At 68.9% G+C, this 115,343-nt stretch carries 96 protein-coding genes and 1 pseudogene (1 of these 97 running past the window's edge); 50 read left to right on the top strand and 47 right to left on the bottom strand.

The window, feature by feature from the left end; genetic code table 11:
- The first annotated feature begins 109 nt into the window (after window positions 1–109).
- The 5 genes from C9I47_RS08245 (at window position 110) to C9I47_RS08235 (ending at window position 2,310) form a co-directional block, all read left to right on the top strand.
- Window positions 110–844 (top strand): DUF3800 domain-containing protein, encoded by a 735-nt coding sequence (locus C9I47_RS08245; RefSeq protein ID WP_111266311.1) that lies wholly within the window; start codon window positions 110–112, stop codon window positions 842–844.
- Window positions 845–1,150: 306 nt separating this feature from the next.
- The gene (gene lysC, locus C9I47_RS18320; RefSeq protein ID WP_455363796.1) at window positions 1,151–1,312 is read left to right on the top strand and encodes an Rz1-like lysis system protein LysC; all 162 of its coding nucleotides are present in this window, start codon (window positions 1,151–1,153) and stop codon (window positions 1,310–1,312) included.
- Window positions 1,312–1,644, top strand: coding sequence for an HNH endonuclease signature motif containing protein (locus C9I47_RS08240; protein ID WP_111266310.1), 333 nt, complete (start codon window positions 1,312–1,314; stop codon window positions 1,642–1,644). The genes lysC and C9I47_RS08240 overlap by 1 nt, the downstream gene beginning before the upstream one ends.
- Before the next feature lie 142 nt (window positions 1,645–1,786).
- Window positions 1,787–2,119, top strand: coding sequence for a hypothetical protein (locus tag C9I47_RS17695; protein WP_190238636.1), 333 nt, complete (start codon window positions 1,787–1,789; stop codon window positions 2,117–2,119).
- Between the two features lie 14 nt (window positions 2,120–2,133).
- Window positions 2,134–2,310, top strand: coding sequence for a hypothetical protein (locus C9I47_RS08235; RefSeq protein WP_190238635.1), 177 nt, complete (start codon window positions 2,134–2,136; stop codon window positions 2,308–2,310).
- Between the two features lie 329 nt (window positions 2,311–2,639).
- Here the strand turns inward: C9I47_RS08235 and C9I47_RS17500 are convergent, their stop codons facing one another.
- The gene (locus C9I47_RS17500) at window positions 2,640–2,852 is read right to left on the bottom strand and encodes a hypothetical protein (RefSeq protein ID WP_145985454.1); all 213 of its coding nucleotides are present in this window, start codon (window positions 2,850–2,852) and stop codon (window positions 2,640–2,642) included.
- 243 nt (window positions 2,853–3,095) lie between these two features.
- Between C9I47_RS17500 and C9I47_RS08230 the strand changes: the two genes are divergently transcribed.
- From C9I47_RS08230 to C9I47_RS08220, 3 genes are all read left to right on the top strand, one after another.
- Window positions 3,096–3,587 carry a hypothetical protein gene (locus tag C9I47_RS08230; protein ID WP_145985453.1) on the top strand — a complete coding sequence of 164 codons (492 nt, stop codon included), beginning with the start codon at window positions 3,096–3,098 and terminating at the stop codon, window positions 3,585–3,587.
- A gap of 190 nt (window positions 3,588–3,777) precedes the next feature.
- Entirely contained in the window at window positions 3,778–4,191 is a 414-nt protein-coding gene (locus tag C9I47_RS08225; RefSeq protein ID WP_111266308.1) for a hypothetical protein, read from the top strand.
- 253 nt (window positions 4,192–4,444) lie between these two features.
- Window positions 4,445–4,906, top strand: coding sequence for a DUF4236 domain-containing protein (locus C9I47_RS08220; protein WP_111266307.1), 462 nt, complete (start codon window positions 4,445–4,447; stop codon window positions 4,904–4,906).
- A gap of 179 nt (window positions 4,907–5,085) precedes the next feature.
- Here the strand turns inward: C9I47_RS08220 and C9I47_RS08215 are convergent, their stop codons facing one another.
- From C9I47_RS08215 to C9I47_RS08165, 10 genes are all read right to left on the bottom strand, one after another.
- A complete protein-coding gene (locus C9I47_RS08215) occupies window positions 5,086–5,460 on the bottom strand; it encodes a hypothetical protein (RefSeq protein WP_111266306.1) in 375 nt (124 codons plus the stop codon).
- An 899-nt stretch (window positions 5,461–6,359) separates the two neighbouring features.
- Window positions 6,360–7,406 (bottom strand): glucokinase, encoded by a 1,047-nt coding sequence (locus tag C9I47_RS08205; RefSeq protein WP_111266305.1) that lies wholly within the window; start codon window positions 7,404–7,406, stop codon window positions 6,360–6,362.
- Window positions 7,407–7,706: 300 nt separating this feature from the next.
- Window positions 7,707–8,417, bottom strand: coding sequence for an OmpA family protein (locus C9I47_RS08200; RefSeq protein WP_111266304.1), 711 nt, complete (start codon window positions 8,415–8,417; stop codon window positions 7,707–7,709).
- A 144-nt stretch (window positions 8,418–8,561) separates the two neighbouring features.
- Window positions 8,562–10,040: a WS/DGAT/MGAT family O-acyltransferase gene (locus C9I47_RS08195; protein WP_111266303.1), complete on the bottom strand. Its 1,479-nt coding sequence runs from the start codon at window positions 10,038–10,040 to the stop codon at window positions 8,562–8,564.
- Window positions 10,041–10,088: 48 nt separating this feature from the next.
- Window positions 10,089–11,288 carry an alanine racemase gene (gene alr / locus C9I47_RS08190; protein ID WP_111266302.1) on the bottom strand — a complete coding sequence of 400 codons (1,200 nt, stop codon included), beginning with the start codon at window positions 11,286–11,288 and terminating at the stop codon, window positions 10,089–10,091.
- A 40-nt stretch (window positions 11,289–11,328) separates the two neighbouring features.
- On the bottom strand, window positions 11,329–12,753 hold the full coding sequence (locus tag C9I47_RS08185) for a replicative DNA helicase (RefSeq protein WP_111266301.1): 1,425 nt from the start codon (window positions 12,751–12,753) through the stop codon (window positions 11,329–11,331).
- Between the two features lie 287 nt (window positions 12,754–13,040).
- Window positions 13,041–13,493: a 50S ribosomal protein L9 gene (gene rplI, locus C9I47_RS08180; protein ID WP_111266300.1), complete on the bottom strand. Its 453-nt coding sequence runs from the start codon at window positions 13,491–13,493 to the stop codon at window positions 13,041–13,043.
- Window positions 13,494–13,646: 153 nt separating this feature from the next.
- Window positions 13,647–13,877: a 30S ribosomal protein S18 gene (gene rpsR, locus C9I47_RS08175; RefSeq protein WP_031372470.1), complete on the bottom strand. Its 231-nt coding sequence runs from the start codon at window positions 13,875–13,877 to the stop codon at window positions 13,647–13,649.
- A gap of 27 nt (window positions 13,878–13,904) precedes the next feature.
- Window positions 13,905–14,348, bottom strand: a complete 444-nt coding sequence (rpsF, locus tag C9I47_RS08170) for a 30S ribosomal protein S6 (RefSeq protein ID WP_111266299.1) — start codon at window positions 14,346–14,348, stop codon at window positions 13,905–13,907.
- Window positions 14,349–14,559: 211 nt separating this feature from the next.
- Window positions 14,560–14,907, bottom strand: coding sequence for a HesB/IscA family protein (locus C9I47_RS08165; protein WP_111266298.1), 348 nt, complete (start codon window positions 14,905–14,907; stop codon window positions 14,560–14,562).
- Between the two features lie 165 nt (window positions 14,908–15,072).
- On the opposite strand from C9I47_RS08165, the gene asnS reads away from it, so the two are divergent.
- The 18 genes from asnS (at window position 15,073) to C9I47_RS08075 (ending at window position 32,255) form a co-directional block, all read left to right on the top strand.
- Window positions 15,073–16,473, top strand: coding sequence for an asparagine--tRNA ligase (asnS, locus tag C9I47_RS08160; RefSeq protein ID WP_111266297.1), 1,401 nt, complete (start codon window positions 15,073–15,075; stop codon window positions 16,471–16,473).
- Window positions 16,474–16,584: 111 nt separating this feature from the next.
- On the top strand, window positions 16,585–16,890 hold the full coding sequence (locus tag C9I47_RS08155) for a hypothetical protein (protein ID WP_111266296.1): 306 nt from the start codon (window positions 16,585–16,587) through the stop codon (window positions 16,888–16,890).
- Window positions 16,887–17,204: a hypothetical protein gene (locus C9I47_RS08150; RefSeq protein WP_111266295.1), complete on the top strand. Its 318-nt coding sequence runs from the start codon at window positions 16,887–16,889 to the stop codon at window positions 17,202–17,204. Before C9I47_RS08155 ends, C9I47_RS08150 begins: the two co-directional genes overlap by 4 nt.
- A 7-nt stretch (window positions 17,205–17,211) precedes the next feature.
- A complete protein-coding gene (locus tag C9I47_RS08145; protein WP_111266294.1) occupies window positions 17,212–17,859 on the top strand; it encodes an FMN-binding negative transcriptional regulator in 648 nt (215 codons plus the stop codon).
- A 2-nt stretch (window positions 17,860–17,861) separates the two neighbouring features.
- On the top strand, window positions 17,862–18,650 hold the full coding sequence (locus tag C9I47_RS08140) for an SDR family oxidoreductase (protein ID WP_111266293.1): 789 nt from the start codon (window positions 17,862–17,864) through the stop codon (window positions 18,648–18,650).
- A 112-nt stretch (window positions 18,651–18,762) separates the two neighbouring features.
- Complete coding sequence (locus tag C9I47_RS08135) at window positions 18,763–20,199, top strand: aldehyde dehydrogenase (protein WP_111266292.1); 1,437 nt, start codon at window positions 18,763–18,765, stop codon at window positions 20,197–20,199.
- Window positions 20,196–20,861 (top strand): carbonate dehydratase, encoded by a 666-nt coding sequence (can, locus tag C9I47_RS08130; RefSeq protein ID WP_111266291.1) that lies wholly within the window; start codon window positions 20,196–20,198, stop codon window positions 20,859–20,861. The genes C9I47_RS08135 and can overlap by 4 nt, the downstream gene beginning before the upstream one ends.
- Window positions 20,858–21,301 carry a RidA family protein gene (locus C9I47_RS08125; RefSeq protein WP_111266290.1) on the top strand — a complete coding sequence of 148 codons (444 nt, stop codon included), beginning with the start codon at window positions 20,858–20,860 and terminating at the stop codon, window positions 21,299–21,301. The genes can and C9I47_RS08125 overlap by 4 nt, the downstream gene beginning before the upstream one ends.
- Window positions 21,301–21,846, top strand: a complete 546-nt coding sequence (locus C9I47_RS08120) for a 3-hydroxyanthranilate 3,4-dioxygenase (protein WP_111266289.1) — start codon at window positions 21,301–21,303, stop codon at window positions 21,844–21,846. Before C9I47_RS08125 ends, C9I47_RS08120 begins: the two co-directional genes overlap by 1 nt.
- A gap of 70 nt (window positions 21,847–21,916) precedes the next feature.
- Entirely contained in the window at window positions 21,917–23,311 is a 1,395-nt protein-coding gene (locus C9I47_RS08115; protein WP_111266288.1) for an amidohydrolase family protein, read from the top strand.
- Window positions 23,312–23,320: 9 nt separating this feature from the next.
- Complete coding sequence (locus C9I47_RS08110; protein WP_111266287.1) at window positions 23,321–24,331, top strand: amidohydrolase family protein; 1,011 nt, start codon at window positions 23,321–23,323, stop codon at window positions 24,329–24,331.
- 63 nt (window positions 24,332–24,394) lie between these two features.
- The gene (gene kynU / locus C9I47_RS08105; RefSeq protein WP_111266286.1) at window positions 24,395–25,669 is read left to right on the top strand and encodes a kynureninase; all 1,275 of its coding nucleotides are present in this window, start codon (window positions 24,395–24,397) and stop codon (window positions 25,667–25,669) included.
- On the top strand, window positions 25,659–27,095 hold the full coding sequence (locus tag C9I47_RS08100) for an FAD-dependent oxidoreductase (RefSeq protein WP_111266285.1): 1,437 nt from the start codon (window positions 25,659–25,661) through the stop codon (window positions 27,093–27,095). The genes kynU and C9I47_RS08100 overlap by 11 nt, the downstream gene beginning before the upstream one ends.
- Window positions 27,096–27,099: 4 nt before the next feature.
- Window positions 27,100–28,539 (top strand): exodeoxyribonuclease I, encoded by a 1,440-nt coding sequence (sbcB, locus tag C9I47_RS08095; RefSeq protein ID WP_111266284.1) that lies wholly within the window; start codon window positions 27,100–27,102, stop codon window positions 28,537–28,539.
- Window positions 28,540–28,574: 35 nt separating this feature from the next.
- Window positions 28,575–29,261, top strand: coding sequence for a DUF2461 domain-containing protein (locus tag C9I47_RS08090; RefSeq protein WP_111266283.1), 687 nt, complete (start codon window positions 28,575–28,577; stop codon window positions 29,259–29,261).
- A 250-nt stretch (window positions 29,262–29,511) separates the two neighbouring features.
- On the top strand, window positions 29,512–30,372 hold the full coding sequence (locus tag C9I47_RS08085) for a hypothetical protein (RefSeq protein ID WP_223250331.1): 861 nt from the start codon (window positions 29,512–29,514) through the stop codon (window positions 30,370–30,372).
- A gap of 10 nt (window positions 30,373–30,382) precedes the next feature.
- On the top strand, window positions 30,383–31,558 hold the full coding sequence (locus C9I47_RS08080) for a DUF4785 domain-containing protein (protein ID WP_145985452.1): 1,176 nt from the start codon (window positions 30,383–30,385) through the stop codon (window positions 31,556–31,558).
- A gap of 145 nt (window positions 31,559–31,703) precedes the next feature.
- Entirely contained in the window at window positions 31,704–32,255 is a 552-nt protein-coding gene (locus C9I47_RS08075) for a DUF2939 domain-containing protein (protein WP_111266281.1), read from the top strand.
- A gap of 321 nt (window positions 32,256–32,576) precedes the next feature.
- Here C9I47_RS08075 and C9I47_RS08070 read toward each other — a convergent pair whose 3' ends face one another.
- From C9I47_RS08070 to C9I47_RS08055, 4 genes are all read right to left on the bottom strand, one after another.
- Complete coding sequence (locus tag C9I47_RS08070; RefSeq protein WP_111266280.1) at window positions 32,577–33,485, bottom strand: 5'-nucleotidase; 909 nt, start codon at window positions 33,483–33,485, stop codon at window positions 32,577–32,579.
- A 65-nt stretch (window positions 33,486–33,550) separates the two neighbouring features.
- Window positions 33,551–34,321, bottom strand: coding sequence for an NAD kinase (locus C9I47_RS08065; protein ID WP_111266279.1), 771 nt, complete (start codon window positions 34,319–34,321; stop codon window positions 33,551–33,553).
- A gap of 95 nt (window positions 34,322–34,416) precedes the next feature.
- On the bottom strand, window positions 34,417–39,432 hold the full coding sequence (locus tag C9I47_RS08060; protein ID WP_111266278.1) for an NAD-glutamate dehydrogenase: 5,016 nt from the start codon (window positions 39,430–39,432) through the stop codon (window positions 34,417–34,419).
- 293 nt (window positions 39,433–39,725) lie between these two features.
- Window positions 39,726–40,886: an acyl-CoA dehydrogenase family protein gene (locus tag C9I47_RS08055; RefSeq protein ID WP_111266277.1), complete on the bottom strand. Its 1,161-nt coding sequence runs from the start codon at window positions 40,884–40,886 to the stop codon at window positions 39,726–39,728.
- Window positions 40,887–41,123: 237 nt separating this feature from the next.
- Between C9I47_RS08055 and C9I47_RS08050 the strand changes: the two genes are divergently transcribed.
- The 3 genes from C9I47_RS08050 to metH are packed head-to-tail and all read left to right on the top strand — an operon-like array spanning window position 41,124 to window position 45,869.
- Window positions 41,124–42,083, top strand: coding sequence for an ArsR/SmtB family transcription factor (locus C9I47_RS08050; protein ID WP_111266276.1), 960 nt, complete (start codon window positions 41,124–41,126; stop codon window positions 42,081–42,083).
- Between the two features lies 1 nt (window position 42,084).
- Entirely contained in the window at window positions 42,085–43,185 is a 1,101-nt protein-coding gene (locus C9I47_RS08045; protein WP_111266275.1) for a homocysteine S-methyltransferase family protein, read from the top strand.
- On the top strand, window positions 43,182–45,869 hold the full coding sequence (gene metH / locus C9I47_RS08040) for a methionine synthase (RefSeq protein ID WP_111266274.1): 2,688 nt from the start codon (window positions 43,182–43,184) through the stop codon (window positions 45,867–45,869). The genes C9I47_RS08045 and metH overlap by 4 nt, the downstream gene beginning before the upstream one ends.
- A gap of 416 nt (window positions 45,870–46,285) precedes the next feature.
- On the opposite strand, the gene C9I47_RS08035 is transcribed toward metH, so the two are convergent.
- The 6 genes from C9I47_RS08035 to C9I47_RS08010 form a co-directional block, all read right to left on the bottom strand.
- The gene (locus C9I47_RS08035; protein ID WP_111266273.1) at window positions 46,286–46,870 is read right to left on the bottom strand and encodes a DUF2058 domain-containing protein; all 585 of its coding nucleotides are present in this window, start codon (window positions 46,868–46,870) and stop codon (window positions 46,286–46,288) included.
- A 28-nt stretch (window positions 46,871–46,898) separates the two neighbouring features.
- The gene (locus C9I47_RS08030; RefSeq protein ID WP_223250330.1) at window positions 46,899–47,150 is read right to left on the bottom strand and encodes a SlyX family protein; all 252 of its coding nucleotides are present in this window, start codon (window positions 47,148–47,150) and stop codon (window positions 46,899–46,901) included.
- A 10-nt stretch (window positions 47,151–47,160) separates the two neighbouring features.
- The gene (locus C9I47_RS08025) at window positions 47,161–48,507 is read right to left on the bottom strand and encodes a UDP-glucose dehydrogenase family protein (RefSeq protein ID WP_111266272.1); all 1,347 of its coding nucleotides are present in this window, start codon (window positions 48,505–48,507) and stop codon (window positions 47,161–47,163) included.
- A 69-nt stretch (window positions 48,508–48,576) separates the two neighbouring features.
- The gene (locus C9I47_RS08020; RefSeq protein WP_111266271.1) at window positions 48,577–49,389 is read right to left on the bottom strand and encodes an FKBP-type peptidyl-prolyl cis-trans isomerase; all 813 of its coding nucleotides are present in this window, start codon (window positions 49,387–49,389) and stop codon (window positions 48,577–48,579) included.
- A gap of 152 nt (window positions 49,390–49,541) precedes the next feature.
- Window positions 49,542–50,477 carry an FKBP-type peptidyl-prolyl cis-trans isomerase gene (locus C9I47_RS08015; protein ID WP_111266270.1) on the bottom strand — a complete coding sequence of 312 codons (936 nt, stop codon included), beginning with the start codon at window positions 50,475–50,477 and terminating at the stop codon, window positions 49,542–49,544.
- A 172-nt stretch (window positions 50,478–50,649) separates the two neighbouring features.
- Complete coding sequence (locus C9I47_RS08010; RefSeq protein ID WP_111266269.1) at window positions 50,650–51,237, bottom strand: glutathione peroxidase; 588 nt, start codon at window positions 51,235–51,237, stop codon at window positions 50,650–50,652.
- Between the two features lie 127 nt (window positions 51,238–51,364).
- On the opposite strand from C9I47_RS08010, the gene C9I47_RS08005 reads away from it, so the two are divergent.
- From C9I47_RS08005 to bamE, 7 genes are all read left to right on the top strand, one after another.
- Window positions 51,365–51,748 carry a hypothetical protein gene (locus tag C9I47_RS08005; RefSeq protein ID WP_111266268.1) on the top strand — a complete coding sequence of 128 codons (384 nt, stop codon included), beginning with the start codon at window positions 51,365–51,367 and terminating at the stop codon, window positions 51,746–51,748.
- A 2-nt stretch (window positions 51,749–51,750) separates the two neighbouring features.
- A complete protein-coding gene (locus C9I47_RS08000) occupies window positions 51,751–52,125 on the top strand; it encodes a GntR family transcriptional regulator (RefSeq protein ID WP_111266267.1) in 375 nt (124 codons plus the stop codon).
- A complete protein-coding gene (locus tag C9I47_RS07995; RefSeq protein ID WP_111266266.1) occupies window positions 52,122–52,988 on the top strand; it encodes an ABC transporter ATP-binding protein in 867 nt (288 codons plus the stop codon). Before C9I47_RS08000 ends, C9I47_RS07995 begins: the two co-directional genes overlap by 4 nt.
- Entirely contained in the window at window positions 52,985–54,046 is a 1,062-nt protein-coding gene (locus tag C9I47_RS07990) for a hypothetical protein (protein ID WP_223250329.1), read from the top strand. Before C9I47_RS07995 ends, C9I47_RS07990 begins: the two co-directional genes overlap by 4 nt.
- A gap of 36 nt (window positions 54,047–54,082) precedes the next feature.
- Complete coding sequence (locus C9I47_RS07985; RefSeq protein ID WP_111266265.1) at window positions 54,083–54,733, top strand: hypothetical protein; 651 nt, start codon at window positions 54,083–54,085, stop codon at window positions 54,731–54,733.
- 14 nt (window positions 54,734–54,747) lie between these two features.
- On the top strand, window positions 54,748–55,368 hold the full coding sequence (locus C9I47_RS07980; RefSeq protein ID WP_111266264.1) for a YggN family protein: 621 nt from the start codon (window positions 54,748–54,750) through the stop codon (window positions 55,366–55,368).
- A gap of 189 nt (window positions 55,369–55,557) precedes the next feature.
- A complete protein-coding gene (bamE, locus tag C9I47_RS07975) occupies window positions 55,558–55,929 on the top strand; it encodes an outer membrane protein assembly factor BamE domain-containing protein (RefSeq protein ID WP_111266263.1) in 372 nt (123 codons plus the stop codon).
- Window positions 55,930–56,013: 84 nt separating this feature from the next.
- On the opposite strand, the gene C9I47_RS07970 is transcribed toward bamE, so the two are convergent.
- On the bottom strand, window positions 56,014–57,402 hold the full coding sequence (locus tag C9I47_RS07970; RefSeq protein WP_111266262.1) for a class II fumarate hydratase: 1,389 nt from the start codon (window positions 57,400–57,402) through the stop codon (window positions 56,014–56,016).
- A 153-nt stretch (window positions 57,403–57,555) separates the two neighbouring features.
- On the opposite strand from C9I47_RS07970, the gene purB reads away from it, so the two are divergent.
- The 11 genes and pseudogenes from purB (at window position 57,556) to C9I47_RS07915 (ending at window position 70,726) form a co-directional block, all read left to right on the top strand.
- Window positions 57,556–58,929 carry an adenylosuccinate lyase gene (gene purB, locus C9I47_RS07965; protein ID WP_111268041.1) on the top strand — a complete coding sequence of 458 codons (1,374 nt, stop codon included), beginning with the start codon at window positions 57,556–57,558 and terminating at the stop codon, window positions 58,927–58,929.
- A gap of 185 nt (window positions 58,930–59,114) precedes the next feature.
- Entirely contained in the window at window positions 59,115–59,516 is a 402-nt protein-coding gene (locus C9I47_RS07960; protein WP_111266261.1) for a VOC family protein, read from the top strand.
- Window positions 59,517–59,565: 49 nt separating this feature from the next.
- Window positions 59,566–60,866, top strand: a pseudogene (locus C9I47_RS07955) (ribosomal protein uL16 3-hydroxylase); the annotation flags it as partial.
- Window positions 60,867–60,892: 26 nt separating this feature from the next.
- Complete coding sequence (locus tag C9I47_RS07950) at window positions 60,893–61,795, top strand: GNAT family N-acetyltransferase (RefSeq protein WP_111266259.1); 903 nt, start codon at window positions 60,893–60,895, stop codon at window positions 61,793–61,795.
- 187 nt (window positions 61,796–61,982) lie between these two features.
- Window positions 61,983–64,805: a 2-oxoglutarate dehydrogenase E1 component gene (locus tag C9I47_RS07945; RefSeq protein ID WP_111266258.1), complete on the top strand. Its 2,823-nt coding sequence runs from the start codon at window positions 61,983–61,985 to the stop codon at window positions 64,803–64,805.
- A gap of 54 nt (window positions 64,806–64,859) precedes the next feature.
- Complete coding sequence (gene sucB / locus C9I47_RS07940) at window positions 64,860–66,068, top strand: dihydrolipoyllysine-residue succinyltransferase (protein ID WP_111266257.1); 1,209 nt, start codon at window positions 64,860–64,862, stop codon at window positions 66,066–66,068.
- 193 nt (window positions 66,069–66,261) lie between these two features.
- Window positions 66,262–67,698 (top strand): dihydrolipoyl dehydrogenase, encoded by a 1,437-nt coding sequence (gene lpdA, locus C9I47_RS07935; RefSeq protein ID WP_111266256.1) that lies wholly within the window; start codon window positions 66,262–66,264, stop codon window positions 67,696–67,698.
- Between the two features lie 88 nt (window positions 67,699–67,786).
- Window positions 67,787–68,644 (top strand): class I SAM-dependent methyltransferase, encoded by an 858-nt coding sequence (locus C9I47_RS07930; RefSeq protein ID WP_111266255.1) that lies wholly within the window; start codon window positions 67,787–67,789, stop codon window positions 68,642–68,644.
- Between the two features lie 2 nt (window positions 68,645–68,646).
- Window positions 68,647–69,240 (top strand): LOG family protein, encoded by a 594-nt coding sequence (locus C9I47_RS07925; protein WP_111266254.1) that lies wholly within the window; start codon window positions 68,647–68,649, stop codon window positions 69,238–69,240.
- A gap of 47 nt (window positions 69,241–69,287) precedes the next feature.
- Window positions 69,288–70,289 carry a YhdH/YhfP family quinone oxidoreductase gene (locus C9I47_RS07920; protein WP_111266253.1) on the top strand — a complete coding sequence of 334 codons (1,002 nt, stop codon included), beginning with the start codon at window positions 69,288–69,290 and terminating at the stop codon, window positions 70,287–70,289.
- A gap of 65 nt (window positions 70,290–70,354) precedes the next feature.
- Window positions 70,355–70,726: a response regulator gene (locus C9I47_RS07915; RefSeq protein ID WP_111266252.1), complete on the top strand. Its 372-nt coding sequence runs from the start codon at window positions 70,355–70,357 to the stop codon at window positions 70,724–70,726.
- A 46-nt stretch (window positions 70,727–70,772) separates the two neighbouring features.
- Here C9I47_RS07915 and C9I47_RS07910 read toward each other — a convergent pair whose 3' ends face one another.
- Both C9I47_RS07910 and C9I47_RS07905 read right to left on the bottom strand, forming a co-directional pair.
- Complete coding sequence (locus tag C9I47_RS07910) at window positions 70,773–71,678, bottom strand: DnaJ C-terminal domain-containing protein (protein WP_111266251.1); 906 nt, start codon at window positions 71,676–71,678, stop codon at window positions 70,773–70,775.
- Between the two features lie 137 nt (window positions 71,679–71,815).
- Window positions 71,816–72,268 carry an Hsp20/alpha crystallin family protein gene (locus C9I47_RS07905; RefSeq protein ID WP_111266250.1) on the bottom strand — a complete coding sequence of 151 codons (453 nt, stop codon included), beginning with the start codon at window positions 72,266–72,268 and terminating at the stop codon, window positions 71,816–71,818.
- Between the two features lie 163 nt (window positions 72,269–72,431).
- On the opposite strand from C9I47_RS07905, the gene C9I47_RS07900 reads away from it, so the two are divergent.
- Window positions 72,432–72,911, top strand: a complete 480-nt coding sequence (locus C9I47_RS07900; protein WP_111266249.1) for a peroxiredoxin — start codon at window positions 72,432–72,434, stop codon at window positions 72,909–72,911.
- Window positions 72,912–73,030: 119 nt separating this feature from the next.
- Here C9I47_RS07900 and pbpC read toward each other — a convergent pair whose 3' ends face one another.
- The 10 genes from pbpC to C9I47_RS07850 form a co-directional block, all read right to left on the bottom strand.
- Entirely contained in the window at window positions 73,031–75,418 is a 2,388-nt protein-coding gene (gene pbpC / locus C9I47_RS07895; protein ID WP_111266248.1) for a penicillin-binding protein 1C, read from the bottom strand.
- 111 nt (window positions 75,419–75,529) lie between these two features.
- The gene (locus tag C9I47_RS07890; protein ID WP_407067508.1) at window positions 75,530–80,485 is read right to left on the bottom strand and encodes an alpha-2-macroglobulin family protein; all 4,956 of its coding nucleotides are present in this window, start codon (window positions 80,483–80,485) and stop codon (window positions 75,530–75,532) included.
- A 180-nt stretch (window positions 80,486–80,665) separates the two neighbouring features.
- Window positions 80,666–83,308 (bottom strand): DNA gyrase subunit A, encoded by a 2,643-nt coding sequence (gene gyrA / locus C9I47_RS07885; RefSeq protein ID WP_111266246.1) that lies wholly within the window; start codon window positions 83,306–83,308, stop codon window positions 80,666–80,668.
- Between the two features lie 223 nt (window positions 83,309–83,531).
- Window positions 83,532–84,590, bottom strand: coding sequence for an S-methyl-5-thioribose-1-phosphate isomerase (mtnA, locus tag C9I47_RS07880; protein ID WP_111266245.1), 1,059 nt, complete (start codon window positions 84,588–84,590; stop codon window positions 83,532–83,534).
- Window positions 84,591–84,643: 53 nt separating this feature from the next.
- Window positions 84,644–85,441: a DUF3011 domain-containing protein gene (locus C9I47_RS07875; protein ID WP_111266244.1), complete on the bottom strand. Its 798-nt coding sequence runs from the start codon at window positions 85,439–85,441 to the stop codon at window positions 84,644–84,646.
- 209 nt (window positions 85,442–85,650) lie between these two features.
- A complete protein-coding gene (epmA, locus tag C9I47_RS07870; RefSeq protein WP_111266243.1) occupies window positions 85,651–86,625 on the bottom strand; it encodes an EF-P lysine aminoacylase EpmA in 975 nt (324 codons plus the stop codon).
- 79 nt (window positions 86,626–86,704) lie between these two features.
- The gene (gene ligA, locus C9I47_RS07865; RefSeq protein WP_111266242.1) at window positions 86,705–89,077 is read right to left on the bottom strand and encodes an NAD-dependent DNA ligase LigA; all 2,373 of its coding nucleotides are present in this window, start codon (window positions 89,075–89,077) and stop codon (window positions 86,705–86,707) included.
- Window positions 89,078–89,209: 132 nt separating this feature from the next.
- Complete coding sequence (gene zipA, locus C9I47_RS07860; RefSeq protein WP_111266241.1) at window positions 89,210–89,977, bottom strand: cell division protein ZipA; 768 nt, start codon at window positions 89,975–89,977, stop codon at window positions 89,210–89,212.
- A 51-nt stretch (window positions 89,978–90,028) separates the two neighbouring features.
- Window positions 90,029–93,532: a chromosome segregation protein SMC gene (gene smc / locus C9I47_RS07855; RefSeq protein ID WP_111266240.1), complete on the bottom strand. Its 3,504-nt coding sequence runs from the start codon at window positions 93,530–93,532 to the stop codon at window positions 90,029–90,031.
- Window positions 93,533–93,725: 193 nt separating this feature from the next.
- Window positions 93,726–94,805, bottom strand: coding sequence for an ABC transporter ATP-binding protein (locus tag C9I47_RS07850; RefSeq protein WP_111266239.1), 1,080 nt, complete (start codon window positions 94,803–94,805; stop codon window positions 93,726–93,728).
- 110 nt (window positions 94,806–94,915) lie between these two features.
- Between C9I47_RS07850 and C9I47_RS07845 the strand changes: the two genes are divergently transcribed.
- Together C9I47_RS07845 and glk are read left to right on the top strand one after the other, a co-directional pair.
- Complete coding sequence (locus tag C9I47_RS07845) at window positions 94,916–96,289, top strand: GH1 family beta-glucosidase (RefSeq protein ID WP_111266238.1); 1,374 nt, start codon at window positions 94,916–94,918, stop codon at window positions 96,287–96,289.
- 22 nt (window positions 96,290–96,311) lie between these two features.
- Window positions 96,312–97,379, top strand: a complete 1,068-nt coding sequence (gene glk / locus C9I47_RS07840) for a glucokinase (protein ID WP_111266237.1) — start codon at window positions 96,312–96,314, stop codon at window positions 97,377–97,379.
- A 208-nt stretch (window positions 97,380–97,587) separates the two neighbouring features.
- On the opposite strand, the gene C9I47_RS07835 is transcribed toward glk, so the two are convergent.
- The 13 genes from C9I47_RS07835 to C9I47_RS07775 all read right to left on the bottom strand — a co-directional run.
- The gene (locus tag C9I47_RS07835; RefSeq protein WP_223250328.1) at window positions 97,588–98,472 is read right to left on the bottom strand and encodes an endonuclease/exonuclease/phosphatase family protein; all 885 of its coding nucleotides are present in this window, start codon (window positions 98,470–98,472) and stop codon (window positions 97,588–97,590) included.
- A gap of 37 nt (window positions 98,473–98,509) precedes the next feature.
- On the bottom strand, window positions 98,510–100,912 hold the full coding sequence (locus C9I47_RS07830) for a glycoside hydrolase family 31 protein (RefSeq protein ID WP_190238634.1): 2,403 nt from the start codon (window positions 100,910–100,912) through the stop codon (window positions 98,510–98,512).
- A gap of 263 nt (window positions 100,913–101,175) precedes the next feature.
- On the bottom strand, window positions 101,176–102,081 hold the full coding sequence (locus C9I47_RS07825) for a formylglycine-generating enzyme family protein (protein WP_111268039.1): 906 nt from the start codon (window positions 102,079–102,081) through the stop codon (window positions 101,176–101,178).
- Between the two features lie 38 nt (window positions 102,082–102,119).
- A complete protein-coding gene (locus tag C9I47_RS07820) occupies window positions 102,120–103,652 on the bottom strand; it encodes a sulfatase family protein (RefSeq protein WP_145985451.1) in 1,533 nt (510 codons plus the stop codon).
- Between the two features lie 14 nt (window positions 103,653–103,666).
- Window positions 103,667–105,925, bottom strand: coding sequence for a beta-glucosidase BglX (bglX, locus tag C9I47_RS07815; RefSeq protein WP_223250327.1), 2,259 nt, complete (start codon window positions 105,923–105,925; stop codon window positions 103,667–103,669).
- On the bottom strand, window positions 105,922–107,391 hold the full coding sequence (locus C9I47_RS07810; protein WP_111266235.1) for a glucoamylase family protein: 1,470 nt from the start codon (window positions 107,389–107,391) through the stop codon (window positions 105,922–105,924). Before C9I47_RS07810 ends, bglX begins: the two co-directional genes overlap by 4 nt.
- A 61-nt stretch (window positions 107,392–107,452) precedes the next feature.
- Window positions 107,453–108,277, bottom strand: coding sequence for a carbohydrate ABC transporter permease (locus tag C9I47_RS07805; RefSeq protein WP_111266234.1), 825 nt, complete (start codon window positions 108,275–108,277; stop codon window positions 107,453–107,455).
- Window positions 108,278–108,281: 4 nt separating this feature from the next.
- A complete protein-coding gene (locus tag C9I47_RS07800) occupies window positions 108,282–109,163 on the bottom strand; it encodes a carbohydrate ABC transporter permease (protein WP_111266233.1) in 882 nt (293 codons plus the stop codon).
- The gene (locus tag C9I47_RS07795; protein ID WP_223250326.1) at window positions 109,160–110,419 is read right to left on the bottom strand and encodes a sugar ABC transporter substrate-binding protein; all 1,260 of its coding nucleotides are present in this window, start codon (window positions 110,417–110,419) and stop codon (window positions 109,160–109,162) included. Before C9I47_RS07795 ends, C9I47_RS07800 begins: the two co-directional genes overlap by 4 nt.
- Before the next feature lie 175 nt (window positions 110,420–110,594).
- Window positions 110,595–113,663: a TonB-dependent receptor gene (locus C9I47_RS07790; protein ID WP_111266232.1), complete on the bottom strand. Its 3,069-nt coding sequence runs from the start codon at window positions 113,661–113,663 to the stop codon at window positions 110,595–110,597.
- A 117-nt stretch (window positions 113,664–113,780) separates the two neighbouring features.
- Window positions 113,781–114,806 (bottom strand): LacI family DNA-binding transcriptional regulator, encoded by a 1,026-nt coding sequence (locus C9I47_RS07785; protein ID WP_111266231.1) that lies wholly within the window; start codon window positions 114,804–114,806, stop codon window positions 113,781–113,783.
- A 152-nt stretch (window positions 114,807–114,958) separates the two neighbouring features.
- Complete coding sequence (locus C9I47_RS07780) at window positions 114,959–115,249, bottom strand: BolA family protein (protein WP_111268035.1); 291 nt, start codon at window positions 115,247–115,249, stop codon at window positions 114,959–114,961.
- Between the two features lie 17 nt (window positions 115,250–115,266).
- Window positions 115,267–115,343 carry the 3' portion of a YciI family protein gene (locus C9I47_RS07775; protein ID WP_111266230.1) on the bottom strand. 223 nt of this gene lie beyond the right edge of the window, so 77 of the gene's 300 nt are visible here — the last part of the coding sequence; the start codon falls outside the window, past its right edge; its stop codon occupies window positions 115,267–115,269.

Below are 115,343 nucleotides of genomic sequence, written 5' to 3'. Positions count from 1 at the left end.
TCGCATCACGCCGCTTTTTATCCACAGGCAATGCACAGACTTGTCTGCAACACCACAAACAATTCTGTGTCTATGATCCATCGCATCGCACGCATCGGAGGCGTTTCACTTGCGCCACGTTTTCATAGACGAGAGTAGCCAGAACGACCACCACTACATGGTTCTAGGAGCGCTCGTGCTTCCCGGCTCGGGCGTCGCTCCAGCGACCCAAATGGTGGAGGACGTGCTCACGGTGCATCGCATGTCCAACAGCGAGTTCAAATGGAGCAAAGTTAGCCGGGGTAAAGCGGATGCGTATCGTGCGATTATCAACCTCTACTTCGACGAGTTCGCTCCGCGCGGAGCTGAATTCCATGCCTTGGTGATCGACAATCACGAACTGGATCACCGTGGCTACAACAACGGCGACCCTGATCTCGGCTTCAACAAGTTTCTATTTTCTCTGCTGCGTCATCGCGTAGGAAGACGCTTTGGCTGCACGGAACGCATCGTTGTAGATCTCGATGCCCGAAACACCAGCCGGCACCCAGATGAGCTGCAGCGCGTGCTAAACAGCGCCATGGGTAGGGATCTGGGCGACTTTCACATAGCCCCATTCTCCCGCATCGCCCACCGTGACTCTCGAAACACTCGGCTACTGCAGCTGGCCGATCTTCTGGCTGGCGCAGTTGCCTGGCATAAGAACGACCACGATGCTCACCCCCACGCGAGCCCAGCGAAAGTCGCTCTGGCCAATCACATTGCCAACCGAGTAGGGTTAAGTCGTATCGGCTTAGACTCACCAAAATCAGAGACTAGACTGAGCGTGTGGAACCATGCTCTCAAGAGGAGAGGCGCCCGGTAGCCTAGGCCTGAAGGCCACGACCTGTGTCGCTTCCCCCACTCTAGGTAGGGGCTTCGGCTACCGAGGGCTTGGGGAAGTTGACGACATTTCGGGCTCCCGGGTCAAGCGACCACATAATCTAAGGTTCAGTAGACCGACGGGCGGCGGCTTGGAGCATGATCAGAGCCGACCGACAGCATGTCACCAAGCAGCGCAAAGCATGCTACGGGTCAGGCTACCCTGCGTCGGGCTGATCTGTACTCAGCACGCGCTGCAGCTGGCCGCCGGTCCGTTCCACAGCGACGCCCGTAGTGTGCTCACGCCGATATTTCCCACCCCAAACTGACCGAGCCATGCGCCCAGGTGGGCAAGCGCGACAACACCGTGGGCGAGGCCGTGCGCTTGGCCAATGCCAGGAAGGCTGCACTGGATGAGTGTTCGGCCAGGATGGCTCAGATCCGGGCATTGGGCGAGGAGCCCCAGGACTGATGGCCAAGCTGGCCACGCTCAAGCCGAGGGTGCAGCCGGCGCCGTCGCGGATCGCCACCATGCAGCCGGGCAGCTGGCGCACGGGCAAGCAATCATCGGCGGCACGCGGCTACGGCTACCGGTGGCAGCAGTACCGCCTGCGGTTCCTGGCTGAGCACCCGCTGTGCGTGATGTGCCAAGCCGAGGGCCGAGTCACCGCAGCGACCATCGTCGACCACAAGCAGCCCCACCGTGGCGACGAGCGCCTGTTCTGGGAGCCCACCAACCACCAGGCCCTGTGCAAGCCGCACCACGACGGCGAGAAGCAGCGGGAGGAGCATGAGCAGGCCTGACCCCAGACCTCCGATGTTCCACGGGCTCGATGTTCCACGTGATCGGTCGATGGGAGGGGGGGAGGCAGAAGTTGGGGCCGGCCCGGGGCCTAGACCGGCTGTCCTCTCATTCACGATTTTTTTTTGCGGCTGAGGTAATCAAATGGCAGGCGTGAAGGGCCGAAGCGGCGGCGCCCGCGCAGGCGCTGGACGCAAGCCAGCAAAGCCGCGCAAGACGCGGGCCAAGGGATATCTGACCGACGATCCGGACGACTTCTTGCGTGCGGTGATGCGTGATCAGAACGCGGACTTCAAGGACCGTATGGCGGCGGCCTTAGCGCTTAAGAAATCGGGCAAGGCTGGTGTTCCAGCTGGCAAGAAGGAACAGGCGGCGGCGAAGGCAAAGGAGACGATGGGGCAGTGCTCGCTTGCACCAGTGCGTGCGCTGCCCAGATCCACGCGGTGCTGTCCGACGGTCGCGCGGGCCGAGCCCTGATCAACGGCCGCCCGGTGCGCAGCCACGCCGAGGCCACCTGTATCCAGCACTCCCTGGCCGAGGCCGGCATCGCCGCGGTCGCCGCAGGCAAGCAGAGCCTGTACGCCACCGGCGAGGCCGGCGAGCTGCACATCCTGCTGTTGGCCCTGCTGCACGGCGGCGATGACGGCCGCCGCCTGAAGGTGCACTAGGCGATCGGACTGGTCGGCAACAGCGTGAGCCCGCCGCCGCTGCATGACCCCGGCGATTTGGTCGATCGGCGCGCCCTAGCCCAAGCTGGCCCTGAACACTCCTCTGTCTTGCCAGGCACCCCAATCAGAAATGTTGCCTAAGCTCATTCAGCAAGAGTAAAGTCTCAAATTGAGCCCTTTATCACAGATCGATAGCTCACTCCGTACCTGACCATAAGGATGTGAAGATGCCACCAAGAGTTGTCAGCAGAGCACTGCAAGCTAAGCGTGTCCGATTCAAGGGGCGGATTCCAAAGGGAACCATTGTCAGGTATCCACCGATCGACGAGCTACTCAAGAACATAGCTGCGCAGAAACCACATTGGGCACAGCGTCACCACCCGCTGCCGAACCCAAGTGCCCCGTTCGCCGCTGGCACGAACTGCTCCTTTCTCGTTGACGTAAAACCGAGACTGTCCGGCGATACCAAGGGCGTCTACTTCGAGATCGGGACGTATGTACATGGCCTTGCTCACCAGCAAATTACACTTGATTTCAGTCAAGCCGCCCCTCCATTGCAAAGTGCGACCTTACCGAATGACGGGCACCATCCACGAGCGATCAGCAATGTCATTCGCGGAGTCGCACTTGGTGAGACAGTCATACTCGACAGTCCAAAGGGCACCGGAGGCTATGGTTCCGCCCAGAGTCTTCTGAGCAAGCTGATTGTACAGAACTGCTTGAAGCCACTTCCTCTACCCGGCCAACCTGCTCACAAGTCCCCAACGTGGCCTGGCATAGAATTGATGGACGTAGTTTCCAAGGACTTACGCCGTGAAATTGAACGCGGCGGTGGTGTAGCAAAAATCTACATGCGTGTGGCCGAGGCCGCCAGGGTTGAAGACGAGTACTGGCAGAGCCGCCTGCGGGGCGCATTGGATGCCATGCCTCACGCCAGCAAGTTTCACGCGACGTGGGAGGCCGATGATGAACCGCTGGACACGGATGCCGTTATTGGCGCTGTAAACGAGTTTTCTGAAGATGAAACAGCGATCGAAGCCCTAACCCTTGAGCTTGTAGAAGGCAACCGCATCAGGACCTTGGGCAAGTTCAAGGTCCGCAAGCCAGTCGACGTAACGGTCGACTCAGCTGGGGTTCTTCATAGCAGTGACATCATTAATGGCCTGTGGCGGTTCTTGGATGAACTCAGAACGCCGGACGGTGACAGATGGAGACTCATTGATGACGATGGGAACTTCACAACTCATGCGACCATCTCATTTTCTACGGGGCCTTAAGGAGGCTCTCTCGCGATCTGCGCCGGCGGAATGGGCAACAGCACACGACGTCTTCAAGGAAATGTGTGCGCTGGAGAACCGCAGCTCTAGAGAACGATCATATGCTCGCATCTGGATGACTGCTCAGTTCCTCGCTGGCTTTGTCCCAGCACTTGCTATATCGGCATGCTCGACATTCTCAAGCGAAGGAATGGTAAGCACTTTCGTCGGCGCCCTGCTGGCATTTAGTGCTTTAGTCGTCGGGTTCATTGTGGCACTGATGCTATTCACAGGGACTGTCGGCAACATGGCCGCTCTAAGCCTTGAGCAGCTTCAGGCGCACACTGCGCGCATAAAGTACCTTCTGGTATCGCAAACGACGACTCTTGCTGCCGCGCTCTTGACCACGATCAGCGCGATCGTTTGGCTCATCCTGTTTTCTGTGAGCGCTCAGAAATTGCTGATTGACGTGAATTCAGGCTTGATCGGCGGCTTCATGCTAATAACCTTGATTAGAACTGTATTGCTACCTCTTCAGATATTTGAGCTGCATGCGGCCACCCTCGCTGATGAAGAGACAATTAAGGCACAGGAAACCCGGAATCGTTATACCCAATCTCAATAGCAGCCCCCATATATTGGCGCCGACCCGAGAGATGGCTAGAGTGCTACTCCTGCCGAATTCAGACCAGTTCGGCACCCGTGCTATATGGAGTGCAGTTAGTCGGTAGCACAGTCATCAGCGCCAACCTCAAGAACGAGGACAAGGTCCGAGTACGTGCGCCAGCAGCGACTACGACTGGATCATCTAGATAGATTCCACTGACATCAGTGGCACCATCCAGCACGAGTCGCCAGCAGCGCCGCCGGGGGAACATATGGGCTTTCGCTTCTATCGCAGGGTCAACCTGGGAAGTGGCTTCGGACTGAACATGAGCAAGTCCGGGGTCGGCGCCAGCATGCGCGGGAAACATGGCTCCATTGGGTCGCGAGGCTTCAGCATCCGCACAGGAATCCCGGGACTCAGCTTTCGACAGAACTGGGGCAAGGGCGGCCAAGGTGCCTTGGCGTTCCTCCTGATTGCCGCAGTTGTTGCAGTCATCTTGGCGGTTCTCGTTGTGGTTGCCAAAGTTGTAATGGTGCTTGCCGTCCTTGCGTGGGAGGGCGGAAGATGGTGTTTTCTTACCGCTCAGGATTACCTCGAGCACAGGCGAACTGGCCAACAGAACTTCCTCGAATCTCCTGAATCAGAGGCCAGCGCTGATTCGCCTGCCCGGCCAGAGAAGACCTTGGCCGAAATTCTCGCCGCGGAAGAACGTTCAACGTCTAGTAACGATTGACAGAGATGCAATGACGAAGTGACGGAGATCATCCGCACACTGACTTCCAGAGTGCAATCACCATCGTAGACGGTGCTCCATCGTCCAAGAACTTCCGCAGCTCTAGAACTGAGATCGGACAGTGAAAAGCCCCTCCGGAGAGGGGCTTTCGGTATGCTCATTGGGACTGAGGACTACGGCTACCCATAGGCAGCCATGGGCTCGCCATCATCCTCACATGAGGAATGGCTAACGTCCTCCACAGCAGAGGGCGTAGCCATCGAGGAAGCAAAGCGCTCCTGGGCCTCAAGCTTGTATTCGTGACCGACCCAGCGCATCAGTACTCGACGGATGAGCGGCTGGTAACCAAGCCCTTCCCTCTCAGCAAAGCGCTTAAGGTCTTCGATCAGCACCTTCGGCAGTCGGATCGAGATCATCTGAAGCCCCATGGCATCATCAACAGCGCGATCGTGCTCACTAGAGGACGCAACCGCGTGTTCCGCTGAGTTACCCAGCACTCCATCTTCCCATGGGCACTCAACTACCTTAGTTTCGGTTGTCACCTTCTTTGCCATTGGCATCTCTATACCCCTTTCTTTGTGTGCTTAACGCACAACTGCTCATATAGAGCGTCAGACCCATCAGTAGGTGGGAATGCGGTCTTTATCGCGTAAAAATCTTCATACTCGACATAGCAGACTTTGATCAGCTGACCTCTGTCTGTGCATGACACGAACCACCTTGTAGGTGGGTCAGTGTCATGTTTCTCTCGCGAGTCTCGGAACGATGGCCCTGTGCGATTCAGAAAACACTCGCCTATGTCCGCTTGGGTCACTCCGTGCTTCGTCTTCAGCTTTTCCCTGACGCGCCCCGAGATCTTGAAATCCTTCATCCTTGTGCCGCGCTCCCGAGTGGGTGATGCATTGTATATACGCAAGATTTGTATATACAAGGCCATTCGTCACGGTCTACCTACCATCGTTCGGCTGACACTCACCAACTACAATCGTAAATGATTGATTTATAAGGGCGACGGTCGCATGTCTCGTTCAATGCTTCAGCCCTCCTGTTCAAATTTTGAACAGCCATCCTCCGTTCAACCCTAGGAACGCGCTGCTGGGCGGGGTGTGAGGGGAGGCGTCAGCAACGCTAACGGTTAGCGGGGTCCCAGGGAGCCGTTCGTCGGGGACTATTAGCCAGTGCCCCCCGAGACGTCGGGGTCAATGCCCCTTCCGTCGCGTGGTCGCTCCATGTGGGCATTCGAAGCCGCCATCGAGCCCGAGAAGAAGGACTTTCGGGGGCATCATTGGGGGCATCTATGCCCTACTCTTCCCAAATATTTCGCGCAAACAGGCCGTTTCAGCCCTCTATTCAGTAGGGCCCACCCCACCAAACGACCAGAACCCCCGCCGGCAACGGCGGGGGTTCTTTCGTATCGGCTGCGGCGAATGTCGCGACGTCGCGACGGGAGGACTCAGCCCGCCGGGTTGTGCTCCATGTACCAGGACGCGGCGCCCTGCAGGCCGAGCTGGCCGTGTTCGACCAGGTGCACCGGGACCCGCTGGAGCACCTCGCCCATCACGCCCTTGTCGACGAAGCGCGCGGCGAAGTCGCTGGCGAGCAGGAAGTCGGCGATCTGCGCCGGGATGCCGCCGGCGAGGTAGACCGCCTTGGCGCCGAAGGTCAGCGCCAGGTCGCCGGCGACGCTGCCCAGCACGTCGCAGAACATCGACAGGGCCTCGACCGCCTGCGGGTCGTCGCCGCGTTGCGCGGCCAGGGCGATCGCCGCCGGCGCGTCGTGGCGGGCGGCGACGCCATCGATCCCGCACAGCGCCTGGTAGGTGTTGAGCAGGCCGGGGCCGGACAGCAGGCGCTCGATGCCGACATGGCTCCAGCGGCGCATGAACACCGCCAGCACCTCCAGTTCGCGCGCGCTGCGGACCGACAGCGCGGCATGGCCGGCCTCGGTCGGCACCACCAGCGGCGGCCGCCCGGGCACGCGCACCGCGGCGCCGAAGCCGGTGCCCGGGCCGATCACCAGCGCCGGGCCCGGCTCGGTGGTGCGGTCGGGGCCGCTGACCCGTCGCGCCCGTGCCAGGTCGATGCTCGGCACCGCCCAGGCCATCGCTTCGAAATCGTTGATCAGGCGCAGGTTGTTGAGGCCTGCCGCGGCAATGGTGCCGCTGACCGAAACCGACCACGGCAGGTTCGCGTGCACCAGGGTGTCGCCGACCAGCAATCCGGCGATCGCGACCGCGGCGTCGGCGCGCGGTGCGATCCCGACCTCGTCGATGAAGCGGCGCAGGATCGAGGCCAGATCGTCGAACCCGGCGCAGTCGTAGCGCCGGAACTCGGTCAGACGCACCGTCGCCGGCACCGCCACCGGTTCGACCAGGGCGACCCGTGCATGGGTGCCGCCGACATCGGCGGCGATCAGCGGCGCCCGGTCGGCCGCGCGGCCGGGCCCGGCTTCCGCCGCGCCTTCATCGGCGCCGTCGCCCTTGAAACCGATCGCGCTCATCCGCGGGCCCCGCTGCGGCGCGGACGTCCGCCGAGGCGGGTCACTGCCGGTGCGGACAGGTCGTGGCCGCTCGATGGGGTCGGGTCGTAAGGATATGCCTGTTGCCTTGGGGTCACGCGTGTACGGGTTCCTGCTCGGTTCGCTGCCATAGTAACGCCAGCGCCGGGAATCGGACCGGAAATGTCCGCAACCGGAACGATGGCGGCGAAAAGAAAAGCGGGCCGCGATCGCGGCCCGCCGGTGGTGCGCCTGTCCGCCGGAGCGGAAGGCCGGTTCGGTGTCGTGCCCGCGACGCTCCGCTCAGGAGCGCACCGGCACCAGGGTGATCTCGACCCGGCGGTTCTGCGCGCGGCCGCTGTCGGTCTCGTTGCTGGCGACCGGATGGCCCTCGCCGGCACCGATCAGGATGAAGCGGTCCCGCATCAGGCCACGCGACATCAGGTAATTGCCGACCGAGGCCGCACGGCGCTCGGACAGCTGCTGGTTGTAGGCATCGCTGCCGACGCTGTCGGTGTGGCCAGCGACCTCGACAATGGTCTGGTCGTACTGGCGCAGGGTATTGGCGACGTCGTCGAGCACCGGGTAGAACCCCGGCTTCAGGTCGGACTTGTCGAAGTCGAAGGTGATGTTGCTGGGCATGTTGAGGGTGATGTTGTCGCCCTGGCGGATCACGTCGACGCCGGTACCGGCCATCTGTTCGCGCAGCGCACGCTCCTGGCGGTCCTGGTAGTTGCCGATCGCACCGCCGGCCAGGCCGCCGATGCCGGCGCCGACCAGGGCGCGCTGGCGCCGCTCGGTGGCGTCGTCGCCGCTGAGCAGGCCCGCGGCGACGCCGGCGAGCGCGCCGATCAGGGCGCCCTTCTGGGTCCGGCTCATGCCTGAGCGCTGTTCCTGCGGCTGTCCATAGCCCTGATCGCCATAGCCACCGCCATAGCCACCGGTGGTTGCGCAACCGGCCATCATCGTGGTGACGACGGCGGCTGCGAGCATGCTGCGGATCTGGGTTTTCATCGGTTCAACCTCGTTGTCTGGCGTGAGGGCAGGCACACACGCTAATCCCTCCCGCGTCTCCGGGGAGTGACGGTCGAAAACCCCATTCAGCTTCCAGCAGGCCCGCCTGGTAGGCGTTTCGGACCGCTTCCGCCCCTCCCCCGCTCAGCCCTCGATCAGCAGCGCCTGCGCTGCGGACGCGTCCAGCGGGGTGTCCCAGTCGCCCATCAGCGCCAGGTACAACAACTTGTCGAACTCCTCGCCGAAGTGGCAGATCACGTCGCCCGGGTCCGGGATCAGCTTGCCGTCGGCGATCAGCCCGAAGTGCACCCGGCCGTTGTAGCTGAGGATGGAAATGCCGACCCCGATCGAGCCGGTCTGCGGGACCCAGAACATCATCTGGTCGAGCGCGGCGCCGGCCAGGTACAGGGTCTGCTGGGGCCCGGGCACATTGGTCGCCACGGTCGAGGCCTTGCGGCTGAGCATTTCGAGCGCGACCGTCTGCACGCCCGCCGGCGCGACCCCGAGCGTCGCAAGAAGTCCATAAGCAACAATGGCTTGCTTTGAATTCTTGAGGGATTCCATGCAGCTGGCGACACGCTCGACCCGGCGCACTGGGTTGGCCTCGCCGACCGGCAGGTCGAGGAACACCAGGCCGAAGTGGTTGCCCAGCTTGCGGGCATGCTCCAGCGGCCGCAGGTTGACCGGCACGGTCGCGCGCAGGGTCAGTCCGTCGACCGGATCGCCGCGCTCGACCATGTAGTGGCGCAGCGCGCCGGCGGCGACCGCCATCAGCACGTCGTTGACGGTGCAGCCGCAGGCGCGACCGACCGCCTTGACCTCCTCCAGATCCAGCGGCTCGGCCCAGGCGACCCGCTTGCGTGGCCCCAGCGCGCCGCGCAGCAGCGACGGCGGATCGTCCGACAACGCCAGCGCGGTCAGCAGCTCGCGTGCGATCTCGCCGCCTTCGCGGGCCAGCACCGCGGCCAGGGTCGGATCGCGGTACATCTCCAGGCCCTTCTCGACCATCTTGCCGCCGATCTTGCCGCCCAGCCTCACGTAGCGGTCGACCGCGCCGACGCGGCGCGCCACGTCCGCGTGCTCCTGCTTCAGCCAGGTGTGCGGCAGGCCGTCGCCGCGGCGCGGATGGCGGCGGGTATCGGTCAACGACAGCAGCACCTGCACCAGCGCCATGCCGTCGGCGTAGCAATGGTGGATACGGGCGACCAGCGCCGAGCCGCCGCGGTAGTCCTCGATCAGGTGGAACTGCCAGCGCGGACGCTGCGGATCCAGCGCGGTGGAGGCGAGCCGACTGACGAAGCGTTCCAGCGCCTGCTTGCCGCCACGGCCGGGCAGGCTCGCCGGCTGCACGTGCCACTCCAGATCCAGCGCCTCGTCGGTCTCCCAGACCGCCGCCGACGCGGTCTGCACGGGCCGCTGACGGAACCGCGCATAGGCCAGGAAACGCTCGTCGATCAGCTCGCGCAGCGCGTCCAGCGACAGCCGCTCGGCGAACATCAACACCCCGGTGATCATCATCGGGTTCGAGCGCCGCTCCATCCGCAACCACGCGGTATCCACCTTCGACATCGGTTCGCGACGGCCGCCGGCATCCGGCCGGCCGGGCGACGTTGACTTGTCCATGTACCCTCCCCGGTTCGCCCGGAGTGAATCACGCCGGCTCGAACAACGTCAACGCGGCTGCGGTTCCGGACCGCCAACGTAGTGGCGCGGAATGCGCCCGTTGAGGCCGACCATGATCTCGTAGGGAATGGTGCCGGCCATCCGCGCCAGCTCCTCGGCGCCGATGAAGGCGTCGCCCTGCGCCCCGATCAGCACCACCTCATCCTCGTTCCAGGCGCTGTCGGCGCCGATGTCGACCATGAACTGGTCCATGCAGACGCGGCCGACGATCGGATGGCGGCGGCCGCGGATCAACACCTGGCCGCCACGTCCGTCGGCGGACGACGACAAGGCGCGCGGATAACCGTCGCCGTAGCCGATCGGCACGGTCACCACCCGGGTATCGCCGGCGGGCGCCCAGGTCGCGCCGTAGCTGACCGGATTGCCGGCACGCACCACCTTGAAATACACCACCTGCGATACCAGCGACATCACCGGGCGCAGGTCGATGCTGCGCCGCGACGCCGGGTCCGGCAGCACCCCGTACAGCGCGATCCCGGGACGGACCATGTCCAGCCAGGTCTGCGGGAAGTGCAGCACACCGCCGGAATTGGCCAGGTGGCGCAGCGGCATCGGCGCGCCGATCCGCTCGAAGTGGGCGCAGGCCTCCAGGAACCGCTCCAGCTGCAGCGCGGTCATCGGCGACCGCGGGTCGTCGGCGCAGGCCAGGTGCGAATAGACCGCCTTCAGCTCGCACCAGCGCGACGCCGCCGCCGCCTCGATGAACGCCCGCGACGAGTAGCTGTGCACGCCGATGCGCTCCATCCCGGTGTCGATCTTCAGGTGGATCACCGCCTTGCGCCCCATCGCCTCGGCCGTGGCCTCGACCTGGCGCAGCTTGTCCAGCGAGGACACGGTGATTTCCAGGTCGTGGGCGATGAACTGACCGGCCTGGCGGGCGCAGATGCCGCCCAGCACCAGGATCGGCACGGTGACGCCGGCGCGGCGCAACTGCACGCCCTCCTCGACGAAGGCCACGCCGAGCTGGTCGACGCCGCGGGCCTGCAGATGCCGCGCCACCGGCACCAGGCCGTGGCCGTAGGCGTTGGCCTTGACGATCGCCATCACCGGCACGCCGACATGGGCGCGGATGCCGGCGAGGTTGTGGGACAGATTGGCCAGATCGACCATGACCCGGGTCGGACGGGTTCCGACGGTGCCGGGAACCGGGACGTCGGACGGATTCGCGGAGGATTCGGGCGCCTGCATGGCTGCCTATGCTAATGCAGCCGGCGTCGACGCCGGCGCATCACTCGAAACTGCCGACCGAGTCGTGGGAAAGGTTGTCGAAGCGGGTGTACTCGCCGAAGAACTTGAGCTTGACCGAGCCGGTCGGGCCGCTTCGCTGCTTGCCGATGATGACCTCGGCCAGCCCCTTGTCGGGCGAGTTTTCCTTGTTGTAGTAGTCGTCGCGGTAGATGAAGACGATCATGTCGGCGTCCTGCTCGATCGCGCCGGATTCGCGCAGGTCCGCCATCACCGGACGCTTGTCGGTGCGCGTTTCCAGCGAGCGGTTGAGCTGCGACAGCGCGATCACCGGCACCTCCAGCTCCTTGGCCAGGCCCTTGAGCGAACGCGAGATCTCGGAGATCTCGGTGGCGCGGTTCTCGTTGTTGCCCGGCACCGACATCAGCTGCAGGTAGTCGATCACGATCAGGCCCAGGCCGTGCTCGCGCTTGAGCCGGCGCGCCTTGGCGGCGAGCTTGGTCGGCGACAGGCCGGGCTCGTCGTCGATGAAGATCTTGACCTCGCGCAGCTGCCGGATCGCGCTGGTCACCCGGCTCCAGTCCTCGTCCTCGAGCTGGCCGGTACGCAGGCGCTGGGCGTTGACCCGGCCGACCGAGGAGATCAGGCGCATCGCCAGCTGGCTGGCCGACATTTCCATCGAGAAAACCGCCACCGGCAGCTTGCTGCGGAACGCGGCGTACTCGGCCATGTTCAGCGCCAGCGTGGTCTTGCCCATCGCCGGACGCGCGGCGAGGATGACCAGGTCGGTCTTCTGCAGGCCGGCGGTCATCTCGTCGAACTCGGTGTAGCCGGTCGGCAGGCCGGTGATCGCGCCGCCGTTGGCATAGCGGGTCTGCAACTCGTCGAAGGCCGCGGTCAGCGCCTGGTGGACGCTGGTGAAGTCGTCCTTGCCGTTGCTGTTGGCCTGGGCGATCGCCAGCACCTGGCGCTCGGCCTCGTCGAGGATCTCGCTGCTGTCGCGGCCGTCGGGCTGGAAGCCGTCGTTGACGATGCCGGTGCCGACGTCGATCAGCTGGCGCAGGATCGCCTTGTCGCGGACGATGTCGGCATAGGCGCGGATATTGGCCGCCGACGGCGTGGTGCTGGCCAGTTCGATCAGGTAGGCGCCGCCGGCGACCTGCTCACCCAGGCCCATCGACTCGAACCATTCGCCGAGGGTGACCGCGTCGTAGGGCTTGGCCTTCTGCGCCAGCTCGTTGATCGCGCGGAAGATCAGCTGGTGGTCGCGACGGTAGAAGTCGGACTCGGAGATGTGGTCGACGACGCGATCGTAGGCGTCCGGGGCCAGCATCAGCCCGCCCAGCACCGCCTGCTCGGCCTCGATCGACTGCGGCGGCACCCGCAACTGGTCGATCCGGCCCTCGTCCCGGTCCTTGAAGCGCCTGTCGCTGCGGCCGTCGCTGCGAAAACCGGGGCGTGCGTTCATGGGCGGCGGTCTCCTGGCTGGATGCATGCGCTCGCCCGCGGCGGCGCGGCGGGCGTGGATCAGGGTTGGGCATCCTAGCCCCGGCGGCCTGCGACAGGTTGCAGACAAGTCTGTGGCAAGCCTGTGGATATCCGGGTATCGACGCGGGGATAACTCCCGCGGCCGGACCGGTGATATCAGCTGGGCGTCTCAGATCCTGCGACCGCCGCAGCGGCGGCGGGCGGACGCCCAAAACGAAGCGGGCGCCCTGTCGGACGCCCGCCGCGTGGTGTTGCCGGCGGTCGTGCTCAGGCCGCTTCCGGCGCCACGATCACCTTGACGGTCACGTCGATGTCGGCGTGCAGGTGGATCACGACGTCGTACTCGCCGACGTGGCGGATCGCGCCCTCGCCCATGATCACCTCGGACTTCTCGACCTCGAGGCCGGCCTTGGTCAGCGCCTCGGCGATGTCGCGGGTGGTGACCGAACCGTACAGCTTGCCCTCGGTGGCGGCGTTGGCGTAGATGGTCACGCTGGCGTCTTCGAGCTTGGCCTGGCGGGCCTGGGCATCGTCGTGGATGGCCTTGGCCTTGGCTTCGTACTCGGCGCGACGGGCCTCGAACTCGGCCAGGTTGGCCTCGGTGGCCGGCACGGCCTTGCCCTGCGGCACCAGGTAGTTGCGGCCGTAGCCCGGCTTCACGTCGACCTTGTCGCCGAGCCTGCCGAGGTTCTGCACGTTCTGCAGGAGGATCAGTTGCATGGTGTTGCTCCGTATTCGTTAGCGGACCTGTCGGCCCGCAGCGGGTTTCGCTGTCCGAAAAAGCGGCGGCGCCGGGAGCTCGCCCTCACCCCCGCCCTTCTCCCGGGGACGGGAGAGGGGGAGCCAGGGCCGCCCCGCGGGCGACGGCTTTACTCAAGCGTTGTGGTTGTCGGTGTACGGGATCAGGGCCAGGAAGCGGGCGCGCTTGACCGCGGTCGCCAGCTGGCGCTGGTACTTCGACTTGGTACCGGTGACGCGGCTCGGCACGATCTTGCCGGTCTCGGTCAGGTACTGGCGGAGGGTGTTGAGATCCTTGTAATCGATCTCCTTGACGCCCTCGGCGGTGAACTTGCAGAACTTGCGGCGGCGGAAGAACTTGGACATGGGAGTGCGGCTCCTAGGAAGGCGTGATCAGGCGGCTTCGGCGTTGTCGTCGGAATCGTCGGCGTTGTTGTTGTTGCTGTCGCCGTCGTCCTTGCTGCTGTCGTCGTCACGGCGACGGCGCTCGGAACGCTCGGGCTTGTCGCCCTTCTCGTCCTTGAACTTCATGATCAGCGACTGCTCGGTGTCGGCCTCGTCGCGCTTCATGACCAGGTGACGCAGCACCGCGTCGTTGAAGCGGAAACCGTCGACCAGCTCGTTCAGCACGGCCTGGTTGCACTCGATGTTGAGCAGCACGTAGTGGGCCTTGACCAGGTTCTGGATCGGATAGGCCAGCTGACGGCGGCCCCAGTCCTCCAGACGGTGGATCTTGCCCTCGCCGCCCTCGATCAGCGCCTTGTAGCGCTCGACCATGGCCGGAACCTGCTCGCTCTGGTCCGGATGGACCAGGAACACGACTTCGTAATGACGCATTGTGTTTTCCTTGTGGATGATGGCCGGAGCGTTCCGGCCGGATCAGCCCCCCACCCGTCCATCCGGGCGGTGGAGCAAGGGTCTCCCACGGCGGGGCCGAGGGAGCCGGTAATTATCGCAGTAGCGGACGGTTTCAGGCAAGCTGCGCCGACGAGCACCCCGGCAGGCCCTGTTCAGGCGGGCCCGCGGCCCGCCACGCCGTCCGCCCCGCTCAGCCCTGCAGCTGGGGCAGCGCCTCGGTGGTGAAGCTCTCGCCGCAGCCGCAGGCCTCGGCGATGTTCGGGTTGTGGAACAGGAACTGTTCGCCCAGGCGCTGCCTGACCACGTCGATGCGGGTGCCGTCGACGACCGGCAGGCTGGTCGTGTCGACGAAGATGCGCACCCCGTCCTGCTCGAACACGGTGTCGCCGGGCTTCTCCTCGCGGGCCAGGTCGGCGACATGCTGCCAGCCCGAACAACCGGTCCGGGTCACCCCGAAACGCAGACCGAGCGCGGACGGATCCTCGGTGAGGAAGCGCTGGACGCGGGCAAGGGCGGCGGGAGCGAGGGTGACGGCCATGGACGACTCCGGACAGAGGCAAAACGATCGATCGGGCGATGGTTCGATTATAGAGGCGCGCCCAACCGGTGTCGCCGCGCCGGCGGAACACCCGTTAAACTGCGCTGCTTTCCCCCATATCGGCCCGGACCGGGCCGGTTTCAAGCCATAGATGGTGCCCACAGCATGACGATCATCAGCGTCGAACACGCGCTCGCCGGCAAGGTGCCGGTCGGCGGCGAAGTCACGGTCCGCGGCTGGGTCCGCACACGTCGCGATTCCAAGGCGGGGCTGAGCTTCGTCAACGTCAGCGACGGTTCCTGCTTCGCGCCGATCCAGGTGGTCGCGGCCGACACCCTGCCCAACTACGAGTCCGAGGTGAAGCGCCTGAGCGCCGGTTGCTCGGTGATCGCCCGCGGCGAGCTGGTGCAGTCGCAGGGCAAGGGCCAGGGCTTCGAGATCCAGGCGCGCGAGATCGAGGTGGTCGGCTGGGTCGAGGACCCGGAGACCTACCCGATCCAGCCCAAGCCGCACTCGCTGGAGTTCCTGCGCGAGGTCGCCCACCTGCGTCCGCGCACCAACCTGTTCGGCGCGGTCACCCGCATCCGCCACTGCCTGGCGCAGGCGGTGCACCGGTTCTTCCACGAGAACGGCTACTACTGGATCAGCACGCCGATCGTGACCACCTCCGACGCCGAGGGCGCCGGGCAGATGTTCCGGGTGTCCACCCTGGACCTGGCCAACCTGCCACGCGACGGCAAGGGCGAGGTCGACTTCTCGCGCGACTTCTTCGGCAAGGAGGCGTTCCTGACCGTGTCGGGCCAGCTCAATGTCGAGGGCTACTGTCTGGCGCTGAGCAAGGTCTACACCTTCGGCCCGACCTTCCGCGCCGAGAACAGCCACACCACCCGCCACCTGGCCGAGTTCTGGATGGTCGAACCGGAGATCGCGTTCGCCGACCTGATGGAGAACGCCCGGGTCGCCGAGCAGTTCCTCAAGTACCTGTTCCGCGCGGTGCTCGACGAGCGCGCCGACGACATGGCCTTCATCGCCGAGCGCGTGCAGAAGGACGCGGTCAGCCGACTGGAAGCCTTCGTCAACGCGCCGTTCGAGCAGATCGACTACTCCGATGCGGTCGCCCTGCTGCAGCAGTCCGGGCACAAGTTCGAGTTCCCGGTCGAGTGGGGCCTGGACCTGCAGACCGAGCACGAGCGCTGGCTGACCGAGCAGCACGTCGGCCGCCCGGTGGTGGTGACCAACTACCCCGAGCACATCAAGGCCTTCTACATGCGCCTGAACGACGACGGCAGGACCGTCGCGGCGATGGACGTGCTGGCACCGGGGATCGGCGAGATCATCGGCGGCGCCCAGCGCGAGGAGCGCCTGGACGTGCTCGACGCGCGCATGGCCCAGTTCGGCCTGGATGCCGAGCACTACGGCTGGTACCGCGACTTCCGCCGTTACGGCAGCGTGCCGCACGCCGGCTTCGGCCTGGGCTTCGAGCGTCTGGTGGTCTACGTCTGCGGACTGGCCAACATCCGCGACGCCATCCCCTACCCGCGCGCGCCCGGCCAGGCTGAATTCTAGGAGTGAGTGGAGAGGAGTGAGGCGCGGGAAAGGGCAGGAGCCCGCCACGCTCGTCACTCCCGCTACCCGCCCCGCCTCTCACTTCTCCACCACTCACTCATCGACCCGCCCGTGATCCTGTTCTTCGCCCTCGTCTCGCTGTCACTGGCCATCGCCGGCGCCACCGCCTTCGTGATCTTCTGGCCGTTGGCCCTGGTGCACATCCGCGACCGTCACCCGGGGGTGCTGGCCGAGTTCGGTCCCGGTGCCTTCATCAATCCGGCCGCGCTGGGCTGGCTGCTGGCCAAGCGCTACGCGGCGATCGGCGACCGCAACCTGAGCGGACTGGCGACCCCGGCCCGGCTGTCGCTGCTGACCATCATCGGCGGCCTGCTGATGGCCGGTGCGCTGTGGCTGCTTTCGCAGGCGATCGCATGACCGGAGGAAACGACACGATGCACACGCAATGGTGGCTGGCCACGCTCGGCCGCACCGTGATCTGGGCGCGACTGCGGGTCCGCGAGGCCGGCACCGCCGAGGTCTTCGACAGCGACGGCAACACCCTGACCTACGACAGCGAGGACAGCGCGCGCGCGGCGCTGATGGATGCCGAATTCGTCGCCCTCGACGGCCTCGACGCCGACGACGCCCGCACCCGCGGCTTCCTGCTCGACGAGTTGGCACCGCCGCAGGCCGACGACGACGAACGGTTGCGCGCGCAGATGGTCAGCAAGCTGCCGTCCCACCACTGAGCGTGGCATGTATACGCCACGCGCCTTCGCGATCGACGACCTCGCCGCCCTCGACCGGCTGATCGACGCGGACCCCTTCGTCACCCTGGTGACGACCGCCGACGGCGTTCCGGGCGTCAGTCACCTGCCGGTGCTGTACCGCCGCGACGGAGACCGCATCCGCCTGTCCGGCCACTGGGCGCGGCCGAATCCGCAGGCGCGGCACGGCGGTCGCGCGCTGGCGATCGTGCATGGGCCGCACGCCTACGTGTCGCCGGGTGTCTACCCCGACAAGGAATCGGCGGCGCGGGTACCGACCTGGAACTACGCGGTCGCCCATCTCGGCGGCACATTGCGGACCTTCGACGACGAGGCCGCGCTCGGCGCGCTGGTCGCCGCACTGAGCAACGCCCACGAGGCCAGGATCGGCCGCGATTGGACGTTCGAGCCCGAACGCGACGACCACCGCCGCCAGTTGCGCGGCATCATCGGCTTCCACCTCGAAGTGGACCGGGCCGAGATCAAGTTCAAGCTCGGCCAGAATCATCCCGTCGCCAACATCGCCGCGGTCGCGGCCGACCTCGACGCGCGCCCAGAGCCGCGCGAGCGCGCGGTCGCCGCACTGATGCGCGAGCACGCGCTGCCGGCGGCCACCGACCCGACGCAAGGAGACTGAACATGGATCTCGACCTGTCCGGCAAACACGCCCTGGTCTGCGGCGCCAGCCAGGGCATCGGCCTGGCCAGCGCGCGCGAACTGGCCCTGCTCGGCGCCGATGTGACCCTGCTGGCACGCCGTGGCGAGCGCCTGCAAGCGCTGGCCGCCGAGCTGCCATGCCCCCGCCCCGGCCAACGCCACGACTGGATCGCGGTCGATGCCGCCGATACCGATGCCCTGCGCGCCCGCGTCGAGGCCCTGGCGGCGCAGCGTCCGGTCCATATCCTGGTCAACAACAGCGGCGGCCCGCCGCCGGGACCGGTGCGCGGCGCCGAGATCGCCGCGTTCGAGGCGGCCTGGCGCCAGCACCTGATCGCCAACCACGTGCTCGCCGAGCTCGTCGTACCGGGCATGGAGCAGGCCGGCTACGGCCGCATCGTCAACGTGATCTCGACTTCGGTGAAGGAGCCGCTGTCGGGACTGGGCGTCTCCAACACCACCCGCTGGGCGGTCGCCAGCTGGGCCAAGACCCTGGCCACCGAGCTGGCCGCCAGCGGCATCACCGTCAACAACGTGCTGCCCGGCTCGACCCACACCCCGCGCATCGAGCAGATCATCGATACCAGCGCCGAGCGCAGCGGCCGCGAGCGCGAAGCGGTGCAGGCCGACATGGTCGCCGCGATCCCGATGCGCCGCTTCGCGCGTCCCGAGGAGACCGCCGCCGCGGTCGCCTTCCTGTGCTCGCCGGCGGCGGCCTACATCACCGGCATCAACCTGCCGGTCGACGGCGGCCGCACCCGCTCGCTCTGAGCCCGCGTCCGCGGTTTCCCGCGAGCGTGGCCGGACGCCGCCCGGCGCGCGCGGCAACCATCGGGTCGCGTACGGTGAACGCGCCTGGCGGCACTCGCGTTAAGCTTGACCGATGCGCCTGAACCACTGGATCGATGGCACCGCCCGCCCACCCGCCAGCGACCGCTGGCTGGAGGTGTTCGCCCCTGCCACCGCCAGCGCCTACGCCGAGGTTGCCAGTGGCGACGGCGACGATGTCGACGCAGCGGTGGCCGCCGCCGAGGCGGCATTCGCCGACTGGTCGGGCCTGCCCAACAGTGCCCGCGCGCGTTGGCTGGAGCGACTGGCGCAGGCCCTGGAGGAGCACGCCGACGACTTCGCCCGCGCCGAGTCGCGCGACGCAGGCAAACCGATCCGGCTGGCCCGCGATATCGAGATCCCGCGCGCGGTCGCCAATCTGCGTTTCTTCGCCCAGGCCGCGACCCAGTTCGCCAGCGAATCACACCACGGCGAGACCGGACTGAACTACACCCTGCGCCGGCCGCTGGGTGTGGTCGCGACGATCTCGCCGTGGAACCTGCCGCTGTACCTGTTCACCTGGAAGATCGCGCCAGCGCTGGCGGCCGGCAACACCGTCGTCGCCAAGCCGTCCGAGGTCACTCCGGTCAGCGCGACGATGCTGGCCGAACTGGCGGCCGGGATCGGCTTTCCGTCCGGGGTGCTGAACCTGGTCCATGGCCTGGGTCCCGAGGTCGGCGAGGCGCTGGTCTCGCACCGGTCGGTTAAGGCGGTCTCGTTCACCGGCAGCACCGCGGTCGGCCGCCGCATCGCCGGCATCGCCGGACCGCAGCTGAAGAAGGTCTCGCTGGAGCTGGGCGGCAAGAACCCGACCCTGGTGTTCGCCGACAGCGCCTGGGAGGACCATCTCGACACCCTCGCCCGCTCGGCATTCCAGAACAGCGGCCAGATCTGCCTGTGCGGCTCGCGGATGCTGGTCGAGCGGCGCATCTACCACGCCTTCCGCGACGCCCTGGTCGAGCGCGCGCTGTCGCTGCAGGTCGGCGATCCGGTCGACCCGGACACCGACATGGGCCCGCTGGTGTCGCAGGCGCATTTCGACAAGGTCACCGCGGCGCTGCGGCGCGCCCGCGACGAGGGCGGCCAGGTGCATTGCGGCGGCTCGGCGATCGACCGCCCGGGCTGGTTCGTCGCCCCCACCGTGATCGACGGCCTCGGCCCCGACTGCGCGACCAACCGCGAGGAGATCTTCGGACCGGTGGTGACCCTGCAACCGTTCGACGACGAACACGAGGCGCTGGCCCTGGCCAACGCTTCCGACTATGGACTGGCCGCATCGGTCTGGACCCGCGACCTGGACCGCGCCCACCGCGTCGCCGCCGCCCTGCGCTGCGGCATGGTCTGGATCAACACCTGGCTGATGCGCGACCTGAGAACGCCATTCGGCGGCATGGAGGCCTCCGGCCTCGGCCGCGAGGGCGGCATGGAGGCGATGCGATTCTTCACCGAGGCCCGCAACATCGGCCTGCTACTGGATCCCTCACCGCGATGAGCAAACTGCACGACCTTCTTGAACGCAACCGCGAATGGTCCGAACGGATCAATGCCGAGGACCCCGGCTTCTTCGAGCGCCTGTCGGACCAGCAGGCGCCCAAGTTCCTGTGGATCGGCTGCTCCGATTCGCGGGTCCCCGCCAACCAGATCATCGACCTGGCACCGGGCGAGGTCTTCGTCCACCGCAACATCGCCAACGTCGTCGTCCACACCGACCTCAACTGCCTGTCGGTGATCCAGTTCGCGGTCGACGTGCTCAAGGTCGAGCACATCATCGTGGTCGGCCACTACGGCTGCGGCGGCGTGCACGCGGCCCTGCACGGCCACCGGGTCGGCCTGGCCGACAACTGGATCCGCCACGTCACCGACGTCGCGGTCAAGCACGCCGGCTGCCTGCATGCCGCCGCCGAGGGCGAGCGCCACGACCGTCTGTGCGAGCTGAACGTGATCGACCAGGTGCAGAACGTCTGCCAGACCAACATCGTCCGCGACGCCTGGAGCCGCGAGCAGCCGCTGACCGTGCACGGCTGGGTCTACAGCCTCAAGAACGGCCGGGTCAACGACCTGCAGATCGACGTCGAGCGCTACGAGCAGCTCGGCGAGCGCTACAGCGCGGCGATCGCGCGCGTGCATGCCGCCGGCGGGGACTCGCCGCGATGAGCAATGGCATCCACGCCGGCGCCGCGCCACGGCCGGTCGGCCGCTACCCGCACGCGCGCAGGGTCGGCGACCTGCTGTTCCTGTCCGGCATCGGTCCGCGCGATGCGGCCACCAACGCGGTTCCGGGCAACGTCCACGATGCCGACGGCCGTCTGCTGGGCTACGACATCGAGCTGCAGTGCCGCTCGGTGTTCGCCAACGTCAAGGCGGTGCTCGAGGCCTGCGACGCGCGCTGGGAGGACCTGGTCGACGTGACCGTCTACCTCACCGACATGGCGCGCGACTTCGCCGCCTACAACGCGGTCTGGGCCGAGTACTTTCCCGACCCCGACACCGCCCCGTGCCGGACAACGCTCGGCATCGACGCGTTGCCGACCCCGATCGCGATCGAACTCAAATGCGTGGCCCGTGCCGGCGCGCAGGCAACCGGAGAGCGCTGATGCTGCCCAGCCCGATCAATTTCCAGGCCTGGATCGAGGAGCACCGCCACCTGCTCAAGCCGCCGGTCGGCAACAAGTGCATCTACGACGGCGACTTCATCGTGATGGTGGTCGGCGGCCCCAACCAGCGCACCGACTATCACTGGGACGAGGGTCCGGAGTGGTTCTACCAGCTCGAAGGCGAGATGGTGCTGAAGATCCAGGAGGACGGCCGGGTCCGCGACATCCCGATCCGCGCCGGCGAGATCTTCCTGCTGCCGCCGCGGGTGCCGCACTCGCCGCAACGCATGCCCGACTCGGTCGGCCTGGTGGTCGAGCGCAGGCGCCTGGCGCACGAGAAGGACGGCCTGCTGTGGTACTGCGAACGCTGCAACCACATGCTGTACGAGGAGTACTTCCACCTGCGCGATATCGAGCAGGACTTCCCGCCGGTGTTCGAGCGCTTCTACCGCTCCGACGCGCACCGCCGCTGCGACGCCTGCGGCCATCTGAACCCGCGGCCGGCGCGCTACGAGGCGCAGGACCCGGGCGCGGACCGGGGCTGAGTCGCCCGCCACCGTGGCCGCGCCGAAGCCCTCGCCGTCTCGACCGTCGCGCCGGGCCATCGCGCCTGCAATGACCATACTGGCGGTACTACTGGCGACGCTGGCGATGGCGGGAGCGGCATCCGCCCAGCCGGGGCCTCCCGACGGCGACCCGGCGGCCGACGCCGCGACCACCGTGATCCTCGCCGGGCACCTGATCGCCGAGCCCGGGCGGCCGGCCGCCGGCCCGCACACCCTGGTCGTCCGCGACGGACGCATCCAGCGGATCGTACCCGGCACCGATCCGGCCGCTGCCGGCGAGCCGGCGCAGGTGATCGACCTTGGCCGATCCTGGCTGATGCCGGGGCTGATCGACCTGCACATGCACCTGGGGATCTCGATGCATGCCGATCCCGGCACCGCCGGCGACGAGGCACGGATGGCCCTGCTCGTGGCCGCCTACGCGGGCGAGCTGGTCCGCGCCGGCGTCACCACGGTGCGCGACGTCGGCGACAACGGCGGCGTGGTGTTCGCGGTCCGCGACGCGATCGATGCCGGTCGCCTGCCCGGCCCGCGCATCCTCGCCGCCGGCCGGGTGGTCTCGCGCAGCGGCGGTCACGGCGCGCGGCGGCCACAGCCGGGCGAGATTCCCTACGAGCCGGCGGCCTGCGACGGCCGGGAGTCGTGCCGGCGGGTCGTGCGCGAGAACATCGAGCAGGGTTCGGACTGGATCAAGATGACCGTGTCCGGTTCCGGACGCGAGAGCGGCGGCCGCCCCGACGCCGCGCCGATCATGTTCGAGGACGAAGTCCGCGGCGCGGTCGACGCCGCCCATCAGGCCGGCCGACCGGTTGCCGCCCACGCCCACAGCACGCCGGCGATCGCGCTGGCGCTGCAGGCCGGCGCCGACACCATCGAGCACGGCACCTATTTCGACGACGCGGCCGCCGCCCGCTTCAAGCGCGGCGGCGCCTACCTGGTGCCGACCGCGTTCGTCGCCGACTACGTCGGCAGCCAGTTGCAGACGTTCGCCGGCGGCCGCGACGGCAAGCCGGCGGAGGAACTGGGACGCTGGGCCGAAGCCGCGGTCGCCAATCCCGGTCGTGCCTGGCGCGCCGGCGTGCCGCTGGCGCTGGGCACCGATGCCGGCCCCAGCTTCGCTGTCTCCGCGACGGCCCGCGAGATCGCGCTGTATGTCGCGGCCGGAGTCCCCGCCGCCGCCGCGCTGGAGGCGGCGACCGTCAACAATGCCGATGCCCTGCGCATGGGCGACCGCCTCGGGCGCCTGCGCGAGGGCTATCTGGCCGACATGATCGCGCTGGAGAGCGACCCCAACGTGGAGACCGCCACCCTGAGCGCGCCGCGCTGGGTGATGAAGGCCGGCCGAGTGGTCTGCGATCGCGACTGCGTGATGGGAACGCAGCAGGAGCCCGCGACCGGGAACCGGACACACGAGGACCGGGCAGAGCGGGACGCGAGCCGGTAGATTGACCCCATGCTGAAGATCGACACCCACGCCCACTACCTGCCGCGCGACTGGCCCGACCTGGTCAAGAAGTACGGCGACAACCGTTTCCCGGTGATCCACCACACCGACGACGGTCGCCACCGGATCTACAAGGACGGCAAGTTCTTCCGCGAGATCTGGTCCAAGACCTGGGACCCGCAGGAGCGCCTGGACGACTACGCCCGCTTCGGCGTCCAAGTGCAGGTGCTGAGCACGGTGCCGGTGATGTTCAGCTACTGGGCCAAGCCGCATCAGGCGCTGGAGCTGCACCAGTCGCTGAACGACCACATGGCGCGGACCTGCCACGACTTCCCCCGCCACTACGCGGGGATCGGCACGGTGCCAATGCAGTCGCCGCGACTGGCGGTGCAGGAGCTGGAACGCTGCATGGACCAGCTCGGCCTGCAGGGCGTGCAGATCGGCAGCCACATCGGCGACTGGAACCTGGACGCGCCGGAACTGTTCCCGTTCTTCGAGGCTGCCGCCGAACTCGGCGCCGCGATCCTGGTCCATCCCTGGGACATGATGGGAACCCCGTCGATGCCCAAATACTGGCTGCCGTGGCTGGTGGGGATGCCGGCCGAGCAGTCGCGCGCGGCCTGCTGCCTGATCTTCGGCGGCGTGCTGGAGCGGCTGCCGAAGCTGAAGGTCTGCATGGCCCACGGCGGCGGCGCCTTCCCGTACACCATCGGCCGCATCGAGCACGGCTTCAACATGCGCCCCGACCTGGTCGCGACCGACAACCCGCGCAATCCGCGCGACTACCTGTCGCAGCTGTACTTCGACTCCTGGGTCGCCGATCCGCGCGCCCTGCGCTACCTGCTCGACACCTGCGGCGTCTCCCAGGTGATGCTGGGCACCGATTATCCGTTCCCGCTCGGCGAACAATCGCCGGGCGCCGGCATCGCCTCGCTGGACCTGTCCGGTTCCGATCAGGCCCGCCTCTACCACGGCACCGCGCTGGAATGGCTCGGACTGCCGCTGTCCCGGTTCGAATAGGCCGCCCGCACAAGCCGCCCGAACGCTCCGTACGCCGCCGACACCGCCAAGAGATCCAACCGCATGACCGACCTGTTCGACCCCGCCCACGCCGCCCGTCTCGATGCGAGCGACCCGCTGCCGACGCTGCGCGAGCAGTTCCTGATCCCGCGCCATGGCGACGGCGAGCAGGCCTACTTCGTCGGCAATTCGCTCGGGCTGCAGCCGCGGCGCGCGCGCGACCACGTCGAGGAGGTGCTGCGCACCTGGGCCGAGGTCGCGGTCGAGGGCCACTTCACCGGCGAGTCGCAGTGGATGACCTACCACGGGCTGGTGCGCGAGCAGCTCGGCCGCCTGGTCGGCGCCAAGCCATCGGAAGTGGTCGCGATGAACACCCTGACCACCAACCTGCACCTGATGATGGTCAGCTTCTACCGGCCGACCCCGGAACGGCCGGCGATCCTGATCGAGGCCGGCGCGTTTCCGTCCGACCGCCACGCGATGGAGTCGCAGGTGCGCTTCCACGGCTTCGACCCGGCCCGCGACCTGATCGAGCTGGAACCCGACGAGCCCAACGGCACCCTCTCGATGGCGGCGATCGAGGACGCGATCCGCACCCACGGCCACCGCCTCGCCCTGGTGCTGTGGCCGGGGATCCAGTACCGCACCGGCCAGTTCTTCGACCTCGCCCGGATCGTGCGGCTGACCCACGCCGCCGGCGCGATGTGCGGCTTCGACCTCGCCCACGCGGCCGGCAACCGCGAGCTGGCGCTGCACGACAGCGGCGTCGACTTCGCGGTCTGGTGCCACTACAAGTACCTCAACAGCGGCCCCGGCGCGATCGCCGGCTGCTTCGTCCATGAGCGTCATGCCAATACCGATCGCCCGCGCTTCGCCGGCTGGTGGGGACACGAGCCCTCGACCCGGTTCCTGATGGGGCCGGACTTCACGCCCACCCCGGGGGCCGAGGGCTGGCAGTTGAGCAACCCGCCGATCCTCGGCATGGCACCGTTGCGCGCTTCGCTGGAGCTGTTCGACGCGGTCGGCATGCCGGCCCTGCGGGACAAGTCGCTGCGCCTGACCGGCTATCTGGAAACCCTGATCAGGCAGCGCCTGGACAGCGTGCTGCAGATCGTCACCCCGGCCGAGCCCGAGCGTCGCGGCGCGCAGTTGTCGCTGCGCGTCGCCGGTGGCCGCGCCCAGGGACGTGCCCTGTTCGATTACCTGGCCGAGAACGGCGTGCTCGGCGACTGGCGCGAACCGGACGTGATCCGGATCTCGCCGGCACCGCTGTACAACACCCATGCCGACATCCTGCGCTTCGCGCGAACCGTGGAGGCCTGGCGCGATGCCGCTTGACGACCTGGGCCGGGTGGAACGGCGCATCACCGTGATCGGGGCCGGCCTTGCCGGCGCCCTGTTCGCGACCCTGCTCGCCCGCCGCGGCTGGGAGGTCGAGGTGTTCGAGAAGCGCGGCGATCCGCGCCTGCGCGGCTACGAGGGCGGCCGCTCGATCAACCTGGCCCTGGCCGAGCGTGGCCGCCACGCGCTGCGCCTGGCCGGCGCCGACGAGGCGGTGATGACCCAGGCGGTGATGATGCGCGGGCGGATGGTGCATTTCAGCGACGGTCGCACCAGCCTGCAGCGCTACGGCCGCGACGACAGCGAAGTGATCTGGTCGGTGCACCGCGGCGAGCTGAACATCGTGCTGCTGGACATCGCCGAGCGCGCCGGCGTGCGCTTCCACTTCAACCGCGGACTGGAGAGCGTCGACTTCGACGCCCGCATCGCCCGCTATCTCGACGAGCGCGACGGCAGCCGTCACCAGGCGGCGTTCGAGGCCCTAGTCGGCGCCGACGGCGCCGGCTCGACCCTGCGCCAGGCGATGGCGGCCGAGACCGCGCTGGGCGAACGCAGCGAGTTCCTCGACCACTCGTACAAGGAACTGGAGATCCCGCCCGCCGCCGACGGCGGCTTCCGGATCGAGCCCAACGCCCTGCACATCTGGCCGCGCGGCCGCTACATGTGCATCGCCCTGCCCAACGACGAACGCACCTTCACGGTCACCCTGTTCTTGCCGAACAATGACCTACCGAACAATGACTTGCCCAACGACGACCTGCCCGACGGCGACGGCCATCGCGACGGCGGACCCAGCTTCGCCAGCGTCCGCAGCGGCGCCGACGCGCGCGCGCTGTTCGAGCGCGACTTCCCCGACGCGCTGCCGCTGATGCCGGCGCTGGAGGAGGACTTCCAGAACAATCCGACCGGCGTCCTCGGCACCCTGTACCTGGACTGCTGGCAGCTGGACGACCGCGCGGTCCTGCTCGGCGATGCCGCCCACGCGATGGTGCCGTTCCACGGCCAGGGCATGAACTGCGCGTTCGAGGACTGCGTCGCCCTGGCCGAGCACCTCGACGCCACCGCCGACCGCGCCGCCGCGTTCGCCGCGTTCGAGGCCGAGCGCCTGCCCAACTCGCGCGCGATCCAGGCGATGGCGCTGGAGAACTACCTGGAGATGCGCGATCGCGTCGACGACGACGACTACCTGCTGCAGCGGGCGCTGGAGCAGAAGCTCGCCGAGCGACACCCCGACCGCTTCATGCCGCGCTATTCGATGGTCAGCTTCCACCGCCTGCCCTACGCGATGGCCTTCGAGCGCGGCCGGCTGCAGCGCGAACTGCTGGTCGAACTGACCCGCGGCCACGACTCGCTCGACAGCCTGGACTGGGACCTGGTCGACGCGCGGGTGCTGGCGTGCCTGGCCCCGCTGCCGAACGACTGACGCCATGTCCGACAGCTTCCTGTTCTACGACCTGGAGACCTTCGGTACCGACCCGCGCGGCAACCGCATCGCCCAGTTCGCCGCGATCCGGACCGATGCCGACCTGGTCGAGGTCGAGGAGCCGATCAGCTTCTTCGTCCGTCCCGCCGACGACCTGCTGCCGTCGCCGGGCGCGACCCTGGTCACCGGCATCACCCCGCAGCATGCGGCCCGCGAGGGCGTGACCGAGGCCGAGGCCTTCGCCCGCATCTTCGATGCGATGTCGCGTCCGCAGACCTGCACCCTGGGCTACAACTCGCTCAAGTTCGACGACGAGTTCGTCCGCTACGGCCTGTTCCGCAACTTCTACGACGCCTACGAGCGCGAATGGCGCGGCGGCAACTCGCGCTGGGACCTGCTCGACGTGCTGCGCCTGGCGCACGCGCTGCGCCCGCAAGGCCTGGTCTGGCCACGCCGCGACGACGGCTTCGCCTCGTTCCGGCTCGAGCACCTGGCCGAGGCCAACGGCGTGCGCGAAGGCGACGCCCACGAGGCCCTGTCCGACGTGCGCGCGCTGATCGGCATCGCGCGATTGCTGAAGGCGGCACAGCCGAAGTTCTGGGACTACGCCCTGCGCCTGCGCAACAAGCGCTTCGTCGCCGGCATGTTCGACACCGTGGCGATGACGCCGCTGCTGCACGTCTCGCAGCGCTACCCGGCCAGCCGCCTGTGCGCGGCGCCAGTGGTGCCACTGGCGCGGCATCCGCGCATCGACAACCGGATGATCGTGTTCGACCTCGACCAGGACCCCGCCGCGCTGCTGGAACTGGAGGCGGCCGACATCGCCGACCGCCTGTACACGCCGGCCGCCGATCTGCCGGAGGGCGAGCGCCGGATCGCGCTGAAGGAGGTCCATCTCAACCGCTGCCCGGCCCTGGTCGCCTGGGCGCACCTGCGGCCGCAGGAGTTCGAGCGCCTGGGCATCGACCGCGACCTGGCCGAGGCGCGCGCGCGGACCCTGCGCGAGGCCGGTCCGGCGCTGGCGGAAAAGCTGCGGCGGGTGTTCGACGACGGCCGCGAGCGGCCGCCGTCCGATGTCGACGCCTCGCTGTACGACGGCTTCATCGGCGACGGCGACAAGCGGCTGTTCCGCGACGTGCGCAGCACCCCGCCGGAAGCGCTGGGCGCGGCGACCTTCGGCTTCCGCGACCCGCGCCTGCCCGAGCTGCTGTTCCGCTACCGCGCCCGCAACTGGCCATCGACGCTGTCGGCCAGCGAGCGGGCGCGCTGGAACGAGTACCGGCGCCGCCGGCTTCGCGACGGCGGCATCGCCGACTACGATTTCCCCCGCTTCGACGCCGAGATCGCCGCCCTGCGCCTGGAGCACACAGGCGACGGCCCGCGCCTGGCCCTGCTCGACCAGCTCGAGGCCTGGGGCCTGGAGCTGCGTTCCAGCCTCGGCTGATTCGCGCCCCGTCATCCGCCCCACGGAGTTCCCCGATGCCCGCCTATTTCAGCGATGCCAGCTTCAAGTTCCTCAAGGACCTCGCCCGCCACAACGAGCGCGAATGGTTCCACGCGAACAAGGCGCGCTACGAGTCCGAGGTGCGCGACCCGTTCAGGCGACTGCTGTCCGACCTGCAGCCGGCGCTCACCGAGGTCAGCGCGCACTACCGCTCCGAGCCCAGGGGCGTCGGCGGCTCGCTGTTCCGGATCCACCGCGACACCCGTTTCAGCCACAACAAGGCGCCCTACAAGACCTGGCAGGGCGCGCGCCTGTTCCACGAGCGCAGCCGCAATGTCGAGGCGCCCGGTTACTACATCCACCTGCAGCCGGGGAACTGCTTCGTCGCCGCCGGCATCTGGCATCCCGGCCCGGACAGCCTGCGCCGGATCCGCCACTTCATCCTCGACAACCCTGGCAGTTGGGCCGCCGCCACCGGCGACAAGGCGTTCCGGCGCCGCTACGCGCTGGACGACAGCGAGATGCTGACCCGGATGCCGCGCGGCTTCCCGCCCGAGTTCGAGCATGCCGAGGACCTGCGACGCAAGAATTTCGTCGCTTTCCGCAACATCGACGATGCGACGGTGACCGGGCCACGCCTGCGCTCCGTGCTGGAGAAGGACCTGGCCGGACTGGCGCCCCTGCTCGACTATCTGTGCGCGGCGCTGGATCTGGAGTTCTGAACGCGACAGCCGTCGCAATCGACATGCCGTCGTCACCGCGTCGTCACCGCGCCGAAACCCGCCACCCCAAGCCTTGCGTTCTGTGACCTGACGCCGCTTCCACGCCGCAACGCCGCATGACATACCCGTACGGATGGGTACGCTCAGGGACGATGCGCCATAGGGGTGGCGCAGGAAACGACCCAGCACTCAGACCGGCGGCATGAGCCGTGATGGGCCACGGCCGCTCCAAGGAAAGGGGAAACACATCATGCGGAAACTCGCCTGCGGCCTGCTGATGGCCGCGCTCGCGCCATGCGCCTACGCCGAAGTCACCGGCGTCGCCTTCGTGCACGGCACCGGCAAGCAGACCAACGCCTACCAGGACTACTGGCAACCGGCGATGGTCAACTCGGTGCGCCAGGGGCTGCCCGACAGCGCCAACTACACGGTCATCAACTGCGATTTCGAGCAGTACATGTGGGACAACCGCGCCGCCGGCTGCCTGGCCGACCAACTGACCAGCTTCATCAACAACCGCGGCATCACCCGGCTGATCGTCATCACCCACTCCAACGGCGGCAACGTGATGCGCTGGATCATGTCGAACCCGACCTGGGACAGCCGCTATCCGAACATCATCAACAAGACCGTCCGGGTCAACGCGCTGGCGCCGTCCTCGGCCGGCACCCCGCTCGCCGACGCGGTGATGAACGGCAACGCCTTCGAGCAGGCGGTCGGCTGGCTGCTGGGCTACGAGTCCGACGCGGTGCGCATGCAGCAGGTCAGCTGGATGGCCCACTACAACGCCCAGTACCTGTACGGCACCTCCGGGCGCCCGGCGCTGCCCAAGCCGTTCCGCAGCGTGGTCGGCAGCGATGTCGACTCCTCGCCGTTCGACTCCGACAGCTACTGCGGCGGCTACTGGGAGAACGTCGGCCTGGAGACGACCCAGAACTGGCTCAACAGCTGTTCCGACGGCTTCCTCGACTGCAGCAGCCAGTCGGCCGCCGGCACGGTCTGGTTCGTCGACAAGGACCGCACCGCCGGCCGCGAGCCGCTGAGCCACAACCAGAGCCGTCGCGCCTGTTTCCGGCTCGACACCATCCTGCGTTCCGACGTGCAGCAGTGAGGTGACCGCCATGTCCAAGCATCGAATTCTTGCCCTGTCCCTCGCCGCCCTGCTCTCGGCCCCGCTGGCCGCCAACGCCTCGCAACCGCTGTTGCCGGCCGGCGGCGGCGACCAGGTCCCGCAGCGACTGACCGCCGCGCCGGTGCCGGCCGGCGACTTCGAACGCGCCCCGGTGTCGTTCTCGTGGCCGCTCGACCCCAATGCCGAGCTGTCCGCGCCCGCCCCGCATGCCGCCGAGAGCCGCGAGTTCTGGATGACCGTCGACGGCGCCGAACTCGAACGCGGCGTCGATGTCGGCCTGACCGCTCCCGGTGCGCTGATCCGGGTCAGCCCGGCCCGCGGCGCCGCCCCGATCGCCCCCGGACGCCTGCAGATGCAGCAGGCCGGCCGCGCGATCCCGCTGCAGGCGATGGCCACCGACGCGCAACTGCGCGCGACCGGAATGGCGGTCAACCCGGGCACCGCGGTGGTCCGCGCCGACCGTTCCGCCAGCGCCGGCCGCTACCGCCTGCAGGCCGCCGGCGCCGACGGCCGCTACGTGGTCCACGTGTTCGAGCCCGACAGCGACCTGGTCCTGCACGCCCAGCCGCGTCGTCACCACGCCCTCGAGAACGGCCGCATGCAGGTCGACGTTCGCATGCAACGCGGCAAGCAGGGCATTCCGGCGCGCGCCGAGGCGTTGCTGGTCGCGCCCGACGGCGAGAGCTTCCCGGTCAGGCTGCGCCTGGACAGGCAGGGCCGGGGCACCGCCGACGTGCGCCTGCCGGCCCATCACAGTCGCCAGCCCGGGCTGTGGGAGCTGCAGGTATTCACCAACGATGGCGAAACCGCGCGCGACGCCCGTACCGCGTTCGCGGTGGCCGCGCCGACCGCGCGCCTGGACGGCGGCTTCCGCGCCGACCCGGGCAAGCTGCAGATCGTGCTGCCGGTCGAGGCCGCGGCCGAGGGCCGCTACGAGGTCCGCGGCGTGCTGTACGCGACCGCGCCCGATGGCGTGCGGCGGCCGGTGTCGCAATCGCACTCGGCCGCCTGGCTGGCGGCCGGCGACGGCGCGCTGACCCTGAAGTTCGATCCGGCCCACCTGCCGCGCGGCTATCACGCCCCGTTCGAGGTGCGTCAGCTCGAGCTGCACGATCAGACCCGGATGGCACCGCTGGAAGTGCGCGAGCGCGGCCTGCGCTTCTGATCGCCGTGCGCGCGGCGGCCGCCCCCCGCGGCCGCCGGCATCGGCAGCGCACGCAACCCCGGCCCGCCGCGGCCGGGGTTGCGTCTACACTGGACGGCGCGGCGGTCCTGCGTCGCGACCGTCCCACCTTGTCCGCCTGGATCCGATGAAGAAATTCCTGCTGTCGCTCATCCTGCTCGCCGCGGTACTGGCCGGCCTGTATCTGGCCTCGCCGCTGTACGCGGTCAACGGCATCCGGACCGCGCTGCGCGAGGACGACGCCGCCGCTCTCGCCCGCCATGTCGACTTTCCCGCGTTGCAGGACAATCTGCGCGCACAGAGCGAGGATTTCATCGCCCGCCAGGCCGGCCCGGTGATCGGCGACAGCCTGCTCGGCTCGGTCGCGATGGCGGTCGCCGGGCACCTCAGCGGCAGCCTGATCGACTACGTCGCCACCCCCGATGGCGTCGGCGTGCTGATGCGCGGGCGGGTCGCCTGGCGCCAGGGCACCGCCTCCGGCCTGGAGCTGGACAAGCCGGTCAGCACCGAGCCGGCGCCGGACCCGTTCGAGCACGCGCACTACCGCCTGCAGTCGCACGACCGCTTCAGTGTCGGCCTGGACAACCCCGGACAGATGCCGGTCGAGGTCGTGCTGCGCCGGCAGGGCCTGAGCTGGAAGGTCGCCGAGATCAACCTCGGCGAACAGGACCAGGGCTGAAGGAACGGTATCCGGCTGCATCCAGATACCGCGGCTCACGCCGCGCGTACGGGAGAAGGCCATCGCTTCTGTAGGAGCTGCGTGAGCTGCGACCAGGCCTTCCCATGAAAGCCCCATCGTGGCTTACGCCGCTCCTACGAGATAGGTATGGACGGCCCAGCCCCCTGAGTCAGGGGGCGATTCGCGCCGTAGGTGCGAATGGGGGTGTGGAAGCGCAACGGCGGGGCCCAAGGTTTGCGAAGCAAACTTCGGGGATTCCCGGGCGCAGCCCGGGGATCACGGCGTAAGCCGCGATCCCTGACTGAACGGCGACGGCCGCCGTCAGTCGCGGTTGGCGATGCCGTGCGGTACGTGGCCGGCGGCGACCAGGCCGCGCGCCGACTCGATGTTGTGGACCGAGTCGTCGAAGAAGATATCCGCGCCGAAGGCGTCCAGGAACGGGCCCTTCGCGCGACCGCCCAGGAACAGCGCCTCGTCCAGGCGGATGCCCCAGTCGCGCAGGGTGCGGATCACCCGCTCGTGCGCCGGGATCGAGCGAGCGGTGACCAGCGCGGTGCGGATCGGCGCGTCCTGGCCGACCGGGAACGCCGCCTGCAGCCGGTGCAGGGCATCGAGAAATCCGCGGAACGGCCCGCCCGACAGCGGCTCGCCGGCGCGGGCCCGCTCGTGCGCGGCGAAGGCGTCGAGGCCGCCCTCGCGCGATACCCGTTCGCCCTCGTCGTCGAAGATCACCGCGTCGCCGTCGAAGGCGATCCGCAACTGGTCGTGCCGTTGCTGCGCCGCCCGCGCCGGCAGCAGGGTCGCCGCGGCGACCCCCGCCTGCAGCGCGCTGCGCACGTCCTCGGCATGGGTCGACAGGAACAGGTCGGCGCCGAACGGGCGGATGTAGGGGAACGGCGGCGAGCCGTTGCTGAACGCGGCACGCTTGATCGACAGCCCGTGATGGGCGATCGAGTTGAAGATGCGCAGCCCGGTATCGGCCGAATTGCGCGAAATCAGGATCACCTCGACCCGTGGCGCCTCCGGCGGCGCGCCATCGTTGAGCCCGAGCAGCTTGCGCACCAGCGGGAAGGCGACGCCCGGCGGCAGGATGTCGTCCTCGTGGTCGCGCTGGTAGTCGGCGTAGGCATCGATGCCCTGGGCCTCGAACAGCGCATGGCTGTCCTCGAGGTCGAACAGGGTGCGCGAGGATATCGCGACGATCAGGGGGTCGGCATCACGGTCTGGCATGCCGCCATTGTGCCCTGCTCCGGTGTCATCCGCTGAGACTTTCGCCGCCGCAAACGGCGGCGCGCTCAGCTGGAGAACTGCTCGGCCAGGATCCGCTCCTCGAGATTGTGCTCGGGGTCGAACAACAGGGTGACCGTGCGATCGCGCGACTCGCGGATGGTCACCTCGACCACGTCGCGGACCTCGTGGGAGTCGGCGGTCGCGCTGACCGGCCGCTTGTACGGGTCCAGCACCCGGAACCTGACCTCGGTATCGGCCTTCAGCACCGCGCCGCGCCAACGTCGTGGCCGGAACGCGGCGATCGGAGTCAGCGCGATCACATTGGTCCCCAGCGGCAGGATCGGGCCGTGCGCGGAGAAGTTGTAGGCGGTGCTGCCGGCCGCGGTGGCGACCAGCACGCCGTCGCTGATCAACTCGTCGAGACGGACCTGTCCATTGAGTTCGATCGACAGATGCGCGGCCTGGCGGGTCTGCCGCAGCAGCGAGACCTCGTTGTAGGCCAGCGATCCGACGGTCGCGCCGGACTCGGTGACCGCGACCATCTCCAGCGGCCTCAGCACCGCCGGCTCGGCCGCGTGCAGGCGTTCGAGCAGACCGTCGGGATGGTGATGGTTCATCAGGAAGCCGACGCTGCCCAGCTTCATTCCGTAGACCGGTTTGCCCTGCCCGCCGTAACGGTGCAGGGTCTGCAGCATGAAGCCGTCGCCGCCGAGCGCGACCAGCACGTCGGCCTCGGCAGGGTCGTGCTGGCCGTGCCGGGCGACCAGTTCCTCGAAGGCCTGTCCGGCCCCCTCGGCGGGGCTGGCGAAGAAGGCGATCCGGGGCGATGCGGTCATCGGCGACTCCTGGTGGCTTCGGCCGAGGATACCCCGGAGGCGCTACGTCCGCCTCCGGGCCCCGCGGTTGCGACGATGGATCGCGCCGCCGGCACTCAGACGCTGGTGCCGGCGACCTGGGCCAGCCGGCGCACCGCCACCGACACGGTCGGGTAGTCGACCGCCTTCTGGTTCAGCAGTTCCGACAGCATCGCCTGGGTGAAGCGCAGCGACGGGTCGTCGCGGTTCAACCACGCCTCGACCTTGGCGCTGGCCGACTGCCTGCCGCCGCTGGACAGGATCTGCCCGACCAGGGCGCGCTGCTGCACGCCCAGCTCGTCGCGCAATGCGCCACGCGCGAGCGCCTGCCAGCGACCGTCGACCTCCAGCGCATCGATCTGCTCGTACAGCCACGGCATGTGCAGGGCCGCGCCGAGCGCGAAGTAGGCGCAGGCGACCTCGGCCGGCGGCAGCCGGCGGGCGTTGGCCACCTCGACGATGTCGCAGCCGAATTCCAGCAACGGCAACGCGGCCAGCTGCTCGGCCAGCGGGGCCGGGAAGCCCTTGTCCTTCCACTCGGTCTTGCGCGCCTCGAAGCCCTCGCGACGCACCTCCGACATCGCGGTCGGCAGCGCGGCCTGCACCGCCTTGAGACCGGCGCCGTAGCGCGCCATCGCGTCGGTGATCTCCGGAATCGCCCCCGGTCGCGACAGCAGCCAGCGCGACATGGTCCGCAGCAGGTGCCAGATCACCTTCAGCGCGTCGATCTGCACCGACTCCGGCACCTTGCCGTCGAGCGCGTCGATCTGCGCCCACAGCGCCCGCGCGTCGATCGCCTCGCGGCTGATCGTATAGGCCTTGGCGACCTCGGCGGCGCTGCGGCCGGTGTCCTCGGTCATGCGCAGGGTGAAGGTCGCGCCCATGCGGTTGACCATCGAGTTGGTGACCGCGGTGGCGATGATTTCGCGCTTGAGCCGGTGGTGCTCCATCGACCCGGCGTACTTCTTCTGCAGCGGTTGCGGGAAGTAGCGCACCAGTTCCTTGGACAGGTACGGGTCCTCGGGAATGTCCGACTCCAGCAACTGCTGGTAGATCACCAGCTTGGCGTAGGACAGCAGCACCGACAGTTCCGGACGGGTCAGGCCCTGGCCGCGCGCCTTGCGCTCGGCGAGCTCGGCGTCGCTGGGCAGGAACTCGATCTGGCGGTCGAGCAGGCCCTGCTGTTCCAGGGTGCGGATGAAGTGCTGCTTGGAGCCCAGCCGCGGCACGCTCATCCGCTCCATCAGGCTGATCGCCTGGTTCTGGCGGTAGTTGTCGGTCAGCACCAGCGCCTCGACCTCGTCGGTCATCGCCGCCAGCAGCTTGTTGCGCGCCGGCACCGTCAGCTTCTTCGCCTGGACCTCGCCGTTGAGCAGGATCTTGATGTTGACCTCGTGGTCGGAGGTGTCGACACCGGCGGAGTTGTCGATGAAGTCGGTGTTGAGCAGCACGCCATGATGCGCGGCCTCGATGCGGCCGAGCTGGGTCAGGCCGAGGTTGCCGCCCTCGCCCACCACCTTGCAGCGCAGATCGCGGCCATTGACCCGCAGCGCGTTGTTGGCGCGGTCGCCGACGTCGGCGTGGGTCTCGCTGGCGGCCTTGACGTAGGTGCCGATGCCGCCGTTCCACAGCAGGTCGACCGGCGCGCACAGGATCGCGCTCATCAGCTCGTTCGGGCTCATCGCCTCGATGCCCTCGTCGATGCCCAGCGCCTCGCGCGCCTGCTTCGACAGCGGGATCGACTTGGCGCTGCGCGGGAACACACCACCGCCCTTGCTGATCAGCGCGGTGTCGTAGTCCTGCCAGCTGGAGCGCGGCAGCTTGAACAGCCGCTGGCGCTCCTTGTAGGAACGCGCCGCCTCCGGCTCCGGATCGATGAAGATGTGGCGGTGATCGAACGCGGCGACCAGGCGGATGTGCCTGGACAGCAGCATGCCGTTGCCGAACACGTCGCCGGACATGTCGCCGATGCCGACCGCCGTGAAGTCCTGCTTCTGGCTGTCGCGGCCGAGCGCGCGGAAGTGGCGCTTGACCGACTCCCAGGCGCCCTTGGCGGTGATGCCCATGCCCTTGTGGTCGTAGCCGACCGAGCCGCCGGAGGCGAACGCGTCGTCGAGCCAGTAGCCGTGCTCGCGGGCGATGCCGTTGGCGATGTCGGAGAAGGTCGCGGTGCCCTTGTCGGCGGCGACCACCAGGTAGGGATCGTCCTGGTCGTGGCGGACCACGTCGCGCGGCGGCACCACCTTGCCGTCGACCAGGTTGTCGGTGATGTCGAGCAGGCCGTTGATGAACATCTTGTAGCAGGCCACGCCCTCGGCCCACACCGCGTCGCGGTCGCCATCGGCCGGCGGACGCTTGCTGATGAAGCCGCCCTTGGAGCCGACCGGCACGATCACCGTGTTCTTCACCATCTGCGCCTTGACCAGGCCCAGCACCTCGGTGCGGAAGTCCTCGCGGCGGTCCGACCAGCGCAGGCCGCCGCGGGCGACCGGACCGAAACGCAGGTGGATGCCCTCCACGCGCGGACCGTAGACGAAGATCTCGCGGTAGGGGCGCGGCTTGGGCAGGTCCGGCACCTTGGCCGAGTCGAACTTGTAGCTGACGTAGCCCTTGTCGGCACCGTCGTCGGCCCCGCCGTTCTGGTAGTAGCTGGTGCGCAGGGTCGCTTCGATCACGCCCATGTAGCTGCGCAGGATGCGGTCCTCGTCGAGGCTGGAGACGCGGTCGAGCAGGACCTTCAGCGCCTTGCGGGTCGCCTCGGTCTGTGCCTCGCGCTTGCCGGCGCGGGCCTCGATGACCGGCGCCAGCGCCGCCAGCGCGGACGCGTCGCCACCGGCCAACCGTTCCAGCTCGGCGCGGAACGCCGCCATTCCGGCCTTGATCTCGGCCTTGCTCTCGCCGCCGGTGGACGGATGGAAGCGGGCCTCGAACAGCTCGACCATCAGCCGCGCCAGCAACGGATAGCGGGCGAAGGTCTGCTCGACATAGGCCTGCGAGAACGGCACCCCGACCTGCAACAGGTACTTGCAGTAGGCGCGCAGCATCGCGACCTGGCGCCACGACAGGCCGGCGCCGAGAATCAGGCGGTTGAAACCGTCGTTCTCGGCATCGCCGCGCCAGATGTGGGCGAAGGCGTCCTCGAAGTTGGCGCCCAGTTGCTCGATGTCGATGTCGCCGCCGGCGGACTCGACCTCGAAGTCCTGGATGTACAGCGGAACGTCGTCGACCAGGATCCGGAACGGATGCTCGGCGATCACCCGCAGCCCCATGTTCTCCATCATCGGCAGCGCGTCCGACAGCGGAATGTCGTCGAGCTGGCGGTAGAACTTGAAGCGCAGGCCGCCGACGCCCTCGTGCTGGCGGCACAGGCTCAGGCCCAGGTCGTCCGGGCCGGTCAGCGCGGCCAGGTGATCTACGTCGCCGGCGGCGGCCTCGGCGCCGGAGTGCTGGATGTAGCCGGCCGGCAGCGCACGGCCGAAACGCTGGCTGATGTGCAGGCCTTCCTGCTCGCCATGGCGACGGATCAGCGCGTCGCGCAGGTCGTCCTGCCAGTTGCGGACGATCTCGGCCAGCTCGGCCTCGATCGCGGCATGATCGATCTCGATCGCCTCACCGGACTTCGGCCGCACGATCAAGTGCAACTGCGCCAGCGGCGACTCGCTGAGCTGCACATTGGTGTCGATGTGCTCGCCGCACAGGACCCGCTTGAGCATCGCCTCGATGCGGTGACGGACCTCGGTGTTGAAGCGGTCGCGCGGGATATAGGCCAGGCCCGAGAAATAACGGCCATAGCGGTCGCGGCGCAGGAACAGCTTGCTGCGCACCCGCTCCTGCAGGCCGAGGATCGCCATCGCGGTGCGCAACAGCTCGTCGCCGCTGGCCTGGAACAGCTCGTCGCGCGGCATCGTCTCCAGGATGTGGCGCAGCGCCTTGCCGTTGTGGCTGTTGGGCGCCAGCCCGGAGCGCTCCATCACGTACTCGTGGCGCTCGCGCACCAGCGGGATGTTCCACGGGCGCGAGGTATAGGCGCTGGAGGTGTACAGGCCGAGGAAGCGCTGCTCGCGGACCGGCTTGCCGGCGGCATCGAAGTCGAGGATGCCGACATAGTCCATGTAACCGGGCCGGTGCACGGTGGCGCGGGCATTGGTCTTGGTCAGGATCAGCGCGTCGACCGCGCCGGACTGCGGCATGAAGTGGGCCGCCAGCGAGGTCAGCAGGCGCGGCTTGCCGACATCGCCCGCGCGCAACAGGCCCAGGCCGCTGTCCTTGACCGCGCTCAGCACCTCCACGCCCTTCTGGCGGGTCACCTCGTACTCGCGGTATCCCAGCAGGGTGAAGTGGTTGTCCGCCGCCCAGCGCAGGAACTCCCGGGCCTCGCGCCGGCCGGCCTCGTCGACCGGCGAATGGCGGTTCGGCAGCTCATCGGCGATCTCGACCATCCTGTCGCGCATCGCCTGCCAGTCGACCACGATCGCGCGCACGTCCGCCAGCACCGCCTGGATGGCCTGCTCGATGTCGGCCATGGAGTCGCTGGCCTGGCGGTCGATCTCCAGGTGCATCAGCGACTCGGAATTGCCGGAGCCGATCGCGGTCACCCGGCCGGAGCGGTCGCGCTCGAAACAGACCACCGGGTGGCCGAGCACGTGCACGCCGATCCCCATCTCCGCCAGCCGCATCGTGATCGAGTCGACCAGGAACGGCATGTCGTCGTTGACGATCTGCAGGACCGTGTGCGGCGACTCCCAACCATGCGACTTCACTGTGGTGTTGAACAGCCTCACCAGCGCCTTGCCGGACCTGCGCACGCGCGCGAAATCGAGGAAGTCGGCGGCCAGTGCCGCCCAGCCCGCGGCGCTGTGCTGGGGCAGTTCGTCGTCGCCCATGCGGACATAGAAGGCCTTGACGAAGGCCTCGGCCTCGGCCTGGCGCGCCTTGGGCAGTTTCTTGCGCATCGCGGCCACGATCGGAGCGAGGGAGACCGCATCGTTGCCCGAAGCGGCTTGGCCGGCGGTCGGGTTCGCGCGCTTGACGGACTTGGCAGTCTTGGCGGTCTTGACGGCCTTCTTCTTGGCAGGAGTCTTGGAAGTGCTCATGGGTGCTCAGGGCTCATGGAATCCGGGATTCCAATGCAGTGAGGCCCACGCTTTCGCGCGGGCCGCTCGGGGGTCATGTGGGAGAAACCGCGCAGGTGTGGGCTGAACAGTCTTCGACGGTCATAACAGGGGCTATTGCACGCCCCATCGCGTGAACAGGCAATGACGCCGCGGCGACCGGCGCGATCGCGCAAAGTCGGCGCGCGGGGTCGCGACCACGCCCGTTGCCGGACGATCGGCAACGGCACGCGGAAGACCGGCCCCGGGAGGCGTTCATGGCCTTGGACGGGCGCTCAGCGCAGGCCGGTCTCGTTGCGGGCTATCACCAGGCGCTGGATCTCGCTGGTGCCCTCGTAGATCTCGGTGATCTTGGCATCGCGGAAGTAGCGCTCCAGCGGCATCTCCTTGGAATAGCCCATGCCGCCGTGGATCTGCACCGCCTGGTGGCTGATCCACATCGCCGCCTCGGACGCGGTCAGCTTGGCGATCGCCGCCTCGTTGCTGAAGCGGCCGCCGTTCTTGTCGGTCTCGCCCTTGGTCCAGGCGGCGCGCAGGGTCAGCAGCAGCGCGGCGTCGAGCTTGCACTTCATGTCGGCGATCTTGGCCTGGGTCATCTGGAACGCGCCGATCGGCTGGCCGAAGGCCTTGCGCTCCTTCACGTACTCCAGGGTCTTCTCGTAGGCGGCGCGGGCGATGCCGATCGCCTGGCTGGCGATGCCGATGCGGCCGGCGTCGAGCACGCCCATCGCGATCTTGAAGCCGTGCCCTTCCTCGCCGAGCACGTCCTCGGCGCGGGCGACGTAGTCGGTGAACTCGATCTCGCAGGTGGCCGAGGCGCGGATGCCGAGCTTGGGCTCGGTCTTGCCGCGGTGGAAGCCCTCGCGCTGGGTATCGATCATGAACGCGGTGATGCCGCGCGCGCCCTTGTCCGGGTCGGTCATCGCGAACAGCACGATGTAGCGGGCGACCGGACCGGAGGTGATCCAGCTCTTCTTGCCGTTGATCACGAAGCTGCCGTCGTCCTGCTTGACCGCCTTGCAGCGCATCGCGGTGGCGTCGGAGCCCGACTGCGGCTCGGTCAGCGCGAACGCGCCGATCTCGCGGCCCTCGGCGATCGCGCGCACGTAGGTCTGCTTCTGCTCCTCGCTGCCGAACTTGAGGATGCCGTTGCAGAACAGCGAGTTGTTCACCGACATGATGGTCGAGTGGGCGGCGTCGCCGGCGGCGATCTCCACCATCGCCAGCACGTAGCTGACCGGGTCCATGCCGGCGCCGCCGTACTCGGCCGGCACCTCGATGCCCATCAGGCCGTTCTCGCCGAGGGTGCGGATGTTCTCGAGCGGGAACTCGCCGGTCTGATCGTGGTGCTCGGCGCTCGGGGCGATCTTCTCCTGGGCGATGCGCCTCGCCACGTCCTGGATCATCAACTGCTCGTCGGTAAAGCGGAAATCCACGTCGGCACCTCGAAATCTATCCGGAGTGAAGCATCACCGGGCACGCCCGGATCGGCTGAACAATCCGGCCATTGTAGCTCCCGGACGCCGATAACCCCAGCCATGCCCGGCCCCGCCGACGGCCCCGGACTTGACCGCGGCAGCCCTGCGAATCAAACTTATCGCTATATCGCGATGATTTGATGGATGCGCCCGCCGGGTGCCACTCCGCATCGCCACGCACATCCAGGAGCCCGCATGGATCTCGAAGGCTGGTCGTCAAGGCTGAAGGTGTTCGCCGACGCCACCCGCGTCCGCCTGCTCGCCCTTCTCGAAGGCGAGGAGCTGACCGTCGCCGAACTGTCGGCGGTGACCCGGCTCGCCCAGCCGCGGGTATCGACCCATCTCGCCCGGCTCAAGGAAGCCGGGCTGGTCCGCGACCGCCGCTCCGGCGTCTCGGCCTACTACCGGTTCGAGGAGGATTCGCTCGATCCGGCCCAGCGCGCATTGTGGCAGACCCTGCGCCGCGGCAGCGACGATCCGCTGCTGCGCCAGGACGCCGAACGGCTGCCGGACGTGCTCGCCAGTCGCGCCGCCGACCAGAACTGGGCCGACTCGGTCGCCGGCGACATGGAGCGCCACTACTCGCCCGGCCGTACCTGGGAGGCGATGGCGCGCTCGGCGCTGCCGTTGCTGGAGCCCGGCGACGTGCTCGACATCGCGTCCGGCGATGGCGTACTGGCCGAACTGATGGCCCCGCACGCCCACCGCTATGTCTGCCTCGACGCCAGCAGCAAGGTCGTCAACGCCGCCACCGAGCGTCTGCGCCGGCTCGGCAACGTCGAGGTCCAGGAAGGCGACATGCATGCGCTGCCGTTCGCCGACGGCGAATTCGACCTGGTCGTGCTGATGCATGCGCTGACCTATGCCGACCACCCCGCGCGGGCGGTCGCCGAGGCCAGTCGCGTGTTGCGGCCAGGCGGCCGACTGCTGCTGACCAGCCTGGCCAGCCACGAGCACCGCAGCACGGTCGAGGCCTACGGCCACGTCAACCTCGGCTTCAGCGAGAAGGAGCTGCGCCGGTTCGCCGACCGCGCCGGGCTGGAGATCGTCAGCTGCGAGACGGTCACCCGCGAACGCCGCCCGCCCCACTTCGAGGTCATCGCCCTGATCGCGCGCAGCCCGCGGGCGCCGCGCAAGACACAGAGGAAGAGCTGACATGCAGACCCTGCCCTGGTTGAACCCGCAACGCACCGAGCGCCTGGAACGCTGTTTGCGCGAGCGCATCCTGGTGATCGACGGCGCCATGGGGACGATGATCCAGCAGCACGGCCTGGCCGAGGACGACTACCGCGGCGAGCGCTTCGCCGAGGGCTTCGACCGCGACCACGACGCCGTCGACGGCCATGCCCACGGCCCCGGCTGCGGTTGCGGCCACGACCAGCGCGGCAACAACGACCTGCTCAGCCTGACCCGTCCGGAGATCATCCGCGGCATCCACCGCGCCTACCTGGACGCGGGCGCCGACCTGGTCGAGACCAACACATTCAACTCGACCTCGATCTCGCTCGCCGACTACGGCCTGCAGCACCTGGCCCGCGAACTCAACGAGGCCGGCGCGCGCCTGGCTCGGGAAGCCTGCGATGCGGTCGAGGCCGGCGACCCCGGACGTCCGCGCTTCGTGATCGGCGTGCTCGGCCCGACCAGCCGCACCGCCTCGCTGAGCCCGGACGTGAACCGCCCCGGCTTCCGCGCGATCACCTTCGACGAGCTGCACGCGGCCTACCGCGAGGCCGCGGACGGCCTGATCGACGGCGGCGCCGACGTGCTGATGGTCGAGACCGTATTCGACACCCTCAACGCCAAGGCCGCGCTGTTCGCGATCGAGGACGCGTTCGACGCGCGCGGGGCGCGGCTGCCGGTGATGATCTCCGGCACCATCACCGACGCCTCCGGACGCACCCTGTCCGGGCAGACCGCCGAGGCGTTCTGGTACTCGCTGCGGCACTCCCGGCCGCTGGCGATCGGGCTCAACTGCGCGCTGGGCGCGCGCGACCTGCGGGTGCACGTGGACGTGCTGTCGCAGGTCGCCGACGCCTATGTCAGCACCCACCCCAACGCCGGCCTGCCGAACGCCTTCGGCGGCTACGACGAAACCCCGCAGGACATGGCCGGGGTGCTGGGCGAGTTCGCCCGCGCCGGCCTGCTGAACCTGGTCGGCGGCTGCTGCGGCACCACCCCCGAACACATCGCCGCGATCGCCGATGCGGTCCGCGAGATCCCGCCACGCCAACGCCCCGAGCTCGACCAGGCCGCATGAGCGCATTGCCCCGCCACACCCGGCTCAGCGGCCTGGAGCCGCTGCAGATCACCCCGGAAAGCAACTTCGTCAACGTCGGCGAGCGCACCAACGTCACCGGCAGCGCGAAGTTCCGCAAGCTGATCAAGGAAGACCGCTTCGACGAAGCGGTCGACGTCGCCCGCCAGCAGGTCGACAGCGGCGCCCAGGTCATCGACGTCAACATGGACGAGGGCCTGCTCGATTCCGAACAGGCGATGGTGAACTACCTCAACCTGATCGCCGCCGAGCCGGACATCGCCCGGGTCCCGGTGATGGTCGACAGCTCCAAGTGGAGCGTGATCGAGGCCGGGCTCAAATGCCTGCAGGGCAAGGGCATCGTCAACTCGATCTCGATGAAGGAAGGCGAGGACGAGTTCCTGCGCCAGGCGCGGCTGGTGCGTCGCTACGGCGCCGCGGTGGTGGTGATGGCCTTCGACGAGCAGGGCCAGGCCGACACCGTCGAGCGCAAGATCGAGATCTGCTCGCGCGCCTACCGGCTGCTGACCGCCGAGGTCGGTTTCCCGCCCGAGGACATCATCTTCGACCCCAACGTGTTCGCGATCGCGACCGGGATCGAGGAGCACGACGACTACGCGGTCGCCTTCATCGAAGCCACCCGCGAACTGAGGCGGCGCTTCCCGCTCAGCCACATCTCCGGCGGCGTCTCCAACGTCTCGTTCTCGTTCCGCGGCAACGAGGCGGTGCGCCAGGCGATCCACGTGGTGTTCCTGTACCACGCGATCCGCGCCGGCATGGACATGGGCATCGTCAACGCCGGCGCCCTGCCCCTGTACGACGACCTCGACGCCGACCTGCGCGAGCGGGTCGAGGACGTCGTGCTCAACCGCCGCAGCGACGCCACCGAGCGGCTGCTGGAGATCGCCGAGCGTTTCAAGGGCCGCAAGGGCGAGAAGAAGGTCGAGGACCTGGCCTGGCGCGAACGTCCGGTGCGCGAGCGCCTCAGCCATGCCCTGGTGCACGGCATCGACCAGTACATCGAGGCCGACACCGAACAGGCCCGCGCCCAGGCGACGCGGCCGCTGGACGTGATCGAGGGCCCGCTGATGGATGGCATGAACGTGGTCGGCGACCTGTTCGGCGCCGGCAAGATGTTCCTGCCGCAGGTGGTCAAGTCGGCGCGGGTGATGAAGAAGGCAGTCGCCTATCTGCTGCCCTTCATCGAGGCCGAGAAGCTGCGCACCGGCGACGTCGGCAAGTCCAACGGCAAGATCGTGATGGCGACGGTCAAGGGCGACGTCCACGACATCGGCAAGAACATCGTCGGCGTGGTGCTGGCCTGCAACAACTTCGAGGTGGTCGACCTCGGGGTGATGGTGCCGGCGCAGACCATTCTCGACCGGGCGAAAGCCGAGAACGCCGACCTGATCGGACTGTCGGGCCTGATCACCCCGTCGCTGGAGGAGATGAGCCATGTCGCCCGGGAGCTGTCGCGACAAGGGTTCGCGACTCCGCTGCTGATCGGCGGCGCGACCACCTCGCGCGCGCACACGGCGCTGAAGATCCACCCCCACTATTCGGCGCCGACGGTCTGGGTCAAGGACGCCTCGCGCGCGGTCGGTGTCGCCCAGTCGCTGATCAGCGCCGACCTGCGCGGTCCGTTCGTCGCCGCCAACGACGCCGACTACGCCGAGATCCGCCAGCGCCACCGCAACCGCGGCGACGGCAAGCGGCTGGTGTCGCTGGAAAAGGCGCGCGGCCAGAGGTTCGACGGCGGCTGGGACACGCATGTCCCGCCCGCCCCGCTCCACCCCGGCCTGCATGTGCTGGGCGACTACCCGCTCGAGGAACTGGTCGACTACATCGACTGGACGCCGTTCTTCAACACCTGGGAGCTGGCCGGGAAGTTTCCGGCGATCCTCGACGACGAGGTCGTCGGCAGCCAGGCCAGCGAGCTCTACCGCGACGCCCGCGAGATGCTGCGACGGATCGTCGGGGAGCGTTGGCTGACCGCCCGCGGCGTGTTCGGTTTGTGGCCCGCCAACAGCGTCGGCGACGACGTCGTCGCCGAGATCGACGGCGAGCCGGTCACCCTGCACTTCCTGCGCCAGCAGGCCGACAAGCCGGTCGAGCGCCCCGATTTCTGCCTGGCCGACTTCATCGCGCCGCGCGACAGCGGGCTCAAGGACTGGATCGGTGCGTTCGCGGTGACCGCCGGCATCGGCATCGAGACGCATGTCGCCCGCTTCGAGGCCGATCACGACGACTACAACGCGATCCTGCTCAAGGCCCTCGCCGACCGCCTCGCCGAGGCCTTCGCCGAGCGCCTGCACGAGCGCGTGCGCAAGGAGTTCTGGGGCTATGCGAGCGGGGAATCGCTGGACAACGATGCCCTGATCGACGAGGCCTACAGCGGCATCCGCCCCGCCCCGGGCTATCCCGCCTGCCCCGAACACAGCGAGAAGGCGACCCTGTTCCGGATCCTGGACGCGGAGCGCAGCGCCGGCGTCAGGCTGACCGAGAGCTTCGCGATGTACCCGGCCGCCGCGGTGTCCGGCTACTACTTCAGCCACCCGCGCAGCCAGTACTTCGTGGTCGGCCGGGTCAGCAAGGAACAGGTCGAGGACTATGCGCGGCGCAAGGGCGTCGGGCTGGAGCAGGCCGAGCGCTGGCTGGCCTCCAACCTGGACTACGACCCCGAGTAAGGGCGACAAGAGCAGGACGCGCGCACTCTCTGGCTCCTGTAGGAGCTGCGTAAGCTGCGATCGGGCCATCCCATGAAAGCCTCATCGCGGCTCACGCCGCTCCTACGAAGAGCGTTTATCTACCTCATCAACCCAGCCCCCTGAGTCAGGGGGCAATTCGTGCCGCAGGCACGAATGGGGGTGTGGCAGCGCAACGGTGGGGCCCGAGGTTTGCGCAGCAAACCTTGGGAGATATCCGCGCGCAGCCGGATATCGTTCCCCCCTGAGTCAGGGGGCAATTCGTGCCGCAGGCACGAATGGGGGTGTGGATGCGCAACGGCGGGGCCCATGGTTTGCGTAGCAAACCTTGGGAGGTATCCGGGCGCAGCCCGGGAATCGCGGCTTACGCAGCTCCTACGGGCATGGGTGGCGTGGTGCTACCAGACCAGGTCGTCGGGCACCTGGTACTTGGGGTCGGCGTAGGGATCGTCGGCGACCGGCGCGTCCGGATCGACCTTCAGCGCGACCGCGGGGGCGAACAACTGCTCGGCCTGCGCCAGCACGTCGGCGTCGACCAGCAGATAGCGTCCATTGTGCTGAATCACGCCCAATTCGCCGGCGTTCAAGGCCTTGAGCTGGTCGGCGCTCACGTAGACCCGCTTGATCTTGCCGCCGTACTCGAAATGGCGGGCGATATCGGCGTCGTCGCGATTGAGCGCCTTGCCCTCCAGCATCTCGGCGAGCCTGGCGCGGGCCTCGCGGCGCTTGCGCGCCTCTTCCTGCCGGGCCTGCTCGGCCGCGATCCGTTCTTCCTTCTCGCGCTGGGCGCGGATCGCGTAGGCCTTGCCCAGATCGATGTCCTCACGGCTGCGGGCCTTGCCGCCACCCCGGGCGGGTTTGCCGGCCGCGGCATTCTGGCGCGGCTTGTTGCCGCCGCCGCCCTTGCGCTTGCGGTCTGCGGGCTTTCCCGGACTGGGCTTGAAGCCGAGTCCGAGCAACTGGTTGCGGAGGGTGTCACTCATCTTTTTGCGGCCGCTGTGTCGTGCTCGTTCAGTAGTGCGGAGGCGGTGGTTCGTTCGCCGGATCGGCGGCGACGGGGCCGCTGGAAAGCGCCAGGCGCAACTGCCTGAGGTCCTCCAGCGCCCGCTGCAGCAACAGCGCGTTGCGGGCCTCCTCGTCGCGCGCGGCGGCCAGCGCGTCGCTGAGCTCGTTCAGCGCATGCTCCTGGAACGCGATGCGCGATTCCAGCTCCGCCAGGCGTTGTTCGTGATCGTCGCGCATCGTCGTGTCGTCCGGATTCATCGGCCCGGGCTCAGTCCAGGCCGATCGAGCGCCCGCGGCCGATGCCGTAGTACGCGATGCCGGCCGCCTCGACCTCGTCGGGATGGTACAGATTGCGGCCGTCGAAGATCACCGCATCGGCCAGGGCTCCGCGGATACGCGCGAAGTCGGGGCTGCGGAACGGCTTCCATTCGGTCACCACGACGAGCGCGTCGGCATCGGCCAGGGCCGCGTTGGCGGAGTCGCAGAGCAGCAGATCGTCGCGCTCGCCGAAGATCCGCTGCGCTTCCTGCCGCGCCTCCGGATCATAGGCGCGGACCCGTGCGCCGGCCTCCCACAGCTGCGCCAGCAGGCGCCGGCTGGACGCTTCGCGCATGTCGTCGGTATTGGGCTTGAACGCCAGCCCCCACACCGCCACGGTCTTTCCGCGCAGCGCGTCGACACCGCCGTAGTGGCGCGCCATCAGCTCGAACAGATGGCCCTTCTGGTGCTCGTTGACCGCCTCCACCGCATTGAGCAGGCGAGGTTCGACGCCGTGGTGCTGGGCGGTCCGCGCCAGTGCCTGCACGTCCTTGGGGAAGCACGAGCCACCGTAGCCGGCTCCGGGATAGATGAAGTGCCAGCCGATCCGCGGGTCCGAGCCGATGCCATGGCGGACCATCTCGACGTCGGCGCCGACCCGCTCGGCGATGTTGGCGATCTCGTTCATGAAGCTGATCTTGGTCGCCAGCATCGCGTTGGCGGCGTACTTGGTCAGCTCCGCCGAGCGCACGTCCATCACCACGATGCGTTCGTGGTTGCGGTTGAACGGCGCGTACAGGCGCTTGAGCTTCTCGATCGCGTCCGGGTCGCTGGCGCCGATCACGATACGGTCCGGGCGCATGCAGTCGTTGACCGCATCGCCCTCCTTGAGGAACTCGGGGTTGGAGGCGACCTCGAATGCGATATCGGCGCCGCGCGCCTGCAGCTCGGCGGCGATGGCCGCACGCACCTTGTCGGCGGTCCCCACCGGCACCGTCGACTTGTCGACCACCACCGCCGGTCGCGACAGGTGCCGACCGATGGTCCGGGCGACCTCCAGCACGTACCTGAGGTCGGCGCTGCCGTCCTCGTCCGGCGGCGTGCCGACCGCGATGAAGATGATGTCGCCGCTCTCGATCGCCGCCGCCGCGTCGGTGGTGAAGCGCAGGCGACCGGCGGCATGATTGGCCTTGACCATCGGCTCCAGGCCGGGCTCGAAGATCGGAATCACGCCGCGGTTCAGGCCCTCGACCTTGGCCTGGTCGATATCCACACACACGACGTTGTGACCGACATCGGCCAGACAGGTGCCGGTGACCAGGCCGACATAGCCGGTTCCGAAAATGGTTACTTGCATCTTCCGTCCTAATTCAAATGCTGATTTGACTGCATCTTGCCCGTGCGCCCGTTGGCGCTGGCGACCTGGTCAGTTGGCCGCCGGCTTTTCGATGCCGAGCAGCTCGACCTCGAACACCAGGGTCTGGTTCGGCCCGATCGGGCCGCCCGGGGTTCCCATCTCGCCGTAGCCGAGGTCGCCCGGGATCCAGAACTGGTACTTGCTGCCGACCGGCATCAGGGTCAGCCCCTCGCGCCAACCCGGCACCACCTGTCCGAGTGGGAACACCGCCGGCTCGCCGCGGGCGATGGAGTCGTCGAAGGTGCTGCCGTCGAGCAGGGTGCCCTTGTAGTGGACACGAACGACGTCACTCTCCTTGGGCTTGGGCCCCTTGCCCTCGGTGAGCACCTGGTACTGCAGACCGGACTCGGTGGTCACGACCCCGTCCTTCTTGCCGTTCAACTCCAGGAACTGGCGACCGGCCTCGGCATTCTTCTTGCCCTCCTCGACACGCTCGGCCTCCAGCTTGCCGGCCATGTGCTCGCCGAAGCGCGCGGCGACCTGCTGGGCCTGCTCCTCCGACAGCAGCGACGGCTTGCCGTCGAGGCTGTCGCGGATCGCGCCGAACAGCACATCGGTATCGACCTCATCCTTCACCGACTCCAGCGACTTGCCGATCTCCATGCCGATCATGTAGCTGGCCTGGGCCTTGTCGCCCTCCAGCCCCTCGATCACCAGGGCATCGCCATCGGCCTTGTCGGCATCGGCGGCGTCGGCGGCGTCGGCGGTGTCGCCAGCGGCCTCGCCGGACGCCTCCCCGGAAGGAGAACAGGCGGACAGCAGCGCGATGCTCAGGACGGAGGCGGTCAGCGCCGCCTTGGCGGTACGGGCAATCGGGGACATGGACTGGGTTCCGGCAATGAATTGGGAAGAGGAAAAGGGTCGCACGTTGTCGATGAACACGACCGCGACGCGTCGAACGGTTCCGCATATCCGCTCGCCGCGGTGCCGTGCCTACGCACGGTGCCGCGGCGTGGCGGCGACCGGTCGAGCCGTTACAGGATGGTCTGCAGCTCGACCTCGAACACCAGCAGCGCGTTCGGTCCGATCACGCCACCGGGCGCGCCGTTGGCGCCGTAGCCCAGGTCGCCCGGGATCCAGAACTTGTACTTGCTGCCGACCGGCATCAGGCCCAGGCCCTCGGTCCAGCCCGCGATCACCTGGTTCAGCGCGAACTCGGCCGGCTGGCCGCGATCGTAGGAGCTGTCGAACTGGGTGCCGTCCAGCAAGGTGCCGCGATAGTTCACACGCACCCGGTCGGTCGGCTTGGGACGCGGACCCGAGCCCTGGCGCAGGACCATGTACTGCAGGCCAGACGGCGTGGTGAACACCCCCTTGACCGCCTTGTTCTCGGCGAGGAACTTCTCGCCCTCGGCCTTGTTGGCCTGCCCCTTGGCGGCGGCCTTCTCCTTCAGTCGCGCGGAGAACGACTCGCGCACGCTGCCCAACTGGGCCTCGTCCAGCAGCAGCGGCTCGTCGTTGAGCACCGCCCGCACCGCCTGCACCAGCACCTTCACTTCGATCTCGTCCTTGATCGGCGAGATCGAGCGGCCGATGTCGGCGCCGACCAGGTAGCCGGCCTTGTCCTTGGCCACCTCGGGGATCTGCGCGCCTTCCGGCGCCTGGCCGGCACGCGCCGCCGAACGCATCATCATCGCCTGGCCGATCGCCGGCACCTCGCTCTCGCTGAGCAGCGGCTCACCGCCGGCGAACGCATTCTCGATCGCGCGCTGGAACGCCTGCAGGTCGAGATCGGGGCCGATCGGCTCGATCGAACGGCCGACATCGTGGCCGACCATGTAGCTGACCTTGTCGCGCTCGCTACTCAGCTCGGTCCCGTCCTGGGCCTGGGCCACCGAGGGGGAAACGACGCCGGTGATCGCCGCGGCGGACACCAGTAGCGTGGCGGCGCCATGCATCAAAGCCTTCATTGCAAACCTGCTCCTGTATCGGTGGATGTTGCTGTCTTGAACCATATTGTTGTGTATCGCCCGCCGCGCACCGGACCGCAGCGGGATGCCGACGATCCGGACGCCGCCGGTGGCGGAACCGGCGGACATTGTCGCGGGGTCGTGCGATGCCGGCAAATCGGTGCCGGCTCGATCAGTCGCCGCCGGGCTGCGGGCGCGGCGCCGCCAGCGCCCGCTCGATCGCCGCGACCAGCGCCGGATCGTCCGGCGTGGTGCGGCTGCCGTAGCTGGCGACCAGGCGCCCGTCGCGCCCGATCAGGTACTTGTGGAAGTTCCACTGCGGCGCCTCGCCGGCCGCGGCGGCGAGTTCGCGATACAGCGGCGTGGCCTGCTCGCCGACCACGTGCACCTTCTGGAACATCGGGAACTTCACGCCGTAGGTCAGGGTGCAGAACTCCTGGATCTGCGCCTCGTCCTCGAACTCCTGCTCCTTGAAGTCGCCCGACGGGAAGCCCAGCACCGCGAAACCGCGCTCGCGGTAACGGGCATGCATCGCCTCCAGGCCCTCGAACTGGGGCGTGAAGCCGCACTTGCTGGCGGTGTTGACGATCAACACGACCTCACCCGAATAGGTGCTGCCGAGGTCGACCGGCGTCTTGCCGGCCAGCGGGCGGTAACTGTGGGCGAGCAGCCCGTCCGCCGCGAAGGCGACGCCGGCGGCCGACAGCAGGAAAGCGGCAAGCGCCGCTGGCAGGAAGGGTTTCAGGCGGATCCGGGCCATTCAGGAATGCTCCGAGGGGGTGGCCGGGACAGTATGACTTCAGTTGGGGACGGCGGGACTTGACCGAGCGTGTTTCGGTGTTATAGTTGCATACAACACCGGTCTACCAACGAGCAGGAAGGCCCCCATGAACCGCAAGCTCCAAAACAGCCTGACCGCCCTCAGCACCTGCGGCATCGCCCTCGCCTTGGCGCTGGCGGTCTTCAGCCCGGCGATGCGGGCCGGCGATCCGCCCCCGATCACGATGCTGGAGGTGGCCTCCGGCGCCGACGGCCTGGTCGCGATCGTCGCCACTTCCAGCGCGGTGTCGGCCACCTGCGCCGCCTCCGCCGCATGCCTGTCGAAAGTCGCCCCGGCCGCGCTGCATAGCGCGGCCCCGGTCGCGCCCGACCTGTCCCTCATCCGGAACATCAAATCGGCCACGGACCCGGCCACCACCCGCCATCGCAGCAGGCGCGACAAGCGCCAGCCGTTGGTCATGCCTTATTTCTCATTCGCACCGCGGGGTTGACCATGACCGCCATCCAATGGAGCGACGGCGCTCCGATCTATCGCCAGCTGAAGGAACGCGTCATCGCGATGATGCTTGACGGCGTCCTCAAGCCCGGCGACGCCCTGCCCTCCGTGAGGCAGGTCGCCGCCGAGTACCAGCTCAATCCCATCACCGTCTCGCGCGCCTATCAGGAGCTCGCGGACGAGGCCCTCATCGAGAAACGCAGGGGACTTGGCATGTATGTCACCGAAGAAGCCGCCCGGAAGCTGCTGGTCAACGAGCGCGAACGCTTCCTCAAGGAGGAATGGCCGCTGGTGCTGGAGCGCATCATGCGCCTGGGCCTGAGCACCGAGGAACTGCTGGCCGCCGGCCAGCGCGAGGGAGGCACGCAATGAACGCTTCCACCGTCGTCAACGCCCGGGGCCTGCGCAAGGCCTACAAGAACAAGCTCGCACTGGACGACACCCGGTTCGAGATCGCCGCGGGCCGCATCGTCGGCCTGATCGGCCCCAACGGCGCCGGCAAGACCACCGCGCTGAAGGCCCTGCTCGGCCTGATCCCGTTCGAGGGTTCGCTGAGCGTGCTCGGCCTCGATCCGCGCACCCAGCGCGACGAGCTGATGCGCGATGTCTGCTTCATCGCCGACGTGGCGGTGCTGCCGCGCTGGATGAAGGTCAAGGAGGCGATCGAGTTCGTCGCCGGTGTGCATCCGCGCTTCGATCGCGACCGCTGCGAACGCTTCCTGCAGGGCACCCAGCTCAAGCCGAACATGCGGGTGCGCGAGATGTCCAAGGGCATGATCGTGCAGCTGCACCTGGCCCTGGTGATGGCGATCGACGCCCGCCTGCTGGTGCTCGACGAGCCGACCCTGGGGCTGGACATCCTCTATCGCAAGCAGTTCTACCAGCGCCTGCTGGAGGACTACTTCGACGAGCAGAAGACCATCATCGTGACCACCCACCAGGTCGAGGAGATCGAACACATCCTCACCGACGTGATGTTCATCCGCGACGGCAAGATCGTGCTGGAGAGCGGCATGGACGAGCTCGGCGACCGCTTCGTCGAGGTGCTGGTCAACGGCGATCGCGCCGAGGAGGCGCGCGGCATGGGGCCGATCGACGAACGCGCGCTGCCGTTCGGCAAGACCGTGATGCTCTACGACGGCGTGGCCGGCGATCGCCTGGCCGCACTCGGCGAGACCCGCACCCCGGGCCTGGCTGACCTGTTCGTCGCCACCATGAAGGGAACCTACGCATGAACGCCATCGTCGAAACCCATGATTCGCCGACGCCGGGTCCGCAGACGGCGCCCCACCCGACCCACAAGTTCAAGCTGCTGCTCAAGCGCGAGTTCTGGGAACACCGCGGCGGCTTCTTCTGGGCCCCGATCATCGCCGGCGCGATCTCGCTGCTGTTCGCCCTGATGGGCATCATCGTCGGCCTGGTCGCCGGCCACCGCGCCGCCGCCGCCGGCGAGTTCGAGATCGACGGCGTCCAGGTCAACGGCTTCGACCTGGCAATGCTGACCAGCAAGCTCAGCGCCGACGACCTGGCCAAGCTCAGCCAGGGCATCGACATCTCGCTGCTGTTCAGCGGCATGTGGCCCTACATCGTGCTCGCCTTCGTGGTGTTCTTCTACTGCATCGGCGCCCTGTACGACGAGCGCAAGGACCGCAGCGTGCTGTTCTGGAAGTCACTGCCGCTTTCGGACACCGAGACGGTGTTGTCGAAGGTCGCCAGCGCGACCCTGGTCGCTCCCCTGATCGCGGGCCTGGTCGGCGTCGCCACGATGTTCGGCTTCCTGACCCTGATCAGCATCGTGGTGCTGCTCCACGGCGGCAACCCGTTCACCCTGCTGTGGGGGCCGGCACACCTGTTCACCCTGACCATCGGCCACCTGACCTGGATACCGGTCTTCGCGCTGTGGGCGCTGCCGACGGTCGGCTGGCTGATGCTGTGCTCGGTCTGGGCCCGCAGCAAGCCGTTCCTGTGGGCGATCATGATCCCGCTGTTCGCCGGCATCTTCGTCAGCTGGTTCGACGTGATGGAGCTGTTCAACATGCAGAGCGGCTGGTTCTGGTCGAACGTGGTCGGCCGCCTGCTGCTGGGCACGGTGCCGGGCAGCCATCTGTTCTATCGCGAAGGCTCCGGCGACATGATCGGCGACAACGAAGGCGTGCAGGCGCTGCTGCACGAGGCCTCGCTGTCCGGCATGGTGGAAAACCTGACGATGCCGGAGTTGTGGATCGGCGCGATCGTCGGCGCGGCCTTCGTCTTCGCCGCGATCCGGCTGCGCCGCTGGCGCGACGACAACTGAGTCGCGCCCCCCGTCACCCCGAAGGACACGATCGAGATGAAGCGCATGCGAATCACCATCATCGCGCTGGCCCTGCTGCTGCCGCTGGCCGGCCAGGCCGCGGACCGCGAGGCGGACGGCATCGGCGAGGAGATCCGCCGGGATCTGGCCGAGGCCCGCGAGGAAGTCCGCACCGATCTGGCCCGGGCGCTGCGGGAGCTGGAAGAGGAGAACCTGCGCCTGGACGGCAGTCTTCGCTTCGGCACCTCCGGGCACGCCCGCGACGAGCTTCCTCCGGCGGAGATCACCCCCGCGGGCGATTTCCTGGTCGAGGGCCGCACGTTGGCGATCGACGCCCGGCAGCGCCGGGACCTGCTCGCCTATCGCGGGCAGGTCCTGGACATCGCCCGCTCCGGCATCGCCATCGGCCAACGCAGCGCGGAAGCCGCGCTCGATGTCGTGGACACCTCCTGGGCCGGCCTGCTGTTCGGCGCGATGACCGGAAGCCTGGAGCGGCGCGTGGAACGCAGCGTCGCCCAACAGATCGAACCCGCGGTGCGCGGGCTGTGCATGCAACTGCCCGCGCTGATGGACTCGCAGCAACGACTCGCCGCCAGCGTGCCGCAGTTCCGACCGTACGCCACCCTTGAAACGAGCGACATCGACGGCTGCGAGAAGCAGATCCGCGACGAGTTCGCATCGCGTTGACCGGAGACCCGACCATGAAGAAGCACCTCGCCACCGCCCTGCTCTGCATGCTGCCGCTGCTGGCCGCCTGCGGACAGGACAACAACGCCGCGCAGGGCGCCGCCGACGCCAGCCGCAAGACGACCTCGGAGCTGCGCGGGAAGATGCAGGAAGTCCGCGAGAAGGTGCGCACCGAGATCCAGTCCGAGGACATCGAGCTCGATGCCAAGGGCGCGGACAAGGATGCGCCCGAGGCCAGGATCACCCCGGCCGGCGACTTCTATGTCGGCGACCGCCAGATCGAGATCGACGACGCGCAGCGCGCGCTGCTGTTGAAGTACCGCGGCCACGTCGCCGAAGTCGGCGCCGCCGGCGCCGAGATCGGCCTGCAGGCCGCCGAGCTGGCGACCGACGCCGTCGGCGAGGCGATCAAGGGGATCTTCACCGGCGACAGCGAGCAGGACATCGAGAAGCGCCTCGAGAACGACATCGAAGGCAAGATCAAGGCCTCCGTCACCCAACTGTGCCAACAGTTGCCGCCGATGCTGGAAACCCAGCAGGCACTGGTCGAGTCGTTGCCGGAGTTCGTTCCCTATGCCGACATGGACCAGGGCGACATCGACGACTGCATGGACGAGGGCAAGGTCGACATCTGAAAATCCGCCACTACCGTTCACCCATTGCAGGCCCTGCCGATCGCGGGGCCTTTTTATTTGATTTCCTGCCCGGAATGCGGATATCCGGCCGTGCTAGGCTGGCGCCGCCGCGGCCTGGCCGCCTCGTGACGGACAGCCTAAGGGAATGGGCCCGGCATCTTTACCGCACTGCCACAAGGACAAGCAATCATGAAGAAAGTACTGGTTCACAAGGTACTGGCCGTAGTCGCACTGTCGATGGCCTTCTCCTCCGCGCACGCGATCGACTTCCTCTCGCACAAGACCGGCACCCAGATCAGTGCCGAGCAGTTCGATTCCTTCGAGATCGGCAAGACCACCAAGGACCAGGTCGTCGAAGCGATCGGTCACCCGGGACGCAAGGAACAGCTGGGCTCCAACCAGGCCTGGTACTACGATTTCTCCAAGATCAGGACCTTCGGCAAGAACATCAACGAGTCGACCGTGTTCGAGTTCAACGGCGCCGGCGTGCTGATCGAGAAGTACAAGACCAACAATGCCGCTCCGGCCAGCAACGCGCTGGAAGAAGCCGCCAACAACTGACCGACCCGACCAGCGTCGGAACAGGTCATTGCGGAGCGGGCGCCTGCGCCCCTCCGCTTCCGCATCCCCGACCGCCCGGCCCGCTCAGACGTCGTGGATGCCGCCGCGGGTCAGCGCGGCCGGATCGAGCAGGCGCCGCAGCTCGCGCGCCGGCATCCCGGTCGCCTCCACCGCGACCTCCAGCACCGGCCGCCCTTCCCGATAGGCCTGCTTGGCGATCGCCGCCGCCTTCTCGTAACCGATGATCGGGTTCAGGGCGGTGACCAGGATCGGGTTGCGCACCAGCGCCTCCTCGACCCGCGCCTTGCGCACGCCCAGGCCGGCGATCGCATCGTCGGCGAGGTGCCGCATCGCGTTCGCCAGCAGACCGATGCCGTCGAGCAGGTCGCTGGCGATCAACGGCAGCATCACGTTGAGTTGGAAATTGCCGCTCTGGCCGGCGACGGTGATCGCCGTGTGATGCCCCATCACCTGCGCGCAGACCATCGCCACCGCCTCCGGGATCACCGGATTGACCTTGCCCGGCATGATCGAGCTGCCCGGTTGCAACGCCGGCAGTTCGATCTCGCCCAACCCGGCCAACGGCCCGGAGTTCATCCAGCGCAGGTCGTTGGCGATCTTCATCAAGGCCACCGCCAGCGCGTTGAGCTGGCCGGACAGTTCGACCGCATCGTCCTGCGCGGCGATGCCCTCGAAGCGGTCGCCGGCGGCCTCGAAACGGGTACCGGCCAGCGACGACAGGGCCCTCGCCATCGCCGCACCGAAGCGCGGATCGGCATTGATGCCGGTGCCGATCGCGGTGCCGCCGATCGGCAGTCGCCGCAACCGCTTGAGCGCATCGTCGATGCGGGCCTCGGCCGAGCGCAACTGCGAGGCCCAGGCGCCGAACTCCTGGGCGAAGGTCAGCGGCATCGCATCCATCAGGTGGGTGCGGCCGGTCTTGGTCACCTTGCCCAGCGACCGCGCGCGCTTCTCGATCGTCCTGCGCAGATGCGCCAGCGAGGGCATCAGGTCCTCGCGCACGCCCAGACAGGCCGAGACCCGGATCGCGGTCGGCACCACGTCGTTGGAGCTCTGGCCGAGGTTGACGTGGTCGTTGGGATGGACCTTCAACCGCGCGCCCGATGCCAGCCGGGCGATGACCTCGTTGGCGTTCATGTTGCTGGAGGTGCCCGAACCGGTCTGGAACACGTCGATCGGAAAATGCGCGTCGTGGGCGCCATCGGCCACTTCCAGCGCGGCCTTGCCGATCGCCGTCGCCGCGCCCTTGCCGAGCAGCCCGAAGCGGCCGTTGACCCCGGCGGCGGCGGCCTTGATCAGGCCCAGCGCGCGGATGAACCCGCGCGGCATCGGCCGTCCGGATATCCGGAAGTTCTGCACCGCCCGCTGGGTCTGCGCCCCCCACAGCGCATCGGCGGGCACCCTCAGCTCGCCCATGCTGTCGTGTTCGATGCGCTCGTCCTGCCTGGTCATGCCGTCCTCCGGGTTCAAAAACCGATCATCGGCCCGCAGGATACGGGCGCGGGCGTGGCCGGTGCGTGAGCCGGCACCACGGCCCCGGGCCATCGGCGTTAGAATGCGCGCCCGTCTCCCGCACCCCGCCGCCCCGCCATGTCCGTCCAGAACATGTCCGTCCAGAACCAGCTCGTCGCCCTGTCCCCGCTCGATGGCCGCTACGCCGGCAAGGTCGATGCGCTGCGGCCGATCTTCTCCGAGTACGGCCTGATCAAGGCCCGGGTCACGGTCGAGGTCGAATGGCTGCTGGCGCTGGCCGCCGAACCGGCGATCGTCGAACTGGCACCGTTCTCCGACGCGGCCGCGGCGCGCCTGCGCGCGCTCGCCGAGCAGCTGTCGGTCGAGGACGCGGCCCGGGTCAAGGACATCGAGCGCACCACCAACCATGACGTCAAGGCGGTCGAGTACTTCATCAAGGAGCGGCTGAAGGACGACGCCGAGCTTGGGCCGGCGCTGGAATTCGTGCACTTCGCCTGCACCAGCGAGGACATCAACAACCTCAGCTACGCGCTGATGCTCAACCAGGCCCGCCAGCAGGTGCTGCTGCCCCGGCTCGACGAGCTGATCCAGAAACTGCGGGCGATGGCGCACGAACACGCCGCCCTGCCGATGCTGTCGCGCACCCACGGCCAGACCGCCTCCCCGACCACGGTCGGCAAGGAACTGGCCAACGTCGTCGCGCGCCTGCAGCGCCAGGGCGAGACCCTCGCCGGCGCGCGCATGCCCGGCAAGATCAACGGCGCGGTCGGCAACTACAACGCCCACGTCGCCGCCTACCCGGAAGTCGACTGGCCGGCGTTCTCCGAGCGCTTCGTGCACTCGCTGGGCCTGAACTGGCAGCCCTACACCACCCAGATCGAGCCGCACGACGGTATCGCCGAGCTGTGCGACGCGCAGCGCCGGATCGACACCATCTGCATCGATCTGGCCCGCGACATCTGGGGCTACATCTCGCTGGGCTACTTCAGGCAGGCGGTCAAGGCCGGCGAAGTGGGCAGCTCGACGATGCCGCACAAGGTCAATCCGATCGACTTCGAGAACGCCGAAGGCAATTTCGGCATCGCCAACGCGCTGCTCGAGCATTTCGCCGCCAAGCTGCCGATCAGCCGCTGGCAGCGCGACCTGACCGACTCCACCACCCTGCGCGCGCTGGGCACCGCGTTCGGCCATGCGCTGATCGGCTTCGATGCGCTGGGACGCGGCCTGGGCAAGCTCAGCGCCAACCCCGAGCGGCTGGCCGAGGACCTGGACGCGGCCTGGGAGGTCCTGGCCGAGGCGGTGCAGACGGTGATGCGCCGGCACGGCCTGCCCAACCCCTACGAACAGCTCAAGGCGCTGACCCGCGGCCAGCAGGGCATCAACGAGGTCTCGATGCGCGAGTTCATCGGCTCGCTGGAACTGCCGGCCGAGGCCAGGCAGCGCCTGCTGGAAATGACTCCGGGCAGCTACACCGGCATCGCCGAGCGCCTGGCCCGCGACATCTGATCGCATCGCCTTTCCGCACATGTAAAAGGGCCGCATGGCGCGACCCTTCCCGCCTCGGCCGCTTGTCCCGAGAACACCGCCCCCGGGCAGCGGCCGGAATGCCGGCGACGACACGGCGCCGACCCGGGGACAGGTAGAATCCGTCCCCCGAACCGGGCCCGTCCTGGCCCGCCAGGCCCACCGCCTTGAACCTGCTGCTGAACATCGACGTGCCCGACATCGACGCCGCGCAGGCGTTCTATTGCGCGGCGTTCGGCCTGCATCCGGGCCGGCGCCTGGGCGCAGGCGTGCTCGAGCTGCTGGGCCTGGAAGTGCCGCTCTACCTGCTGGCCAAACCCGCCGGCAGCATCGGCGCGAGCGACCAGCCGCGCCGCTACGAGCGTCACTGGAGCCCGCTGCACGGCGATCTTTGCGTCGACGATCTCGACGCCGCGTTGACGCGGGCGCTGGCGGCCGGGGCGATCCAGGAGGGCCCGGTCCGCGAAGCCCACTGGGGCCGGCTGGCGCAGATCGCCGACCCGTTCGGGCACGGCTGGTGCCTGATCCAGTTCCTCGGCCGCGGCTACGATGAGCCTGCGGGGGCCTGACCGCGCGCCTTCCCGCTCCCCCTCCGATCCCCCAGGACCCCCAATTCCGATGGGCAAGACCAACAAGACCTCCTCCAGACCGTCGGCCGCAAGGCCCTCGCGTCGCGCCCGCCCACTGCCGCTCGAGGTCGATGCGGGGGGCGGTCGCTGCTGGGCATGGCCCCGGCCGAGTTCCTGCGCGACTACTGGCAGAAGCGGCCGCTGCTGATCCGCAATGCGCTCGCCGGCTTCGTCTCGCCGATCCAGCCCGAGGACCTGGCCGGGCTGGCCTGCGAGGAACTGGCGTTGTCGCGGATCGTCAGCCACGACCGCGCCGGCGACCACTGGCAGCTGCGCAGCGGACCGTTCCGTGAGGACGAGTTTCCCGGCATGCCGCACCAGGACTGGACCCTGCTGGTCCAGGACGTCGACAAGTGGGACGCCGACGTCGGCGCCCTGCTGGAACACTTCGATTTCCTGCCGCGCTGGCGCATCGACGACATCATGGTCTCGTTCGCCGCCCCCGGCGGCTCGGTCGGCGCCCATGTCGACCAGTACGACGTGTTCCTGCTGCAGGCCCAGGGCCACCGGCGCTGGCAGATCGATGCATCGGTGGCGCTGGGGGGCGCGCAGCCGTCGCTGGACTTCCGCAACGACGTCGAGCTGAAGCTGCTGCGCGAGTTCGAGCCGACCCACGATTGGGTGCTCGGTCCCGGCGACATGCTCTACCTGCCGCCCAACGTGCCCCATCACGGCGTCGCCGAGGATGCCTGCCTGACCTTCTCGGTCGGCATGCGCGCGCCGTCGGCGGCCGAACTGCTCGGCGACTTCGTCGATACCCTCGCCGCGGACGCCGACGACACCCTGCGCTACCACGACCCCGACCTGGCGCCGGCCGCCGATCCGGCGCAGATCGACACCGCGGCGATGAACCGCGCGGTCGAGGCGCTGAACATGCTGCGGATGAACGACCCCGAACGCCTGGGCGACTGGTTCGGCCGCTTCATGACCGTCTACCGCAGCGCCGGCGAGGTGGTCGCGGCCGGGCCGGAGCGCTCGCGGATCGAGGTCGAATGGGATCTCGAACAGGGCGCGCTGCTGGAGCGCCATCCGTGGTCGCGGATGGCCTGGCGCAAGGCCAGCCGCGGCGCGCGCCTGTTCGTCAGCGGCCGGATCCTTGCCCTGTCCGCCCGCGACGCGGCGCGGATCGCCAATGCCACCGCATTGGACGGCGGCGACTACCGGGCGCTGTCGCAGAAGGGCCGCGACTGCGTGTTCGAGCTGTTCCGGGCCGGCCACTACCAGCTGCAGTTCGGCGACGACGACGGCGGCAACGGGGCCAGCTACGCGCCCGATACCGGCACCGATGATGGCGGCCCCGACGACGGGAGCGGGCATTGAGCGCGACCGGCTTCGGCGTCGAGGCGGTCGACTACGCCACCGCCCTGCCCGCGCTGCGCGCGATCCGCGAGGCGGTGTTCGTGCGCGAACAGGGCGTCCCGGCCGAACTTGAGCTCGACGCGCTCGACCCGCTGTGCGACCACGTCCTGGCCCGCGACGGCGACGGCCAGCCGATCGGCACCGGCCGGCTGACGCCCCAGCGGCGGATCGGACGGATGGCGGTGCTCCCGCAATGGCGCGGCCGCGGCGTCGGCAGCGCACTGCTGGAGGCGCTGATCGAGCGCGCGCGCGTCCATCACTGGCGCTCGCTGTCGCTGCACGCGCAGGTCGACGCGATCGACTTCTACCTGCGCCACGGCTTCCTGCCCGAGGGTCCGCGCTTCGAGGAAGCCGGGATCGAACACCAGACCATGTCCCGGGTGGTCGACGGCCCCAATCCGGTCGGCGACCGCGAGACCGCGCTGGCGGCGATGCTGGGCCTGGTCGCCAGCGCCGGCCGTCTGCTGTGCGTGTACAGCCGCGAGCTGGACCCGGGTCTGCTCGACCGGCCCGGGTTGATGACCGCGTTCCGCCGCTTCGCGATCGCCGGCGGCGAGCTGAGGATCCTGCTGCAGGACCCGGGCCCGCCGCAGCGCGAACAGGCGCCGCTGATCGCGCTGTCGCAACGGCTGCCGTCGGCGATCGCGTTCCGGGTGATCGAAGAGCCGGTCGACCGCGATTTCGCCGGCGCCTACGCGGTCAACGACCGCGGCGGCTGGTACACCCGCACCCTCGGCCACCGCTTCGAGGGCGAGACCCGGCTCGACGCACCCGGCCGCGCGCGCCAGCTGCGCGCCGGTTTCCGCGAGGTCTGGGAGCGCGCCCGCCCCTGTACCGAGTTCCGCGCACTGGGCCTGTGAGCCCCGCGGCGGCGGTCGAGGATGACCCGCGCATGACCCGCGACCTCGCCAGAACGGTTCTTTCGACTTTAGGTGGTGGCCGCCGCCCCCCCTGCTGCCGTTATAATTCCGCGTCTTGGCCCCCATTAAGGCGCGAATCGCGCCCGCGGACGGTCCAGCCCCTCCCCTTGAGTTTCCCGATGCCATCGTGGACAGCCTCCTAAAGCAGTTTTCCCAGTCGTCGCAGCTCGGCGCCAACGGCGCCTATATCGAAGACCTGTACGAGCAGTACCTGGTCGATCCCGACAGTGTCGGGCCCAAGTGGAAGGCCTATTTCGACGGCTTCAAGGGTCGCGAGGCCGGCGACGTGCCGCACTCGGCGGTCCTCGACAGCATCGCCGTCGCCGCCCGCAACGCCGGCAAGGCCGCCAGCTCCGGCGGTGGCGACGAGCGCGAGCGTTCGGTCGGACGCCTGATCACCGCCTACCGCTCGCGCGGTCATCTGGCCGCCGACATCGACCCGCTGGGGATGCTCGAGAAGCTGGAGGCCCCGGACCTGGACCTGCCGTTCCACCGCCTGAACAAGTCCGACTTCTCGGCAGAGTTCAGCACCGGCGGCGTCGCCGGACGCGAACGGATGAAGCTCGGCGAGCTGATCGACCTGCTCAAGGCCACCTATACCGGCCCGATCGGCGCCGAGTTCATGCACATCTCCGACGCCGAGCAGCGCCGCTGGGTGTATGAGCGGCTGGAGAAGGCCGGCGGCCGCTTCGGCCGCGCGGCCGCGGACCGCAAGCGGATCCTCGAGCGCCTGACCGCGGCCGAGGGCCTGGAGCGCTACCTGGGCACCAAGTACGTCGGCCAGAAGCGCTTCTCGCTGGAGGGCGGCGACAGCCTGATCCCGCTGATGGACACCCTGATCCATCGCGCCGGCGCCAACGGCGTGCAGGACGTGATCGTCGGCATGGCCCATCGCGGCCGCCTCAACGTGCTGGTCAACACGCTCGGCAAGCCGCCCCGGCAGCTGTTCGACGAGTTCGAGGGCAAGTTCGAGCACCCGCAGAGCGATCGCGCCCACACCGGCGACGTCAAGTACCACATGGGCTTCTCGGCCGACATCGCCACCCCCGGCGGCCCGGTCCACCTGGCGCTGGCCTTCAATCCCTCGCACCTGGAGATCGTCGATCCGGTGGTCGCCGGCAGCGTGCGTTCGCGCCAGGTCCGTCGCGGCGATGACGGCCGCGGCCAGGTGCTGCCCGTGCTGATGCACGGCGACGCCGCGTTCGCCGGCCAGGGCGTGGTGATGGAGCTGCTGCAGATGTCGCAGGCGCGCGGCTTCGCGGTCGGCGGCACCGTCCACATCGTGATCAACAACCAGGTCGGCTTCACCACCAGCGACCGCCAGGACGCCCGTTCGACCCTGTACTGCACCGACGTCGCCAAGATGGTCGGCGCGCCGGTGCTGCACGTGAACGGCGACGACCCGGAGGCGGTGGTGTTCTGCGCCGAGCTGGCGCTGGACTTCCGCAACACCTTCGGCAAGGACGTGGTCATCGACCTGGTCTGCTACCGCCGCCACGGCCACAACGAGGCCGACGAGCCGGCGGCGACCCAGCCGCTGATGTACCAGAAGATCCGCAAGCACCCGACCCCGCGCGCGATGTACGCCGAGAAGCTGGTCGCCGAGGGCGTGCTGGAGTCCGAAGAGGCGCAGCAGCTGGTCGACGCCTACCGCGACCGTCTCGACAACGGCGAGGTCACCACCGAGCTGGCCGAGGCCAAGTCCGACGAGTTCACCATCGACTGGCCGCGCTTCCTCAAGGGCCAGCTCAGCGATCAGGTCGACACCCGTTTCGATGGCGGCGAGTTGCGCAAGCTGGCCGGACTGATCAACGAGGTTCCGGCCGAGGTCAAGTTGCACCCGCGCGTGGCCAAGATCTACGACGACCGCCGCAAGATGGCCGCCGGCGAGCTCTCCGGCGACTGGGGCTTCGCCGAGAACCTGGCCTACGCCACCCTGCTGACCGAGGGCTACAAGCTGCGCCTGGTCGGCCAGGACTGCGGTCGCGGCACCTTCTTCCACCGCCACGCGATCCTGCACGAGCAGAGCACCGACGAGTACATCCTGCCGCTGCGCCGGCTGGTCGACACGCCCTCGGACGTGACCATCATCGACTCGCTGCTCAGCGAGGAAGCGGTGCTGGGCTTCGAGTACGGCTACTCGACCACCGACCCGATGACGCTGGACATCTGGGAAGCCCAGTTCGGCGACTTCGCCAACGGCGCCCAGGTGGTGATCGACCAGTTCCTGTCCTCCGGCGAGGCCAAGTGGGGCCGTCTGTGCGGACTGGCGCTGTTCCTGCCGCACGGCTACGAAGGCCAGGGCCCCGAGCACAGCTCGGCGCGCCTGGAGCGCTTCCTGCAGCTGTGCGCGCTGGAAAACATGATCGTCTGCACGCCGACCACCCCGGCGCAGGCGTATCACATGATCCGCCGGCAGATGCTGATGACCACCCGCAAGCCGCTGGTGGTGATGACGCCCAAGTCGCTGCTGCGCCACAAGCTCGCGGTCTCGACCCTGGACGAGCTGGCCGATGGCGAGTTCCAGCACCTGATCCCGGACGCCGCCGCCGACCCGAAGAAGGTCAAGCGCGTGGTGGTGTGCGGCGGCAAGGTCTACTACGACCTGCTGGAGCAGGCGCAGAAGGACGGCCTGGAAGACGTCGCGATCGTCCGCATCGAACAGCTGTACCCGTTCCCGCGCAACCTGTTGTCGGCCGAGCTGAAGCGTTTCTCCAAGGCCACCGACGTGGTCTGGTGCCAGGAAGAGCCGCAGAACCAGGGGGCGTGGTACCAGATCCGCCACCACCTGATCCACTGCCTGCAAGGCAAGCAGAGCCTGCACTACGCCGGACGTCTGCGTTCGCCGTCGCCGGCGGCGGGCCACTATGCGGACCACGTCGCCGAGCAGACCCAGCTCGTCGCCGATGCGCTCGTCAATCCGCTCCAGGGCGACGCAAGTCCCGAATAACCCACCTCCTTCGCCCACCGACCCTCATTTCAAGCAATCCAGGATGCCCACCCCATGAGCACCGAGATCAAAGTTCCGGTACTGCCCGAGTCCGTCTCCGACGCCACCATCGCGACCTGGCACAAGAAGCCGGGCGACGCGGTCAAGCGCGATGAGAATCTGGTGGACCTCGAAACCGACAAGGTGGTGCTGGAAGTGCCCTCGCCGGTCGACGGCGTGCTGAAGGAAATCAAGTTCAACGAAGGCGACACCGTCACCAGCGAGCAGATCCTCGGCCTGGTCGAGGCCGGTGCGGTCGCCGCCGAGGCGCCCAAGGCGCAGAGCGCCAGCGCCGGCAAGGAGGCCGCCCGACAGGAAGCCGACACCAAGCCGGTCCAGCCCAAGGCCGAAGCGCCCAAGCCCGCCGGCAAGACCGACGACCTGCCGCCGGGCGCGCGCTTCACCGCGGTCAGCCAGGGCATCGATCCGGCCAACGTCGAGGGCACCGGCCGCCGCGGCGCGGTGACCAAGGAAGACCTGCTCAACTACGCCCGCGACGGCGGCGTCGGCCAGGCCGGCGGCGCGCGTCCCGAGGAGCGCGTGGCGATGACCCGTATGCGCAAGCGCATCGCCGAGCGCCTGATGCAGTCGAAGGAGTCGATCGCGATGCTGACCTCGTTCAACGAGGTCAACCTGGGCAAGGTGATGGCGATGCGCAAGGAGCTCGGCGAGAGCTTCCTCAAGGAGCACGGCATCAAGCTGGGCTTCATGAGCTTCTTCGCCAAGGCCACCGCGAACGCCCTGCAGCGCCACCCGATCGTCAACGCCTCGGTCGACGGCGACGACATCATCTACCACGGTTACGCCGACATCTCGATCGCGGTCTCGACCGACAAGGGCCTGGTCACCCCGGTCCTGCGCAATGTCGAGCGCATGGGCTTCGCCGACGTCGAGAAGGGCATCGCCGAATACGCGACCAAGGCACGCGCCGGCAAGCTGGCGCTGGAGGACCTGCAGGGCGGCACCTTCACGATCACCAACGGCGGCACCTTCGGCTCGCTGATGTCGACTCCGATCGTGAACCCGCCGCAGTCGGCCATCCTCGGCATGCACGCGATCAAGGAGCGCGCGATCGTCGAGAACGGCCAGGTCGTCGCCGCGCCGATGATGTACATCGCGCTGAGCTACGACCACCGCATCATCGACGGCAAGGACGCGGTCCTGTTCCTGGTCGACATCAAGAACCAGCTCGAGAACCCGCACCGCATGCTGCTGGGCATGTAAGGGCAAGGAGCGAGTGGTCGGGAGCGAGGCGTGAGAGCGGTTGATTGGCTCGATCCTCGCTTCCCTCCACCCACTCCTGCAGATTCGAGCGGGAAGTGAACGACCGGGAGGGAGGAGTGGGAGCAGCCTGCTTTGTTTCCTTCTCCCGCTCCTCGCTTCTCTCCACTCACTCCTCCTCTCGTGAGCGAATGAAATGAGCGAACAATTCGACGTAGTCGTCATCGGCGCCGGCCCTGCCGGCTACCACGCCGCCATCCGCGCCGCCCAGCTGGGCCTGAAGACCGCCTGCATCGACGCGGCGCTGGGCAAGGACGGCAAGCCCGCCCTCGGCGGCACCTGCCTGCGCGTGGGCTGCATTCCGTCGAAGGCGCTGCTCGACTCCTCGCGCCAGTACTGGAACATGGGCCACCTGTTCGGCGAGCACGGCATCAGCTTCAAGGATGCCAGGATGGACGTCGGCACGATGATCGACCGCAAGGACAAGATCGTTAAGCAGTTCACCGGCGGCATCGCGATGCTGTTCAAGGCGAACAAGGTCACCCCGTTCTACGGTTTCGGCACCCTGCACAAGGGCAACATCGTCAAGGTCAAGCAGCACGACGGTTCCGAGGTCGAGCTCAAGGGCACCAACGTGATCCTGGCTGCGGGTTCGGATTCGATCGAGCTGCCGTTCGCCAAGTTCGACGGCGAGAACATCGTCGACAACGTCGGCGCGCTGGACTTCACCGAGGTGCCCAAGCGCCTGGCGGTGATCGGCGCCGGCGTGATCGGCCTGGAGCTGGGCAGCGTGTGGAAGCGACTGGGCGCCGAGGTCACCATCCTCGAGGCACTGCCGGACTTCCTCGCCGCCGCCGACGCCGAGGTCGCCAAGACCGCCGCGCGCGAGTTCAAGAAGCAGGGCCTGGACATTCGCCTGGGCGCCAAGGTCAGCGCGACCGAGATCAAGGGCAAAGGCAAGAAGAAGGAAGTCGTGGTCACCTACAGCGACGCCAAGGGTGAGCAGAGCCTGACCGTCGACAAGCTGCTGGTGGCGGTCGGCCGCCGCGCCGCGAGCGGCGGCCTGCTCGCCGACGGCACCGGCGTCAAGCTCAACGAGCGCGGCCAGATCGAGGTCGACGAGCACTGCCACACCGGCGTCGACGGCGTCTGGGCGGTCGGCGACTGCGTGCGCGGTCCGATGCTGGCGCACAAGGGCTTCGAGGAAGGCATCGCGGTCGCCGAGCTGATCGCCGGCCTGCCGGGTCACGTCAACCTCGACACCATTCCGTGGGTGATCTACACCGAACCGGAAATCGCCTGGGTCGGCAAGACCGAGCAGCAGCTCAAGGACGAGGGCGTGCCGTACAAGACCGGCAGCTTCCCGTTCGCCGCGGTCGGCCGCGCGGTCGCGATGGCCGAGCCGGCGGGCTTCGTGAAGGTGATCGCGCACGCCGAGACCGATCGCGTGCTGGGCCTGCATCTGGTTGGCGTGAACGTGTCCGAGCTGGTCCACGAGGGCGTGCTGACGATGGAGTTCAAGGGCTCGGCCGACGACCTCGCACGCATCTGCCACGCCCACCCGACCCTGTCGGAGGCGATCCACGACGCCGCGATGGCGGTGTCCAAGCGCGCCATCCACAAGGCCAACTGAGCGATTCCGGAGCCCGACTCCGGATCACCCGCCGAAGCCGCCCGCCGCCCCGTGCCGCCGGCGGCTTCGTCGTTGGAGGAACACCGCGATGAACGACCCGCGCCCGATCCGCAACGTATCCGACACCGCCCTGTGGGTCGCGATGTATCGCGCGATGGAAAGCGAGCGCGGCGATGCGCATTTCCACGACCCGTACGCGCGCCGGCTCGCCGGCGAACGAGGCGCGGCGATCGTCGCTTCGATGCCCAAGGGCATGTCGATGAGCTGGCCGATGGTCGTGCGCACCCAGGTGATGGACGAGCTGCTGCTGGAGGCGGTCGGCAACGGTGTGCGCAGCGTGCTCAACCTGGCCGCCGGTCTCGACGCCCGCCCCTACCGGCTCGACCTGCCCGCCGACCTGCGCTGGCTGCACGTCGACCTGCCGGAGATGGTCGACTACTTCCGCGGCCACATGCGGCAGGAAACGCCGCGCTGCCGGCTGGAGTTCGTCACCGCCGACCTGCGCGAAGCAGGCGCCCGCGACGCGGTTGTCGCCCGCGCCGCCGCCGACGGACCGGTGCTGGTGATCACCGAGGGCCTGTTGATCTATCTCGAGCCCACCCAGGTCGCCGACCTCGCCCGCACGTTGCGCGGCCTGGGCCCGGGCACGCTGTGGATGAGCGACCTGGCCTCGCCACGATTGCTGAAGATGCTGGCGCGCAACTGGCAGCGCCGTCTGCAGCAGGCCAATGCGCCATTCCTGTTCGGTCCCGCCGAAGGCACCGCCTTCTTCGAGCCGCTGGGCTGGCGCGAGCGCGACTTCCGTTCGACCTGGGACGAATCGCTGCGACTGGAGCGGACCATGCGCGGGGCCTGGTTCTGGAACCTGCTGTCGAAACTGCAACCGCGCGCCCAACGCGAGGCGGCACGGAAAATGTCGGGCATCATCATGCTGGAGGCTTACTGATCATGCGCAGCGTCTGCGTCTATTGCGGCTCCAATGCCGGTTCCAACCCGGCCTATGCTGAGCGGGCCATGGCCCTGGGCCACCGGCTCGCCGCCGAGGGCATCGGCCTGGTCTACGGCGGCGGCAACGTCGGCCTGATGGGTATCGTCGCCGATGCCGTGCTGGAGGGCGGCGGCGAGGTCGTGGGCGTGATTCCCGAGCAACTGGTGCAGTGGGAAGTCGCCCACCAGGGCCTGACCCGACTGGAGGTGGTTGCCAACATGCACGAGCGCAAGGCGCGCATGTTCGACCTCGCCGACGGCTTCATCGCCCTGCCCGGCGGCTTCGGCACCCTCGACGAGATGTTCGAGATGCTGACCTGGCGCCAGCTCGGCATCGGCCAGCGCCCCTGCGCCTTCCTCGACGTGGAAGGCTTCTACGCGCCGCTGATCGCGATGATCGACCGCATGGTCGCCGAGCGCTTCCTGCATCCGGACCAGCGCGCCGACCTCTGGCACGGCGACGACATCCCGGCGATGCTGGCGTGGATGCGCGACTATTCACCGGCCCAGGCCGACAAGTGGATGGACGAGAAGCGGCGCAAGTCGCTGCGCTGAATCTCCGCCCCGGCCGTCCGCCACGTCCGACCCACAAGGAGCTCCCGATGTCCTCCCTCCCCGCGACCTTCGACGCCTTCCGCATCCACAACGATGACGCCGGTTACCGCAGCGGCATCGAGCCGCTGTCGATCGACGACCTCTCGCCCGGCGAGGTGGTGATCCGCACCGCCTATTCGTCGGTGAACTTCAAGGATGCCCTTGCCGGCACCGGCAAGGGCAAGATCCTGCGCCGCTTCCCGCTGGTCGGCGGCATCGACGTGGCCGGCCACGTGGTCGCCTCGACCGACCCCGGTTTCCGCGAGGGCGACGCGGTGCTGGTCACCGGCTGCGGCCTGAGCGAGACCCGCGACGGCGGCTACTCGCAGTACGCGCGGCTGGAGGCGAAGTGGGCGATCCCGCTGCCGTCCGGGCTCAGCCTGCGCGAGAGCATGATCCTGGGCACCGCCGGCTTCACCGCGGCGCTGGCGCTGCTGCGGATGACCGAGAACCGGCAGACCCCCGAGCTGGGCCCGCTCGCGGTCACCGGCGCCACCGGCGGCGTCGGCTCGCTGGCGCTGGACATCTTCAGCCGCGCCGGTTTCGAGGTGCACGCGATCAGCGGAAAGGCCGACCAGGCCGACTATCTGAAGTCGATCGGCGCCAGCCAGGTGCTCGGTCGCGACGCCCTGGCCACAACCCGGCCGATGGAGTCGGCCCGCTTCGGCGGCGGCCTGGACAACGTCGGCGGGCCGATGCTGACCAGCCTGCTGGCCCAGACCGAGCCCTACGGCAATGTCGCCAGCGCCGGCCTGGCCGCCTCGCATGCGCTGGAGGCGACAGTGATGCCGTTCATCATTCGCGGGGTCTCGCTGCTGGGCGTGGCCTCGGCCGGTACCGCCCGCGATATCCGTGAGACCGTCTGGCAGCACCTGGCCAGCGACTGGAAGCCTCGACACCTGGAGCGGATCTGCACCCGCGAGGTCGGCCTGGATGGGCTGCCGGAGGTGTTCGGGACCATGCTGTCGGGCGGATCCTTCGGCCGGACCCTGGTCGCGTTCGCGGACTGAGGCACCGGCGCTTGCGGCGTCACCGCCCGCCGTTACAATCGGGTTCACGTTCCCGGGGGACCACTATGGCGCGCATCCTGATCGTCGACGACTCACCTTCGCAGCTGATGGGCATCCGGCGCATCGTCGAGAAGCTCGGCCATGAAGCACTCACCGCGGAGGATGGCGCCGCCGGCGTGGAGGCGGCCAAGCGCGAGCTGCCCGACCTGGTGCTGATGGACGTGGTGATGCCGAACCTCAACGGCTTCCAGGCCACCCGCTCGATCTGCCGCGACGAGGCGACCCGCCATATCCCGGTGGTGCTGGTGACCACCAAGGACCAGGACACCGACCGCGTCTGGGGCATGCGTCAGGGCGCCAAGGCCTACATCACCAAGCCGTTCACCGAAAGCGACCTGTCCGAGGTGATCGGCCAGCTGCTGCCGGCCAGCGCCTGAGCGGCGCCAGCCACCGGTCCCTGGCGGCAGCGGCGCCCCGCCCGCCTCACACCCTCCGCCAGTCGTCCCCGAACGCATCGCGCAACGCGGTATAGGCGTCCTTCTGCGCCTCGTTCTCCGCGCGCGGGGCCAGCACCTCCAGCTCGACGATCTGATCCCCGGGAGTGGCGCCGGGCAGCCCGCGGCCGCGCAGGCGCAGCTTGCGTCCGGCTTCGGAATTGGCCGGCACCTTGACCTCGACCGCGCCGCCCAGGGTCGGAACACTCAGGCTCGCACCCAGCGCCGCCTCCCACGGGGCCAGCGGCAGCACGTGGATGATGTTGCGGCCGTCGACCTCGAACTGCGGATGCGCCGCGTACTCGATCTCCAGCAGCAGATCGCCGTGCTCGCCCTGCCCGGCCAGGCGGATCGCCTGGCCCTCGCGGACCCCCTTGGGCACGCGCACGTCCAGGGTCTTGCCATTGATCGAGATGCGCACGCTGCCGCCGTCGTAGACCGCTTCCAGCGGCACCGCGAGCTTGGCGCGGGTATCGCCGCGCGGCGGCACCGACGGCCCGCGCGGACCGCCCGGGCCACGGAACCCGCCGCCGCGACGGCCCTGGCCGAACAGGCTCTCGAAGAAGTCGCTGAAACCGCCACCGGCACCGCCGCCGGCGAAGATCTCCTCGAAACCGGCACCGTCGAAACCGCCTCCGAAACCGCCCGGCGGCGGCTGCACCTCGTCGCCCGGCCGGTAGCCGCGCGCGCGCAACTGGTCGTAGGCCCGGCGCTTGTCCGGATCGCGCAGCGCCTCGTAGGCCTCGTTGACCGCCTTGAACTTGTCCTCCGCGCCGGGCTCCTTGCTGACGTCGGGGTGATACTTGCGGGCGAGCCGCCGGTACGCGGTCTTGATCTCCGCATCGCCCGCGCTGGGCTCGACGCCCAGGGTTTCGTAGTAGTCCTTGAACTGCATCCAGGGCTCCTGGTCCGGAAAGTGTTGGGTGACGGCGGGTCAGGCAGCCCGGGAACCGCTCCGTCACGGACCTCCACGGGCAGCGGCCGGCGATGGTCCGCCGGCCGCGTTGGGGGCCTCGCCGGAAGCGTGGCCGGTCAGCCGGGCCTGCCCACCTGGATACGACGCGGCGTGGTTTCGGGCTTCCTCGGAATGACGATCTCCAGCACCCCATTGTGGCCGTTGGCGGCAATCCCGTCGGGATCGGCGCTGTCCGGCAACGCGAAGCGGCGATGGAAGCTGCCATGGTAGCGCTCGATACGTGAAAACCGCTCGCTGCCGGTGGCGTCCTGAGCCTTGCGCTCGCCCTTGATGGACAGGATTCCCTTGTCCATCTGCACTTCGATCTCCTCCGGGTCGACGCCCGGCAGATCGGCATACAGCACGAAGCGGTCGGCCTCTTCCCTGACGTCGACGCGGGGCACCCACTGGCTGGTCACCACCGACGATTCGTCGCGGTCGTCGTTGTCGAAAAAGCGATCGAAGACCTGCCTGATTTCTTCCTGCAATGCGCCAGGGCCGGGCCGCTGGCTGTAACGGACAATGTTCATGTCGATACTCCAGTCAAGAGGGATTCGGGTCCGGCCGCCTCGGCCCACGGCCGCTGCGGCCATGTCCGGAAAATGGGTACCGGCGGGCGGATTTCAAGTCGTTCCGAGGCATTCAGGCCGTCTCCGACGCGCTAGACTTCCGGCTTCCCCACGGAGATCTCCCATGACCGTCCAGATCGGCGACACCCTCCCCGACATCCAGCTCCAGAAGGTCGGCAACGACATCGAACCGGTCGCGTCCGCGTCGCTGTTCGCCGGCAACAAGATGGTCCTGTTCGCGGTCCCGGGCGCGTTCACCCCGACCTGCTCCGAACGCCACCTGCCGGGCTTCGTCGAACACTTCGACGCGTTCCGCGCCAGGGGCATCGACATCGCCTGCCTGTCGGTCAACGACCCGTTCGTGATGCAGGCCTGGGCGCAATCCCAGCAGGTGCCGGCCGAGCTGCTGATGCTCGCCGATGGCAACGGCGAGTTCACCAAGGCGCTGGGACTGGAGCTGGATGCCACCGCCTACGGCATGGGACTGCGCGCCAAGCGCTTCGCGCTGTATGCCGAGGACGGCGTGGTCAGGCAGCTGTGGGTCGAGGCGCCCGGCGAGTTCAAGGTGTCCTCGGCCGAGTACGTGCTCGCGCAGCTGTCCTGACCCGGGAGTGCGGACGCCCGGGTACCGGGGCGTCCGCATCGCGGCTTACGCCGCTCCCCCATCGCCCATCGCCCCGCCGCCTCGTAGGAGCGGCGCAAGCCGCGGCCGGCCGGCACCCTTCAGCGCAGCACCCTGAAGTCGACGCTGGCCCAGGCGCCGCTGTCGGCCAGCGCGGTCAGGGTATGCGCGCCGGGCTCGCCGAAGTCGTGTTCGAAGCGCCCGCTGCCCTGCGACTCGCCGATCAGGTGTCCGTCCAGCAGCCAGCGGATCCGGGTATCGCTGCCGACCGCCCGCACGAACAGGCGCAGACCGCCGCGCCCGCCCGGCGCCGTCGCCAGGGTCGCGCGGTGGTTGATGCCCTCGATGCTCAGCGCCTCGCCCCCTTCGCGGCCGTCGTCGACGCAGCCGGCGGCCAGCGGCGGCAACCGCGAAGCCGCGCGTTGCGCACGCGTCAACCACGGCGATGCCAGCGCCGGCCAACGCGCGATCCGGGCGGCGCGGCGCTCATGATCGCGGACGCACTGCGCCGACAAGCGTTCGCCACTGCCGGCATCGACATCGAAACGGACCTCGCCGGCGCTCCACAAGCGGGCGCCGCGCTCGGCGAAGGTCGGCGGCACCACCCCCTGCAGGGTCCACGCGGCGTGCCGCTGCTGGCACAGCTCCGGCGCCCGCGGATCCGGCGGCAGGCCCAGCGGCCAGCAGATATCCACCTGGGCCACCGTGTCCGGCGGCGGCGACGGCGCGGCATCGCCGCGCGGGCTCGGCAAGGTGTTGATCACCTCGAACAGCAGCGGCAGCGCGGTCACCGCGCCGTACTGTCCGGGCAGCGGCGTTCCGTCCGGCCGGCCGACCCAGACCCCGACCGTGTAGCTGCGGGTCGAGCCCAACGCCCAGGCGTCGCGGAACCCGTAGCTGGTGCCGGTCTTCCAGGCCACCCGCGCGCGCCGGCTGGCATCGAAGGTATCGACGGCGGTGCCCGGGCGTGGATTGCCTTCCAGGATCTCGCGCACGATCCAGGCCGCCCCCGGCGAAAGCAGGCGTCGTTCGCTGGCGGGTTCGTCGGGCCGGTAGCGGACGTGGCCGGCGAGTCCGTCGCGGTTGAGCGCGGCATAGGCGCCCACCAGATCCTCCAGCCGCGCACCGGTGCCGCCGAGGATCATCGCCAGGTTCGGCGACGCGCCGCGCGGCCAGTGCAGCTCGATGCCGGCATGCGCGAGCCGGGCCGAGAACCGCGCCGGCCCCAGCCGGTCGAGCACGTCGACCGCCGGCACGTTGAGCGACAGCCGTAGCGCCGTCGCGACGCTTACCGGTCCGTTGAAGGCGGCGTCGAAGTTGCCGGGGCGGTAGTCGCCGAAGGACTGCGGCGCATCGACCAGCAGGCTCTCGGAATGGATCAGGCCGTCGTCGATCGCCAGCCCGTAGAGAAAGGGCTTGAGCGTCGATCCAGGCGAACGCCAGGCGCGCACCATGTCGACGTGGCCGAGCCGCTCGGCATCGGCGAATTCGACCGAGCCGACATAGGCGCGCGCCTCCAGGGTCGCGTTGTCGACCACCAGCAGCGCCGCCGAGGTGCGCTCGGGCAGGCTCGAGAAGTAGCTGGAAACGCGCGCTTCCAGGGTCCGCTGCAACTCGATGTCGAGAGTCGAGGTGATCCTGCGCGCCCGCGGCAACTGCTGGCGCAGGCGCCTGGCCAGCAGCGCGGCGTGGCGCGGCGGCGCCAGCGAACGCGACACCACGGTCTCGATGCGCGCATCCTCGACCTCGGCCCGGCTCCAGCGGCCGAGCCGGGCCATGCGTTCGAGCACCTTGTCGCGGGCGGCACCGGCCGCCTCCGGTTCACGGTCCGGGCGCCACCGGCTCGGTGCCTGTGGCAGCACCGCCAGCAATGCCGCCTCGGCGTGCGACAGCTGCGAGGACGGCTTGCCGAGATAGGCCCAACTGGCCGCCTCGACCCCCTCGATGGTGCCGCCGAACGGCGCATGGTTGAGGTACAGGGTCAGGATCTCGCGCTTGGACAGATGCGCTTCCAGTTGCAGCGCCCGCAGGACCTGGCGCGCCTTCGCCCACGGCGTGCGGCTGCCGCCCGCCGGCGGATCCAGGATGCGGGCGACCTGCATGGTCAGGGTCGAACCGCCGGACACCACCCGGCCATGCCGCAGCCACTGCCCGCCCGCGCGCAGCATCGACAGGGGATTGACTCCCGGGTGGCGCCAGAACCAGCGGTCCTCGTATCCCAGCAGCGCCTCGACATACAGCGGCGAGACCTCCTCCAGCTCGACCGGGTAGCGCCAGATCCCGTTGCGGTCGGCGAAGGCGCGCAGCGGCGTGCCATCGGCGGCGACCACCACCGCGCCGGCACCGCGCGCGTCCGGCACGGGCAACGGAAAGGCCAGGTCCAGCAGCATCGCCAGGGTCGCCAGCAGCAGTCCCGCCAGGGTGAGCTTGAGGGCAAGCCGGCGCCCTCTCGGGGGACGCCGGCTTGTGCTGGGGTCGATCACGGACATGTGCGGATGAGAACGTCGTGCAATCGCGGCTCTCGCCGCTCCTACGGGAGCCTGGGACGATGGCCCGCCGGGCATCGGACCCCGTCCCCGGCGACAGCCGCCGGGGCGGGATCAACCGCCCGGCGGCACCACCGTGATCCTGGCCGGTACCGCCCGGCCGATGCCGCGCAGATTGGGCCGGTACATGTCCTCGACCAGCGACGGCGGTACCGCGTAGACGCCCGGGGTGACCGCCCTGACCATGTAGAACACGTGATCGGTATCGCGCCGGTCGAGCTTGAGCGCGGCCACATAGCGGTCGTCGCGATACTCCTCGTAGCGGATCTCGGCGGCCCGGTCGCGCTCGCTCAGGGTGATGCCGTCGACCACCACGTCGGCCCACTGCTTGGCGTCGCTGAGATTGAAGTTCTCGATCTCCAGTCCGGCCGGCAGCAGCTCGGTCAACAACGCGTCGGGCATGTCCTGGTCGGCGCTGACGCTGACCGCGGCGATCAGCACGTCGCCCTCCTCCAGCGCACCGCCTTCCCAGGGCTTGCCCTCCGGCGTGAACCAGCGGCGTTCGACCTTGATCACCGACGCGTCCGGCGCCGGTGCGCTGCGCGGCACGCCGGCGACCTCCAGGTTGGCGTACAGGGGCACCTTCCCTTGCGGGTTGAAGCGCACCCCGGACAACAGCCCGGCATGATCGAAGTCGCGACCGATGTAACGCGCCTCGGCGGCATCGCTGATCTTTCCATCGACCAGCCATTGGCCGGAGACGCGATTGCCCTGGTCGGCCATCAGCGCCTTGCCCAGTCGCGCCAGCGCGACCTGCTCCTGGGTGCTCAGCCACAGCCAGCCGCGGTTGCGGCGGCTGTCGAGTTCGCGGCCCAGGTCGACCACCCGTGCGTCGTACTCGGGCCTGGCGAGGTCGTGTTCGTGCACCAGCGCGATCATCAACGCATCGTCGCGCACGCGGCTGCCGTAGTCGCCCAGATAGCGCGGCCGCGACGCCGAGCTGCGGTCGAAACCGGCGGCGATCGCACGGGCACCGCGTGCCTTGTCGCCCTGCAGGCTCAGCGCCAGGCCCAGGTGCACCAGCGGCAGTCCGGTCACGCTCTTGTCGCGCTCGTTGTCGTACATCGCCCGCAGCGTGCCCAGCGGCGCGCGGTTGACCCGCGCCAGCGCGTAGCCGGCGTAGGCCTTGTAGGCGAACTTGAGATGCTCGCGGCGGTCGTATCCGAAATAGGACGGCCCGCCGGCCAGCAGATCCTCGTTGAGCACCTTCAGCGCCTTCTGCAGCATCGCATCGGGCACCGCGAAGCCGGCTTCGCGCGCATCGAGCAGGAACTCGACGATGTAGGGCGTGATGATCGGATTGACGTAGTCGCCATCGCCCCACATCGAGAAGTGTCCGGAGTTGATCTGCATTCCGGCCAGGCGCGCGAACGCGCCTTCCATGCGATGACGGCGCTTGCCCTCGCCAAGCCCCTCGATGCCGAGCATCTTCGCGGTCGCATCGTCCAGTTCCAGCGTCGCATAGCCCTTGCTGGTGGTCTGCTCGGCGCAGCCGTACGGGTACTTGAGCGCGCCGTCGAGCGCGCTGGCGAACGGGATCGGCGGCAATGCGCTGACCGACAGGCGCGCGGTCACCGAGCCGGGCATCAATCCGTCGGCCAGGCCCGGATCGAGCTGGATCGCGGCGAGCTCGTCGAGCACCCGGGTGCGGGCGCGCAGCACCGACGGCCAGGCCGGTCGCACCGGCAGGTCGTACTTGCGGTCGACCTTGTAGCCGTTGCCTTCGACACGGACCCGGACCTGGGCGACGTCGTAACCCTCGCGCGCGGTCAGCGGGAAATCGAGCGTGGTCTTGCCCTCGACCTTCAACTCGACACTGCGCTCGCCGCCGTCGACCGACAGCGGGCCGATGCCGTCGACACGGACCTTGAAGCTGCCGGGCTTGTCGGTGAAGTTCTGCACGTCGAGGGTGACCTTGCTGCGGTCGCCCGGCGCCAGCACCCGTGGCAGGCTCGCCTCGGCCAGCACCGGCGCCCGCACCACGGTCTCGCGATCGCGGCTGCCGTAGTGGCCGCCGGCATAGACCAGCGCCGACACCCGCAGGGTGCCGTTGAAGTCCGGCACCGGCAGCGCCAGGCGCGCATTGCCCTTGCCGTCGAGCTTGACCGGCCCGGCGAACAGGTCGACGGTCTGCACCCGCGCGGTCGGACGCCGTGCCTGCACCAGCGGCTGCAAGGCCATGTCGCCGCCGAAGCGGATCCGCGCCAGGCTGCCGTCGAAGCTCTCGATCACGCGGCCGTAGACGTCGTAGGCGTCGACGCCCAGTCGCCGCTGGGCGAAGAAATGCGCGGCCGCATCGGGTACCGGGAAGCGGGTGATGTTGAGGATGCCGACGTCGACCGCGGCGACGGTCACCCATGCGTCCTTGCCGGCCAGCTCGGGCACGCTGACGGTCACCGGCATGTCCTGCTCGGGACGCATCATCTCCGGCGAAACCAGGCCGACCGCGACCTTGCGGTCCTTGCGGTCCATCACCACGTGGGCGACGCCCACCGCCCGCGCCGGGGTCACCTTGCTCGGTGCGCTGCCGCCGCGGAACACCAGCGCGGTCACGTAGACGTCGTGGCGCTCCCAGTCGGCGGTGACCGGAATCTCGACCTTGGTGCCGGCCTTCACGTCCACGCCCTGCACGAACAGCATGCGGTCGCTCTCGACCATCACCAGGCCCCGCCCCTCGTGCGGCGGGGTCAGGGTCACCTCCAGGGTGTCGCCGGCGCGGTAGCTGGTCTTGTCCAGCGACAGCTTGACCTTGTCCGGACGCGCGTCGAGGCCGCGGTTCTCGTCGTTCCAGCTCCAGCCGGCGGTGAACGGGTAGCGCGTGGTCAGCCGGGTCTGGGGGTCGAACACGTCGATCCGGTAGTCGCCCCACTCGACCGGGAAGTCGATCCGCAGCGGCGCACTGCCGGCCTCGACCTCGCGCGTTTCGATGTCCTCGAAACGGCGGACGAAGTCGTAGTCCCAGCCGTGTTCGTCGTCGTGGTTCCAGTGGTAGTCGCGATGCTCGCGCACCAGGGTCACCCGCAGGCCCTTGCCCGGACGCGGCTTGCCGTCGACGCCGAAACGCCCAAGCTCGAAACCGGCGCTGGCATTGGCGTCGGTTCCCTCCTTATCGTCGAACAGCGGACGCACGCCGACCAGGGCCTCGGCCGGCCACAGCACCCGCTTCAGATTGCGATTGACGCTGCGTCCGCCGGTTTCGAACAGGCTTCCGGACACGATCGCCGCGACCGGCGTGTCGGCCTTGACCTCGGCCGGCAACTTGATGTCTGCGGTGTAGCTGCCGTCCTCGCCCAGCTTGGCGTCGACGACCTCCTTGGCCTCGCGCGGCAGATCCACGGTGGGATCGCCGAAGAACCAGCCCGGCAGGTTGTCGAGCGGATGCTGTTCCACCGCGACCGCGAGCTTGGCGGTGAAGCGGTTGCCGGCCGCCGAGGCGCCATACAGGTAGGCGCCGGTGGCCTTGAGCTTCAGCGCTTCGCCCGGCTTGAGCACGGCCTGCGCGCTGTCGAGGTCGAGCTTCATCCGCTCCGGCAGGAACTCCTCGATCCGCAGGGTCATCCCCTGCACCGCCTCCTTGCTCGCCGGGTCGCTGCGGAACTCGATCTTCCAGCGTCCGGTCGCGGCATCGGCCGGGATGGTCTGCTCATGACGAACGTAACCGCGCGCATCGGGAGTGAGCGCGGACTCGATCAGGATCTTGCCGTCGGGCTGCACGTAGCGCACGTACAGCGGTTGTTTGGACAGGTCGCCGCCGCTGCCGCCGGCCTTCAGCGGCTGACCGTCCTGGTCGCGCAACAGCGCCGACACCCGCACCGTCTCGCCGGGCCGGTACAGATCGCGACCGGACCAGGCGAACACGTCGAACCAGGCCTGCTCGCGTCCCGAGACGGCGAACTCGGACAGGTCGAGCGCGGGCTGGTTGAACGGCAGCATCGAAACGTCGCTGCCGCGCTCGGCGACCAGCACGTGGCCGGCATCGAGGCTGTATTCGAGCATCGCGTTGCCGTGCCGGTCGGTCTCGCCCTTGAGCACAGGCTCGCCCTTGGCGTCGAGAATGCGCAGCCCGGTGCCGCTGACCGGCGCGCCGCTGGCCAGCGAGGCGGTATGCACGAACAGCTTGTCCTTGTAGGCGCGCACGTGCAGGCCGAGGTCGCTGACGGTGAAGAACGCGGTCTCGAAGTCGTCGCCGAAGCGGCCGGTGCGCTTCATCACCGCGAAGTACAGGCCCGGTTCCTGCAGCTCCCTGATGTCCTGCAACGGCAGATAGGTCAGCACCCGTTCGTTGGGCTTGCCGCCGAGCACGAAGCGGTTGACGTAGACCGGTTCGGCCAGATCGCCCAGCGGTGTGTTGTCGCGGTAGTTGGCGTCCAGCTGCCAGCCGTCGCGGCGGCCGCCACGCTGGTACTCGCTGAAGAACCTGGGCAGGGATGCCTCGCGCACGCGCAGGAACTCGACGTCGACCTCGTCCACGTTGACCGAAACCACCGGCAGGCCGCGGCTGTCGCGTGCGGGCAGCACACTGCCCTGGGAGGCGAAACCGACCACCGGTTCCAGCGGCCCGGTATGCACGGTCTTGACCAGTTCCCGGTCGAGGCGGTCGCCGGCGGCGGCGGTCAGCCCGGCCTTGATCGTGACCGTGTAGTCCTTGTCGGCCTCGACATGCGGAAACCTCAGCACCTTGCCTTCGTCGTCGAGCACCCAGCTGCCCGATACCGCCGCGCCCTTGGAGCTGGCGACCGCGATCAGGGCGTCGAAGTCCTGCGAGCCGACCACCGGCTGGGTGAACTCCAGCGCGATCGCCAGCTGCTCGTCGTGCTGGTCGGGATAGGCCGAAGCCAGCGCGAAACCGGCCTGCGTGGTCGCCGCCTCGGCCTGTATCTTCTCGCCGCTGGTGGCGGGCAATTGGCCGTCCTGGTCGCGCTGGCAGGCGGTCGGTAGCAACAGGGCGAGCAGCAACAACGCAGTCCATCGGCCACCGCCGCGGCTGCGGCCCTCTGCGGACTTGCGCAAGCGACTGATCCCCATCGTGGTACTCCCCCTGGCTGCGGCTTCCGTGACGTCGCGCCAGTATAGACCTGCGTCCGTGACGAAAATTTCGCGCGACACCAGGGCTCCGGCGCGGCAAAAAAAACGCCGCCCGAAGGCGGCGTTCTCGATCGCAGGAACCGTCTGCGCTCGGCAAGCGTGGGATCAGGCCGTCGGATCCGGCTGTTCGCCACCGACCTCGTCGGGGGCCGCGGACGCGGCTCCGGCGGCGTCCGCCAATGCCGGATCGATCTCGCCATCGGCTTCGTCGCCGCCATCGAGCGAGGCGTCCAGACGCTCGACCGCCTGCAGCGACTCGTCGGCCGCCAATCGCATCAGGGTCACGCCCTGGGTATTGCGGCTGACCTGCGAGATCTCGGCCGCGCGGGTACGCACCAGGGTGCCGCCATCGGAGATCAGCAGCACGTCGTGCTGCTCGCTCAGCTGCACCGCGCCGACCAGCTTGCCGTTGCGCTCGGTGGTCTTGAGCGCGATCACGCCCTGGATGCCGCGTCCCTTGCACGGGTACTCGTCGACCGGGGTCCGCTTGCCGTAGCCGCGCTCGCTGGCGGTCAGGATGTCGCCGTCGCCCTCGACCACGATCAGGCTCACCACCTCCTCGCCGTCGGCCAGCCTCATGCCGCGCACGCCGGTGGCGGTGCGACCCATCGAGCGCACCTCCGACTCGGCGAAACGCACCGCCTTGCCATTGCTGGCGAACAGCATCACCTCGCGGTCGCCGTCGGTCATCTCGACCCCGACCAGGGCGTCGCCGTCGTCGAGCTTGATCGCGATCTTGCCCTTCTGCAGGCGGAACGCGTACTCGGTCAGCGGGGTCTTCTTGACCGTGCCATTGCGGGTGGCGAAGAACACGAAGCGGCCCTCGTCGTACTCGCGCACCGGCAGTACCGCCTGCACGCGCTCGCCATCCTCCAGCGGAATCCAGTTGACGATCGGGCGTCCGCGTGCGTTCGGGCCGGCGTCGGGCAGCTGGTGCACCGGCAGCCAGAACACCCGTCCTGCGCTGGTGAAGGTCAGCAGGGTGTCGTGGGTATTGACCAGCCACAGCTGGTCGATGAAATCCTCTTCCTTGGTCGCCGCCGCGCTGCGGCCGCGGCCACCGCGCTTCTGCGCGCGGTAGCTGGTCACCGGTTGGCGCTTGGCGTAGCCGGCGTGCGACAGGGTCACGACCACGTCCTCCGGCGCGATCAGATCGAGGATATCCAGGTCCTCCTCGCTCTGCCGGATCTCGCTGCGGCGGGCATCGCCGAACTCTTCCTTGACGTTGCGCAGCTCGGTGCGGATGACCTCCATCAGCACCTCGGGATTCTCGAGGATCTCGATCAGGCCGCGGATGACCTCCAGCAACTGCTTGTACTCGTCGGTCAGCTTCTCCTGCTCCAGGCCGGTCAGGCGGTGCAGGCGCATCTCCAGGATCTGCTGGGCCTGGGTCTCGGTCAGTTGGTAGGTGCCGTCGACCAGGCCGACGCCCTTGGGCAGGTCGTCCGGACGCGAGGCCTCGGCGCCGGCCGCGGCCAGCAGGCTGCCGACCAGGCCCGGTTCCCAGCGGCGGGCGAGCATGCGCTCCTTGGCGACCTGCGGGTTCTCCGAGGTCTTGATCAGCTCGATCATCTCGTCGATGTTGGCGAGCGCGACGGTCAGGCCTTCCAGGATGTGGGCGCGCTGGCGGGCCTTGCGCAGCTCGAAGATGGTGCGACGGGTCACCACCTCGCGGCGGTGGCGCACGAACACCTCGAGCATGTCCTTGAGGTTCAGCAACTGCGGCCGGCCGTCGACGATGGCGACCATGTTGATGCCGAACACCGACTCCATCTGGGTCTGCTGGTAGAGGTTGTTCAGCACCACCTCGGCCGACTCGCCGCGCTTGACCTCGATGAAGATGCGCATGCCGTCCTTGTCGGACTCGTCGCGCAGCTCCGAGATGCCCTCGATGCGCTTCTCCTTGACCAGCTCGGCGATCTTCTCGATCAGACGCGCCTTGTTGACCTGGTAGGGGATCTCGGTGACGACGATCGCCTCGCGGCCGGTGCTGTCGTTGACCTCGACCTCGGCGCGCGCGCGCATCCGCACCCGGCCGCGGCCGGTGCGGTAGGCGGTGATGATCCCGGCGGTGCCGTTGATGATGCCCGCGGTCGGGAAGTCGGGACCGGGGACGTACTCCATCAGCCCGTCGATGTCGATCTCGGGGTTGTCGATCAGGGCGATGGTCGCGTCGACCACCTCCGACAGGTTGTGCGGCGGGATGTTGGTCGCCATGCCGACCGCGATGCCGGCCGAGCCGTTGACCAGCAGGTTCGGCACCCGCGTCGGCAGCACCGACGGTTCGAGTTCCTTCTCGTCGTAGTTGGGCTGGAAGTCGACGGTTTCCTTGTCGATGTCGGCCAGAAGTTCGTGGCTGAGCCGCGACATCCGCGCTTCGGTGTATCGCATCGCCGCGGCGTTGTCGCCGTCGATCGAGCCGAAGTTGCCCTGGCCGTCGATCAGCATGTAGCGCAGCGAGAACGGCTGCGCCATGCGCACCAGGGTGTCGTATACCGCGCTGTCGCCGTGAGGGTGGTACTTACCGATCACGTCACCGACCACGCGGGCCGACTTGTAGTACGGCTTGTTGCTGTGCGCGCCGAGCTCGTTCATCGCGTACAGGACGCGGCGGTGCACCGGCTTGAGTCCGTCCCGGGCGTCGGGGAGCGCGCGACCGACGATCACGCTCATCGCGTAATCCAGGTAGCTGCGACGCATCTCGTCTTCGAGGTTGACCGGGATGATTTCCTTGGCGAGATCGGCCATCAGGTTTCCGTATTGGGCGTTGGATCGGCCGCATCGCGCCACCCGCGGACAGGCCGATCCGGCGCCGCCCGCGACGACGCGCGCGGCGCCATCAAAAAGACGTGAAATCTTACCACAACACGGCCCCTCGCCGCAGCCTCGGACGCGGCCGATTTATGGGCAGAAACAAGGACTTGGCGCGTCCGCCGGCGGTCCCGGCGCGGCCCGGAGCGATGGCGCGGATTCAGCCGCCGAACGCGGCCCGCATCGCCGCCGCGTCGGGGCGCTCGATCACGCCCTTCTCGGTGACGATCGCGTCGATCAGTTCGTGCGGGGTCACGTCGAACACCGGGTTCCACGCGGCGATGTCCGGGGCGGCGGTACGCACGCCGCCGATCGCGAACATCTCGCCGGGGTCGCGCTCCTCGATCTCGATCGCGTCGCCGCTGGCGGTATCCATGTCGACGGTCGAGGACGGCGCGACCACCATGAACTTCGCGCCATGGTGGCGGGCGGCGATCGCCAGCTGATAGGTGCCGATCTTGTTGGCGGTGTCGCCGTTGGCGCAGATCCGGTCGGCGCCGACGATCACCCATTGCACCGCCCCGCCCTTCATCAGGTGCGCGGCGGCCGCGTCGGCGACCAGGGTCGGCGCGATCCCGTCCTGCTGCAGCTCCCACGAGGTCAACCTCGCGCCCTGCAGCCATGGCCGGGTCTCGCCGGCGAACACGCGGGCGATCCGGCCCTGGGCGACGCCGGCGCGGATCACTCCCAGCGCGGTGCCGAAGCCGGCGGTCGCCAGCGAGCCGGTATTGCAGTGGGTCATCACCCCGCTGCCTTCGGCGATCAGGGCCGCGCCCAGAGCGCCCATGCGGCGATTGGCGGCCAGGTCCTCGTCGGCGATCGCCTGCGCCTCGCGCGCGATGACCTCGCGCCAGTCGGCGCCGGCGGCGGCCAGCACCCGGCGCATCCGCGCCAGCGCCCAGGCCAGGTTGACCGCGGTCGGGCGGGCGGCATTGAGCCGCTGCATCGCCGGTTCCAGCCGCTGCAGCGTCTGCGCGCCGTCGGCCGCGTCGATGTCGCGCGCCGCCAGCACCACACCCCAGGCGGCGGAAATGCCGATCGCCGGAGCGCCGCGCACGATCAGCAGGCGGATCGCCTCCGCGACCGCATCGCTGTCCGCGCAACGGACGTATTCGACCTCGAACGGCAGCTTGCGCTGGTCGAGCAGTTCAAGGGTATCGCCGGTCCAGCGGATCGGGCGGATGCGGTCGTAGCGGTCGAAGTCGATGGCTTGCGTCATCGATAGATTCTAACCGCTGGCGGGTGCGCGCAGCGGACCTCGACCGCGGTCGCTCAGCGGACGCTGAACTCGGCCCGGCAGCCGCTGCCGACCCAGATGCCGTTGCGATCCCAGCCCCAGCTGCTGTCGCGGATGCACGGCGCGCGCGACAACTGCCGCGACAGGACCACGCCCCTGGGCACGTGCACGCTGCAGCGTTGGTGGCGGCCGTCGCGCGACTCGCAGCGCACGATCCGGCCATGTCCCGGGTCCGGCGTCGGACGGTGGCCGCCACCGCGACCGGTCACGAACTCGGCGCGACACCCCCGGCTGACCCAGATGCTGCCGCGGTCGTAACCCCAGCTGTGGCCCTCGACGCAACTGGCACGCGACAGCTTGCGCGACAGGCGCACGCCGCCACGGGTGTCGGCCGGGCAATGCCGGGTGCGGTTGTCCTGCGACTCGCAGCGCACCAGCCCGGTGCCGTAGCCCGGCGGGGTGCCGCCGTAGCCGGCAACGAATTCGGCACGGCAGCCACGGGTCACCCACACGCCGTTGCGATCCACGCCCCAGCTCTGCCCTTCCACGCAGGAAGCGCGCGACAGCTTGCGCACCAGGCGCACGCCGCCACGGGTATCGGCCGGGCAGCGCTGGGTACGGTTGTCGCGGGACTCGCAGACAAAGGGACCGCCGCGACCGTTGTCCGGGTACGGATCGGGATAGTTCGGATAGGTCGGGTAACCGGGGTGGCCGCCGCCCGGATAGGGCGTGCCGGGCGCGGTGGGGCCGCCACCGAAGAACCCCGGATCATAGATACAGCCTGCGCAGGCCAGCACCAGTACCGGCGCGAGCATCCGGATCAACGCACCCATTGCCTGTTCCCTCCCGATATGACTTCGTCATCGCGCATGGCGTGACCGCTTCCACGGTACCGCGACCACCTGAATCCCCGCCCGCCAGCGGACGATCGCGGCGCAACCGATCCTGAACGGACAAGCGGCGGCGCCGATCGCCACCGTAGTGACACGCCGCCCGACACGCAATGCCCCAAGCGCCCGGTTACCGTTCCCGCGTCACGGATTCACGCCCGCGCGAAGTCGAACGCCAGCACGTCGCCGATCCGTCCGCTGTCGAGCATCGCCATCAGCAGCCGGTCGACGCCGAGCGCGACCCCGGCGCAGGCTGGCAGGCCGGCCTCCAGCGCGTCCAGCAGGCGCTCGTCCACCGGGGGTGACGTCTGCTGTCGGCGTGTACGCACGCTGCCGTCGTGCAGGAAGCGCCGCCGCTGCTCGCCGGCATCGGTGAGCTCGTGGTAGCCATTGGCCAGTTCCAGCGGGCCCAGGTACAGCTCGAAACGCTCGGCGACCGCGACGGCGTCCCCGTCTTCGCGAACCCGCGCCAGCGCGCACTGCGAGGCCGGGTAGTCGATCACCGCCAACAAGGTGTCGCGATCGAAGCCGGGTTGCAGGCGATGGGTCATCAACAGATCGAGCCAGTCGTCGCGACCCAGCCCGCGTGGGTCGATCTCGATGTCGCCCAGCGCGGCGCGCAGGCCGGCCTCGTCGGTACTGGCCGGATCCACCCCCAACCGCTGCCGGTACAGCTCGTGGTAACCGATCGTCTGCAGCCGCGCGCGACGGTCGACCAGGGCCAGCGCCGCCTGCACCAGCTCGGCGGTCTCGGTCACCAGACGTCGGTGGTCCCAGCCCAGCCGGTACCACTCCAGCATCGTGAATTCGGGATTGTGGCGGCCGCCGGCCTCGCCGTCGCGGAACACCCGGCCCAACTCATAGCAGTCGCCGAAACCGGCGGCGAGCAGGCGCTTGAGCGGAAACTCCGGCGAGGTGCGCAGCCAACGCGTGCGCGGCGCGCCATCGGTGCGACCGCTGAACTCCAGCGCGAAGGAGGCGATGTTCGGATCGGTGTTGCCGGCCACCGACATCACCGGGGTCTCGACTTCGGTGACGCCGCGCTCGGCGAAGAACGCGCGGATGCGGGCGTTCAAGCCTGCGCGCAGGCGCAGCGCCTCGAACGAGGCCGAGGGTCGCCAGCTCACCTGCCCCGCCTCGCGGCACGGACCGGATCGCGTCCCACGCCGCTCCTGCGGCCACCGCCAAGAACGGCGTCGTTGCGGTTCATTCGTGCTCCGCCAGGAACGCCAGCAGGCGCGCCTCGTCCCAGACCTCGACACCGAGCTGTTCGGCCTTGGCCAGTTTGGAACCGGCAGCCTCGCCGGCGACGACGAAGTGGGTCTTCTTCGACACGCTGCCGGACGCTTTGGCGCCCAGCGCCTCCAGCCTGGCCTTGGCTTCGTCGCGGGTCATCGCCGACAAGGTGCCCGTCAGCACCACGGTCTGGCCATCGAGCGGGCCGACGGCGGCGGCCTCGCCCTCGGGCATGCGCGCAAACAGCTCGGCCATCGCTTCGCCGCAGCGCGACAGCAGCGCCGCATGCGGCGGTTGCGACAACCACCCGGCCAGTGCGCGCGCCGAGTCCGCGGGCAGGCCGGCGGTCACGAAGGCGTGCTCGGGCGCATCCCGCAGCGCTGCGGCGTCGGAGAATGCCGTCGCCAGCTGTTCGGCGCGCAGCGCGGTGACCTTGGGAATCTCCATGTCGGTCAGCACGGCCGCCAGGCCCAGCGCCTCGCGCAGCTTCGGCGACGGCGCATGGGTATCGGCGATCGTTACCCCGCGTTCGAGCAGGTCATCGATCACCTGCTGGTTGCCGGGCTGGTCGAAAAAGTGACCGATGCTGCGCGCGACCTCGCCGCCGATGTCCGGCACCCGCTTGAACAGCGGCCACGGCAGGCGCCGGATCAGCTGCAGGTCGCCGAACCAGGCCGCCAACGCCTTGGCCGTGCTCTCGCCGACGTGCTGGATGCCCAGCGCGAACAGGAAGCGCTCCAGCGAGGCCTTGCGGCTGTGGTCGATCGCCTCGATCAGGTTCTCGGCCCACTTGGTCGCGACCTTGCCGCCCTTCGCCCCGGCCTTTTCCAGGTGAGCCGGCGTGGTGCCGTCGCGCTCGTCGGCGCGCCGCTTCATCTCCAGCAGGTCGTCCAGTTCCAGCTTGAACAGGTCGGCCACGCTCTGGATGTAACCCAGATCGTCGAGTTCCTCGACATAGCGCTCGCCCAGGCCCTCGATGTCCATCGCCCGGCGCGAGGCGAAATGACGCACGGCCTCCTTGCGCTGCGCCGCGCAGGTCAGTCCGCCGGAGCAGCGGAACACCACCCCGCCCTCGTCACGGACCAGCTCCGAGGCGCACACCGGACACTGCGCCGGCATCGTCCACGGTTGCGCGTCGGGTGCGCGCATGTCGGCCACCACCCGCACCACTTCGGGAATCACGTCGCCGGCGCGGCGCACGATCACGGTGTCGCCGACGCGCACGTCCAGGCGCGCGATCTGGTCGGCGTTGTGCAGGGTCGCATTGGTCACGGTGACGCCGGCGACCTGCACCGGCTGCAGGCGCGCGACCGGGGTCGCCGCGCCGGTGCGGCCGATCTGGATGTCGATGCCCTCCAGCACGGTCGACTGTTCCTGCGCCGGGAACTTGTGCGCGATCGCCCAGCGCGGCGCGCGCGAGACGAAGCCCATCTCGCGCTGGCCGGCGTAGTCGTCGAGCTTGTAGACCACACCGTCGATGTCGAACGGCAGGCTATCGCGGGCGGCGCCCATGCGCCGGTAATAGCCGAGCAGGCCGTCCAGGCCGGTCACCACGTCGCTCTGGCTGCTGACCGGGAAGCCCCACTCGCGCAGCCGCGCCAGGGTCGCCGAATGGGTGTCCGGCAGCGCGCCGCCCTCGACCAGCCCGACGCCGTAGGCATAGAACGCCAGCGGCCGGCGCGCGGTCACCCGCGGATCGAGCTGGCGCAGCGAACCGGCGGCGCCGTTGCGCGGATTGGCCAGTACCTTGTCGCCACGGCCTTCCTCGGCGGCGACCAGCGCGCGCGCGTTGTAGGCCTGGAACTCGGCCAGCGGCATGTAGACCTCGCCGCGGACCTCCAGCACCTCGGGCCAGCCCTCCCCTCGCAGGCTCAACGGAATCGCCTTGACCGTGCGCAGGTTAGCGGTCACGTCCTCGCCGGTGGCGCCGTCGCCGCGGGTCGCGCCCTGCACGAAGCGGCCGTGCTCGTAGCGCAGGCTGATCGCCAGGCCGTCGAGCTTGGGTTCGACCGAGAACACCGGCGCCTCGCGGCCGATCCGCTCGTCGATCCGGCGCACGAAGTCGGCGACCTCCTCGTCGCTGAAGGCATTGCCCAGCGACAGCATCGGCAGCGCGTGGCGGACCTCGTCGAATGCGCCCGACGGCGCCGCGCCGACGCGCTGGGTCGGCGAGTCGGGGCTGGCCAGCTCCGGGTGCGCGGCCTCCAGCTCGTCCAGCTCGCGCAGCAGGCGGTCGTACTCGGCATCCGGGATCGCCGGATCGTCGAGCACGTGGTAACGGTAGTTGGCGTCGTTGAGCTGACGGCACAGCTCGGCGATACGGGCGGCGGGATCGGTGCTCATCTGTGTGGCTGCATGTCCCAATGGACGGCTGTGGCAGCGGCGTGAGCCGCGAACGCGTCCTGACAGGTAACTTCTAACTTCATCGCGGCTTGCGCCGCTGCTAGGTAGCGCTCCCGGAAACCTGGACGCGAATCACCAGCGGCCGGGCTTGCTCAACGGCGGCGCTTCGCGCTGACGGTCGTAGGCGCGCAGCTCGTCGCGGATGTGGGCGATGCGCTGACGGCCGAGCGCATTGCGCTGCTCGTCGAGGACGATGCCGTCGAGCAGCTCGGCCATCCGTTGCGCGGTGGGCAGCATCGCCTCCCAGGCGTCCAGCGCCGGCATCGGCGCGGGCAGGGTCAGGAAGAATGCGATCGCCGGCGTCTCCAGCGACTGGATCTCGGCCATGTCGAAGCTGCCCGGCTTCATGATGTTGGCGACGCTGAACACCGGGCCGCGCTCGGGATGATGCTCGACCAGGCGGTGGAACACGCCCATGTAGCCGTAGACCAGGCCGGCCTTCTCGGCGGCGACGACGATGTCCGGACCGTGCAGCTTGTGGCCGGCGCGCGCGGCCAGATAGAGGGTCACGATCTTGTCGAACGCCTCGCTGGTGCGGCGACCCAGTTCGCTGCCGCCGCCGGCGTCCGGCGCCTCTTCGGCGGCGAACAGGTTGCCCTGGCTGGCCGGCGCGCGCTCGTCGCCGCCGTCATCGGCGGCGACACCGGAATCGCCATCGCCGGCCCCGGATGCGAGGGTCTCGCCGAAGGTCGGTTCGCGACGCCCGCCCGCCTCGCGCGACTCGCGACGGCGCCGGGTGCCCTGCCCGGGCTTGCTCGGACGGCCGAAGAAATAGATCGCTGCGAGCAGGATCAGGCCGGCGATGAGGATGCCTAGGCGCAACAGCCAGACTTCAGACATCGGAGGGGCTCCTTGCTTGGGCGGGACGACGGGCGATGGCGGCCGGCGGCATCATGCGGCACCGGCCAGGCGCGCCGCCTCGGCCAGATCGACCGAGACCAGCCGGCTGACGCCGGGCTCGCGCATGGTCACGCCGGACAGCTGCATGGCCGCTTCCATCGTCGCCTTGTTGTGGGTGACGAACAGGAACTGTACCTGCTCGCTCATCTCGCTGACCATCTGCGCAAGACGGCCGACGTTGGCCTCGTCCAGCGGCGCGTCGACCTCGTCGAGCAGACAGAACGGCGCCGGGTTGAGGCGGAAGATCGCGAACACCAGCGCCACCGCGGTCATCGCCTTCTCGCCACCGGACAGCAGCGAGATGTTCGATACGCGCTTGCCGGGCGGGCGCGCCATGATCGCCACGCCGGTGTCGAGCAGGTCCTCGCCGGTCAGTTCCAGGTAGGCGTGACCGCCGCCGAACAGACGTGGGTACAGCTCCTGCACACCGGAGTTGACCCGGTCGAAGGTGTCCTTGAAGCGGCCGCGGGTTTCGCGGTCGATCTTGCGGATCGCGTCCTCCAGGGTCTCCAGCGCCCCGGTCAGATCGGTGTCCTGGGCGTCGAGATAGTTCTTGCGCTGCTCGGCCTCGGCGTGCTCGGCGATCGCCGCGAGGTTGACCGGTTCCAGCCGGCGCAGGCGGGTGTCGATGTCGCTGACCGACTTTTCCCAGACCGACGGTTCGGCCTCCTCGGCCAGCCCGTTGGCGACGTCCTCCAGCACGAAGCCGGCCTCGGTGACCGCCTCCACCAGTTGCTCGGCCTTCAACAGCAGGGCCTGCTGGTCGAGCCGGCGCTGGCCGATCGCCTCGCGCTGCTGCAGGGCCTGCTCGTCGCGCTGCTGGCGCACCTGCTCGAACCGGCGCAGGTCGGCGTCGATGCCGTCGAGCGTGGTCCGCGCCTGGTTCAGTTCCTGCTCGGTCTGCACCCGCTGCTCGAGCGCGACCTGGCGCTGCTGTTCCAGGTCGTCGACCGGGGAGTCGCCGTCCACCAGCTGTTCGGTGAGCTCCTCCAGGCGGTTGTCGAGCTGGCCGCGTTGACCGCCCATGCGGTCCAGCGCCTGGGTCAGCGCCGCGATCTTGGTGCGCTGGGTCTCCAGCGTCAGCGCCAGCGCGTGCGCGGTGTCGCGCGACTCGCGCGCCAGCGTCCGGGCCTGGTCGCGGGCCTCGTGCAGGCGGCTGCGCTCGGCGTCGAGCTGCTGGCGGACGTCCTCCAGCTCGCTCATCCTCATCACCGCCTCTTCCTGGCGCATCCGCGACTCGCGCGACTGCTCGCGGCTGGTCTCGGCGGCCTCGCTCAACTGCGAAAGCTCGGCGTCGATCTTCTCGATGCGTCCGCGCGCGGAGTCCAGACGGCCCTGCTGGCTCTGCAACTGGCCGGCCAGCTCGGACACGCTGCGGTGGGCCATGTACAGGGTCCGCTGGGCGTCCTCGCGCTGCTGCTCGGAGGCCAGCGCGCGGTCGCGCAATTGCACCTGCAACGACTCCAGCTCGTGCTCGCGCGCCTGCAGGGTCTCGATCTCGCCGCGCAGCGACTGGATCTCGCGTTCGCGCAGCAAGGCGCCCTGCTGGGCCGCGCCGGAACGCAGCACCCGCACCCAGCCGGCGCCGAGGCGCTCGCCGTTGCGGGTGATGATGGATTCGCCGTCGCCCAGCATCGGCAGCATCGCCCGCGCCGCGACCAGATCCTCGGCGGCATGCAGGCGCGACAGGATGCGACGTATCGCGATCGGACCGCGCACCTTCGAGGCCAGCGAGGTCGGTGCGAAGTCGACCGCGTCGTTCTTGGGTTCGACCAGGGCCAGGCGGCCGTCGCCGAGCTCGCCGATCGCATCGACCAGCGCCTCCGGCGATTCGACCAGCACGCCCTCGATCAACTGTCCGAGCGCGCCCTCGACCGCGTTTTCCCAGCCGGCCTCGACCTGCAGGCTCTCGCCGACCCGGGCCGCCGAGTCCAGCCCGCGCGCGCGCAACCATTCCAGCGCGGCGCCCTGCTCCTGGCCCAGCGCCGCGTTCTGCAGGGTCTCCAGCGACGACAGCCGGCCGCGCGCGGCCTGCGCCTGCTTGCGGACCTCGGCCAGCTCGCCCTGGGTCGAGCGCTGCTGCTCCTGGACCTCGGCCAGGGTCGCCTTGCGCGCTTCAAGCGCCTCGGTCAGCGAGTCCAGCGAAAGCTTCTGGGTCTCGTGCTGTTCCTCCAGCGCGGTGAACGCCTCCGACAGCGCGTCGAGGTCGAGACCGCTGCGCTCCGAGGCCAGCGCCTCGCGGCGGCGCTCGGCGTCCAGCGCCTGGCGATCGAGATGTTCGATACGGGTGCGCTCGACGTCGGCGGCGCGGACCGCCTCGGACTGGGCACGGCTGTGCTCGTCCCAACGCTGCTGCCATTCGCCCAGGCGGGTCTCGGCATCGCGCAACGCGTCCTGGCGGGCGATGTCTTCCTCGCGCAACTGCTCCAGTCGCGGCTCGGCCTCGCCGACCGCGGTCTGCAACACGTCGAGCTGCGACTGGTCGTGGCCGATGTGCTGGGTCAGCTCGGCCAGGGCCGACTGCGCCTCGTCGCGCGCACGCTGCAGACGCGTGGACAACTCCTTCTGGTGCTGGATCTGCTGTTCGATCCGGGCCAGCGCGCCGCTGACCTCGTAGCTGGCCGCCTGCGCCTTGCCCAGCGCCGACGCCGCCTCCTCGCGCCGCGCACGGCCGGTCTCGATCTCACGCTCGGCCTCGCGCTGCTCGGCGATCAACTGCTGCAGACGGGTTTCCTGCTGGGCCAGCTTCTCGCGCTGGGCCTGCAGCCGGTTGTCCAGGGCGCGGTGCTCGAGCGCCTTCCACTCCGCGTCCTTGATCTTGCGCTCCGCCTGCAGCGCCTGGTACTGCTCGGCCTGGCGGGCCTGGCGCTTGAGGTGCTCGAGCTGCTTGCCGACCTCCTCGCGCAGGTCGTTGAGGCGATCGAGGTTCTCGCGGGTGTGACGGATCCGGTTCTCGGTCTCGCGGCGACGCTCCTTGTACTTGGAGATGCCGGCCGCCTCTTCCAGGTAGACCCGCAGCTCCTCGGGCTTGGCCTCGATGATGTTGCTGATCATGCCCTGCTCGATGATCGAGTAGCTGCGCGGCCCCAGGCCGGTGCCCAGGAACAGGTCGGTGATGTCGCGGCGGCGGCACTTGGCGCCGTTGAGGTAGTACTGGCTCTGACCGTCGCGGCTGACCGTGCGCTTGACCGAGATTTCATCGTAGGCGCCGTACTCGCCGGTGATGGTGCGGTCGGCGTTGTCGAAGATCAGCTCGACCATGGCCTGCGAGACCGGCTTGCGCGCCGAGGAGCCGGCGAAGATCACGTCGGTCAGCGAGTCGCCGCGCAGGCGGCTGGCCGAGCTTTCGCCCATGACCCAGCGCACCGCATCGATGATGTTGGACTTGCCGCAACCGTTGGGCCCGACCACACCGGTCATGTTGGTGGGCAGGTGCAAGGTGGTCGGGTCGACGAAGGATTTGAAACCGGACAGCTTGATCGTGGACAGACGCATTCGTCGCAGTCACCCTTGGCGGGCGGCATCGGCCGCACGCGAAATTAGGTATTGGATTAATTATCGCGCCCAAGTCATTGACTGATATAGGCGCAATGCGACCCGAAAGTCGCACTCCCCGCAGTATAACGGGCCTGCGGCGCCGGAAGCGCCCCCGCTCCCCGGGCATCCGCCGCCAGCGGCGGTGGACGGTTCAGCTCGGCAGGCGGTCGCCGCTGGCGGGATCGAAGAAATGCAGGCGTTCCGGCAGCGGGCGCCAGTGGACCCGGTCGCCGACCCGCGGCAGGTCGCGCGGCGGCACCCGCACCACCAGCGCACGGCCGCCGCAGTCCAGGTTGAGAAAGGCCTCGCTGCCGACCGCCTCCACCACCTCCACCCGTGCCGGCAGCGTCCCGGCACCGGCTTCGGCCAGGGTCAAGTCCTCGGGGCGGACCCCGAGCGTGACCCGCCCCGCCGGCACCGCCGGCGCATCCGCCAGCACCAGCGCCATGTCCGCTGCGATCCGCAGCTGCCCGCCCTCGCCGGCGGCGACCCAGTCGCCCTCGATCAGGTTCATCGCCGGGCTGCCGAGAAAGCCCGCCACGAACAGGTTGGCCGGGCGCTCGTACAGCGCCATCGGCGTGTCGATCTGCTGGATGCGGCCGTCGCGCAGGACCACGATGCGCTGCCCCAGGGTCATCGCCTCGACCTGGTCGTGGGTGACGTAGATCATCGTGGTGCCGATCTGCCGCTGCAGTCGCGCAATCTCGACCCGCATGCCGGCGCGCAGCTTGGCATCGAGGTTGGACAACGGCTCGTCGAGCAGGAACACCCGCGGCTGCCGCACCAGCGCACGGCCCAGCGCCACCCGCTGGCGCTGGCCGCCGGACAGCGCCGCCGGCCGCCGTTGCAGCAGCGGCGCGATCTCCAGCATCTCGGCCGCCTCGCCCACCCGCCGCTGCACGTCCTGTTTCGGCATCCCGCGCAGCTTCAGTCCGAAGCCGAGGTTCTCGGCCACGGTCATGTGCGGATACAGCGCGTAGTTCTGGAACACCATCGCGATGTCGCGGTCCTTGGGCGACAGCTCGTTGACCCGTGTGCCGCCGATGCGCAGCTCGCCGTCGCTGATCGCCTCCAGCCCGGCGATCATCCGCAGCAGGGTCGACTTGCCGCAACCCGACGGGCCGACCAGGACCAGCAGCTCGCCGTCGCCGACCTCGAAACTCGCTTCGTGTACGGCCACGTGGCCGTTGGGATAGACCTTGCGCAGACGCTCGAGCGAGACCTGGGCCATATGGCAATCCAATCCTGTGAGGGGCGACGGTGCAATTGTCGCCGGGCTCGGCTATCCTGCCATGTAATCGTTTACATTCCCAACCGACATACCTGTCTGGAGGCCCGTCGATGAGCCAAGCCCCCGTCTTTCCCGATGGATTCCTGTGGGGAGCCGCGACCGCCGCCCACCAGATCGAAGGCTCGCCGCTGGCCGACGGCGCCGGCCCGAGCATCTGGACGCGGTTCGCCCACACCCCCGGCATGACCCTCAACGGCGACACCGGCGACGTCGCCTGCGACCACTACCGGCGCTGGAAGGACGACGTGAAGCTGATGCGCGACCTGGGCCTGCAGGCCTACCGCTTCAGCGTGGCCTGGGCGCGGGTGCTGCCCGAGGGCACCGGCCGCATCAACCAGGCCGGCCTGGACTTCTACTCGCGCCTGGTCGACGAGCTGCTCGCCAACGGCATCGAGCCGTTGCTGACCCTCTATCACTGGGATCTGCCGGCGGCACTGGACGATCGCGGCGGCTGGCTCAACCGCGACAGCGCCGACTGGTTCGCCGAGTACGCGTCGGTGATGTACAAGGCGCTGGACGGACGGGTGAAGAAGTGGGTGACCCTCAACGAGCCGTGGGTGATCACCGACGGCGGCTACCTGCACGGCGCGCTGGCGCCGGGTCATCGCAGCCTGTTCGAGGCGCCGATCGCCTCGCACAACCTGATGCGCGCGCACGGCGCCGCGGTCCGCGCCTACCGCGAGATCGGCGCACACGAGATCGGCCTGGTGGTGAACATCGAGCCCAAGTACGCGGCGTCCGACTCCGAGGCCGATCGCGTCGCCACCCGTCGCGCGCACGCCTACATGAACGAGCAGTACCTGCACCCCGCCCTGCTCGGCCGCTATCCGGAGGAACTGGAGGACGTGTTCGGCGCCGCCTGGCCGGAATGGCCGAAACAGGACTTCGAACTGATCCGGCAGAAGCTCGACTTCGTCGGCATCAACTACTACACCCGCGGCGTCACCGAGGCCAACGACAGCTACCCGCTGAAGGCCGGCAGCGTGCGCCAACCGCTGGCGACCTATTCCGAGACCGGCTGGGAGTTCTATCCGAAGGGACTGACCGACCTGCTGGTGTGGTTCAAGCAGACCTACGGCGACACCCCGGTCTACATCACCGAGAACGGCGCGGCGATGTACGACCCGCCGGCCGCCGAGGTCGATGCCGACGGCCGCGGCCGGGTCCGCGACCCGCTGCGCACCGCCTACCTGCGCCAGCACATCGGCGCGATCCACGATGCGATCCAGGCCGGCGTCGACGTGCGCGGCTACATGTTGTGGTCGCTGCTGGACAACCTGGAATGGTCGCTGGGCTACTCCAAGCGCTTCGGCATGGTCCACGTGAACTACGCGACCCAGCAGCGCACGCCCAAGGACAGCGCGCACTGGTACTCCGGAGTGATCCGCAGCCACGGGCGCAGCCTGGCCGAACCCCTGCCCTGATGATCGCGCCGGCACCTCGCGCATGAAGGTCTCCACCCGCGAGGCACGCGCCGACGGCGCGCGCGCGCGCGACGGTGGCCGTCGGGTCCGGACGCTGGTCGCCGACATCGGCGGCACCAACGCGCGTTTCGCGCTGGCCGACGCCGACGCCACGACGCCCCTGGTCGACGACAGCCTGCGTACCTACGAAGCCGACCGATTTCCATCGCTGGCCGACGCAGCGACCCATTATCTGACCCAGGCCGGCGCCGCCGTGGATGAGGCGGTGATCGCGGTCGCCGGCCCGCTCGAAGACGGCCAGGCCCGGATCACCAACCTGCCCTGGGTGATCCGCGCATCGCAGTTGCGGGACACGCTGGGCCTGCGGCGGTTGTCGCTGGTCAACGACTTCGTCGCCCAGGCGATGGCGGTCACCGCGTTGTCCGCGGCCGACGTCGTGCCGATCGGGGACGTCCCGGCCCGGGCGCTGCCTTCGGGCGACCGCCATGGCCGCGACCGCAGCTACGCGATCATCGGCCCCGGCACCGGCCTGGGCGTGGGCGGCCTGCTGCGGCGCGACGGCCGCTATTGCCCGGTCGAGAGCGAAGGCGGCCACACCGGCTTCGCGCCGGAAAGCGACGAGGAGATCGAGGTGTTGCGGCGGCTGCGCGCGCGCTTCGGGCGGATCTCCAACGAACGCCTGGTCAGCGGCGCCGGACTGAGCAACCTGCATCACGCGCTGGCGCAGATCGAGGGCCACGCCGGCGAACCGCTGGCGCCGGCACAGGTCAGCCTCGGCGCCGAACGCGGCGATCCGCTGTGCCTGCGGGCGGTGGCGCTGTTCTGCCGGATATTCGGTGCCGCCGCCGGCGATACGGTGCTGACCCTGGGCGCGTGGGACGGCGCCTACCTCACCGGCGGCCTGGTGCCGCACCTGCTGCAGGCCCTGCAGGGACCCGGCTTCCGCCAGCGCTTCGAGGGCAAGGGCCGGCTGGCGCCGACGATGGCGCGGGTGCCGGTGATCGCGGTCGTGCATCCGCAACCCGGCCTGCTCGGCGCCGCGGCGATCGCGCGGGCGGCTGTCTCCGCCGGTCCCAGCGGCAACGCGTAAGAGCGGCGTAAGCCGCGAAGCAAAGGCCCTCATGCTCCGTAGGAGCGGCGTAAGCCGCGATCAGGCCTTCCCACCAAAGCTTCATCGCGGCTGACGCCGCTCCTACCGAGAGCATGGAAGACTCGGCGCCTTCATCGCGGCTTGCGCCGCTCCTACGAGGGCATGGGAGGGTCGGCGCTTACGCCACGCCTACCGGTACGCCGCCCGCTCAGCGGCAGCGCGGCAACTCGACCCGGGCGCTGACCGGAAAGTGATCGCTCGGGTAGCGACCGTCGCGGGCGAAGGTATCGATCGCCGCGTCGCGGACGCCGAGCGCGCCGCGGGCCAGGATCCAGTCGATGCGCGCGCCGCCCGCGGCCTTCGCGGTTCCGCCGTAGTCGTGGAAGCTGCCGAAGCCGGGCTCGTCATGACCGGCCGCGGTCCAACTGTCGACGAAGCCGCCCTCGCCGGTCAGCCGCGCATGCACGCCGTCGACCGCCGCAGCCGCATCGCCCGGGCCGGTGTTGAAGTCGCCGGTCAGCAGCACCGGGATGCCCGGCTCGAAGCCGTCGATACGCTCCAGCAGCAGCCGCGCACCGTGGCGGCGGGCGTCCGCTGTCTCGTGGTCGAGATGGGTGTTGACCACGTACAGCTCGCAACCGCTGCCAAGATCGCGAAAGCGGACCCAGCTCGCCATCCTCGGAATGCGGTTGCCCCAACTGCGCGAGCCAATCGTCGCGGGCGTGTCCGACAGCCAGAAATGGTCGTACTCCAGCGGCTGCAGGCGGTCGCGGCGGTAGAACACCGCCATGAACTCGCCATGGCTGCCGCCCTCCCGGCCCAGGCCGATCCAGTCGTGCTCCGGCAGGCCCCGACCGAGGTCGACCAGTTGCCGGTACAGCCCTTCCTGGGTGCCGACCAGATCGGGCGTATCGCGCCGCAACGTTTCCAGCACCAATGGCAACCGCGCCGACCAGGCATGGGGCGGACGCTCGTCGGCGTAGCGCAGGTTGAAGCTCATCACCTGCAGCGTCGGCGCCTCGGCGGCGCTCGCCGGCAGCGCGGCGGCGCACATCAACGCCAGACCCAACAGCCACGAGCCCCTCGCCTTCATCGCCCTCTCCCGTGCAGGTATCGCCGCATCGCCACGATCACCATCGTGCCAGCAGGCTCTGGCGCGCACCATGCTCGCGGACCCGCACCGACAGGACCCGGGTCGCCGGGTCGTGATGCCAGGCCTTGTCTTGCAGGCGCGTGCCGTCCAGGCTCAGCTCGACGGGCGGCTCGGCGATATCGTGCAGACGCAGTTCCAGCATCCGCGCCGGCACCCGATGGCCGTCGTGGACGACCTCGCGATCCAGGCGCAGGACGCCATCGTCGCGCTGCGCTCGCAGCCGGGTCAGCCGGTAGCCACCGCGCTCATGATCGTGGCTGCGGCCGTCGTCCTCGTACAGATCGAAGCCGTCGTCGTTCGCTCCGGCGAACACGTCCAGGGTCAGGGTGCCGCTGTCGCGTTCGCCGACGTACTGCATCGCCTCCTGCGACGGCAGGATGCCGCCCTCGGCGAGGAATACCGGCAGCCGCTCCAGCGGCGTCTCGACGGTGACCGCGCGACCGCCCTCGAACACCTCGCCCGTGCCCAGTTCGAGCCAACGCCCGGCCGGCAGATAGACCTTCTGCAGGGCGACGCCCGGAGCGGTCACCGGCGCCACCAGCAGCTGCCGACCGACCAGGAACTGGTGCTGCCACTCGCGCGCATAGGCCTGCGCATCGTCCTGGTGATGCCAGAACAGCGGCCGCAGCACCGGCGCGCCGCTGTCGTGGGCCTGGTGGAACAGGGTGTACAGGTAGGGCATCAGACGGTAGCGCTGGCGGATCGCGTCGGCCGCGACCGCCTCGATCCGCTCGCCGAACGACCACGGTTCCTGTCCCGGCGTGTCGTGGGCGGTATGGGCGCGGAAGAACGGCGAGAACGCACCGACCTGCATCCATCTGGCGAACAGTTCGCCCGAGGGCGTGCCCTCGAAGCCGCCGACGTCGGTACCGTTGAACGCCGCGCCGGACAAGCCGAGACCGATCATCATGCGGATGCCCAGTTGCAGGTGCTCCCAGCTGGCGACGTTGTCGCCGGTCCAAACCGCCGACCAGCGCTGGGTGCCGGCGAAGCCGGCCCGGGTCAACACGAACGGACGCTCGTCCGGACGCGCCGCGCGCAACGACTCGTAGGTCGCCTGCGCCATCAGATGCCCGTACAGGTTGTGCATGCGCTTGAAATCGGCCGCGCCGTCGGCGTCCCGCATCAGCACCTCGTTCGGGAACGCCTTGCCCCACACCGCCGGCTCGTTCATGTCGTTCCAGATCCCGCGCACGCCCTGCTCGCGCAGCCGCGCCAGGTACCCGCCCCACCAGGCACGGGTGGCGGCGCGGGCGAAATCGGGAAAATAGGAACGGCCCGGCCAGACCGAGCCCACATAGGTCTCGCCATCGGGATAGCGGACGAAATGGTCGCCGGCCAGACCTTCGCGGGCGATCGGGTAGTCCGGGTCCTCCTTGACGCCCGGGTCGACGATCACGATCGGCTTGAAGCCCATGTCGCCAAGCTCGTCCAGCATCACCGCCGGGCGCGGAAAGCGCTGCGGGTCCCAGCTGAACACCCGGTAGCCGTCCATGTAGTGGATGTCCAGGTAGATCACGTCGGCGGGGATGCCGCGCTCGCGGAAACGCCGCGCCAGCGACAGCACCTCGCTGTCCGGGTAGTAGCTCCAGCGACTCTGCTGGAAACCCAGAGCCCAGCGCGGCGGCATCGGGATGCGCCCGGTCAGCGCGGTGTAGTCGGCGACCACCTCGGCGATCCTCGGCGCGGCAAACACGAAGTAGTCCAGCGTGCCGCCCTCGGCGGAGAACGAGTAGTAGCGGTGATTGCCGGCGCCCAGGTTGAAGCGGCTGCGGTGGCTGTTGTTGAGGAAGACACCGTAGCTGCGTCCCTCGCGCAGGCCGACGAAGAACGGGATGCTCTGGTACAGCGGATCGCTGGCATCGCCGTAACCGGGCGTGTCGGAGTTCCACATCACCCATTCGCGGGCGCGCTTGTCGACATCGCCGCTTTTCTCGCCGAGGCCGAAGAAACGCTCGTCCCCGGCGATGCGCTTCCAGGTCCGCACCTCGTTGCCGTCCCAGCCGGTGCCCATGCCAGAGTCGTCCTGGACCAGCACGTGGCCGGCGCCGTCGAACACGGTCATGCGGCAGCCGCGGTGCGCCAGTTCGACCCGCATCGCCGCGGTCGCCAGCACGGTTGCGTCCTTGCCCTGCTCGACTGTGACCTCGACCGGGTCCGGCTCGCGCCCGACCAGTGCATGGGTCAGCAGACGCGGCCGGCGATCCTCCCGCAGCAGGGTGACGCGGACGACGTCGTCTTCGACGAAGTGCAAGCGCAGCGCGGCGCCGTCGCAGCTGGCGGTAGCGCCGGCGTCGTTGCGCTCGAACGCGCGCAGGTCGCCGAGGAAGCTGTACCCCGATGCGGTCGCGCCAAGCGGCAGGGCGGCGGCGACACTCAACACGCTCGCCCACCACCCGCTCGCCCCGCGGCGACCGCGATCCCGATTGCCGGAACGATTGCCGGAACGATTCCTGGAATCCTGCATCCTGCCTCCTGGTCAGCGCCGCCGCAGATGCAGCGAATTGATGATCGTCTCGCCGGTGCGCGCGCCGAAGCGGACGGTCACGCCTGCACCGCCAGACGCCCATGGCCGGGCCTTGCGCGAGCGCGGAGACCGCGGCATGCGCCGCCGGGCCGGAGCGCACCGCCTACCCGCCACGCTCACGTCTCCGCATCCGCGGCCGGCAGGTCCTTCACCAGGCGGAAGCCGACGTGGAAGAACGCGCTGTCCGGCGTGGAGTGACTGCGTGCGGAAACGCGATAGCCGTGGCAGTAGCTGGGGTGGCACATGAACGAACCGCCGCGCTGGCTCTTCTCGCTGGCGGGACCTGGCTCGAACGGCCGCCCGCGCTCGGCGTAGGGGCGGAACCAGTCGGCGGTCCACTCCCAGACATTGCCGCCCATGTCGGCCAGCCCCAGCTCGGTGGTACCGAACGCTCCCACCGGCGAAGTCGAGCGATAGCCGTCCTCGCCGCTGTCGCGACCGGGAAACGCGCCCTGCCAGGTATTGGCGCGGTGGCGCCCGCCCTCGACCAGGGCGTCGCCCCAGGCATAGCGGTCGCGCGAGTCGCGCGCATTGCGCGCGGCATGCTCCCATTCGACCTCGGTGGGCAGGCGCTTGCCGGCCCATCCAGCGTAGGCGACGGCATCGTTCCAGGACACCTGGGTGACAGGATGATCGTCGACGGCCGCCGTCGCCGACGGCCCGCGCGGGTGCCGCCAGTCCGCGCCCGCGACCAGCCGCCAGCCGCCGCTGCCGGAGTCGTACACCGCCGCATCGCCGAGCCGCTCGGCCTCGGTCACGTAGGCGGTCGCATCGACGAACTGGCGGAACTGGGCGACGGTCACCGGATGGGTATCCATGAAGAACGGCGCCACCTCGGCGGTGAACACCGGCCGTTCGATCGGCAGGCCGTCCTCGGCACCGATCCGGGTACTGCCGCCAGGCACATAGACCATGCCGCCCGGCGCGGCGACCGGCGGCGGCGCCAGGGGCGCCCGCCCGGTCCGTGCCATCAGCCACCAGCCGGCGGCGAATGCGGCGACGGCCACCAGTGCCGCCAGCATCGCCGCATTCCGGCCCGTCCACACGCGGCCGGCCCGGCTCACGGCTCCGGCTTCCGGTCCGCCGCCTGCCACGACCCCGCGCGCTTGAGCGGGATCGACATGCCGCCGGTCTGCTCCAGCAGCTCCCACATCCGCGCCTTCATCGCCTTCGCGCGCTCGGCCTGGGCCGGGTCGAGGATCAGGTTGCGGGTCTCGTGCGGATCGTTGCCCAGATCGTAGAGTTCGTCCTTCTCCCACACGCCGTGGTAGTAGACGTACTTGAAGTCCTGGTCGCGCAAGGCGAACACCGTCGGCGTATGCGGGAACGCATGCTCCCAGTAGTACTCGTAGAGCATCTCCAGCGGCCAGTCGACCGGCTCGCCCCGCAGCAGCGGCATCACCGAGCGGCCGTCCATGTCGATCGTGGTGGAGGCGCCGGCCAGGTCGAGCAGGGTCGGGGCGATGTCGATGTTGCGCACCATCGGCTCGATCGTCGTGCCCGGCTCGATCAACCCCGGCGCATAGGCCAGCAACGGCACCCGCATCGACTCTTCGTAGGCATGGCGTTTGTCGATCAGGCCGTGCTCGCCCAGCAGGAAGCCGTTGTCGCCCATGTAGACGACCAGGGTGTCGTCGGCCAACCCGGCCTGCTCCAGGTAATCCAGCACCCGGCCGACGCTCTCGTCCAGGGCCAGCAGCGTCTCGGTATAGGCCTTGTAGAAGCCGTCGAACTCCATATCGCCGTGGTACATGTAATCCACGCCGTGCCAGCTGTTGCGCTGCGCGCGCACCCAGTCGGGCTTGTCGCGGTTGGCCTCGGCCGGCATCGTGTCCGGATACGGGATCGGCGCGTCGGCATAGCGCCCGCGATGGCGCTCGGCCGGCTCGAACTCGGCATGCACGGCCTTGTGAGAGAGGTACAGGAAGAACGGCTTGTCCGGCTCGGTCTGCCGGTGCCGGCGCAGCCAGCCCAGCGCGTGATCGGTCAGCAGGTCGGTGGTGTAGCCCTTCTCCTGACGGCGCAGGCCGTCGACGTTCAGCACCGGGTCGCGGTAGGCGCCCTGGCCGCGGAAGCTGACCCAATGGTCGAAGCCCGGCTGCGGGATGTCGTCGACCTCGCCCATGTGCCACTTGCCGATGAAGGCGGTGCGGTAGCCGGCCTGCTGCAGGAACTCGGGGAAGTAACGGGTGCCCTCGGGAATCGGCGAGGTGTTGTCGACGATCCGGTGACGGTGGGCGTACTGCCCGGTCAGGATCGAGGCACGGCTCGGCGAGCACAACGAGGTGGTGACGAAGGCGTTGCGGACATGCGCGCCGCCGGCGGCGATCCGGTCCAGGGCCGGTGTTTCCAGCCACTGCGGCGCGTCCGGCATGAAGCCCATGAAGTCGTAGCGGTGGTCGTCGCTGAGGATGAACACCACGTTGCGCGGCCGGGCGGCCGCCGATGCCCCGCCGCGTTCGGCGTCGGCGTCGGCACCGGCCGGACCGTCACCGGCGCCGGGCTCGCCGCAGGCCGACAAGGCCAGCAACGCGCACGACGCCAGCGCGACGGCGGCACGAGTGATGCGACGGCCACCGCGTCGCTCCCGCATCCGGCCGATCCCGATCATCTGGGCACCACCTCGAATCCGGTTTCGATCACATCGTCGGAACTGCCGCCGGCGAACACGGTGAAGCGACCCGGCTCGACCCTGATCCGGCCGCCGGCGTCATGGAAGCCCATCGCCTCCGCCGTCAACACGAACTCGATCCGACGCCGCTCGCCCGGCTGCAGGTGGATGCGGCGGAAGCCGCGCAGCTCGCGCACCGGCCGGGTCACGCTGGCGACGTCGTCGCGCAGGTACAGCTGCACGACCTCGTCGCCGGCGCGCTTGCCGACGTTGGTGACGGTGACCGCGACCGTGACCGGCTCGCCGACCGCCACCCGCGCGCGATCGACCGCGAGATCTCCGTAGTCGAAGCGGGTATAGCTCAGTCCATGTCCGAACGCGTACAACGGCGTCCACGGCACGTCGATGTACTTGGAGGTGTACTTCTCCTGCTCGGACGGCGGACGGCCGGTGTTCTTGTGGTCGTGGTAGATCGGAATCTGGCCGACGTTGCGCGGGAAGGTCACCGGCAGCCGCCCGGCCGGGTTGTGGTCGCCGAACAGCACGTCGGCGATCGCGTGTCCGGCCTCGATGCCCGGGAACCAGGCCTCGAGGATCGACGGCAGGTTGGCGTCGAGCCAGCCGATCGACAACGGCCGGCCGTTGAACAGCACCGCCACCACCGGCTTGCCGGTCGCGTGCACCGCCTGCACTAGCGCCTGCTGCACGCCGGGCAGGTCGAGCGTGGTGCGGTTGTGCGCCTCCGCGCTCATGTCGTGATGCTCGCCGATGAACATCAGCACCACGTCGGCCTGACGCGCGAGCGCGACCGCCTCGTCGAAGCCCGAACGGTCGTCGCCCTCGACGTCGGCGCCGCGGGCGTGCAGCACCCGCACCCCGGGCCCGACCGCCTCGCGGATGCCTTCCAGCGGCGTCACCGCATCCTCGGCGCGGCCGGCCGCGGCCCAGCCGCCGAGCATGACCCGCTTGTCGTCGGCGAGCGGACCGATCACCGCGATCGTGCCGGCGGCATCGCGATCCAGCGGCAGCAGGTCGCCGGCGTTCTTCAACAGGACCATCGACTTGCGGGCGACGTCGCGGGCGGCGGCGCGGTATTCGGGACGCAGGATGCGCTCGCGCTCGCGGGCGTCGTCGCTGTAGCGGTACGGGTCATCGAACAGGCCCAGCCGGTACTTGGCCCTCAGCACCCGTCGCACCGCCTCGTCGACCCGCGCCTCGTCCAGGCTGCCGGCACGGACCACCGCCGGCAGGTCGTCGACATAGATGTCGCTGACCATGTCGATGTCGACGCCGGCCTCCAGCGCGCGCACGCCGGCCTCGGCGCGGTCGCCGGCGACGCCGTGCGGGATCAGTTCCAGCACGCCGGTGTAGTCGCTGACCATGATGCCGTCCCAGCCCCACTCGCCGCGCAGCACGCCGTCGATCAGCCGGCCGTTGGCGTGCATCGGCACCCCGTCGACCTCGTTGAAGGCGGCCATCATCGAGGCCGCACCGGCATCGGCGGCGGCCTTGAACGGCGGCAGGTAGACGTCGCGCAGGGTCCGTTCGGAGATGTCGGCGATGTTGTAGTCGCGACCGCCCTCGGCCGCGCCGTAGGCGACGAAGTGCTTGGCCGTGGCCATCAGGGTGTCGTCGGCGCGCAGGTCCCCGCCCTGGAAGCCACGTACCCGCGCGGCCGCCAGCACCGAGCCCAGATAGGCGCTCTCGCCGGAACCTTCGACGATGCGGCCCCAGCGCGGGTCGCGGGCGACGTCGACCATCGGCGCGTAGGTCCAGTGCAGGCCCGCGGCGGTCGCCTCGTCCGCGGCGATGCGGGCGGCATTCTCGATCGCATCGACGTCGAAGCTGGCCGACTCGCCCAACGGCACCGGAAAGATCGTGCGGAAGCCGTGGATCACGTCGTGGGCGAACAACAGCGGGATACCCAGGCGCGACTCCTCGACCGCGATCTTCTGCATCCGCCGGGTGTAGTCGGCGCCGTGCACGCCGAGGTAGGAACCGATCCGGCCGGCGCGGATCTGGTCTTCGCCGCCCTCCTGCACCTGCGGACCGGTCTGGCCCCAGCGCCCGCGCGGCTGGTTGAGCTGGCCGAGCTTCTCCTCCAGGGTCATTTTCGCCAGCAGCGACTCGACCAGGGCCGACTCGGCCTCGTCCTCCGCCGCGGCCGCCGGGATAGCGACTGCCAGCGCCATCGCGAACGCGGCGATCCCCGAGCGCAGCCGGCGCATCTTCATCCTCGTTGCGGGCGTGCTCATTCGCAGCGCCCCTCAAGCCAGCCGCCGCGGTAGCCGGCCCGGCACAGGCCTCGCACGATCGGCGGGCTCTTCTTCATCAGCTCCCAGATCATGCCGCTGCGATGGTTCTCGATCATCAGCAGGATCGGCCCCTGGTCGATGCCCAGGTAATCGTCGTTGAACCAGCCCTGCCCCGGCACGATCCTGCCGCGCGTGACCGCCATGCCGGCCTCGTCCAGGCTCGGATTGAACGCATCGAGATAGCCGTACTCGGTGAACAGGTTGTCGCCGTAGCGCTCGGCCATCGCCCGCAACGCCGGAATCGTCACCTCCGGCGCGAACGGCACCGAGCCGCCGGCGGCGGTCGGCACGATGGTGCCGTCGTCGCGGATGTCCTCGTGCGCGGCGCCGCGGGCCCAGTAGGAATGGAACTGGCGCTCGACGCCGTCGACGGTGGCGGTGAAGCCACCCGGTCCGTCGCTGGCGGTCAGGCCCCAGACGTTCTCGCCGTAGCCGCGCCAGCCGCCGGGATTGGCGATCGCGTAGGCGCGCTGGGACAGCGTGGCGCGGCGCGAGTTCTCGAAGTAGTCGATGCCGCGCTCGGCCATGTAGTCGTCCTGGATGCCGCGGAAGTCGATCCAGACATGCGAGTACTGATGACCGAACAAGGGTGCGAAGTTGACGTGCGGCTGGCCCTGGAAATCGGCCCACTCGTAGGTCGAGGTGAAGCGCGGGTACAGCCCGGGGTCCAACGCGTGGGTCGGCGATCCCAGCGCCAGCACCTGCAGCAGCAACGACTCGTCGTAGCCCTTCCACTGCGCCGGACCGAAGCCCTTGCCGGGGCGCCAGCCCATCGTCACCAGCGGCGGGTTGTTCTGGAAGAAGCTCCAGTCGACGCGGCCGTAGATGCGGTCGGCCAGCGAGCGGATCTCCGCCTCGTCCGCGTCGTCGCCGTCGAAGTAGGCCTGCGCCAGCAGCACACCGCCCAGCAGCAATGTGGTGTCGATCGACGACAGCTCTGAGTTGTCGTAGCGATGGCCGTTGTCGGCGTCGAGGAAGTGATAGAAGAAGCCGCGATGACCGGCGCGGCCGGTCGGCTCGGGACCCTGTGGGGCCTCCCAGAACAGGCGCAGCGTCGCCAGCGTGCGCTCGCGCGCCTGCTCGCGGGTGACCCAGCCGCGCTCGACCCCGACCGGGTAGGCGCTGAGCGCGAAGCCGACCGCGGCGATGCTCGACATCGTCTTCGACGGCCAGCGATCCGGGGTCAGCCCGTTCTCCGGCGTCGCCTCCCAGAACCAGCGGAAGGTCCGCTCCTGGACCAGGTCGAGGAAGGCGTCGTCGTCGGCCGGCAAGGTCATGGCGGCGGCGTCCGCCGCTTGCGTCGCGGTATCGCCGCCCTCCTCCGTCGGCGCGGTCGGCGAACCTCCGCAGCCCGCCAGCACGGTCAGCGCCATCGCCAGGATCGCGGTACCCAGGGTTGATCTCATTGCACTCACTTCTCTCTCCGGTTGGTCGGACGGGACTGGCGAGGGGAGCCCGGATCGGCGCTCATCCCTTCACGCTGCCCACAAGCAGGCCCTGCAGGTAGTAGCGCTGCAGGCACAGGAACAACACCAGCACCGGCAGCACCGTGACCACCGAGCCGGCCATCATCAGTTCGCTGTCCTGCACGTGCTCGCGCGACAGCGAGGCCAGCGCGACCGGCAGGGTGTAGAGGTTGTCGTCGCTGAGCACGATCAGCGGCCACATGAAGTCGTTCCACACCGCCAGGAAGGTGAAGATCGCCAGCGTCACCACGATTGGACGCAGCAGCGGGAACACGATCTGCGCGAAGATCCGCCACTCGCCGGCACCGTCGATGCGCGCGGCTTCCAGCAGCTCGTCGGGAATCGAACGCGCGTATTGGCGGACCAGGAAGATGCCGAACACGCCGGCCATGCCGGGCACGATCGCACCGGCGTAGCTGTTGACCAGGCCGACCTGCTTGAGCATCAGGAACAGCGGCATCATCGCTACCTGGGCCGGGATCACCAGCGCCGCCAACAGCGCCCTGAACACGCGCTCGCGGCCGGCGAAGCGGAGCTTGGCGAATGCGTAGCCGGCCAGGGTGTTCAGCAACAGCGCGATCGCGGTGGTGACGGTCGCGACCAGCGCGCTGTTGGCCAGGTGATGGCCCAGCCCGGCGCGGGCGAACAGTTCGCGGTAGTTGTGCAGGGTCGGATCGGACGGCAGCAGCGGTGGCGGGAAATGCGCGGCCTCGCCGGACTGCATCAGCGACACCGACAGCATCCACAACAGCGGCGCCAGGCTCAGCGTCGCCATGCCGATCAGCAGCCCGATCACGGTCGCCCTGGCCAGTCGCGGTCCGCTCATCGGCTCACTCCATGCCCCGGCGCCGGGCCAGCCACAACAGCGCGCTGGTGGTCGTGGCCATCAATGCGAACAGCACGAAGGCGACCGCCGACGCGGTGCCCAGGTTCCACCACTTGAAGCCGTCCTCGTACATCAGGTACAGCACGCTGACCGTGCTCTGCAGCGGCCCGCCCTGGGTCATCACATAGGGCTCGGCGAACAACTGGAAGTAGCCGCTGAGGGTCAGGATCGCGACCATCAACAGGACCGGTCCGAGCATCGGCAGGGTCACGTGCCAGAACTGGCGCGCGGGCGAAGCGCCGTCGATGCGCGCGGCCTCGTACAGCTCCTCCGGAATCGCCTGCAGGCCGGCGACGAAGATGATCATGTTGTAGCCGAAGTTCTTCCACACCGCGAACAGGATGATCGTCGGCATCGCCCACTGCGGGCTGCCCAGCCAGTCGACCGGATCGATGCCGAACGAGGACAGGCCCCAGTTCACCAGCCCGTAGCGGGTGTGGAACAGGTAGCGCCAGATCACCGCAACCGCGACCACCGTGGTGACCACCGGCGCGAACAGCGCGGTGCGGAACAGCGGCCGGGCGACCGCCAATCGCGAGTTCAACAACAGCGCCGCCGCCAGCGACACCGCGATCGACAGCGGCACCCCGACGATCACGAAGTACAGGGTGTTGCCCAGCGCCTGCCAGAACAGCGGCCGCTGCAGCAGGGCGAGATAGTTGTCCAGACCGACGAAACGCAGATTGTCCGGATCGGCCAGCGCGTAGATGTCGTAGTCGGTCAGGCTCAGCGCGAACGCGGCCAGCACCGGCAACGCGAAGAACAGCCCGATCACCGTCAGCGCCGGCGCCGCGAACACCCACCCGGCCAGGCCGGCGCGGTTCATCGGGCGCCTCCGGCGGCGTGGCGGTCGAGCATCCAGCGCCGTTTCTCCAGGATCGCGTCGGCGCGACGATCGAGCTCGGCGGCGGCCTCCTCGACCGTGTAGCGACCGCCGACCATCTGCTCGCCGACCAGGCGCATCTCCTGCGCGATGCGCTCCCATTCCGGCACCCGCGGCGCCGGTCGCGCGCGCTCGAGCTGTTGGCGGAAGGCGGTGGCGTACGGGTCCGCGGCCAGCTCGCCGTGCGTCCAGGCGCTGCGGCGCGGCGGCAGGTCGCCGGTCATCGCGTGGAAGCGCGCCTGCACCTGCGGATCGGACAGGAACTCGACCAGTTGCCACGCCGCGGCCTTGTTGTCGGACTGCCGGAACAGCACGAAGCTGGTGCCGCCGGCCACCGAGGCGCCCGGACCATCCGGGCCGGGCAGCGGCATGGTCATCCAGTCGTCGGCGCGCTCGGCCGGCAGGCGCTTGCGGAACTCGGCGATGTTCCACGGCCCATTGACGTAGAACGCGTAGTAGCCGCGGCCGAACTCGTCCCAGACATTGGATATCTGGGTGTTGCTGACCGGCGGCGCCCAACCGCGGTCGAACATTTCCTTGTAGAACGCCAGCGCGCGGCGGAAGCCGGGACTGCGGAAGTTGCCGTAGCGCCCGTCCTCGCGCAGCAGCGGGTCGGGTTGCTGGATCGCCAGGTTCAGCAACGGCTCGAACTCGTTCAGCGGCAGCAGGATCGAATAGCGGCCGGGACCGGCCTGGCGCTTGAGCGCGTCCAGCGCCTCGCGCCACTGGGCCCAGTCCCGCGGCGGCTGCGCGATGCCGGCCGCGGCCAGCAGGTCGCTGCGATAGAACGGCAACCGGGTCTCGACGTACCACGGCACCGCGTAGACCCGCCCCTCGATCACTCCCGACTGCCAGGCGCCGTCGAAGTAGTCGGCCGGATCGATCGCCGGGCTGCGTGTCAGCATCGGCTGCAGCGGCTCCAGCGCGTCGAGCAGGGCGAATTCCGGAATCCAGGTGTTGCCCAGCGCGCACACGTCCGGCAGCGCGTCGCCGGCAAACGCAGTCAACAGCTTCTCGTGCGCCGCCGTCCACGGCAGTTGCTGCACTTCGACCTGGATGTGCGGATGGCGACGCTCGAACTCGGGCACCAGCCGCGCCATCACCTCGCCTTCATAGCCCATCGCCCAGAACCGGACCACGCTGCGGTCGTCGCGCTGCTGGCCGCACCCGGCCAACAGCACCAGCAGGCAGGCGAGCACGGCACACCGCCAGCCGGCGCGGGTGCCCGCGACGGCTGCGGCGGTTGTGTTCAGGGCACCGGCTCTGGACAGCAAAGCTTCCCTCCTCGATCGCGGCCGTAAGGCCGTGTGCACACCCCGTTCGGCACCGGCCACGAACACGCGACCGGTACCGCGACGGGCTTCCAGCCCTGGCTTACCAGTCCAGGCCGAACGACAACTTGAACGTGCGCGAGGGCTCGATGATCTCGTTGCCGTTGCGCTGGCCCTGGTCCGGGTTGACCGGCAGGCGTCCACCGGGGCCGATGCCGTAACGACCGTCGAACTGATTCCAGTTGGCCCAGTTGAACACGTTGATCAGGTCGGCGCGGACCTTGAACGAGACGTCGCTCCCGGTATTCCAGCGCTTCTCCGCGGCCAGGTCGAAACGCTTGTAGCCGATCGAACCGTCGGGCGTGTACGGATCGTAGTCGCACAGGTAGTTTGGTTCCGGCTCCGGCGGCGAGTTCAGACAGTTGTTCGACGAGCGCGGCTTGTGGCTCTCCAACACCAGCTTGCCGCTGAAGGTCAGGTCCCAGCCCGGCGAATAGATCCCCGACAGCACCAGACGATGCTCCGGCACACCGGTCGACGGGTAGTACTGACTGGTCGCGAACGGGTAGTCGAACAGGAAAGTCTCACCGTTGGACGCGTTGGGCCGGTTTTCCTCGGCATCGTTGTAGGTGTAGGCCAGATTGAAGCCCCACGGCGAGGCCTCGGTGAACGGCTTGTCCAGCGAGACCAGCAGCGAGTTCAGGTTGTACTCGAAGCCGTTGTCGCCGAGGATCAGGCTGCCGTATCCGGGAATGCCGAAGCCCCACGGGGTGCCGCCCCAGGTCTGCCCGCGATCCTCGAACTCGTGGAAGCTGCCGTCGGGCCGCCGGTTGCCCAGATGGAAGTAGATGCCGTCGCGGCTGCGGATATGCGAGAAGGTCACCGAGGTGTTCCAGTCGTGACCCCACCACTCGACGATATTGCGCATGCCGATGCTGTACTGATCCGAATACGGCGTCTTCAGGTCGTTGTTGAGCAGCTGCACCTCGCCGCCGGCGATCGGATTGGCCGCGGCGTAGGCCGCCAGGCCCTCGGGGGTCAGCAGCGCCGGATCGAACGGCGTGCAGGTCTCGCCCGCACCGGGGTCGCAGTGGATCGGCGACGGAAAGTTGATCCGGTAGGTGGTGAACGCGCCGCCGTAATACTCGCGCGCCATGTAGTCGAACAGATTGCGGTCGTAGGCACGGCCGGCGCCGCCGAAGATCACGTGGCGCTGGTCGCCGGACAGGTCGTAGGAGAAGCCCAGCCGCGGTTGCCAGGCGCCCTTGAAGTCGCTGCGGTTGCCGCCGTCGCTGATGTAGTCCTCGATGTCGTAGTCGGTGTTCTGGATGTTGCTCCAGCCGCGCAGCGCGGCGGCGATGTCCGGGTCCAGCCGGTAGTCGGTGTAGCTGGGAATCCGCTCGTAGTCCCAGCGGATGCCGAGGTTCAGGGTCAGCCTGTCGGTGACCTCCCAGTCGTCCTGGATGTAGATGCCGAACTGCTTGTTCTTCGACTCCACGAACGGGTCGCGCCCGACCCGCGCGGTGGTGTACTCGACCCGGTATGGCTGGGTCAGGCTCTCGTTCACGTCGTACCAGTAACGCGGGAACGGCGGGAACTGCTGGAATGCCTTCAGGTCGACCTGCTTGTACTTCACGCCCATCTTCAGGGTGTGCCCTTCCCAACCGAAGAAGGTCAGGTCGTCCTGGAAGCCCCAGCCCTTCTGGCCCTTGTCCTGGTAGTTGGGGCCGCCGCCGGTGTTGAGGACCTGCAACTCCTCGTTGTTGGGGTTGGTCGGATCGATGATGGTGTAGCGGTTGCTGGTGGTCGGCGTGATCGGCGACGGGTTGTAGGCCGCCTCCTCGAAGGTGATATGGGCGTCGTTGAGCCAGTTCACGGTCGAGTAGACCGAGCGCAGGTCGTAGCGGCTCTCGTCGTTGTTGAGCGCGGTGCCGGCGCTGGGCACATTGACCCCGCCGATGCCGAGCACCCCGGTCTCGCGGCGCTCGCGCGCGATCAGCTCGATCAGGTGCTCGTCGGAGACCTGCCAGCTGAGCTTGCCGAAATAGGTGTCCTGGTTGAACGGCCGGCTGGCGCTGCGATACTGCGAACTGATCTCGGAGGGCAGCGCGGCGATATCGCCATCACCGAGTTGGTTCGGCGGCAGTACCGGCGCCGGGCGCAGGATGTCCTTGCCCTCGTAGACCATGAAGAAATGCAGCTTGTCGCGGATGATCGGCCCGCCGAAGGTCAGGCCGTACTGGTCGACCGACTCCTCGTCCTTCTCGCCCGCCGCCTCTTCCCGCGGCGACGGCGAGGTCCAACCCTCGCTGCTGCGGTCCCAGAACACGCTGCCATGGAAGTCGTTCGTGCCCGAGCGGGTCACCGCGGTGACCGCGGCACTGCTGATCTGGTCGTACTCGGCCTTGTAGTTGGAGGTGATGACCTTGTACTCGCCGATCGCCGCCTGCGGGAACGGGTTGCCCTCGCTGTCGTCCTGGCCGGTGATGCCGCCGGGGGTGACGTAGTTCTTCTGGCCGACGCCGTCGATGTAGACATTGATCGCACTGGAGCCCTGCGCACCGCTGCGCAACTGGCTTTCCTGGCCATTCGGCGTGGTGATGAACTGCATGCCCGGCACGGTATCGGCGAAGGCGAGGAAATTGCGCGAATTCTGCGGCAGCGCCTCGATCTGCTTCTGCGACACGTAGGTCGCGATTTCCGAGGTCCGCGTCTCCGCCAGCAGGGTGCCGGTGACGGTGATCGTGTCCAGGTCGGTGGCGGCGTCGACCGGTCCGGTCTCGGCGAGGCCGCCGGCGCTCAGGTCGAGCCGCGCGGTCTGGCCGACACGGACGGTCACCACCTGCGAGGTGCTGCCGCCGCCGGCGCTGACCTCGACCCGATAGGTGCCCGGCGGCAGGCCAGCGAGGCTGTAGCCGCCCGACGCCGAGGTCTGCGCGCTGCGCGACAGGCCGGTCGCGGTATTGGTCACCGTCACCGTCGCTCCGTCCGCGGGCGCGGCGTCCACCGTGACCTGGCCGTGGATGATCGCCGACGTGCTCTGCGCGAGCGCGGCCGGCGAAGCGATGGCCAGACACCCGGCCAGCGCGCAGGCCAGGACGCCCGGTCGTGGATGGAACGCGTTACAGCGCTTGTTGACCGCTTGGCGCTTGTTGACTGCTTGATGCTTCATGAACCTTTCCCCTCTCTCCGAAGAAATGTCTCAAGCCTTGAAACCGTTTACATGCAAAGTCCAAAAAATGGCTGACGACAGCAAGCCATGGTGAAACCGCATTGCGCCCACTCCGGGCTAACTGGAAGTCCGCCGCTCTGGCGGACCGCTGGATTCGCGCACGATCAGTTCGGTCGCCAGCCATCGCCTCGGTTCCGTTACCGGCTCCTTGGAAGCGATCGCCGCGACCAGCAGCTCGGTCGCGTGCGAACCCAGTTCGGCGATGTTGACCCGCATCGTGCTCAGGCCCGGATGCACGTAGCCGGCCAACGGGATGTCGTCGAAACCGGCCAGCGCGATCTCGCCGGGCACGTCGATGCCCGCCTGCAGGAACGCGAACATGCACCCCAGCGCCATCATGTCGTTGGCCGCGAACACCGCGTCGGGACGCTCGGACGCGGCGATCAGCTCGCGCCCGGCACGATGCCCGGAAGCCTCGTCGAAGTCGCCGCGCAGGATCCATTCGGCGGTGCCCGGCAACAGCTCCGCCAGCGCATCGCGGTAGCCGCGCAGGCGCTCGTGGGCGTCGAAGTTGTCCTCCGGCCCGGCGATGAAGGCGATCCGGCGATGACCACCGGACACCAGGTATTCGACCATAGCCCTGGCGCCGCCGTGGTTGTCGACCCCCAGCACCGTGCCGGCGGCGCCGCCGGACTGGCTGTTGATCAGCACCACCGGCAGCTGCGACAGCGAGCGCGCGTCCTCCAGGCTCTGCGAAGCGGCGGTGTACGGCGACATCACCAGCAGGCCGTCGACGCGCCCGCGCATCGCCTGCAGCGCCGTGCCCTGCTCCTCGACGTCGCCGTGGTAGCTCGACAGCAGCAGATGCAGACGGTGACGACGCGCGACCTGGTCGATGCCGCGGATCAACTCCGAGAAGAACTCGCCATGCAGGTCCGGCAGCACCACTCCGAGCGCCTGGGTACGACGGCTGCTCAGGCTGCGGGCGGCGGCATGCGGGGTGTAGCGCAGCTCACGGGCGACCGACAGCACCCGGTCGCGCACGTGCTCGGTCACATTGTCGTGACCGTTGAGTACCCGCGAGACGGTGGCGACCGATACACTGGCCGCGCGCGCGACATCTTTGATGGTGACGTTTGCCAAGCTCGGACCGCCCCTCCGCGGCGTGGTGCGGGGCGACTGTAAACGTTTTCATCAAATTGTGTAAAGTCGCGTTCGCAAAATCCCGAGGTGGCTCACAAATCCTTGTTTCAACTGGGATTTTTCGATCGAAAAATGTTGCGGCGCGGCATCGATCAGGCGCCGATCGGCGGCGCCGAGGCCTCGATCGACAGGGCGTGGATATCGGTCTCCATCAGCCCGCCCAGGGCCGCATAGACGGCCCGGTGACGGGCGATCGGGGCCATTCCCGCAAACGCCTGGCTGACGATCCGGACCCGGAAGTGGCCACGCCCGTCGCGGGCGCCGGCATGGCCGGCGTGGCGCTGGCTGTCGTCGACGATCTCCAGCTCGACCGGCGCCAGCGCCGCCTCCAGCGCGGCACGGATCGCCGGCACCCGCTGCTCGCGCGGCAGCGAACCGGGCATGACCGGCGGCAGCGGCTTCATGGCAGCACCCGGCGGAACGGCCGCACCTCGACCCGGGCATAGACCCCGGCCCCGACGTAGGGATCGGCATCGG

Origin of the sequence: Marilutibacter maris (assembly GCF_003233695.1) — a bacterium.
In the GTDB taxonomy this organism is placed as follows: domain Bacteria; phylum Pseudomonadota; class Gammaproteobacteria; order Xanthomonadales; family Xanthomonadaceae; genus Marilutibacter; species Marilutibacter maris.
The sequence above is the reverse complement of the archived record's forward strand: the minus strand, read 5'-3'. Positions and strand labels throughout refer to the sequence as shown.

Excerpts from the sequence above, each read along its gene's own strand:
- C9I47_RS08010 (WP_111266269.1), bottom strand. The coding sequence starts at position 51,237 with ATGGCCCGGATCCGCCTGAAACCCTTCCTGCCAGCGGCGCTTGCCGCT.
- smc (WP_111266240.1), bottom strand. The coding sequence starts at position 93,532 with ATGCGTCTGTCCACGATCAAGCTGTCCGGTTTCAAATCCTTCGTCGAC.
- glk (WP_111266237.1), top strand. The coding sequence starts at position 96,312 with ATGAAGGTCTCCACCCGCGAGGCACGCGCCGACGGCGCGCGCGCGCGC.
- C9I47_RS08225 (WP_111266308.1), top strand. The coding sequence starts at position 3,778 with ATGGTAAGCACTTTCGTCGGCGCCCTGCTGGCATTTAGTGCTTTAGTC.
- can (WP_111266291.1), top strand. The coding sequence starts at position 20,196 with ATGAGCAAACTGCACGACCTTCTTGAACGCAACCGCGAATGGTCCGAA.
- C9I47_RS08140 (WP_111266293.1), top strand. The coding sequence starts at position 17,862 with ATGGATCTCGACCTGTCCGGCAAACACGCCCTGGTCTGCGGCGCCAGC.
- C9I47_RS07970 (WP_111266262.1), bottom strand. The coding sequence starts at position 57,402 with ATGACCAGGCAGGACGAGCGCATCGAACACGACAGCATGGGCGAGCTG.
- C9I47_RS07825 (WP_111268039.1), bottom strand. The coding sequence starts at position 102,081 with ATGCTGGCGGCACTGGTGGCCGTCGCCGCATTCGCCGCCGGCTGGTGG.
- purB (WP_111268041.1), top strand. The coding sequence starts at position 57,556 with ATGTCCGTCCAGAACCAGCTCGTCGCCCTGTCCCCGCTCGATGGCCGC.
- ligA (WP_111266242.1), bottom strand. The coding sequence starts at position 89,077 with ATGAGCACCGATCCCGCCGCCCGTATCGCCGAGCTGTGCCGTCAGCTC.
- C9I47_RS08015 (WP_111266270.1), bottom strand. The coding sequence starts at position 50,477 with ATGAAGGCTTTGATGCATGGCGCCGCCACGCTACTGGTGTCCGCCGCG.
- rpsF (WP_111266299.1), bottom strand. The coding sequence starts at position 14,348 with ATGCGTCATTACGAAGTCGTGTTCCTGGTCCATCCGGACCAGAGCGAG.
- C9I47_RS08150 (WP_111266295.1), top strand. The coding sequence starts at position 16,887 with ATGACCGGAGGAAACGACACGATGCACACGCAATGGTGGCTGGCCACG.
- C9I47_RS08025 (WP_111266272.1), bottom strand. The coding sequence starts at position 48,507 with ATGCAAGTAACCATTTTCGGAACCGGCTATGTCGGCCTGGTCACCGGC.
- C9I47_RS08085 (WP_223250331.1), top strand. The coding sequence starts at position 29,512 with ATGCGGAAACTCGCCTGCGGCCTGCTGATGGCCGCGCTCGCGCCATGC.
- rplI (WP_111266300.1), bottom strand. The coding sequence starts at position 13,493 with ATGCAACTGATCCTCCTGCAGAACGTGCAGAACCTCGGCAGGCTCGGC.
- C9I47_RS08120 (WP_111266289.1), top strand. The coding sequence starts at position 21,301 with ATGCTGCCCAGCCCGATCAATTTCCAGGCCTGGATCGAGGAGCACCGC.
- C9I47_RS07900 (WP_111266249.1), top strand. The coding sequence starts at position 72,432 with ATGACCGTCCAGATCGGCGACACCCTCCCCGACATCCAGCTCCAGAAG.
- C9I47_RS17695 (WP_190238636.1), top strand. The coding sequence starts at position 1,787 with ATGGCAGGCGTGAAGGGCCGAAGCGGCGGCGCCCGCGCAGGCGCTGGA.
- C9I47_RS08045 (WP_111266275.1), top strand. The coding sequence starts at position 42,085 with ATGCAGACCCTGCCCTGGTTGAACCCGCAACGCACCGAGCGCCTGGAA.
- C9I47_RS08195 (WP_111266303.1), bottom strand. The coding sequence starts at position 10,040 with ATGGACAAGTCAACGTCGCCCGGCCGGCCGGATGCCGGCGGCCGTCGC.
- C9I47_RS08005 (WP_111266268.1), top strand. The coding sequence starts at position 51,365 with ATGAACCGCAAGCTCCAAAACAGCCTGACCGCCCTCAGCACCTGCGGC.
- C9I47_RS08065 (WP_111266279.1), bottom strand. The coding sequence starts at position 34,321 with ATGACCGCATCGCCCCGGATCGCCTTCTTCGCCAGCCCCGCCGAGGGG.
- C9I47_RS07850 (WP_111266239.1), bottom strand. The coding sequence starts at position 94,805 with ATGGCCCAGGTCTCGCTCGAGCGTCTGCGCAAGGTCTATCCCAACGGC.
- C9I47_RS07925 (WP_111266254.1), top strand. The coding sequence starts at position 68,647 with ATGCGCAGCGTCTGCGTCTATTGCGGCTCCAATGCCGGTTCCAACCCG.
- C9I47_RS08110 (WP_111266287.1), top strand. The coding sequence starts at position 23,321 with ATGCTGAAGATCGACACCCACGCCCACTACCTGCCGCGCGACTGGCCC.
- bglX (WP_223250327.1), bottom strand. The coding sequence starts at position 105,925 with ATGAGCACGCCCGCAACGAGGATGAAGATGCGCCGGCTGCGCTCGGGG.
- C9I47_RS07780 (WP_111268035.1), bottom strand. The coding sequence starts at position 115,249 with ATGCCCGGTTCGCTGCCGCGCGAGCAGCGGGTGCCGGCGATCCGTGCC.
- C9I47_RS07985 (WP_111266265.1), top strand. The coding sequence starts at position 54,083 with ATGAAGCGCATGCGAATCACCATCATCGCGCTGGCCCTGCTGCTGCCG.
- C9I47_RS07835 (WP_223250328.1), bottom strand. The coding sequence starts at position 98,472 with ATGAAGGCGAGGGGCTCGTGGCTGTTGGGTCTGGCGTTGATGTGCGCC.
- rpsR (WP_031372470.1), bottom strand. The coding sequence starts at position 13,877 with ATGTCCAAGTTCTTCCGCCGCCGCAAGTTCTGCAAGTTCACCGCCGAG.
- C9I47_RS07790 (WP_111266232.1), bottom strand. The coding sequence starts at position 113,663 with ATGAAGCATCAAGCAGTCAACAAGCGCCAAGCGGTCAACAAGCGCTGT.
- C9I47_RS08185 (WP_111266301.1), bottom strand. The coding sequence starts at position 12,753 with ATGAACGCACGCCCCGGTTTTCGCAGCGACGGCCGCAGCGACAGGCGC.
- C9I47_RS08075 (WP_111266281.1), top strand. The coding sequence starts at position 31,704 with ATGAAGAAATTCCTGCTGTCGCTCATCCTGCTCGCCGCGGTACTGGCC.
- C9I47_RS07875 (WP_111266244.1), bottom strand. The coding sequence starts at position 85,441 with ATGGGTGCGTTGATCCGGATGCTCGCGCCGGTACTGGTGCTGGCCTGC.
- C9I47_RS07990 (WP_223250329.1), top strand. The coding sequence starts at position 52,985 with ATGAACGCCATCGTCGAAACCCATGATTCGCCGACGCCGGGTCCGCAG.
- C9I47_RS08230 (WP_145985453.1), top strand. The coding sequence starts at position 3,096 with ATGGACGTAGTTTCCAAGGACTTACGCCGTGAAATTGAACGCGGCGGT.
- kynU (WP_111266286.1), top strand. The coding sequence starts at position 24,395 with ATGACCGACCTGTTCGACCCCGCCCACGCCGCCCGTCTCGATGCGAGC.
- C9I47_RS08090 (WP_111266283.1), top strand. The coding sequence starts at position 28,575 with ATGCCCGCCTATTTCAGCGATGCCAGCTTCAAGTTCCTCAAGGACCTC.
- C9I47_RS07920 (WP_111266253.1), top strand. The coding sequence starts at position 69,288 with ATGTCCTCCCTCCCCGCGACCTTCGACGCCTTCCGCATCCACAACGAT.
- C9I47_RS08070 (WP_111266280.1), bottom strand. The coding sequence starts at position 33,485 with ATGCCAGACCGTGATGCCGACCCCCTGATCGTCGCGATATCCTCGCGC.
- asnS (WP_111266297.1), top strand. The coding sequence starts at position 15,073 with ATGACGATCATCAGCGTCGAACACGCGCTCGCCGGCAAGGTGCCGGTC.
- C9I47_RS08115 (WP_111266288.1), top strand. The coding sequence starts at position 21,917 with ATGACCATACTGGCGGTACTACTGGCGACGCTGGCGATGGCGGGAGCG.
- C9I47_RS07905 (WP_111266250.1), bottom strand. The coding sequence starts at position 72,268 with ATGAACATTGTCCGTTACAGCCAGCGGCCCGGCCCTGGCGCATTGCAG.
- C9I47_RS08220 (WP_111266307.1), top strand. The coding sequence starts at position 4,445 with ATGGGCTTTCGCTTCTATCGCAGGGTCAACCTGGGAAGTGGCTTCGGA.
- C9I47_RS07910 (WP_111266251.1), bottom strand. The coding sequence starts at position 71,678 with ATGCAGTTCAAGGACTACTACGAAACCCTGGGCGTCGAGCCCAGCGCG.
- C9I47_RS07810 (WP_111266235.1), bottom strand. The coding sequence starts at position 107,391 with ATGAGATCAACCCTGGGTACCGCGATCCTGGCGATGGCGCTGACCGTG.
- pbpC (WP_111266248.1), bottom strand. The coding sequence starts at position 75,418 with ATGTCCGTGATCGACCCCAGCACAAGCCGGCGTCCCCCGAGAGGGCGC.
- C9I47_RS08000 (WP_111266267.1), top strand. The coding sequence starts at position 51,751 with ATGACCGCCATCCAATGGAGCGACGGCGCTCCGATCTATCGCCAGCTG.
- metH (WP_111266274.1), top strand. The coding sequence starts at position 43,182 with ATGAGCGCATTGCCCCGCCACACCCGGCTCAGCGGCCTGGAGCCGCTG.
- C9I47_RS07820 (WP_145985451.1), bottom strand. The coding sequence starts at position 103,652 with ATGCGGGAGCGACGCGGTGGCCGTCGCATCACTCGTGCCGCCGTCGCG.
- C9I47_RS07800 (WP_111266233.1), bottom strand. The coding sequence starts at position 109,163 with ATGAACCGCGCCGGCCTGGCCGGGTGGGTGTTCGCGGCGCCGGCGCTG.
- C9I47_RS08050 (WP_111266276.1), top strand. The coding sequence starts at position 41,124 with ATGGATCTCGAAGGCTGGTCGTCAAGGCTGAAGGTGTTCGCCGACGCC.
- C9I47_RS07980 (WP_111266264.1), top strand. The coding sequence starts at position 54,748 with ATGAAGAAGCACCTCGCCACCGCCCTGCTCTGCATGCTGCCGCTGCTG.
- alr (WP_111266302.1), bottom strand. The coding sequence starts at position 11,288 with ATGCAGGCGCCCGAATCCTCCGCGAATCCGTCCGACGTCCCGGTTCCC.
- C9I47_RS08240 (WP_111266310.1), top strand. The coding sequence starts at position 1,312 with ATGGCCAAGCTGGCCACGCTCAAGCCGAGGGTGCAGCCGGCGCCGTCG.
- C9I47_RS08145 (WP_111266294.1), top strand. The coding sequence starts at position 17,212 with ATGTATACGCCACGCGCCTTCGCGATCGACGACCTCGCCGCCCTCGAC.
- C9I47_RS08205 (WP_111266305.1), bottom strand. The coding sequence starts at position 7,406 with ATGAGCGCGATCGGTTTCAAGGGCGACGGCGCCGATGAAGGCGCGGCG.
- C9I47_RS08215 (WP_111266306.1), bottom strand. The coding sequence starts at position 5,460 with ATGGCAAAGAAGGTGACAACCGAAACTAAGGTAGTTGAGTGCCCATGG.
- C9I47_RS07930 (WP_111266255.1), top strand. The coding sequence starts at position 67,787 with ATGAACGACCCGCGCCCGATCCGCAACGTATCCGACACCGCCCTGTGG.
- C9I47_RS07995 (WP_111266266.1), top strand. The coding sequence starts at position 52,122 with ATGAACGCTTCCACCGTCGTCAACGCCCGGGGCCTGCGCAAGGCCTAC.
- C9I47_RS08030 (WP_223250330.1), bottom strand. The coding sequence starts at position 47,150 with ATGAATCCGGACGACACGACGATGCGCGACGATCACGAACAACGCCTG.
- C9I47_RS07805 (WP_111266234.1), bottom strand. The coding sequence starts at position 108,277 with ATGAGCGGACCGCGACTGGCCAGGGCGACCGTGATCGGGCTGCTGATC.
- C9I47_RS08035 (WP_111266273.1), bottom strand. The coding sequence starts at position 46,870 with ATGAGTGACACCCTCCGCAACCAGTTGCTCGGACTCGGCTTCAAGCCC.
- C9I47_RS08100 (WP_111266285.1), top strand. The coding sequence starts at position 25,659 with ATGCCGCTTGACGACCTGGGCCGGGTGGAACGGCGCATCACCGTGATC.
- C9I47_RS07915 (WP_111266252.1), top strand. The coding sequence starts at position 70,355 with ATGGCGCGCATCCTGATCGTCGACGACTCACCTTCGCAGCTGATGGGC.
- gyrA (WP_111266246.1), bottom strand. The coding sequence starts at position 83,308 with ATGGCCGATCTCGCCAAGGAAATCATCCCGGTCAACCTCGAAGACGAG.
- lpdA (WP_111266256.1), top strand. The coding sequence starts at position 66,262 with ATGAGCGAACAATTCGACGTAGTCGTCATCGGCGCCGGCCCTGCCGGC.
- C9I47_RS07845 (WP_111266238.1), top strand. The coding sequence starts at position 94,916 with ATGAGCCAAGCCCCCGTCTTTCCCGATGGATTCCTGTGGGGAGCCGCG.
- C9I47_RS08125 (WP_111266290.1), top strand. The coding sequence starts at position 20,858 with ATGAGCAATGGCATCCACGCCGGCGCCGCGCCACGGCCGGTCGGCCGC.
- sbcB (WP_111266284.1), top strand. The coding sequence starts at position 27,100 with ATGTCCGACAGCTTCCTGTTCTACGACCTGGAGACCTTCGGTACCGAC.
- C9I47_RS08080 (WP_145985452.1), top strand. The coding sequence starts at position 30,383 with ATGTCCAAGCATCGAATTCTTGCCCTGTCCCTCGCCGCCCTGCTCTCG.
- mtnA (WP_111266245.1), bottom strand. The coding sequence starts at position 84,590 with ATGACGCAAGCCATCGACTTCGACCGCTACGACCGCATCCGCCCGATC.
- zipA (WP_111266241.1), bottom strand. The coding sequence starts at position 89,977 with ATGTCTGAAGTCTGGCTGTTGCGCCTAGGCATCCTCATCGCCGGCCTG.
- C9I47_RS08135 (WP_111266292.1), top strand. The coding sequence starts at position 18,763 with ATGCGCCTGAACCACTGGATCGATGGCACCGCCCGCCCACCCGCCAGC.
- C9I47_RS08060 (WP_111266278.1), bottom strand. The coding sequence starts at position 39,432 with ATGAGCACTTCCAAGACTCCTGCCAAGAAGAAGGCCGTCAAGACCGCC.
- C9I47_RS08165 (WP_111266298.1), bottom strand. The coding sequence starts at position 14,907 with ATGGCCGTCACCCTCGCTCCCGCCGCCCTTGCCCGCGTCCAGCGCTTC.
- C9I47_RS08020 (WP_111266271.1), bottom strand. The coding sequence starts at position 49,389 with ATGTCCCCGATTGCCCGTACCGCCAAGGCGGCGCTGACCGCCTCCGTC.
- C9I47_RS08200 (WP_111266304.1), bottom strand. The coding sequence starts at position 8,417 with ATGAAAACCCAGATCCGCAGCATGCTCGCAGCCGCCGTCGTCACCACG.
- sucB (WP_111266257.1), top strand. The coding sequence starts at position 64,860 with ATGAGCACCGAGATCAAAGTTCCGGTACTGCCCGAGTCCGTCTCCGAC.
- bamE (WP_111266263.1), top strand. The coding sequence starts at position 55,558 with ATGAAGAAAGTACTGGTTCACAAGGTACTGGCCGTAGTCGCACTGTCG.